The sequence below is a fragment of the Rothia sp. HMSC066G07 genome, assembly GCF_001814485.1.
Taxonomy (GTDB): Bacteria; Actinomycetota; Actinomycetes; order Actinomycetales; family Micrococcaceae; genus Rothia.
This window is the reverse complement of record NZ_KV816932.1, coordinates 115,343-219,515: the sequence shown is the minus strand read 5'-3', so window position 1 is coordinate 219,515 and position 104,173 is coordinate 115,343. Positions and strand designations below refer to the sequence as shown.

The 104,173-nt window shown below is 61.9% G+C and carries 71 protein-coding genes, 6 tRNA genes and 1 pseudogene (1 of these 78 only partly in view); 61 read left to right on the top strand and 17 right to left on the bottom strand.

Going from position 1 to position 104,173, the window contains the following annotated elements; all coding sequences use genetic code 11:
- From HMPREF2971_RS09330 to HMPREF2971_RS07920, 25 genes and pseudogenes are all read left to right on the top strand, one after another.
- Window positions 1–262, top strand: a pseudogene (locus HMPREF2971_RS09330) (hypothetical protein); the annotation flags it as partial.
- 261 nt (window positions 263–523) lie between these two features.
- A complete protein-coding gene (locus HMPREF2971_RS08035) occupies window positions 524–1,579 on the top strand; it encodes a 3-isopropylmalate dehydrogenase (protein ID WP_070599768.1) in 1,056 nt (351 codons plus the stop codon).
- 355 nt (window positions 1,580–1,934) lie between these two features.
- Complete coding sequence (locus tag HMPREF2971_RS08030; protein ID WP_070629414.1) at window positions 1,935–3,032, top strand: branched-chain amino acid aminotransferase; 1,098 nt, start codon at window positions 1,935–1,937, stop codon at window positions 3,030–3,032.
- A gap of 248 nt (window positions 3,033–3,280) precedes the next feature.
- On the top strand, window positions 3,281–4,033 hold the full coding sequence (locus HMPREF2971_RS08025) for a fumarylacetoacetate hydrolase family protein (RefSeq protein ID WP_012903294.1): 753 nt from the start codon (window positions 3,281–3,283) through the stop codon (window positions 4,031–4,033).
- Window positions 4,034–4,090: 57 nt separating this feature from the next.
- Window positions 4,091–5,602 (top strand): glutamate--tRNA ligase, encoded by a 1,512-nt coding sequence (gltX, locus tag HMPREF2971_RS08020; RefSeq protein ID WP_070692376.1) that lies wholly within the window; start codon window positions 4,091–4,093, stop codon window positions 5,600–5,602.
- A 2-nt stretch (window positions 5,603–5,604) separates the two neighbouring features.
- Window positions 5,605–6,063 (top strand): hypothetical protein, encoded by a 459-nt coding sequence (locus HMPREF2971_RS08015; protein ID WP_070690491.1) that lies wholly within the window; start codon window positions 5,605–5,607, stop codon window positions 6,061–6,063.
- A gap of 264 nt (window positions 6,064–6,327) precedes the next feature.
- Window positions 6,328–6,403 (top strand) — tRNA-Gly (locus HMPREF2971_RS08010).
- Window positions 6,404–6,927: 524 nt separating this feature from the next.
- Window positions 6,928–6,999 (top strand) — tRNA-Gln (locus tag HMPREF2971_RS08005).
- Between the two features lie 22 nt (window positions 7,000–7,021).
- Window positions 7,022–7,094: transfer RNA gene (locus tag HMPREF2971_RS08000), tRNA-Glu, on the top strand.
- A gap of 513 nt (window positions 7,095–7,607) precedes the next feature.
- Window positions 7,608–7,682, top strand: a tRNA-Val gene (locus tag HMPREF2971_RS07995).
- 108 nt (window positions 7,683–7,790) lie between these two features.
- Complete coding sequence (locus HMPREF2971_RS07990; RefSeq protein WP_070692460.1) at window positions 7,791–8,639, top strand: PD-(D/E)XK nuclease family protein; 849 nt, start codon at window positions 7,791–7,793, stop codon at window positions 8,637–8,639.
- A 299-nt stretch (window positions 8,640–8,938) separates the two neighbouring features.
- Window positions 8,939–9,535 carry a peptide deformylase gene (gene def / locus HMPREF2971_RS07985; protein WP_044150322.1) on the top strand — a complete coding sequence of 199 codons (597 nt, stop codon included), beginning with the start codon at window positions 8,939–8,941 and terminating at the stop codon, window positions 9,533–9,535.
- 6 nt (window positions 9,536–9,541) lie between these two features.
- Window positions 9,542–10,510 (top strand): methionyl-tRNA formyltransferase, encoded by a 969-nt coding sequence (fmt, locus tag HMPREF2971_RS07980; protein ID WP_049327739.1) that lies wholly within the window; start codon window positions 9,542–9,544, stop codon window positions 10,508–10,510.
- Window positions 10,507–12,492, top strand: a complete 1,986-nt coding sequence (locus HMPREF2971_RS07975) for an RsmB/NOP family class I SAM-dependent RNA methyltransferase (RefSeq protein ID WP_070692374.1) — start codon at window positions 10,507–10,509, stop codon at window positions 12,490–12,492. Before fmt ends, HMPREF2971_RS07975 begins: the two co-directional genes overlap by 4 nt.
- Window positions 12,493–12,546: 54 nt before the next feature.
- Window positions 12,547–13,242 (top strand): ribulose-phosphate 3-epimerase, encoded by a 696-nt coding sequence (rpe, locus tag HMPREF2971_RS07970; RefSeq protein WP_070692372.1) that lies wholly within the window; start codon window positions 12,547–12,549, stop codon window positions 13,240–13,242.
- Window positions 13,243–13,608: 366 nt separating this feature from the next.
- Entirely contained in the window at window positions 13,609–14,682 is a 1,074-nt protein-coding gene (locus HMPREF2971_RS07965; protein ID WP_049360332.1) for an ABC transporter substrate-binding protein, read from the top strand.
- A gap of 126 nt (window positions 14,683–14,808) precedes the next feature.
- On the top strand, window positions 14,809–16,908 hold the full coding sequence (locus tag HMPREF2971_RS07960) for a peptidase (protein WP_049360341.1): 2,100 nt from the start codon (window positions 14,809–14,811) through the stop codon (window positions 16,906–16,908).
- 196 nt (window positions 16,909–17,104) lie between these two features.
- Entirely contained in the window at window positions 17,105–18,151 is a 1,047-nt protein-coding gene (locus HMPREF2971_RS07955; RefSeq protein WP_070692369.1) for a plasmid partitioning protein, read from the top strand.
- A 143-nt stretch (window positions 18,152–18,294) separates the two neighbouring features.
- Window positions 18,295–19,362 (top strand): FecCD family ABC transporter permease, encoded by a 1,068-nt coding sequence (locus HMPREF2971_RS07950; protein WP_083294445.1) that lies wholly within the window; start codon window positions 18,295–18,297, stop codon window positions 19,360–19,362.
- Window positions 19,362–20,468, top strand: coding sequence for a FecCD family ABC transporter permease (locus tag HMPREF2971_RS07945; RefSeq protein WP_070692366.1), 1,107 nt, complete (start codon window positions 19,362–19,364; stop codon window positions 20,466–20,468). Before HMPREF2971_RS07950 ends, HMPREF2971_RS07945 begins: the two co-directional genes overlap by 1 nt.
- Window positions 20,468–21,310: an ABC transporter ATP-binding protein gene (locus HMPREF2971_RS07940; RefSeq protein WP_005505573.1), complete on the top strand. Its 843-nt coding sequence runs from the start codon at window positions 20,468–20,470 to the stop codon at window positions 21,308–21,310. Before HMPREF2971_RS07945 ends, HMPREF2971_RS07940 begins: the two co-directional genes overlap by 1 nt.
- A 579-nt stretch (window positions 21,311–21,889) precedes the next feature.
- Entirely contained in the window at window positions 21,890–23,278 is a 1,389-nt protein-coding gene (locus tag HMPREF2971_RS07935; RefSeq protein WP_070692363.1) for an enterochelin esterase domain-containing protein, read from the top strand.
- 245 nt (window positions 23,279–23,523) lie between these two features.
- On the top strand, window positions 23,524–25,224 hold the full coding sequence (locus tag HMPREF2971_RS07930) for a (2,3-dihydroxybenzoyl)adenylate synthase (RefSeq protein WP_070692360.1): 1,701 nt from the start codon (window positions 23,524–23,526) through the stop codon (window positions 25,222–25,224).
- 66 nt (window positions 25,225–25,290) lie between these two features.
- Window positions 25,291–25,518, top strand: coding sequence for a phosphopantetheine-binding protein (locus tag HMPREF2971_RS07925; RefSeq protein ID WP_005507422.1), 228 nt, complete (start codon window positions 25,291–25,293; stop codon window positions 25,516–25,518).
- A gap of 256 nt (window positions 25,519–25,774) precedes the next feature.
- Entirely contained in the window at window positions 25,775–30,127 is a 4,353-nt protein-coding gene (locus tag HMPREF2971_RS07920) for a non-ribosomal peptide synthetase (protein ID WP_210398880.1), read from the top strand.
- A gap of 177 nt (window positions 30,128–30,304) precedes the next feature.
- Here HMPREF2971_RS07920 and aceE read toward each other — a convergent pair whose 3' ends face one another.
- A complete protein-coding gene (gene aceE, locus HMPREF2971_RS07915) occupies window positions 30,305–33,037 on the bottom strand; it encodes a pyruvate dehydrogenase (acetyl-transferring), homodimeric type (RefSeq protein ID WP_049352774.1) in 2,733 nt (910 codons plus the stop codon).
- Between the two features lie 480 nt (window positions 33,038–33,517).
- On the opposite strand from aceE, the gene HMPREF2971_RS07910 reads away from it, so the two are divergent.
- Together HMPREF2971_RS07910 and gndA are read left to right on the top strand one after the other, a co-directional pair.
- Window positions 33,518–33,590, top strand: a tRNA-Val gene (locus HMPREF2971_RS07910).
- Window positions 33,591–33,746: 156 nt separating this feature from the next.
- Window positions 33,747–35,219, top strand: coding sequence for an NADP-dependent phosphogluconate dehydrogenase (gene gndA / locus HMPREF2971_RS07905; RefSeq protein ID WP_070692357.1), 1,473 nt, complete (start codon window positions 33,747–33,749; stop codon window positions 35,217–35,219).
- Between the two features lie 191 nt (window positions 35,220–35,410).
- Here the strand turns inward: gndA and epsC are convergent, their stop codons facing one another.
- The 7 genes from epsC to HMPREF2971_RS07870 all read right to left on the bottom strand — a co-directional run bounded on the left by epsC (window position 35,411) and on the right by HMPREF2971_RS07870 (window position 42,984).
- Window positions 35,411–35,995, bottom strand: coding sequence for a serine O-acetyltransferase EpsC (gene epsC / locus HMPREF2971_RS07900; RefSeq protein ID WP_005507433.1), 585 nt, complete (start codon window positions 35,993–35,995; stop codon window positions 35,411–35,413).
- A gap of 298 nt (window positions 35,996–36,293) precedes the next feature.
- Window positions 36,294–37,229 carry a cysteine synthase A gene (gene cysK / locus HMPREF2971_RS07895; protein ID WP_049362987.1) on the bottom strand — a complete coding sequence of 312 codons (936 nt, stop codon included), beginning with the start codon at window positions 37,227–37,229 and terminating at the stop codon, window positions 36,294–36,296.
- Between the two features lie 402 nt (window positions 37,230–37,631).
- Window positions 37,632–38,408, bottom strand: a complete 777-nt coding sequence (locus HMPREF2971_RS07890; protein ID WP_070692354.1) for a DUF6318 family protein — start codon at window positions 38,406–38,408, stop codon at window positions 37,632–37,634.
- A gap of 117 nt (window positions 38,409–38,525) precedes the next feature.
- Window positions 38,526–39,494: a DUF6318 family protein gene (locus HMPREF2971_RS07885; protein ID WP_070692351.1), complete on the bottom strand. Its 969-nt coding sequence runs from the start codon at window positions 39,492–39,494 to the stop codon at window positions 38,526–38,528.
- A gap of 106 nt (window positions 39,495–39,600) precedes the next feature.
- Window positions 39,601–40,443, bottom strand: coding sequence for a DUF6318 family protein (locus HMPREF2971_RS07880; protein ID WP_070692348.1), 843 nt, complete (start codon window positions 40,441–40,443; stop codon window positions 39,601–39,603).
- Window positions 40,444–40,709: 266 nt separating this feature from the next.
- The gene (locus HMPREF2971_RS07875; protein ID WP_070692345.1) at window positions 40,710–41,894 is read right to left on the bottom strand and encodes a DUF6318 family protein; all 1,185 of its coding nucleotides are present in this window, start codon (window positions 41,892–41,894) and stop codon (window positions 40,710–40,712) included.
- Between the two features lie 268 nt (window positions 41,895–42,162).
- On the bottom strand, window positions 42,163–42,984 hold the full coding sequence (locus tag HMPREF2971_RS07870) for a DUF6318 family protein (protein WP_246825093.1): 822 nt from the start codon (window positions 42,982–42,984) through the stop codon (window positions 42,163–42,165).
- Between the two features lie 640 nt (window positions 42,985–43,624).
- Here HMPREF2971_RS07870 and HMPREF2971_RS07865 point away from each other — a divergent pair.
- Both HMPREF2971_RS07865 and HMPREF2971_RS07860 read left to right on the top strand, forming a co-directional pair.
- On the top strand, window positions 43,625–45,589 hold the full coding sequence (locus HMPREF2971_RS07865) for a dynamin family protein (protein WP_070692339.1): 1,965 nt from the start codon (window positions 43,625–43,627) through the stop codon (window positions 45,587–45,589).
- 48 nt (window positions 45,590–45,637) lie between these two features.
- Window positions 45,638–47,512, top strand: coding sequence for a GTPase (locus HMPREF2971_RS07860; protein ID WP_070692337.1), 1,875 nt, complete (start codon window positions 45,638–45,640; stop codon window positions 47,510–47,512).
- Window positions 47,513–47,641: 129 nt separating this feature from the next.
- On the opposite strand, the gene HMPREF2971_RS07855 is transcribed toward HMPREF2971_RS07860, so the two are convergent.
- Window positions 47,642–48,529: an IclR family transcriptional regulator gene (locus tag HMPREF2971_RS07855; protein ID WP_371326371.1), complete on the bottom strand. Its 888-nt coding sequence runs from the start codon at window positions 48,527–48,529 to the stop codon at window positions 47,642–47,644.
- 411 nt (window positions 48,530–48,940) lie between these two features.
- Here HMPREF2971_RS07855 and leuC point away from each other — a divergent pair, with 411 nt between their 5' ends.
- Together leuC and leuD are read left to right on the top strand one after the other, a co-directional pair.
- Window positions 48,941–50,383 carry a 3-isopropylmalate dehydratase large subunit gene (gene leuC / locus HMPREF2971_RS07850; protein ID WP_012903327.1) on the top strand — a complete coding sequence of 481 codons (1,443 nt, stop codon included), beginning with the start codon at window positions 48,941–48,943 and terminating at the stop codon, window positions 50,381–50,383.
- A 26-nt stretch (window positions 50,384–50,409) separates the two neighbouring features.
- On the top strand, window positions 50,410–51,003 hold the full coding sequence (gene leuD / locus HMPREF2971_RS07845) for a 3-isopropylmalate dehydratase small subunit (RefSeq protein ID WP_070692334.1): 594 nt from the start codon (window positions 50,410–50,412) through the stop codon (window positions 51,001–51,003).
- A 154-nt stretch (window positions 51,004–51,157) separates the two neighbouring features.
- On the opposite strand, the gene HMPREF2971_RS07840 is transcribed toward leuD, so the two are convergent.
- Window positions 51,158–52,606, bottom strand: coding sequence for a hypothetical protein (locus tag HMPREF2971_RS07840; RefSeq protein ID WP_049349034.1), 1,449 nt, complete (start codon window positions 52,604–52,606; stop codon window positions 51,158–51,160).
- A 691-nt stretch (window positions 52,607–53,297) separates the two neighbouring features.
- On the opposite strand from HMPREF2971_RS07840, the gene murA reads away from it, so the two are divergent.
- From murA to mutM, 14 genes are all read left to right on the top strand, one after another.
- The gene (murA, locus tag HMPREF2971_RS07835; protein WP_012903332.1) at window positions 53,298–54,731 is read left to right on the top strand and encodes a UDP-N-acetylglucosamine 1-carboxyvinyltransferase; all 1,434 of its coding nucleotides are present in this window, start codon (window positions 53,298–53,300) and stop codon (window positions 54,729–54,731) included.
- Window positions 54,731–55,588 (top strand): lysophospholipid acyltransferase family protein, encoded by an 858-nt coding sequence (locus HMPREF2971_RS07830; protein WP_070692331.1) that lies wholly within the window; start codon window positions 54,731–54,733, stop codon window positions 55,586–55,588. Before murA ends, HMPREF2971_RS07830 begins: the two co-directional genes overlap by 1 nt.
- 102 nt (window positions 55,589–55,690) lie before the next feature.
- Entirely contained in the window at window positions 55,691–56,809 is a 1,119-nt protein-coding gene (locus HMPREF2971_RS07825) for an NAD(P)H-dependent glycerol-3-phosphate dehydrogenase (protein WP_049363011.1), read from the top strand.
- Between the two features lie 226 nt (window positions 56,810–57,035).
- Window positions 57,036–58,154, top strand: coding sequence for a D-alanine--D-alanine ligase family protein (locus HMPREF2971_RS07820; protein ID WP_070692327.1), 1,119 nt, complete (start codon window positions 57,036–57,038; stop codon window positions 58,152–58,154).
- Between the two features lie 525 nt (window positions 58,155–58,679).
- Window positions 58,680–60,389, top strand: coding sequence for a PT domain-containing protein (locus HMPREF2971_RS07815; protein WP_070692324.1), 1,710 nt, complete (start codon window positions 58,680–58,682; stop codon window positions 60,387–60,389).
- Between the two features lie 78 nt (window positions 60,390–60,467).
- On the top strand, window positions 60,468–61,808 hold the full coding sequence (locus HMPREF2971_RS07810) for a thiamine-phosphate kinase (RefSeq protein ID WP_070692320.1): 1,341 nt from the start codon (window positions 60,468–60,470) through the stop codon (window positions 61,806–61,808).
- A gap of 261 nt (window positions 61,809–62,069) precedes the next feature.
- The gene (locus HMPREF2971_RS07805) at window positions 62,070–63,338 is read left to right on the top strand and encodes a DAK2 domain-containing protein (RefSeq protein ID WP_070692317.1); all 1,269 of its coding nucleotides are present in this window, start codon (window positions 62,070–62,072) and stop codon (window positions 63,336–63,338) included.
- A complete protein-coding gene (locus tag HMPREF2971_RS09130; protein ID WP_083314098.1) occupies window positions 63,335–66,967 on the top strand; it encodes an ATP-dependent DNA helicase RecG in 3,633 nt (1,210 codons plus the stop codon). Before HMPREF2971_RS07805 ends, HMPREF2971_RS09130 begins: the two co-directional genes overlap by 4 nt.
- Before the next feature lie 92 nt (window positions 66,968–67,059).
- A complete protein-coding gene (rsmD, locus tag HMPREF2971_RS07795) occupies window positions 67,060–67,713 on the top strand; it encodes a 16S rRNA (guanine(966)-N(2))-methyltransferase RsmD (RefSeq protein WP_070692314.1) in 654 nt (217 codons plus the stop codon).
- Window positions 67,714–67,820: 107 nt separating this feature from the next.
- Window positions 67,821–68,297, top strand: coding sequence for a pantetheine-phosphate adenylyltransferase (gene coaD, locus HMPREF2971_RS07790; protein WP_070692312.1), 477 nt, complete (start codon window positions 67,821–67,823; stop codon window positions 68,295–68,297).
- A gap of 222 nt (window positions 68,298–68,519) precedes the next feature.
- Complete coding sequence (locus HMPREF2971_RS07785; protein ID WP_070692309.1) at window positions 68,520–69,128, top strand: YceD family protein; 609 nt, start codon at window positions 68,520–68,522, stop codon at window positions 69,126–69,128.
- Window positions 69,129–69,158: 30 nt separating this feature from the next.
- Window positions 69,159–69,362 carry a 50S ribosomal protein L32 gene (gene rpmF / locus HMPREF2971_RS07780; protein WP_005505656.1) on the top strand — a complete coding sequence of 68 codons (204 nt, stop codon included), beginning with the start codon at window positions 69,159–69,161 and terminating at the stop codon, window positions 69,360–69,362.
- A gap of 16 nt (window positions 69,363–69,378) precedes the next feature.
- On the top strand, window positions 69,379–70,068 hold the full coding sequence (gene rnc / locus HMPREF2971_RS07775) for a ribonuclease III (protein WP_005508108.1): 690 nt from the start codon (window positions 69,379–69,381) through the stop codon (window positions 70,066–70,068).
- A 76-nt stretch (window positions 70,069–70,144) separates the two neighbouring features.
- Window positions 70,145–71,221, top strand: a complete 1,077-nt coding sequence (mutM, locus tag HMPREF2971_RS07770) for a bifunctional DNA-formamidopyrimidine glycosylase/DNA-(apurinic or apyrimidinic site) lyase (RefSeq protein ID WP_070692306.1) — start codon at window positions 70,145–70,147, stop codon at window positions 71,219–71,221.
- Between the two features lie 120 nt (window positions 71,222–71,341).
- On the opposite strand, the gene HMPREF2971_RS07765 is transcribed toward mutM, so the two are convergent.
- The 3 genes from HMPREF2971_RS07765 to HMPREF2971_RS07755 form a co-directional block, all read right to left on the bottom strand.
- Window positions 71,342–72,598 carry an NAD-dependent epimerase/dehydratase family protein gene (locus HMPREF2971_RS07765; RefSeq protein WP_070692303.1) on the bottom strand — a complete coding sequence of 419 codons (1,257 nt, stop codon included), beginning with the start codon at window positions 72,596–72,598 and terminating at the stop codon, window positions 71,342–71,344.
- 33 nt (window positions 72,599–72,631) lie between these two features.
- Window positions 72,632–75,649, bottom strand: a complete 3,018-nt coding sequence (locus tag HMPREF2971_RS07760; RefSeq protein ID WP_070692300.1) for an alpha/beta fold hydrolase — start codon at window positions 75,647–75,649, stop codon at window positions 72,632–72,634.
- 84 nt (window positions 75,650–75,733) lie between these two features.
- Window positions 75,734–76,786, bottom strand: coding sequence for a 3-oxoacyl-ACP synthase III (locus HMPREF2971_RS07755; RefSeq protein ID WP_049352453.1), 1,053 nt, complete (start codon window positions 76,784–76,786; stop codon window positions 75,734–75,736).
- Between the two features lie 324 nt (window positions 76,787–77,110).
- Here HMPREF2971_RS07755 and HMPREF2971_RS07750 point away from each other — a divergent pair, with 324 nt between their 5' ends.
- From HMPREF2971_RS07750 to adhP, 6 genes are all read left to right on the top strand, one after another.
- Window positions 77,111–80,425, top strand: coding sequence for a chromosome segregation SMC family protein (locus HMPREF2971_RS07750; RefSeq protein WP_083314100.1), 3,315 nt, complete (start codon window positions 77,111–77,113; stop codon window positions 80,423–80,425).
- Window positions 80,426–80,751: 326 nt separating this feature from the next.
- Window positions 80,752–82,086, top strand: coding sequence for a tryptophan synthase subunit beta (gene trpB, locus HMPREF2971_RS07745; protein WP_070543708.1), 1,335 nt, complete (start codon window positions 80,752–80,754; stop codon window positions 82,084–82,086).
- Window positions 82,086–82,940 carry a tryptophan synthase subunit alpha gene (gene trpA / locus HMPREF2971_RS07740; RefSeq protein ID WP_070543707.1) on the top strand — a complete coding sequence of 285 codons (855 nt, stop codon included), beginning with the start codon at window positions 82,086–82,088 and terminating at the stop codon, window positions 82,938–82,940. Before trpB ends, trpA begins: the two co-directional genes overlap by 1 nt.
- Entirely contained in the window at window positions 82,940–83,956 is a 1,017-nt protein-coding gene (gene lgt / locus HMPREF2971_RS07735) for a prolipoprotein diacylglyceryl transferase (protein WP_083314097.1), read from the top strand. The genes trpA and lgt overlap by 1 nt, the downstream gene beginning before the upstream one ends.
- Before the next feature lie 307 nt (window positions 83,957–84,263).
- Window positions 84,264–85,646, top strand: coding sequence for a phosphoenolpyruvate synthase (locus HMPREF2971_RS07730; RefSeq protein ID WP_070692293.1), 1,383 nt, complete (start codon window positions 84,264–84,266; stop codon window positions 85,644–85,646).
- A gap of 440 nt (window positions 85,647–86,086) precedes the next feature.
- A complete protein-coding gene (gene adhP, locus HMPREF2971_RS07725; RefSeq protein ID WP_070692451.1) occupies window positions 86,087–87,112 on the top strand; it encodes an alcohol dehydrogenase AdhP in 1,026 nt (341 codons plus the stop codon).
- Window positions 87,113–88,057: 945 nt separating this feature from the next.
- Here adhP and HMPREF2971_RS07720 read toward each other — a convergent pair.
- Window positions 88,058–89,980, bottom strand: a complete 1,923-nt coding sequence (locus HMPREF2971_RS07720) for a GH25 family lysozyme (RefSeq protein WP_070692290.1) — start codon at window positions 89,978–89,980, stop codon at window positions 88,058–88,060.
- A 672-nt stretch (window positions 89,981–90,652) separates the two neighbouring features.
- A complete protein-coding gene (locus HMPREF2971_RS07715; protein WP_049327782.1) occupies window positions 90,653–91,225 on the bottom strand; it encodes a flavodoxin domain-containing protein in 573 nt (190 codons plus the stop codon).
- A gap of 521 nt (window positions 91,226–91,746) precedes the next feature.
- On the opposite strand from HMPREF2971_RS07715, the gene pyk reads away from it, so the two are divergent.
- A complete protein-coding gene (gene pyk / locus HMPREF2971_RS07710) occupies window positions 91,747–93,210 on the top strand; it encodes a pyruvate kinase (RefSeq protein WP_070692287.1) in 1,464 nt (487 codons plus the stop codon).
- Between the two features lie 219 nt (window positions 93,211–93,429).
- Here pyk and HMPREF2971_RS07705 read toward each other — a convergent pair.
- Window positions 93,430–93,512 (bottom strand) — tRNA-Leu (locus HMPREF2971_RS07705).
- 359 nt (window positions 93,513–93,871) lie between these two features.
- On the opposite strand from HMPREF2971_RS07705, the gene ffh reads away from it, so the two are divergent.
- The 8 genes from ffh to HMPREF2971_RS07665 all read left to right on the top strand — a co-directional run bounded on the left by ffh (window position 93,872) and on the right by HMPREF2971_RS07665 (window position 102,017).
- The gene (gene ffh, locus HMPREF2971_RS07700) at window positions 93,872–95,452 is read left to right on the top strand and encodes a signal recognition particle protein (RefSeq protein WP_049342095.1); all 1,581 of its coding nucleotides are present in this window, start codon (window positions 93,872–93,874) and stop codon (window positions 95,450–95,452) included.
- A 114-nt stretch (window positions 95,453–95,566) separates the two neighbouring features.
- Window positions 95,567–98,221, top strand: a complete 2,655-nt coding sequence (locus HMPREF2971_RS07695; protein WP_070692284.1) for a hypothetical protein — start codon at window positions 95,567–95,569, stop codon at window positions 98,219–98,221.
- Between the two features lie 12 nt (window positions 98,222–98,233).
- Window positions 98,234–98,722, top strand: coding sequence for an NUDIX domain-containing protein (locus tag HMPREF2971_RS07690; RefSeq protein ID WP_049345639.1), 489 nt, complete (start codon window positions 98,234–98,236; stop codon window positions 98,720–98,722).
- Window positions 98,723–99,054: 332 nt separating this feature from the next.
- Window positions 99,055–99,477, top strand: a complete 423-nt coding sequence (rpsP, locus tag HMPREF2971_RS07685) for a 30S ribosomal protein S16 (protein ID WP_049358453.1) — start codon at window positions 99,055–99,057, stop codon at window positions 99,475–99,477.
- A gap of 2 nt (window positions 99,478–99,479) precedes the next feature.
- Window positions 99,480–99,725 carry an RNA-binding protein gene (locus HMPREF2971_RS07680; RefSeq protein ID WP_012903360.1) on the top strand — a complete coding sequence of 82 codons (246 nt, stop codon included), beginning with the start codon at window positions 99,480–99,482 and terminating at the stop codon, window positions 99,723–99,725.
- 193 nt (window positions 99,726–99,918) lie between these two features.
- Window positions 99,919–100,569: a ribosome maturation factor RimM gene (gene rimM, locus HMPREF2971_RS07675; RefSeq protein WP_070634724.1), complete on the top strand. Its 651-nt coding sequence runs from the start codon at window positions 99,919–99,921 to the stop codon at window positions 100,567–100,569.
- A 3-nt stretch (window positions 100,570–100,572) separates the two neighbouring features.
- Complete coding sequence (gene trmD / locus HMPREF2971_RS07670) at window positions 100,573–101,520, top strand: tRNA (guanosine(37)-N1)-methyltransferase TrmD (RefSeq protein WP_070692281.1); 948 nt, start codon at window positions 100,573–100,575, stop codon at window positions 101,518–101,520.
- Window positions 101,521–101,729: 209 nt separating this feature from the next.
- Window positions 101,730–102,017, top strand: a complete 288-nt coding sequence (locus HMPREF2971_RS07665; RefSeq protein ID WP_012903365.1) for an antibiotic biosynthesis monooxygenase family protein — start codon at window positions 101,730–101,732, stop codon at window positions 102,015–102,017.
- 698 nt (window positions 102,018–102,715) lie between these two features.
- Here the strand turns inward: HMPREF2971_RS07665 and HMPREF2971_RS07660 are convergent.
- Window positions 102,716–103,132 (bottom strand): MmcQ/YjbR family DNA-binding protein, encoded by a 417-nt coding sequence (locus tag HMPREF2971_RS07660; protein WP_070593405.1) that lies wholly within the window; start codon window positions 103,130–103,132, stop codon window positions 102,716–102,718.
- A 93-nt stretch (window positions 103,133–103,225) separates the two neighbouring features.
- Here HMPREF2971_RS07660 and ettA point away from each other — a divergent pair, with 93 nt between their 5' ends.
- Window positions 103,226–104,173 carry the 5' portion of an energy-dependent translational throttle protein EttA gene (gene ettA, locus HMPREF2971_RS07655; protein WP_070692278.1) on the top strand. Its footprint extends 732 nt past the window's final position, so 948 of the gene's 1,680 nt are visible here — the first part of the coding sequence; the start codon lies at window positions 103,226–103,228; the stop codon falls past the right edge of the window.

The window sequence follows — 104,173 nt, the reverse complement described above, 5'->3', positions numbered from 1 at the left end:
CGCAGGCTACGGTGGCGGTGGCTCCGGTGCTTCCAGCTCCTCCTCCGCAATCGTTCTGACCCAGAAGTGGAACAACAACCCCAACGGTATCCGCCAGAACGTCTCCTTCGGCCAGCTCGGCGGCGGCGGCGGCGCAGGTGGTTCCTACGTTGCTCCCGGTGTTTCCGGCGGTACCATTACCTCCGCAGGTAACGCTCCGACCGCTCGTAGCGAACGTGGCAACGGCTACGTCAAGGTCACCCTCTGCAAGCGCACCGCGTAATTGCATAGACCTTTAGGGCTCTCACTCTGAGTGAGAACTCGTAACGATATTCCCCGGCTGATAATTCAGCCGGGGAATATTGTTTTAACCGGTAGAGGCTGAACACCACAGAATCCAGAACCCCAGACTTCAGGATGCAGGGGTGGGTAGAAGACGCTACCGGGCAGAGACGGGGGTTAGCCCAGAGCCCGTCTAGCCCAGAGTCTGAGAACCCGTCCGCACACTCTACCGCCCACCCGCTGCGCGTATTACGGTAGAGGCATGACTGAAGCACGTAGCATCGACCTTGCCGTCATCCCCGGCGACGGCATCGGCCCCGAAATCATTACCGAAGCCCAGCGCATCCTCACCCGCGCCTGCGAGCTCGAAAACATCACCGTAACCCCCACCCACTACAAGCTCGGCGCCGAGCACTGGCTGGAAACCGGTGAAACCCTGCCCGACTCCACCATGGACGCCCTCAAGCAGCACGACGCGATCCTCTTCGGCGCCATCGGTGCAGACCCGCGCAGCGGCAAGATTCCCTCCGGCCTCATCGAACGCGAAATGCTCCTGAAGCTGCGCTTCGCTTTCGACCACTACATCAACCTGCGCCCCTCCCGTCTGTACCCCGGCGCAGTCTCCCCGCTCGCCAACCCCGGCAACATTGACTTTGTCGTTGTGCGTGAAGGCACCGAAGGCCCCTACATCGGCAACGGCGGCGTGATTCGCCAGGGCACCCCGCACGAAATCGCCACCGAAGTCTCCCTCAACACCGCACACGGTGTGGAGCGCCTGGTGCGCTACGCCTTCGAGCTGGCGTCCACCCGCCGCAAGAAGGTCACCCTCGTACACAAGACCAACGTGCTCACCCACGCAGGTCGCCTCTACAACCGCTACTTCACCGAAATCGCGGCTGAATTCCCCGAGGTTGAGACCGACTACCTGCACATTGACGCGACCACCATCTTCATGGTCACCGATCCCGCCCGCTTCGATGTGATCGTCACCGACAACCTCTTCGGCGACATCATCACCGACCTCGCAGGCGCAGTCACCGGCGGTATTGGCTACGCGGCAAGCGGCAACATCAACGCCGTCGGCGAGTTCCCCTCCATGTTCGAGCCCGTACACGGCTCCGCACCGGACATCGCCCGCCAGAACAAGGCAAACCCCACCGCCGCAATCCTCGCCGGCGCAATGCTGCTGCGCCACCTCGGCCACGACGCCGCCGCAGCTCGCATTGAGGACGCTGTTGAGGCAGATATGCGCGAGAACGGCGCGAGCGTGCGTGGTACCGACCAGGTCGGCGCGGACGTGCTCGCACGCCTCGGTTAATACTTGCCCGGCTAAAACTGGCTCGGCTAAAAACGTGAACTACGCTAGCGAAGCCCGGAAGGAACACACCTTCCGGGCTTCACCTGTTCACATCCTGAATGGGAGAAAAGGTGCGCATGCGGCAAACGCATCTTTCCGGTACTCTAAACAGGTCAGGCACACCCGCCCGGCACCTCGGCGGTGGACACCATCCACCACTAGCTTTGATGCATCCAACTAGCACAGACCGCTAGATGCACCATCTGCCCCGCACGACAACGCGCCCGGCGGCACACACCGGTCCCTCGCCCCGCCGCGAGAACCGCCACTCAAAGAACGCCCACAGAGGCAACTAGACGAAGAGGAACGCAGAACGATGGCAACCGAATTCAGCCACGAAGCAAACCAGTCACCCGCCACCGCCGAACGCCGCGCCGAAATCCTCGCAAACCCCGGCTTCGGTGACTACTTCAGCGACCACATGGTCACCATCGACTGGGAAGGCGACTACAAGACCGGCGGCACCTGGTACGACGCACGAGTTCACCCCTACGGCCCGCTCGTCCTCGACCCCGCAGCATCCGTGTTCCACTACGGCCAGGAAATCTTCGAAGGCATCAAGGGCTACCGCCACGCCGACGGCTCCGTGTGGACCTTCCGCCCCGAAAAGAACGCGGCACGCTTCGCGAACTCCGCACGCCGCCTCTCCCTGCCCGAACTGCCCGCCGAGACCTTCATCGAATCCCTGCGCGAACTCGTGAAGATGGACGAGCAGTGGGTACCCACCGGCGACGGTGAAGCCTTCTACTTCCGCCCCTTCATGATCGCAACCGAGGCATTCCTCGGCGTTCGCCCCGCACGCCACGTGCAGTACCACGTGATCGGCTCGCCCGCAGGTAACTACTTCGGCACCCCCGAACCCGTGGACATTTGGCTCTCCACCACCTACGCCCGTGCAGGCGAAGGCGGCACCGGTGCGGCAAAGTGCGGCGGTAACTACGCAGCATCCATGATCGCCCAGACTGAAGGTGAAAAGCACGGCTGCAAGCAGGTCATCTTCAAGGACCCGCACCGCGGCGACGCCATCGAAGAGCTCGGCGGCATGAACGTGTTTTTCATCTTCGGCAAGGAAAACAAGATCGTCACCCCCGAACTGACCGGCACCATCCTGGAGGGTGTGACCCGCTCCTCGCTGATTCAGCTCGCCAAGGACCGCGGCATGACCGTGGAGGAGCGCGCTATCACCCTCAACGAGTGGCGTGAAGGCGTGGCAAACGGCGACATTACCGAAATCTTCGCCTGCGGCACCGCAGCAGTGGTCGCGCCCATCGGCAAGCTCAAGGCAGAAGACTTCGAAATCCCGGCACCCACCGAGCACTTCGGCGAAATCTCCAAGAGCCTGCGCGAAGAGCTCGTCGGTATTCAGCTCGGCACCGTTGAGGACCGCCACGGCTGGATGACCCGCCTCATCTAAACGTTCGACATAACGTAACCCGCGAAATCCCCGCAGGATGCTCCGCCCGACCCCGCATGTCGTGCGGCGAGTGACCTGCGGGGATTCGCTGTGCCCGGCGAATAGTGCGCGCGGCGTTGATAGCGCGAGGACAGGGGAGGGGAGGCGCACCCCGCCGCCGTCCCTCGATAAAACCCGACCCGCCGAACCCGACCCCGCTAAAACCCGACCCGCCGCCCGCACCCTCGAAGGCTGGTACTCTAGAAAGTATGCGTATTGCACGATTTACCGTAAATAATGAGCTCCACTTCGGGCTGGTAGAAGGCGACGCAGGCGAAGAAACCCTGCGCGTACTCGCCGGCGACCCCTTCTACTCGGGCATCGAACCGACCGGCACCACCTACCCCATCGACCAGGTGCGCCTGCTCGCCCCGATCATCCCCCGCTCCAAGGTGATTGGAGCGATCGCAAACTGGGCTGGAACCGAGGCGCCCGCCTCTCCGCAGTTCTTCCTCAAGCCCAACACCACCGTGATTGGCCCCGGCGACCCCGTGACCCTGCCCGAGTACTCCGAAGCCGTCAGCGCAGAAGGTGAACTCGCTGTCGTTATCGGTCGTATCGCCAAGTCCGTGCCTCTTGAGCGCGTGCACGAGGTCATCTTCGGCTACACCGTGGCAAACGATCTCACCGCCCGCGATCTGCTCGAAGACCGCCAGTGGACCCGCGCCAAGGGCTTCGACGGCTCCACCCCGCTCGGCCCCTGGATCGAAACCGATCTGGACACCGACTCGCTGAACATCACCACCTGGGTTGACGGTGACGTCGTGCAGGAAGGCAACACCTCCGAAATGCACTACTCCGTAGCCGAACAGGTTGCCGCAGCCTCCGAAATCTTCACCCTGCTGCCCGGCGACGTACTGCTCACCGGCACCCCCGCCGGCATCAGCGTACTGCGCGACGGCAACGAAGTAGAGGTCGAAGTCGAAGGCATCGGCTCCCTCGTCACCCGCGTGCGCGACTAAGCCGCCCGCACCCCAAAACGTAACGTACATCCTGAAACACACCGTCAAGGAGACATCATGACCGAATACCACGGTCCCGTACTCAACAGCCCCGCAGACACCCGCGTCCGCTTCTGCCCCTCGCCCACCGGCACCCCGCACGTGGGCATGGTCCGCACCGCCCTCTTCAACTGGGCGTACGCACGCCACACCGGCGGCAAGCTGATCTTCCGCATCGAAGACACCGACGCAGCACGCGACTCCGAAGAGTCGTTCAACCAGGTGCTCGAATCCCTGCACTGGCTCGGCATCAACTGGGACGAAGGCGTCGGCGTCGGCGGCCCCCACGAACCCTACCGTCAGTCCGAGCGTAAGACCGCAGGCATCTACAACGAGATCTTCGAAAAGCTCGTTGAAGGCGGCTACGTGTACGAAGACTTCTCCACCCCCGACGAGGTGAAGGAACGCCGCAAGGCAGCCGGTCAGGACCCGCAGCTCGGCTACGACAACTACGACCGCAACCTCACCGAAGAGCAGAAGGAAGCCTACCGCGCCGAGGGCCGTAAGCCCGTGTGGCGTCTGCGCATGCCCGACGAAGACATCACCTTCAACGACCTCGTTCGCGGTGAAATCACCTTCAAGGCAGGCACCGTACCCGACTACGTGGTCGTCCGCTCCAACGGCGACCCGCTGTACACCTTCGTGAACCCCGTCGACGACGCACTCATGGGCATCACCCACGTGCTGCGCGGCGAGGACCTGCTCTCCTCCACCCCGCGTCAGATCGCGCTCTACCGCGCGCTCATCGACACCGGCGTGACCACCTTCATCCCCGAATTCGGCCACCTGCCCTACGTCATGGGCCAGGGCAACAAGAAGCTCTCCAAGCGCGACCCCGAGTCGAACCTCTTCCTGCTGCGCGACTCCGGCTTCATCAAGGAAGGCCTGCTGAACTACCTGTCCCTGCTGGGCTGGTCCCTCTCCGCAGATCAGGACGTCTTCACCATTGATGAGCTCGTCGAGCACTTCGACGTACACGACGTTGTCGCCAACCCCGCACGCTTCGACGTGAAGAAGGCAGAGTCCATCAACGGCGACCACATCCGTGCGCTCGACCCCAAGGACTTCCGCGACCGCCTCATCCCGTACCTGCAGGCTGCAGGCGTACTCGGCGAGACCCTCACCGAGCGTGAAGAGCAGGTCCTCACCGAAGCTGCACCCCTCGTCCAGGAGCGCATGCAGCTGCTCGGCGAAGCACCCGGCCTGCTCGCATTCCTCTTCAAGGCTGACGAAGAAATCAGCACCGCAGACGACGCACGCAAGCAGCTCAAGGAATCCGCACCGCAGGTCCTCGCCGCCGCAATCGAGGCACTCGAGCCCCTCGAGGACTTCACCGCAGCCAACATCGAGGCAGCCCTGCGCGCCGCAATCGTCGACGGCCTGGAAATCAAGCCGCGCCTCGCATTCGGCCCCGTGCGTATCGCAGTGTCCGGTGAGCGCATCTCCCCGCCCCTGTTCGAATCCATGGAAATCCTGGGCAAGGAATCCTCCCTCGCACGCCTGCGCAAGCTTGCCGCTGAACTGAGCTAACCATGAGCCAGCCGAATAACCAATCCATCATCGGCAAGGCGCTGCTCAAGGGCACCCTCATGGCGCTCACCAACGCCTGCATTATCTGGCTGATTCTGTACATCGCCAACATGGACAAGTCCGTCTTGATGGTGGTCGCTGTTGTCGTTGCAGCAGCCTTCGGATACGTGACTGCCTACTTCGAGGCGCGCGCCGCCCTGAACGCTCGAGAAGCTCAGGCACGGCACGCCCGCGGCGGCGACGTCAGCAGTTCGTCTGACGGCGTAGACACCTCGGACTCTTCGCGTGAAGAGGACGACGAAGACGACTTCGTGGACCCGGGTCCCGACCCGGACGCGGGCGACTTCGACGCCGGAAGCTCCAGCAGCTCCAGCAGTTCGGACTACAGCAGCTACAGTAGCTCCGACTACTCTGGCGGCGGCGACTCCGGTGGAGGCGACTCCGGCGGCAGCAGCGACTAAGCTCTAGAGAATCCCCTTATCCAGCGGGAATCTGACGACCGAAAGGTCTGAAGGAAACCCGGTGGATAAGGGGATTTTTCATAAATTTGAGAATATTTTTTGTGATGGGTGTTTCCTGTAAAACTACTAGTCAGTATGTTTTATTGGGGTGAATCTGGCTCCATTTTGGGGAGTGTGGCAAGAATTTGGTTTGCGCACCCCGGTAAAGGCTCGTATAGTAGTACCTGTTGTTGTGACGAACTGAAAAGTTCAAAGCGAAAACATGCGGTTGTAGCTCAGTTGGTAGAGCACCACCTTGCCAAGGTGGATGTCGCGAGTTCAAGTCTCGTCAACCGCTCCACTGAAGCCCCGAGGTTCGCCTCGGGGCTTTTTCGTTGTCTCTGGGTTTTTGCTGTCTCCGGGAGTTTTAGTTTTTGGAGGTGCAGGGCAGGGGGGCTTTCCCGAGGTGGTTGCTTGGGTGGGTTGGCCGCCGGACTGCTTTGGCTATCTGATTATCTGACTGCCGGGCTATCTAACGACCTGACTGTCTGGTCATCTGGCAGCCAGGAGGTAGTGCAGGAAAAAATCTTCAAAAAATTTGGGACACAAAGCGTGCAGGGGCGAGGATAAAACTGCTCTCTGAGCCACCTCGGAGCTGCTTTGTGGGGTGAAAATCGGCCCCAAAACCCTCTTTTTGAAGAAATTTAAAAAACTTTTTAACTCCAAAAACCCCGGAAACACGCGGAAGTAGCGGGTGTAAAACCGTGAATGTGAGGCGGCTCTCCAGATTTCGGCTTGCACGCCTCCAGGAAGACCCGTATAGTTATTACTCGTTCCGGTGAAAAGCCGAAAGGTAAAAAACGGAACGGTAACTCAATAGAGTAATGGGATATGGTGTAATTGGCAACACGAAGGTTTCTGGTTCCTTTGTTCTAGGTTCGAGTCCTGGTATCCCAGCTAACCTCCTAACGGAGGTTGCGGCCCCATCGTATAGCGGCCTAGTACTCCGCCCTCTCACGGCGGCAACACCGGTTCAAATCCGGTTGGGGTCACACTAGGAAATAAACCCTCAGTCTTCTGACTGAGGGTTTATTTGTTTATCCGGTGAAAACTGGTTTTAGATCCTACGGTGCCGCCGTGAGCCTCTCACGGCGCCGCTCCTTACGTCGCGGCACTCCGGGGCATGATGGAATCCCTCGCGCGCTCGGCATCATGCCCCTCCGTCACCGTTACAAACCGGTTGGGGTCACACTAGGAAAAAAGCCTGGTTTCTTCGGAAGCCAGGCTTTTTTGTTTACCCAGCACCTCTGAGTCTAGATTCGGTAATGACTTAGCGACTTCAGCCATGGTTAAAAGCTATCCCTCAAGACGCTAACCCAGCCCCAAAGTCCGTACCTCATGACCAGAGTCCATAAGTCATTACTGAACCTGCAGTCACCTCTGGTGGGATGATCTTTTAGATTCCATGGTGCCGCCGCATACTCACCGGGAAGGGAACGGGAAGAAAAAAAGGGGAGCGCAAAATTTGACCTTCACGCCAAGCCTCGGTATAGTCTTATCCGTAAGCGTGATTGGCGCAGTGGTAGCGCGCTTCGTTCACACCGAAGAGGTCACTGGTTCGAACCCAGTATCACGCACCAATAACCCCCGTTTCAAGGAACGGGGGTTTTATTATGCCCACCGGTATTTGTGCCCACAAGCAGTACAAACCCAGCCGCGGACACAACCACCCGAGAATGAGGTACCCCGTGACAACACCCGAACTCGCCGCAGCCACCGACTACGGACGCATGTACGCGCGTAAGCGCGGAGGAGAACCCCTCGTCCCCTCCATCACCACCGTCATCGGGCAGCACGCCAACGACCTCAGCGGCTGGCACGGGTACATGGCAGCCAAAGCCGCCCTCGAAGACCAGCGCGCCTACCGCGCCACCGGATCCCACGGCCTCAAATTCGCCATCATCCGCGACGCAGCCAGTGCCTCCGAACGATACCGCGACGCAGCCGCTGCCCGAGGCGACCGCGTCCACAACTACGCAGAAGCCGTCGCCCTACGCGCCATGGGCCGCGAACACAACCTCGACGAAAGCCGCGAACAGCTCATCATCAACGGCGAACAAGCCTACGCCGACCGCTTCGACGAATGGTGGGAAGCCTTCAAACCCCGCCCCCTCGCCGCCGAAGTCACCATCTGGAACGACACCGTCGGCTACGCGGGAACCCTCGACCTCGTCGCAGAAATCGCAGGCCGAACCTGCATCATCGACTACAAAACCAAAGGCACCGACAAACGCGGCCGCGTCAAAGCACTCGACGAAAAAGTCGTCATGCAGCTCGTCGCCGGACTCAAAGCCGAAGAATACCTCGTCGACCCCGACGAAGGCACCTGGGAACCCTGGAAATACGGCGACGCGCCCGTCCTCATGGGTGTAGCCCTCGGCGAAACGCAGGTGTTGCCGCAGCAGGCAAACCCCGCCGTGCTCGAACGCAACTGGTACAAGTTCTGCGCCCTGCGCCGCGTCTGGGAATTTGACCGCCAGGTTCAAGAATTTGAAGACCCCGCGCTCATGCCCGTAGTACCCCCGCCTGTGGCATAGGGGAGTAGCGGGCGTAGGGGAGAGGCTCAAACCCCCTGAGGAGGTAAGCACGGGGAGATGAGCGCTGGGAGGTGAGGCTCAGCCCTCACCCTGCCGCCTCCACCTCCAGCGCCTCGATTCGTTCTAGATTCGCGCTACTGAATCGGCGACAATAGAACAGTAGGCAGAACGGCGCGCACCTGCTGTGAAGAATGCGCCCGCTGTGAAGAACCCGCTACTGGGAAAACCGCCAGCGCAGTTCTGCCGCCATATTGAAATCCGTAAGCACATTCCCGGCACCCCGCCGGCAAAGGAGAACCATGACCATCCTGAGCATCCGCACCGTAGGCGACCCGGTGCTGCGCAGCGTCTGCGACCCAATCACCGTCTTCGACGACGACCTGGCACGACTCATCGACGACATGCTAGAAACCATGTACGACGTGGGCGGCGTGGGCCTTGCCGGCCCGCAGGTTGGCATCTCCAAGCAGATCTTCACCTTTGGCGGCATTGACGACCGCGAAGGCTACATCATCAACCCCGTGCTTGAGGTTGGCGAAGAAGACCAGGAAGGCGGCGAAGGCTGCCTGTCCGTGCCCGGCCAGAAGTCCGCGACCCCGCGCAAGAACTGGGCGCGCGTGACCGGCGTGGACCGCCACGGCGAACCCCTCGTGCTGGAGGGTGAGGGCCTGTTCGCGCGCATGCTGCAGCACGAAACCGACCACCTGCACGGCAAGCTGTTCATCGACCGCCTCGTGGGTGAAGACCGCCAGCGCGTGATGCGTGCCCTGCGCGCCGCAGACTACAACAATGTCGCCGCGAAGACCGTGACCGAGCGTGCAACCCGCGTGGGCGGCGCCTTTGGCGGCGGCGGTGCGTTCGGTGCCGGTTCATCCTTCGGTAGCTTCGGAAAGTAGGCTCACATGCTCAACATCATTTACGCAGGCACTCCCGACGTTGCCGTGCCCCCGCTCGATTACCTGGCGAACTCCGATAAGGTTCGCGTGGTTGGCGTGCTCACCCGCGAAGACGCCCCCGTGGGCCGCAAGCGCGTGCTCACCCCCTCCCCGGTCGCGCAGCGCGCCGAAGAGCTCGGCCTGCCCATCGTGAAGGCAAACCGCTGGAACGACGAAGCCGCCGCAGCCATCGCCGAACTGAACGCTGACGCAGCCGCCGTGGTCGCCTACGGTGCTCTGCTGCCGCTGCCCGCGCTGGAATCCCTGCGCTACGGCTGGGTCAACCTGCACTTCTCCAAGCTGCCCGCATGGCGCGGCGCCGCCCCCGTGCAGCGTGCCCTCATCGCCGGTGAGCAGGAAATTTTCTCCACCACCTTCCTGCTCGAAGAAGGCCTGGACACCGGCCCTACCTTCGAACAGGAATCCACCCCCGTAGCCGCCGACGACACCGCAGGCACCGTGCTGATGCGCCTCGCAACCAGCGGCGGCGCACTGCTTGAACGCACCTTCGAACGCCTCGAAGCGGGCGAGAACGGCACCGTGCAGGTCGAGGACGAGTCGGTCAGCTACGCCTCCAAGATGAGCATTGCTGACGGCCGCCTCACCTGGACCGAACCCGCCGAGCAGATCCTGGCACGCTTCCGTGGCGTGACCCCCGAACCCGGCGCATGGTGCGAACTGGGCGAAAACCGCTTCAAGATCGGTGGTCTGGCGGTTGCCGATGAGCGCCTGGTGCAGTCCCTGACCGAGGCGAACGGCGGCCCCCTCGCACCCGGTGCGGTGCGTCTGCACGCAAAGAAGGTACTGGTCGGCACCGGTACCGAACCCCTGATGCTGCTGCAGGTTCAGCCTGCCGGTAAGAAAATGATGGATGCGCCCGCGTGGGCTCGCGGCGCTGGCAAGGACATGGCGGAAGGCCTGGTGGTACTCGCATGAGCAACGAAAAGCGCCCCTACAAGGGAGGACACGGCAAGTCCGGTCACGCTGGCAATGGCAAGCCCGGCAACGGCAAGTTCAGCCAGGGTAGCGGTCAGGGTAAGTTCAATCAGGGCAGTGGCCAGGGTGAGGGCGGTGCGAAGCGTAAGCGTCGCCGCCGCTCCGGCTCGGGTGCTGGCTCGGGTTCTGGTGTGAGTGAGCAGAACCGTCAGCAGTCCCAGAACCAGCGCTCCCAGATTCAAAACTTTCAGGGCCGCCCGCAGAAATGGGACGACAACTCCCGCAGCGAATCGCGTACCGGCCGCCGTTTTGACGGCCTGACCAGCGTCGAACGCGCCGCACGCCGCGCCAAGACCGAGCACGACGACACCAAACGCGGTGGCGGCGGCACCTCCCAGCGCAATAAGAGCGGTCACGAACGCAACCGCCGCTCCATGTCCGCCCGCGAATTCTCCGCGGCGGCACCCTCCGCACGTTCGCGTACCGCAGACACCGCCCGCGCAACCGTTTTCGACGTACTGCGCTCCGTAGCGGAATCCGACGCCTACGCGAACCTCGTGCTGCCCAAGGCAATTCGTAGCCACCGCCTCGACCACCGCGACGCAGGCTTCGCAACCGAGCTGACCTACGGCACGCTACGCCACCAGGGCACCTACGACGCAATCCTCAGCCGCTGCGTAGACCGCCCCATCGAGAAGGTCGGCACCACCACCCTGATTGTGCTGCGCATGGGCGTGCACCAGCTGCTGAACATGCGCGTTCCCGCCCACGCGGCACTGAACCAGAGCGTGTCCCTGGCACGCGAAAAGATCGGTGCGGGCCCGGCAAGCTTCATCAACGCGGTGCTGCGCCGCGTCTCCGAGCGCACCCCCGAGGAGTGGCACGAACTCATCATCGAGGACGCGAAGGATGACACCGAGCGCATGGCGCTGCTCGCCTCGCACCCCGGCTGGATCGTGCGTTCCATGCGCCAGGCACTCGTCGCGCACGGCCGCCCCGCCTCCGAAATTGAGCAGCTGCTCGAAGCGGACAACCTCGCCCCCGTGGTGAACCTGGTTGCGCTGCCCGGCCTGGGTAGCCTCGACGAGGCACGCGAACAGGGCGCCGTCGACGGCGAGCTGGTTGAAGGTTCGGCGCTGTACGCCTCCGGCGACTTGGCACGCCTGGAATCCGTACGTGAAGGCACCGTCCGCGCGCAGGATGCCGGCTCCCAGCTGGTGGCACGCGCGCTCGCCGCCGCACCCCTGGACGGCACCGACACCGCCTGGCTCGACCTGTGCGCAGGCCCCGGCGGTAAGGCGGCGCTCCTTGGCGCGCTCGGTATTCAGCGCGGCGCATCCCTGGTCGCCAACGAGGCGGCACCGCACCGAGCCCAGCTCGTGGAATCCTCCATGCGCCCCCTGCCCGAGGACAGCTACACAGTACTCACCGGCGACGGCCGCCAGATCCGCGAGACCCTGCGCAAGAACGCCTCCGACCTGCCCGGATCCATTGAGCCCGGTCAGCTTTTCGACCGTGTGATGGTGGATGTGCCCTGCTCCGGTCTGGGCGCCCTGCGCCGCCGCCCCGAGGCGCGTTGGCGCAAGTCCCCGCGCGATATTGCCGAGCTGCTGCCCCTGCAGCGTCAGCTCCTGGACGCAGCCATTGAGGCGACCCGCCCCGGCGGCGTCATCGCCTACGTGACCTGCTCCCCGCACGCGGCAGAAACCCAGAACATTGTGGCTGAGGTGCTCGAAAGCGGCGCGGTCAGCCTGCTCGACTCCGCCGCCGCACTGCGCGAAGTCGCCCTGCACACCGAAGGCGCGAACGGCGAACCCGTGAGCGTGCTGGCGGGGGAGAAGGACCCCGGCCACACCCCCGAGATCAAGGTCAAGAAGGGTGCGCCGGTCGTGAAGGCTTCGGAGAACCCGACCACCGCGCAGCTGTGGCCGCACGTGCACGGAACCGACGCCATGTTCCTCGCCCTGCTGCGTAAGAACTAGCCGCTTCACCGCCTAGCATCATCCGCCATACGGCACGGACTTGAAAGGAACCCCATGGGTATTGCCATTAACCCGTCGATTCTCTCGGCGGATTTCGCGAACCTGCAGCGCGAGCTGGAGCGCATTTCCACCGCAGACGCCGCGCATATTGACGTGATGGACAACCACTTCGTCCCCAACCTCACCTGGGGCCCGCCGGTGGTCAAGCGTCTGCGCGAAATCTCCCCGGTGCCGTTCGACGTGCACCTGATGATTGAGGACGCCGACCGTTGGGCACCCGAATATGCCAGCATGGGCTGCGAATCGGTGACCTTCCACGCGGAGGCGGCTATCGCCCCCATCAAGCTGGCGCGCACCCTGCGTGCTGAGGGCGCGAAGGCGGGTATGGCGCTGCGCCCGGCAACCGCCGTGGAGCCCTACCTGGACATGCTCGGCGAACTGGACATGCTGCTGATCATGACCGTGGAACCCGGCTTCGGCGGCCAGGCATTCCTGGACGTGACCCTACCGAAGGTTGCCCGCGCCGCCAAGGCGATTGAGGGCGCGAACCTGCCGGTGACCGTGCAGGTGGACGGCGGCATCACCGAAGAGACCATCCTGAGTGCCGCAGAGGCGGGCGCAACCTGCTTCGTTGCCGGTAGCTCGGTCTACGGTGTGGATGAGGCGCTCGGCGGCCCGGAGGCGGCAATCGCCTCCCTGCGTGCGGCGGCAGCATCGGTCAAGCGTTCCGGCGCCGGTTGCGGCTGCTAGCGGTGCTTGCCGGTAACGGCGCTTGCCAGTAATGGCGCCCGCATCGATGACCCCCGCGCCCATAAAACCTCATACGCCCCGTTGTGAAGTCTGCGCCCCGTCGCGGCTCTTCGTGGCGGGGCGTTTTGCGTGCCCGGCTTTCTCAACCACCGCAGATTTATAGCGAGGTAATAGCAGGGGAGAGACACCCAGTTAAGCGACATAGTGTCAGCAAGACTATGACAAAGCGTGATATATGTTACCCCGCACAATTCCGCGGCAAAACCGGGTATCCTGGCGGTCAGAGAAGGCAAACAGAACACATCTTGATGTAACACTCAGATATCTGTAAGGTTAGGTATAGTTTAGTCAAATCTAGGGGGAACTATGTCTTTCAACCGAACCGAGCTGACCGACACCGAAAACCACGGCGCATCGGGCGTTAACCGCCGCGCATTCTTCGGCCTGGCGCTCGCCTCCTCGGCTGCTCTCGCCCTCGCGGCATGCAGCAGCGAGACCACCACGACCACCACTTCCGGCGGTTCCACCTCCGGCGGCAACAGCGGCACCCGCACCATCAAGGACATTGACGACGAGAACGTAGAAGTTCCCGCCAACCCGCAGAAGGTTATCGTCCTCTCTGAACCCACCCTCGATGGCCTGCTCGCCCTCGGCGTGACCCCCGTCGGTTCCGTCTCCGGTCGCGGCCAGTCCGGCGTGCCCAACTACCTTGCCGACCGCGCCAAGGGCGTGCAGATTATCGGCACCGTCGCCCAGGTCAACTACGAGCAGATCGGCAACCTTGACCCCGACCTGATTCTGGTCGACTCCACCGGCGTGGACAAGCGCTCCGAAACCTACGAAACCCTCAAGAAGATTGCCCCCGTCGTCTACTGTGGCTACGCGGGCGGCGACTGGCGCATCAACTTCCGCAACGTCGCTAACGCCATGAACATGGTCGACAAGGGCGAAGAAGTCATCAAGGCATACGAGGCAAGCGCCGCAACGTTGAAGGATCAGCTCGCCCCCAAGTACGGCGACAAGACCTTCTCCATTGTCCGCTGGGCAGGCAACGGCCCCGCCCTGATCCTCAAGGAACTGCCCGCCGGTCAGGTGCTCACCGACCTGGGCCTCAAGCGCCCCGAGGCGCAGGACCGCAACGGCCAGGGCCACTCCGAACCGGTCTCTCTGGAGAACCTGGCAACCATCGACGCGGACTACATGTTCCTCGGCACCCTCGGCGGCGCAAGCCAGAAGAACCCGAACGCACAGGGTACCGCAGGTCTGCAGGGCGCCGAAGAAGCACTGAATAAGGCGAAGGAAACCTCCGGTTTCACCAACCTAAAGGCAGTCAAGGACGACCACGTGATTCTCGTGGACGGCTCCAAGTGGACCTCCACCGGCGGCCCGCTGCTGCTCGAGGGCATTATCGAAGACGTCAAGAAGGCGCTTCCGCTCTAAACATCCCGTTCTAAATACCCTGTGAAGCAATCACCCGCTGAAGCTTCCGCCACCCTTCTCGCCGCGACCTAAAAACCGCGGCGGGAAGGGGATGCACGACCCACCACACCATCCTCAAGGACCACAATGACCGAAACTCGACCCGTGCGCACCGCAGCCCGCTACGGTGCCGTCGTGGCTCTCGCCGGCGCGCTCATCACCCCCGGAGCAGCGCTGACCGGCTCCACTCTCGCATTCGCGGATACTCCCGCCGCCACCCAGCAGGAAGCTAAGGCTGCCGTGACCATCTCCACCGAGAAGTGGCGCGAAGGTAAGCTCGTGCTGCGCGGCACCGGCTTTACCAGCACCGCACCCGGTCGCGGCGCAGTGTTCGCCGTGAAGTTCCTCGACGCCCTGCCGGATGAAGCGCACCAGGCGATTAACCCGATCACCAAGAAGGGCGGCAACTCGCCCGCGAACTTCATGGCAACCGCCAAGGAGGACGGCACTTTTGAGGTTGAGGTGTCCCTGCCGACCCCCGAAAACACCGGTCTGACCGCTGAGCAGCTGAAGAACAAGGGCTGGACCGTGGAGGGTACCAGCCACCGTATTCAGGTGCTTTCCGGCTCCCTGGGTGGTACGGATGCGGACGGTAACACCTACGACCGTCGTGCATCTGTGTCGCAGAATATTACGCTGAGCGACCCTGCTCCGAGCCCGGCACCGACCGCAGAGCCTTCTGTGACTGCCGAGCCTACCGCTGAGCCCAGCGCAACCGCAGAGCCTTCCATGACTGCCGCGCCTACCGCGGAACCGAGCGCAACTGCAGAGCCTTCTGCGACCGCTGAGCCCAGTGCCACTGCAGAGCCGACCCCCGAGCCTACTGTGGAGCCCAGCGCAACTGCTGCTCCCACCCCCGAGCCGAGCGCAACTGCAGATCCTACGAAGCCTGTTGACCCGAAGCCTGCTGACCCCAAGCCCGCGAACCCGGTGAAGGCGAATGTCACCATCTCCACCGAAAAGTGGCGCGAAGGCAAGATTGTGGTGCGCGGTGAAGGCTTCGTAAGTAATGCTCCCGGTCGCGGCGCCATATTTGCGGTCAAATTCCTGGATGCCGTCCCCGATAATGCGCACCAGGCCATTAACCCCCTGACCAAGAAGGGCGGCAACTCGCCCGCAAACTTCATGGCAATCGCCAATGAAGACGGCACCTTCGAGGTTGAGGTTCCCCTGCCCACCACCGAAAACACCGGCTTGAGCGCTGAAGATTTGGCTAAGGCAGGCTGGGCTACCGAAAATTCCGAGCACAACGTGCAGATCCTCTCCGGTTCCCTGGGCGGAGCAGATGAGCAGGGTAAAAACTACGACCGTGGTGTGTCTATTCGACAGAAGATTAAGCTCAGCGACAAGGCTCCGGAGTACGCCCCCATTGACGCACCCGAGCCGGTCAACGCCTCCGAACTGACCGCGGGTAATGGCGTGCAGGTGAGCCGTGACGGTTCCACCGTGACCGTGACCGTGCCGAATGCTGAACCGGGCACTTGGGTGTACGCCGCGACCTACCTCGGCAACTCCCCGCAGACCCTCTACGGCTCCGGCTGGAAGCGTCTGGACGGCAACCGCAGCTTCAGCTACGAAACCAGCGTGAGCATGCCCGCCGCCACCTACCGCGTGGTTGTGCACAACGGCAACCAGGGCGCTGAAAATGCGGTGCTCGGTTTTGCTGACATGACCGTGGAACGCGCTGTTACCCCTCGTCAGGACGTTTCCCGTGATGAGCAGGACGCCACCGACCAGCTGGTTGAAGAGCTGAACGAGAACCCCGCAACCAGCACCTCTACAGCGCCTGTTCCCATGCGTAACGCGGGCGGCCGCATCAGCACCCGCGCCACCGACGTGGACGCATCCCTCGCCGCGCTCTCGCAGAGCACCGCTCCGGTCGTGAACCGTGTGCAGGCTAAGGCGAAGGTTCAGAACGCGCAGAAGTCCCTGGCTACCAGCCTGCAGAAGACCGAAGCCAACGCGAAGAAGGCTGCGAAGGCAGCCGCTGGTTCGCAGGGCTCGCAGAACACGCAGGGCTCCCAGAACTCCGCCGCAGGCACCAAGGCTCAGGGCCCGGTCATTGAGGGTACTGAGCTGACCGGCCTGACCAAGTGGGTGGTCAACAACGCCAACAACCTGCTGCTTTCGGCGGCTGGCCTGGTGGTTTTGGCTGCGGCTCTGATTCTGCGCACCTCCAAGAAGTAAGCTCTCTGACCACACATTCACATCGGCACCGGTCCACGCTCCACACTTTTGACCCTGCACCCTTGAACAGGGGCGTGGATCGGGTGCCTCCAACCATTCGGGTCACGACCCGCTGAACTGCACCGACCTACTGAACTTCACCTACACGAACCCGGTAGCGTTCAGCTTCGACCCCGGTAATTTTGAAAGGACCACCATGCGTGCACCTTTTTCGGGAGCCCCGAAGGCATCCCTGACCTCTAAGGCGCTGACCGCCTGCGCTGCCGCAACCCTGGCGCTGGGCTTGGGAGTTGGCACCGCATCCGCTCTGCCTCCGGGCGGTGCGAAGGCATCGACTCCCGGCACCTCCTCGACCGTTTCTTCGTCTGTGAGCGAGCACGGCGTGATTTCCTTTAGCGTGAGCGGCTTCCCCGCGAACACTGTGGTGTCCGTGAAGGTGGACGACGGTAACCTGTGCCCCTCCGATGCGGCTCAGGGCGCGTGCGTGGTGCACCAGCAGAAGAGCGATGGGAACGGTAACGTCTCCGGTTCCTTCGTTCTGCCGGATGTAGGCCCTGGCACCCACACCCTGCGTTTCCTCGCATCCGGTGAGAAGCGCGACAAGGACGGCAAGTACCTGGGTACCGAGGCGTACAGCAACCGCAGCCCCGAGTTCACCGTGGTGGGTGAGGGCGGTTCGGATAACTCCTCCTCGAACTCTTCGGGTTCTTCCTCGAGCCGTGGCTCTTCCAGCTCGAAGAGCAACGGCGGTTCCTCGAATGGCGGTTCGAACTCTAATAACTCCGACTCTGCAGACGACGCTCAGGGCTCTAACGATTCCAACGAGTCCTCGTCCAATGGCGGCTCGATCGGCTCCTCGAACGGTTCTGCAGGTGGCGCGGCTGAGGCTGAGACCGTCTACACCGATGCTGACGGCAACACCATCACCAAGGAAGAGTACGACCGCCTGAATGCGGAGGCTGATTCCTCCGGTACTACCTCTGGTTCTTCTAACGCTTCCTCTGCGCCTTCTGCTTCGGCAGATGCTCAGAAGAAGAAGGCGACCGCTTCGGCGAGCGCATCTTCTTCGGCTGTTGCGCGCGGTACTGCGTCGAGCCCGAGCGCTTCGGCTTCGGGCGCGGCTAACACCGCATCCACCGTTCAGACCGTGACTTACGGTGCTGCGTTCCCGTGGATTGGCGTGGTGGTTCTGGGCGTAAGCATTGTGGGTGCCGCTGCGCTGCTGCTGACCCGTAAGCGCTAAGACTTAACGTCGGATGCGGGTGGGGGAGTGACCCGCCCGCTCCGGCGTTTCTCTCATTATCTACCGGTGTGCCGGGTGCCCCCTCTTGCGGCGGGGTGCCGAGTGCGCCTCCCCGTTTTCTTGTATCGAGCATAAGGAGCATAGTGGCCCGCACGAGCTCATTGTCCCGAGGTGTTCAGCAGGAGAGTACGTCCCGTCAGGGGTCTGTGATTCAGGGGCAGAAGTTGGGTAAGCGCCTGGCTTTTCTGTTCTTGTTTGCGGTGCTTTTGGCGGGTGCTGTGGCTGCTTCTTTGCTGTTCGGATCGAATAATCTTCCGCCGGATGAGGTTCTGGCTGTTTTTAATGGCACTGCTTCTGAGCAGGCGCAGACGATTGTGATGGAGCAGCGTATTCCGCGTACCCTGGTGGGTCTTGCAGCGGGTGCCGCGTTGGCTGTTGCCGGTTCTCTGATGCAGTCGCTGACCCGTAACCCGTTGGCTGAGCCCGGCCTGATGGGTGTGAACGCCGGTGCTGCGGTGGCTGTGATTGGCTCCGTGGTGGTTTTTGGCGTGATGGGTATTTGGCAGTACATGGTTGCTGCAACGATTGGTGGCGCGTTGGCTGCGGTGCTGGTGTACACGCTGGGTCGTGGCCGTGACGGGTCGATCGTGAAGCTCGCTCTGGCGGGTGTGGCAATTTCTGCGGCGCTGTCGGCGATTGCGCAGGGCCTGATTTTGGCTGATCAGGATGCGTATAACGAGTTCCGTGTGTGGGTTGCCGGTTCGCTGGAGGGCCGCGGTATGGATATCGCTTCGACGGTGGGTCCGGTGATTGTGCTGGGTATGCTGGTGGCGTTCTTTGTGGCTCCTGCGATTAATGCTCTGAGTATGGGCGAGGAGGCGGCGACCAGCCTCGGCGTGAGTGTGCGTACGACCCAGAATTTGACGTTGCTGGCGGTGACGGTGCTTGCCGGTGCGGCGACTGCTGCGGTGGGTCCGATTGGTTTTGTGGGTTTGGCGGTGCCGTTTGTGGTGCGTGCTTTGCTCGGTAATGATGTGCGCTGGGTGAATTATGGTTCGGCGCTGTTGGGCCCGGTGTGGCTGCTGTGTGCTGACGTGTTGGCGCGTGTGCTGGTGGCTCCGCAGGAGACTCAGGTGGGTATTGTGGCGACTCTTGCCGGTGCCCCGGTGTTCTTGTTCTTGATGACTCGTCGTAAGGTGGAGGCTCTCTAATGTCGAATTCTTCCGTTGTTTCGACGGCGACCGTCACCACTGCAGCTAATCGTTCTGCGCGTCGTCGCGGCCGCGATTTGGGCGGTCGCCCGGTGTTGACTGTGCGCGGTCCGCTGAGTGCTCAGGTGCCGTGGCGCGTACTGATTCTGAATGTGGCGTTGGTGGTGCTGATTGCGGCGCTGGCGTTTTGGGGCATGCTGCAGGGTGACTACAAGATTGCCTCGGAGAAGCTGATCCCGGCGCTGCTGGGTGAGGGCAAACAGATTACGGTGGCTTTCGCCCAGCAGCGTGCGGCGCGTATTGTGGCGGCGCTTCTGGTGGGTGCGGCGCTTGGTCTGTCGGGTGCGATTTTCCAGGTGATTTCGGGTAATGCCCTGGGATCGCCGGATATTATCGGTTTCACGAATGGTGCCGCGACCGGTGCGCTGTTGCAGATTATTGTGTTTAATTCCGGTCCCGTTGAGGTTGCTCTGGGCGCTGTGGTTGGTGGTTTGGCGACTTCGGTGCTGGTGTGGTTGATGACGCGGCACACGGGCCTGCACGGCTTCCGCCTGGTGCTGGTCGGTATTGGTGTGGGTTCGACCCTGGCGGCGTTCAATGCGCTGCTGGTGGTGCGTGCTTCGCTGACTCAGGCGCAGACCGCGGCGTCCTGGCTTGCAGGTTCGCTCAATGACATCACCTGGGAGCGCACCTACGCACTGCTGGGTCTGCTGCTCGTGGTGACTCCGCTGCTGCTGATGCTGGTCCGCCCGCTGGGCGCGATTCGTTTTGGTGACCAGGTGGCTTCCGGTTTGGGCGTGAGCGTGAACGCGTACCGCGTGGCGGCGCTGTTCATTGGTGTGCTTCTGGTTTCGCTGGCGACCGCGACGACCGGCCCGATTGCCTTCGTCGCCCTGGCGGCACCGCACATCGCGAAGACTCTTTCCCGCAGTGGCGGGGTGGGCTTCACCTCCGCGGCACTTATGGGTGCGCTCATGGTGCTCGGCTCTGACCTGATTGGCCGATTCGCTGTTCCCGGACGCATCATTCAGGTGGGTGTGGTGACCGGCGCGATTGGCGGCCTGTACCTGATTTACCTGATTTACCTCGAAAGGAAGAAGAGCTAGTGAACGCTAGTGTGACGACCCGCCTTGAAGGCGAGAACATGGTGGTTGCCTACGGTGAGCATACGGTGCTCAACGGGGTAGATTTTCAGGTGCCGGAGGGGGAGCTGACCGTTATCCTGGGCCCGAACGCCTGCGGTAAGTCGACCACCCTGAAGGCTCTTGCCCGCGTGAACCCGCTCAAGAAGGGCGAGGTTCGCCTGGACGGCACCCCGCTGCCGCAGATGAAGTCCCGCGCTATCGCCAAGATCCTGGCGATGCTACCGCAGACCCCGGAGGCGCCTAGCGGCGTGACCGTGGCGGATGTGGTGGCGCGCGGCCGCTACCCGCACCAGTCGCTGCTGCGTTCCTGGTCTGATGAGGACGAGCGCGCCTGTGTGGAGGCGATGCAGGCGGCGAACGTGCTGGAGCTTGCTGAGCGTCCCATTGAGGCGCTCTCGGGCGGTCAGCGTCAGCGTGTGTGGATTGCCATGACCCTGGCGCAGCAGACCCCGCTGATTCTGCTGGATGAGCCGACCACCTACCTGGATATCACGCACCAGATTGAGGTGCTGAACCTGACGAAGAAATTGCATTCCGAAGGCCGGACGGTAGCCGTGGTGTTGCATGACCTGAACCTTGCTTTCAGGTATGCTACTCATGTTGTGTTAATGAAGCAGGGCCGGATTATCGCTCAGGGTGATCCGCGTGCGATAATTACACCGGAACTTATTCAGGAAGTTTTTGACCTGCAATCGGTCATTATTCCTGATCCGTGCACTGGTACCCCTTTGGTTATTCCGAAGGAGAACCAAACAATTCATATTGCCGCTGACGCTATTTCGGCGGCCCGCGAAAGCGAATAGTTTTCGCCCCTAAGCCGCGTGGGAGTTTGCACCAACCGTCTCAGTACGGGTGGAAAAGTTTGGCATTGCGCCGAGCAGCGAACGTTAGGATCTGAGGGACCCAGGATCCCCTGCGCGTAGGGCGCCTACCCGGTGCTCGCCCGTCTTTGACGCATGAACGGATCCGAGCACTGGGTAGGTTCCATTTTGGGAACCCCGTAGATGAGGTACCGAGACTGCCGCATGAGACTTTGAAAGTTGCGACTTGAGAGGTTTGATGCACGGTCTCGGTGCCTCATCTCTTTTAACTTCTGAGCCGGGCTGGGATGAGCTGGTCTGGGCGGGGCTGGGCTGGGTTGCTCTGAGCCGGTCTGGGCGGGGCTGTGCCGGTCTGGGCGGGGCTGCGGCGGCTTCGTGCTTGGGTTTTAGCAGCGTGTGTTCGCTGTCATGAATGTCATCTTTTGGTTCTTTCGTTTTTCCCTTTGGCTGGAGTTTGGGTAAGGGATACCATAGAGTGAGGTAGTAGAGGCTAACTAACAATAATGCGCCTCCTCACCGATTCTCACCGATTGAGTGTTTCCACAGACCAAGGAGGAACCGTTGGGCGAGCACGAACCCACCGCGATCGTTCCCACGCAGAACGCTTCTGAACAAGCTGCTTCCGTGCAGCCGCGTACCGTTGCGCCGACCGTGCGCCCGGCCCCTCCCAAGATCCCGCGCCCCGTACCGGCACCGCGCGTGGACAGCCCCCTCATCAGCGCCATTATCGCCGATGCGGTCAGCCCCGAAGAGCTGAACGCCCGCATCCTTGAGATCGTCTCCGAAGGCACCCCCATTATCGAGCCGGTGCACCGCGAAGACGGTAGCATCAGTGAGAACGAGCGCATCGTCACCTTCCTGTACCGCAACGAGCAGGCGGAGCAGGTGCTCATGTTCATCAACCGCCTGACCGATGAGAAGAACCTTGACCGTTCCCTTATGGCCCGCATCGAGGGCACTGGCTGGTGGCAGCTGAGCATACAGATGGAAACCACCTGGCGTGCCTCCTACAACTTCTTGCCGGCGCTGCCCGGCGAGCGCCCCGCCTGGTTGGGCGATGACGACCAGGTGCGCCTGCGCGCCGCCCTGGATTCTGGCGAGGGTGACCCGCTGAACCCCGAGACCGTGTGCAACCGCATCGGTCGTTGCATGGGTGTGGTGCAGCTTGAGCACGCGCCGGTGCAGGAGTTCATCCTGACTCAGGAAGAGATTGACGCGCTGCCCGCCCCCGAGTGGATGCAGACCTCTGACGGTCACCAGTACGTGCTTGGCCGCGTGGGTGACCCCGCCCCGGATGCGCCGCTGTTCATCCAGTTCGACGGTGAGATGTGGTTCAGCCAGGGTATGGAGCAGACCCTCAACCGCGCCCATGAGGCGGGCCGTATTCCGGCGATGCACGTGTTCTTCCTGCACTCCGGCGGCCGCGAGAACCGCTGGAAGGAACTGAACGGCGACAATCCGATTGCCGACTACCTGGTGGAGATTGCGTTCCCGCACCTGGAAGCGGTGCACGGCATTAAGACCGACCCGCAGAACATTGTGATTAACGGTCAGTCGCTGGGTGGCCTGTCCTCCCTGCTGGCGGTGCTGAGCCGTCCGGAGGCGTTTGGTGGCGCGATTGCGCAGTCTTCGTCGCTGTGGCAACCGCAGGTCATGGACCGCCTGGACGAGCTGGAGGCGGCGGGCGAGATTGACCGTCTGCGCCACCTGTACCTTGAGATTGAGGTGGGGGAGCAGGAGTGGGTTCTGGTGCCTCCTCACCGTGAGCTGAAGGAGCGCCTGGAAAAGCTGGGCCTGGAGAGAGCGCGTTGCACGACCTTCAACGGCGGTCACGATTATGCGTGCTGGCGCGGTGCGATTGTGCCGACCCTGGAGCGTATTATTGCTGCCAGCCGGGAGGCTGAACGCACTGAGCTGGGCTTTGCAGAGGACCTGCGAGAGGCTGCTTAGGGCTCCCGCACGGTAGAGCACGCCCCGCATGGTGGGCGTGCGGGGTTCCCGTTAGGGTAAACACCGCCGCGCCCGTATCCTAGAGAAGTACAGCCTAAGAGAAGTGCAACACTACCGCGCCGCGAGGGGTACCGAAGGGTACCCGGCGTAGGCTGCGCACCCGCCCTCATTGACGAGATGGCATCACGCTGCGAACACAACGTGAGCGCTATAGAAACCGCAAACGACACAGAAATCGAGAGAAGATGACCGTAGAACGTAGCCCCCTGGCCCCCACGCCGCTCATCCCCGAGTCTTTTGCCGCGAAGTACCGCGAAGCCGGCTACTGGATTGACCAGACCATCCCTGAGTTCCTGCTGGATGCCTGCCGCGCAAAGCCGCACTTCCCGGCGCTGGTGGCGCTCTCACACGCGCAGCTCGATGAGAACGGCAAGCCCCAGCAGATTCGCCTCTCCTACGGTGAGCTGGAGGCGGCAGGTCGTGCCGCTGCGGCGCGCCTCGTGAAGGCTGGTGTACAGCCGGGTGACCGCGTGCTGCTGCAGCTGGGTAACACCGCCGAGTACCTGGTGTACCTGCTGGGTATTTTCTGGGCGGCTGCGCTGCCGGTGTTCTGCCTGCCGCAGCACCGCACCACCGAGCTCGTGCACTTCGCGACCCGCACCGATGCGGCGGCGCACGTGTTCTCTTCGCTGACCCCCGGCGCAGATTTCGCCGCCCTGCACGAGGACGTTGCCGCCGAGCTGCGCAAGAACTCCCTGGAGCCGCCGGTCGCTATTGACGTTGCGGAGCCGCTGACCCCGCTGACCGAAGAGGAGCTCGCTGAAGAGTTCGTGCCCGGTGTCATTCAGAACACCGAGAACCTGCGCGCGAGCGAGCAGGTGGCGTTCCTGCAGCTCTCCGGCGGTACGACCGGCATTTCGAAGCTGATTCCTCGCACCCACGCCGCCTACCTGTACTCGGTGCGCGGCTCGGTCGACATCTGCAAGCTGAACAACAACACGACCATGCTCGTGGTGCTGCCCGCCGCGCACAACTTCACGATGAGCTCGCCCGGTATTCTGGGCGTCATGTGCGCCTCCGGCAAGCTGGTGTTTGCGGCGGATCCGTCCCCGCAGACTGCGTTCCACCTCATTGAGATGGAGGGTGTGACCACCTCCGCGCTGGTGCCGCCGTTGGCTCAGGCGTGGGTCGCCTCCGCGGAGAAGCGCGGCGTGTCCCTGCCCTCCCTGCAGACCCTGCAGGTGGGCGGTTCGAAGCTGGCTCCGGCGGTTGCGGGCAAGATTGAGTCGGTGCTCGGCTGCACCGTTCAGCAGGTGTTCGGCATGGCTGAGGGTCTGGTGAACTACACCCGCTCGACCGACCCGATTGAGCTGCGCCTGAGGACTCAGGGTTACCCGATTAGCCCCGACGACGAAATCCTGATTGTTGATGATCGGGACCAGCCGGTTAAGCGCGGCGAGAGCGGCCACCTGCTCACCCGCGGCCCGTACACGATTCGCGGCTACTACCTGGAGGAGAACGCGAACCGCTACGGATTCACCGAGGACGGCTTCTACCGCACCGGCGACATTGTGCGACTGGTCGCAGGCAAGTACCTTGAGGTGACCGGCCGCGCGAAGGACCAGATTAACCGCAACGGCGAGAAGATTGCCGTGGACGAAATCGAAGAGCTGGCGCTGACCCACCCCGACGTTTTTGACGCCGTGGTCCTGGGCATCCCGGATGAGACCGTGGGCGAGCGCGTGGGCCTGGTCATTGTGCCGCAGGAAGGTGCCGACCTGGGCGAAAACCCGCGCCGCACGATGCACGAGTTCTTCACCTCGAAGAAGCTCGCCGACTTCAAGATTCCGGAGCGCGTGCAGGTTCTGCAGGAGCTGCCCACCACGAACGTGGGTAAGATTTCTCGCCGCGAGCTGCGCGCCAAGCTTGCCGAAATTTTCGGCTAAACCCTTTGAGCTGACCATTTTCGGCTAAACCGTACGCCCTTATTCCTACCCCTATTGAGGAGAAAAATGTCCGCATTTGAGACCCTGCGCCCCATCATGGAGAAGTACATCGTCGAGCCCGACTCCCTGCAGACCGCTTTTGACGAGCCGACCACCGACCTGTTCTCCCTAGGCATGGACTCTATGGGCGCATTCGCCCTGCTCGACGACCTTGCCGCTGAGGGCGCCGTGATTGAGTTTACCGAGCTGGTGGAGAACCCGACCGTGGAGTTCATCGCCTCCCGCCTGGGCTAAGCGTTATCACACCCCGAGTGCCCGCCTGCCGCGCATGCAGGCGGGTGCCCGGGGTGTTTGCTACTCGCCTCGTTTTTCTGTGCGCCGGTTTTACGCCGTGTTGTGTAGCTGCGTTTACCCTTGTCAGTGCACTTCTGCCAGTGCACTTCTGTCAGCGTGAAGCGGCGGGGCAGTAGCCTACCTTTCACACCTACCTTTAACACACCGCATATCATCCCTAATCCAGACCCCTAATCCAGACCTTTGAGAGGCCATCATGGGCGTAGCTGATACTACCGCACCCGCTAGCTTCGGGACTGCTTCCGACCTTCGCACCGCCGCGAACCCCTCCGCACAGCACAGCGCTGACAGCCCCTGGCTGCCGCTGACCACTAACGCACGCGGTATCTACTTTGCCGCCGCGATTGACCCGGAAAACCCCTGCTACAACACCGCGGAGGTTCTGCAATGCCCCGCAGACACCGACCTCGCTCTGCTGCGTGAGGCTTTTGAGCAGCTCTACCGCGAGAACGAGGGCTTCCGCGTGCGCACCCGCATTGCTGATGGTTCCGCATCCCAGCAGATTCTGACCGAGGAGGCGTTCCTCGCGGGCATTGACCTGCTCGTGGACGGGGGCGAACTGAGCGGCACCGCCGAGGCGGGGGAGGAGAACGCCTCTGACCTGCCCGAATCAGCCCTGCCTGACTCTGATTTGCCCGCGCCGGTACGCGCCTGGGCGCAGCGCCTGCTCGCCCAGCCCCTTACCACCGATGAGGGCGTGACCGTGCGCAGCGCAGTGGCGCGTTACGGCGGGTTCCTCTGGGTGTACCATTCCTTCTCCCACGTGGTTGCCGACGGATTCGCGGCGTTCAACGGCCTCTCCCGCGTGGCGGCGATATACCGCGCCCTGTCCGCCGGTCAGCCGGTTCCGGCAACCCGCCGCATGAGCCTGCAGCAGCTGCTCGATGCCGACGATGCCGCCTCCACCGCCCGTGAAGAAGACGTCGCCTTCTGGGAGGCGAGCGGCGCCCTGGAACAGGAAGATACCTCCCTGGCGGGTCGTACGGCCTCCCCGTCGGCGCAGTCTGTGCGCCTGGCGTTCAGCATTGACGTACCCACCCAGCAGGCCCTGCTGGATGCGGCAAAGCAGCACGCCGTCTCCTGGCCGGTGCTGGCGACCGCCGCCGTCGGCTCGTACCTGGCGCGTGTGGGCGGCTACCCGCAGGCTTCGTTCGGCGTGCCGCAGATGAACCGCATGTTCGCCCGCACCCTGCCGGAGGCGACCCGCGCCCTGGGTACGGCGAGCGCCCAGACCGGCTGTACCGCGGTGAACGTTCTGCCGGTGCAGGTTGCGGCGACCGGCCCCATTGCGGAGTCCCTGCACTCGGTGAAGGAACAGTACGCCCGCAACGCTGAGCATCCGCTGGCTCGTCAGGAAGACCTCGAGCGTACCGCGCGTAATGCCCAGTCCAGGCTGTTTGGTGCGCAGATTAACGTGGTGCCCTTCGACGCGGTGCTGCCGCTGGCGGCCCCCTCCAAGGGCGGGTCCGGAGCCCCGGTGCCGACGGCGCGCATCCACAATATTTCGGCGGGTCCCGTTGCTGACGCGACCTTCACCCTGCGCGGCATGCCCGGCCGCGGCAACAGCATCTCCTGCGAGATTGATATGAACCCGGCGCTCTACACCGCCGAGGAGCTGGAGCGCCATGCCGCCCGCCTGAGTGAGTGGCTGCCCGCCTACGCGGCGGAGGCGCAGCGTGAGGGTGCCTCCCTGAACAACCTCGGCCTGGCGACCGAGGCGGAGCTTGCGACCCTGCGCGAGCTGACCGCCCCGGCGCTGACCGAGCACCCGCTGGAGTACAAGACCCTGCTGGGTCGCTTCCGTGAGGCGGTGGCGGCGCATCCGCAGGCGCTCGCGGTGCTGGATTCTGCCCCCGCGCCCGGTGAGGTGCTCACCCCCGAGTCGGAGCGCGCCTACGCCTTTGACCGCGCCCTCACCTACGCCGAACTGGACGAGCGCGCCCGTGCGCTTGCCGCGCAACTGCTGGACTGGGGCGTTTGCCCTTCCGACGCGGTGGGTCTGCGTGTGCACCGCGGCGTGGAGCAGTACGTGGCGCTGTACGCCCTGCTGTACGCTGGCGCCACCTATGTGCCGGTGCTTCCGGATCTGCCCGCCGAGCGTGTGGGCGTGATGATGGAGGACGCCGAGTGCTCCCTGCTTCTGCACGGCCCCGGTCTGCAGCCGCTGAGCGCGCAGGAGCTGAACCCGCAGGAGCCTGCGCGTCACGCAAACCTGCCCCAGCACACCCTACCGCAGCTGAGCATCGAGGAACCTGTACAGGCACCCGCCGCTGAGGAGCTTCCGGGCGTCAAAACCGGCCTGGACGAGGACGCTTACGTGCTCTTCACCTCCGGCTCCACGGGCAGGCCTAAGGGCGTTGCCATCAGCCACCGCGCGATTGATAACCGCCTGCGCTGGCAGCAGCACCAGATTCCGGTGGGGGAGGGCGACCGCGTTCTGCACAAGACCCCCATCTCCTTTGACGTGCACGTGTGGGAGCTGTACTGGCCTCTCGCCGAGGGGGCCGCCGTGGTCATTGCCGCCCCGGAGGGTCACCGCGACCCCGCCTACCTGGCGCGCGTGATTGCTGAGCAGTCCGTCACGGCGGTGCACTTTGTGCCGACCATGCTGTCGGCGCTGACCTCTTCGCCGGCGGCGCGCCGCATCCTGGCTGATGCCGGCTTCGGTCAGGATCGAGAGCAGCCCCTGCGCTACGTGGTCTGCTCGGGCGAGGCGCTGCAGAAGGACCAGGTGCAGGCGACGGGCGAGGTTCTGGGCGTGTATCCGCTGAACCTGTACGGCCCGACCGAGGCGGCGGTGGACGTGACCTTCTGGGAGACGTCCACCGACCCGCAGCGCGAGAGCGTGCCCATTGGTGAGCCGGTCTGGAATACCGGCACCCTGATTCTTGACCCGACCGGCCACCCCGTGCCGGTGGGTGTGACGGGTGAACTGCACCTGTCGGGTGTGCAGCTGGCGCCCGGCTACAAGAACAACCCGCAGGCGACCGCGGCGGCTTTCGTGGAGCAGGCTCCTGCCGGTGCGCTCGCGCTGCTGAACGGTGAGAGTCAGCGTCTGTACCGTACGGGTGATTTGGCGTGCTGGGAGATTCTTCCCGATGGTCGCGCCGTCATTGGCTACCGCGGCCGCACGGATTATCAGATTAAGGTGCGCGGTCAGCGCCTGGAGCTGGGCGATATTGAGATGGCTCTTGCCGCGGTTGAGGGTGTGAGCGCTTCGGTGGCTCTGCTGTACCGCGGCCTGCGTGAGCCTGCCCTGGCGGCAGTGCTGGAGGTCGGCGACGTGCCCGCCGAGCGTGCCGAGCAGCTGGTGGAGGCGGCGCGCGAGCATTGCGCGCAGGTTCTGCCGGACTACATGGTTCCGACCCTGTGGCATACCCTGCCTGCTCTGCCGGTGAGCCCCTCCGGTAAGGCGGATCGCAAGCTGTTGGCGTCCCTGGACCTGACCCCTCAGACTTCTGATGCCGAGGGCCCGCACGGTCTGCTGGAGCAGCAGCTGTGCTCGATTATTGCCGGTGTGCTGGGTCGTGAGCGTTTCGGCGTGGATGAGGATTTCTTCGCCTCGGGCGGTCATTCGCTGGCGGCTCTTGAGGTGATTGCCGCGGTTGAGGAGCAGCTGGGTCTGAGCGTGAGCATCGGTGCGCTTTTTGCGCATCCGACCGTGCAGGCTTTGGCGGCGTCCATTGCTGGTGAGCGCGGCGAGGGCGCGGAGTTCGCGCCGGTTCTGCCGCTGCGTGAGCACATTTTGACTCAGCGCGAACACGTTGTGACTCAGCGTGAGCAGCCCGTTGTCCCCGATACTACCGAGGCCCCCGCGCCGCTGTTTATCCTGCCGCCTGCGGGTGGTTTGGGCTGGTGCTATGCGGGGTACCTTTCGCATCTTCCGGCTCAGCAGGGTGTGTATGCTGTGCAGGCTGAGGCGTTCTCTGATCCGCAGGCTGGGTTTGCGTCGAGCCTGCAGGAGCTGGCTGAGGGCTACCTGAAGCTGATTGAGAAGACCCTGGCGGAGCGTTCGTTGCCGCGTCGTTTTGCGTTGATGGGCTGGTCTGTTGGCGGTACTGCCGCGGTGCAGGTTGCGGCTCTGGCGCAGGCTGCGGGTGCGCAGGTTGAGCGCGTCATCCTGTTGGATGCGTATCCTTCGGAGCAGTGGCAGGGCGTGCCTGCGCCGGATGAGCAGGAGAGCTTCCGTGCGCTGTTGCGTATGGGCGGTTTGCCGGAGCCTGCGGCTGGTGAGCAGCTTGACCTGCCGGGTACGTTGGAGCGTCTGCAGCGGGCGGGTTCGGCGATGGGTTACCTACCGGAGGAGAAGTTGGGTGTGTGCTTGGGTAGTATGCGTGCTTCGGCGGCGTTGATGCGTGGTGCTGAGCAGGCGTTCTTTGATGGTGATGTGTTGCTGGTGGGTGTGCCGCATGAGGATCAGCCGTATTTGGACGCGGCGGGTTGGTCGGCGCATGCGTCGTCGTTCCGTGCGGTGTTGCTGGAGGGTACGCACCCTGACCTGGTGAATCCGGCGCGTTTGGCGGAGGTGACCGGCCACTTCGCCGGCTAGCGCTCTATAACTGTTTTCCCCATAACTGATGTAGCCCGGAGGTAATAGTCGTTACCTGCGGGCTACATCAGTTAAAACATGCGGTTGAGTTAAAACACGAATGCCCCCGGTTGATGAATCACCAGCCGGGGGCATCGTTTAGTGTCTAACGCAGAACCGGGTTCTACAGCTAAATGCTTAGTGCTGCTCCAGCTCGGAGTTAGCGTTCACGTTCAGCAGGTCGTACTTAGCGAATGCCTTCGCGGGAACGTCTGCTGCAACCTCGCCGCGCTTTGCCAGCATCTGCAGGGTGCGGACAACAACCGACTCTGCATCGATGTGGAAGAAGCGACGTGCACCCGGGCGGGTGTCTGCGAAGCCGAAGCCGTCAGCACCCAGGGTTGCGAAGTCGTTCGGAACGAACTGGCGGATCTGGTCGGGAACATCCGAAGCGAAGTCGGTGGTCGCGACGATCGGGCCAGCAGCGCCTGCCAGCTTCTGGGTCACGTAAGGAACGCGAGCGGGCTGGTTCGGGTTCAGCAGAGCCTCTTCCTCAGCGGCAATGCCGTCGCGGCGCAACTCGGTCCACGAGGTGACGGACCAGACGTCTGCGGAGACGCCCCAGTCCTCAGCCAGCAGCTGCTGAGCCTTCTCAGCCCACGGAACAGCAACGCCGGATGCCAGCAGCTGTGCCTTGGGGCCGGAGGTCAGCGGGGACTCGCTAATCTTGTGGATACCCTTGATGATGCCCTCAACGTCAACGTTTGCCGGCTCAGCAGGCTGGTGAATCGGCTCGTTGTACACGGTCAGGTAGTACATGACGTTGTGGTCTTCGTCCTTGGTACCGTACATCTGCTCGATACCGCGCTCCACGATGTGAGCGATCTCGTAGCCGTAAGCCGGGTCGTAGATCTTGAACGCCGGGTTGGTGGACGCCAGAATCGGGGAGTGGCCATCGTTGTGCTGCAGACCCTCACCGGACAGGGTGGTACGACCTGCGGTTGCACCGATGACGAAGCCGCGGCACAGCTGGTCGGCAGCAGCCCAGAAGCCGTCGCCAGTGCGCTGGAAGCCGAACATCGAGTAGAAGATGTAAATCGGGATCATCGGCTCGCCGTGGGTGTCGTAGGAGGAGCCCAGTGCGATGAACGCAGCGGTTGCGCCTGCCTCGTTAATACCCACGTGAACGATCTGGCCCTCGGGGGACTCGGTGTAGGTGAGCATGAGCTGGTGGTCAACGGGCACGTAGTTCTGACCGTTGGGGTTGTACAGCTTAGCCGAGGGGAAGAAGGAGTCCATACCGAAGGTACGTGCCTCATCGGGGGTGATGGGAGCGATACGGTGACCGAAGCCCTTCACGCGCATGAGGTCCTTCATCAGGCGGACGAACGCCATGGTGGTAGCAGCGGTCTGCTTGCCGGAGCCCTTCTTGGTCTGTGCGTAGACCTTGGACTCGGGCAGGATAATCTCAGGCTGGGTGTTTGCACGGCCGGGGATGTAACCGCCGAGTTCCTTACGGCGTGCGTGCATGTACTGCAGTGCCGGGTGGCTTGCCTCGGGCACGTAGTACGGCGGGTTGTACAGATCCTTCTCCAGCTCCTCGTCGGAGATGGGGATGTTCAGGTGGTCACGGAAGCCCTTCAGTGCTTCCATGGTGAACTTCTTGATCTGGTGGGTGGAGTTACGTGCCTCGAAGTAGGGGCCGAGCTCCGCACCCTTAATGGACTGTGCCAGGATGACGGTGGGCTTGCCCTTGGTCTCCATAGCTTCCTTGTAGGCTGCGTAGAGCTTCTTGTCGTCGTGGCCACCCAGGCGCAGGTTGAAGATCTGCTCGTCGGTCAGGTCTGCAACCAGTTCCTTGGTTTCGGGGTACTTGCCGAAGAAGTGCTCGCGGATGTAGCCACCGTCTTCGCCACGGAAGGTCTGGTAGTCACCGTCGAGGGTCTCGTTCATCAGCTGGATGAGCTTGCCGCTCTTGTCCTTCTTGAGCAGCTCGTCGTAGTCGGAGCCCCACAGGACCTTGATGACGTGCCAGCCTGCGCCGCGGAAGAATGCCTCGAGCTCCTGAACGATCTTGCCGTTACCGCGAACGGGGCCGTCCAGACGCTGCAGGTTGCAGTTGACGACGAAGGTCAGGTTGTCCAGGTGCTCGTTTGCAGCCAGCTGCAGTGCACCACGCGACTCGGGCTCGTCCATTTCGCCGTCGCCCAGGAATGCCCAGACGTGCTGCTCGGAGGTGTCCTTGATCTTGTGGTTGTGCAGGTACTTGTTGAAGGATGCCTGGTGGATTGCGTTCAGGGGGCCCAGACCCATGGAAACGGTCGGGAACTGCCAGAACTCGGGCATGCAACGGGGGTGCGGGTACGAAGGAATACCGTTTGCGCCCTTGGTCTTCTCCTGGCGGAAGCCGTCCATCTGCTCTTCGGTCAGGACGCCCTCAACGAATGCGCGGGAGTAGACACCGGGGGAGGAGTGACCCTGGAAGAAGACCTGGTCACCGCCACCGGGGTGGTTACGGCCGCGGAAGAAGTGGTTCTGGCCCATTTCGTAGAGGTCAGCCACACCTGCGAAGGTGGAGATGTGACCGCCAACGCCGATGCCCTTCTTCTGGGCACGCTGAACCATGATTGCTGCGTTCCAACGAATCCATGCGCGGTACTGGCGCTCGAGTTCCTCATCACCGGGGTACTCGGGCTGCTGGTCGACGGGGATGGTGTTGATGTAGTCGGTCTTGACCAGAGTCGGGACCTTAACACCCTTTGCGCCAGCCTCCTTGAGCAGTGCGCGAAGGATGTACTCTGCACGCTCGGTGCCGTGAGTCTTGATAAGGTCCTCGAGGGACTCGGCCCACTCCTGGGTCTCTTCTACGTCGATGTCCTTGAAGCCATCGAGAAGGGTGCTCAGGGAGTGCTCGTTCGGTACGTTAGCCAAACTAATCCAACCTCTCTTCTGTGCGGTTGTGAGATCGCCCGCCGCGCGTTGTTGCGTTGTCGAACAATCTTTGTGTTTAAGCGCTATAGGTCTGTAAGACCCACTTCGCTTCTTATCTCTACTATCTTAGACCTAAAGGTGCCTCTCTTGGTCTCAAATGGGGGTTTTTGTGATGTGGGTTTCGCATTGTGACTATCTGAGTGGAAAAAATGCGCATCAAAAGTACTAGTTAGGGTCTTTTTGCACCTAAATGGCGCGGAATGGCGGGGTTGGCGGAATGGCGCGGAATGAGAGGGTGTGGCTTGTTTCTGAGGGGGAGGGTAGCTGTGGCTTGGTGTGGCTTGATGTTGGGTGCGGTGGGAAAATGAAAAAAATATTGAGACATAGAACACGTGTTCTGGATTTGCGTGGCACCTCAAAAGCCCGTATAGTTGTTTCTTGTGTTCGTCACTGGAATGGAAACGAAACAGTGAGAACTACGGGTCTTTAGCTCAGCTGGTAGAGCGCCACGTTTACACCGTGGATGTCATCGGTTCGATCCCGGTAGGACCCACCGATTACCCCGGTACCGCACGGTACCGGGGTTTTTCCGTTCTAAGCACTTTCTCCACGCGCTATATCTCTCCAAGAGTGAGAAGGGCGACTCTTCAGAGCATAAAAGTGCACTCCACCTATATATAGCCTGCCCTCAGCGCGTATCCTTATATACATGACTGAAAACAAGAAGGCACAGATTGGTGTCACCGGCCTTGCTGTCATGGGCGCGAACCTCGCCCGCAACCTGGCACGTAACGGCTACACCGTGGCACTGCACAACCGTTCCGTAGAGAAGACCGACGCACTGCTGGCTGAGCACGGCGCAGACGGCGACTTCATCCGTACCGAGTCCCTGCAGGAACTCGTTGACTCCCTCGAGTCTCCCCGCCGCATCCTGATTATGGTCAAGGCGGGCGCACCCGTCGACGCTGTTATCGAGCAGCTCACCCCCATGCTCGACGAGGGTGACATCATCATCGACGGCGGTAACTCCCACTTCCCCGACACCATCCGTCGCGAGCACGCCCTGGCTGAAAAGGGCCTGCACTTCGTGGGCGTCGGCGTGTCCGGTGGTGAGGAAGGCGCCCTCTGGGGCCCCTCCATGATGCCCGGCGGCTCCGCCGAGTCCTACAAGCACATCGGCCCCATGCTCGAGAAGATTGCCGCTAAGGCTCCCCAGGACGGCGCACCCTGCTGCGCATGGATCTCCACCGACGGCTCCGGCCACTTCGTGAAGATGGTCCACAACGGCATCGAGTACGCCGACATGCAGGTGATTGGCGAGGCCTACGACCTGCTGCGTTCCGTGGCCGGCATCGAACCCGCCGAGCAGGCAGAGATCTTCAAGGCCTGGAACAAGACCGAGCTGAACTCCTACCTGATCGAAATCACCTCCGAGGTGCTCGCACAGGTGGACGCCAAGACCGGCAAGCCCCTGGTCGACGTAATCGTTGACGCCGCCGGCCAGAAGGGTACCGGCCTGTGGACCGCTAAGGCTGGCCTGGACCTCGGTTCCCCCGTCTCCGCTATCGCAGAGTCCGTGTTCGCACGCGCCCTCTCCTCCTCTGAGCGTGAGCAGCGCGAGCAGGCACAGCGCGAACTGCCCGCAGGTCTGATTGCAACCACCGGCATCGGTGCAGGCGACCCCGAGTTCGTTGAGGATGTGCGCCGTGCACTCTTTGCATCCAAGCTCGTTGCGTACGCACAGGGCATGGACCTGCTCACCCGCGCAGGTAAGGAATATGGTTGGGATCTGAAGCTGGACACCATCGCATCGCTGTGGCGTGCAGGCTGCATCATCCGCGCCGAGCTACTGGGCGACATCATGGCTGCCTACGCAGGCGAAGCACCCGCAAACATGCTGCTGGCACCCGCTTTCAAGAACCTCATGGAGGAGCTCGTTCCTTCCTGGCGTCGCGTGGTGGCTAAGGCAACCGCACTGGGCATCCCCGTGCCGGTGTTCGCTTCCGCACTGTCCTACTACGACGGCCTGCGCCGCGACCGCCTGCCCGCATCCCTGATTCAGGGCCAGCGTGACTTCTTCGGTGCGCACACCTACGGTCGTATTGACGAAGAGGGCGCCTTCCACACCATGTGGAGCGGTGACCGCTCCGAGGTGAACGCAGCGGACATTCACGTTCACTAAGCTCCCGTAGCTGAATACGTAAAAGCCCGCCCCGGCTGGATGAGAATCCGGTCGGGGCGGGCTTTCGTTATGTCTTGATAGGGCAGTCCCCGAGGTATCTCAGGGATGCAGTAGGGGAGAAGCACTGCGGGTAGGGTATTAGCTAGGAGCCGCCAGATGCGCCTCTACGGGGTTAAAACGCTTGCCAAGCGCTAAATCCACATGGCGGGGTCAATGTACTCCACAGCGTCCACCAGGGGCTTCTTCTTCTCCGGGGTACGCGGGCGGTGCTTCGCCGGAATGCCGGTAATAATCGAATCGGCGGGGTGATCATTGACGACCACGGCGTTCGCGCCAATAGCGCTATCGGCACCAATAACCACCGGACCCAGCACCTTAGCACCTGCACCGATGGTCACACGGTCACCAATGGTGGGGTGACGCTTCACCTTCTCCAGGGAGCGACCGCCCAGGGTCACACCGTGGTACAGCATCACGTCGTCACCAACCTCAGCAGTCTCACCAATGACAATGCCCATACCGTGATCGATGAAGAAACGGCGGCCAATGGTCGCACCGGGGTGAATCTCCACACCGGTCAGAAAACGAGCAAACTGCGAGAGAGTACGAGCCAGAGCCTTCGTCTCATCCTTCTGCCAGAGCTTATGGGTCAGACGGTGAACCCAAATGGCGTGCATACCCGAATAGTTCAGCGCAATCTCGACAGCGCCGCGCGCAGCAGGGTCGTGTTGGCGGACGTTCTCAATATCTTCACGCAGACGCGCAATAAAACTCATGGGTTCCCTTTCACTCATCGGCCGTGCTCTGTGTATGCGACCTTTCCAACGGTACCAACAACGGTGCTCATTCACCTATTCCCGAACTCTGTCGTCGTCATAGTGAGTGCTCTCTTTAACATCTCGGTCACAATTGCGTGCGGAACGTAATATTCGGGCTCGGGTGGGTCTCAGCGGGGGAGCATCGCGAGAAAACGCAAACGCTCCGCCCCGGCATGCAACCGGGACGGAGCGTCGAACACTGCGTACTGTTCTAGATGGCGGCCTCACGGGGAGGGGTGCCGAAGACCGGGGCCTATTAGCCGCGGATGTCCTCGTACAGAGCGGTAGAGATGTAACGCTCACCGAAGTCGGGAACGATAGCCACAATCAGCTTGTCCTTGTTCTCAGACTTCTTAGCCTCCTCCAGAGCAGCCCACACAGCCGCACCGGAAGAAATACCGCCCAGAATACCTTCCTGGGTAGCCAGCAGACGGGAGGTGCGCATAGCGTCCTCAGCGCTGACCGGGGTCACGGAATCGTAGATGCCGCGGTCTAGGGTGTCCGGAACGAAGTTAGCGCCCAGGCCCTGAATCTTGTGGGGGCCAACACGACCCTCAGAGAGCAGCGGGGAGTCCTTCGGCTCAACCGCAACAACCTTCACGTTCGGGTTCTGCTCCTTCAGGTACTTACCGGTACCGGAGATGGTGCCGCCGGTACCAATACCCGCCACGAAAATGTCGACCTTACCGTCGGTTGCTTCCCAAATCTCGGGACCGGTGGTGTTGTAGTGAATGGCAGGGTTCGCCTCGTTGGAGAACTGGGACGCCAGGATAGCGTTCTCGGTGGTCGCAACGATTTCCTTAGCCTTCTCCACAGCGCCGCGCATACCCTCGGTACCGGGGGTCAGCACAATCTGAGCACCGTAAGCGCGCAGCAGCACGCGACGCTCAGCGGACATGGTCTCCGGCATGGTCAGGATGACGCGGTAACCGCGAGCAGCACCCACCATAGCCAGCGCAATACCGGTGTTACCGGAAGTGCCCTCAACAATGGTGCCGCCGGGCTTCAGCGCACCCGACTTCTCAGCAGCGTCAATGATGGCGCGACCGATGCGGTCCTTGACCGAACCTGCGGGGTTGTAGAACTCAAGCTTGACCGCTACGTTACCGGGAAGACCTTCGTCCAGTCGGTTCAGCTTAACCAGGGGGGTCTGGCCGGTTGCTTCAACAATGCTGTTGAGAATCTTTGCCATGGGGTGCTCCTTACATGAGCCTGGGGGAGGCCAGCCGCGACGGGGTCTCCGCAATGAATAATCGGTTACGTGGCAACTCTACTACTCACCGGCGGCAGGTTTAAACCTGCGGTCACAGTTCGTAATAATGCCAGAGAAAAACCTCAAGGAACGAGGTTCAGAAAGAGGGTACAGAAAAGCGCCGCACAAACCCTTTCTCGACAAAGGATGATGAATGTGCGGCGCTCTCTAGAAACATTATGTAGCCCAAAAGACAACCTCTGTATATAAGAGTAGTGATGAACTCCGTTCACCGCAAGCTGGAGCCACAAATTTTATTGCCATCAATGGAAAAAACAGTAGAAAACCGCATCCTGAGATGGAAAAGACGCAAAAGCGGGGGAGAAAACCAGCCTCAGAGGACTAGTTGATGTCCATGTGCAGGTCCCACTTGTTGTTCAAGTAGCGACCAACAGCCTCACCAAACATCTTCACGTGACGCTTATCAGCCGCCACGGTCTGCTCCTTGCCGTCCTTGAACAGCTTCTCACCCAGATCCACGTTCAGAGTCACGGTCCAGTTGTACGCGCCCTGCGCCAGAACCGGCTGCTTGGTGCCAATAGTCAAAGTAGCGGTCGGGTTCACGTACCAGGTCTTCTTCTCGTCAATACCGGTCTTGGTGGAATCCGCGTACTTCTTCATTGCCGCCAGGGTCTCCTGATCGGTGCTGACCTCGTTCATGTAGTGCATATCGCCGGTACGTAGCAGGTACTCAAACGCCGCACCGAAGTACGCCAGAGCCGCCGCAAAGCCAGCCACCGAATTCTGGTGCATAGCCTCCGGAACAATCGGGGACGGCACGTTCTGCGGCGGGTGCTCAGCATTACCCGGCTGGTACTCGCCGTGATCCTCCATCTTCTCCAGCTTCGCTACGCCGCTGTAATCCTTATTGTCGTTGGGCAGCGGAGAGTTCGTTGCAGTAGCCGAAGCGGACGCAGAAGCGGAAGGGGAAGCAGACGCCGATGCAGAAGCAGAGGGCGAAGCGGTAGCAGACTCAGAAGCAGCAGCAGAAGCGCTCTCAGAGCCAGAAGCGGAAGCAGACGCCTCAGAAGTAGCCTTAGAGCCACAAGCCGCCAGCAAAGCCATAGAGCTGACGCCCAGTACACCCAGCGCCGCGCGGCGGGTCAGGTTCTCGGACATAGTGATACCTTTCAGTCAGTCGGTGATTGCAACCAGTTTAGCCGCAAACCCAACAGGATACAGAGTTGAGTGGACGAAGCGTGAGAAGCGCCTCGCAGATAAAAGCGTTATGACGAACTATGACGCCGCGGAAGTGGCGGACGCCTCAGCAGAAGCGGCGGCAGAAGAGGGCAGGGAAGCCGAACCGGATGCTGCCGCGCTCGCAGAGGAAACACCACCCTGAGCAGCGCTACCCTGAACAGTGGCACCGTACGCCACGCTCAGCTCCCACATCTTAGAATCAGCGTGGTAGCGGCCGCGGAAATCGCACTCCTGAACCGTCACCTGAGAAGCCGGACCCGCAGCAGAAGCAGAGGCAGTAGCAGAAGCACTCGGGGACGCCGCATCAGACACCAGCGCATCCTCGGACGGCTCAGTAGGCTCAGCAGAAGCCGAAGCGCTCGCCGAGGCAACCACCGGCTGAATCTTGCCCTCAGCCACCGCCTCTGCACCAAAGTCCAGAGTGTACTTGCCCTTAAACAGCAGATTGCCATCACTCATAATCGACGGCTGAGCGCTCGCCAGAGCATAAGAAGCCGATGGGTTCACATACCAGGAACCCTTCTCCACACCAGCCAGAATCGAAGCCGACAGAGCATCCACCTCAGAGCGAGTCTTCGACGACAGCTGAATGCCGGTCGAGAACGCATCCGTGCTACCGGTCTTCACCAGATAATCCATAGCCGCCGCAAAATAAGCAATCGCCTCATGGAAACCCGTCACCGTATTCGCCGACAGAGCATCAGTCACCTTCGGCTTCGGAGCATTACGCGGCGGATGCTCTACCGTGCCCTGCTCATAATTCACCGCACCCTCATAGTGGGTGTACTCCACCAGACCCGAATAGTTCTTACCATCATCACTGTACCCATTCGGGTTAGCGCTCGACTTCGAACCGTTCAGGCTACCACCCTGAGAACCAGACTGCTGGCTAGATCCACCCGAACCGCAAGCGCTCAACAGCGCCGCAGAACCCGCAACAGCGGACGCACCCAAGCCCAAACGCAGCAGAGAACGGCGAGAGAAAGACTGAGAAAAAGAAGACATAAGAGAAAAACCTTGAATCCAGGAAAGCTCGTTATTACCAGAGTAAAACAGATCATGCCCTAACCCGAGTGCGAGTTAGGGCATGATGCCTCATCCATCTGAGGGCTTAAAGGTTGTCACCATTAGAATTGCCGCCATTACCGGAGTTGCCGGAATTGCCAGCATTACCATCGTTAGTGCCACCACCGTTAGCGCCACCATTCTTAGGCTGAGCCGAAGCCTGTGCCTCATACTCATCCTGAATCGTCAGAGTCCAGTCATTATCGTGGCGCACACCGGTAACCACCAAGCCACGCTCAGTGCGGCGCACCTTCTCAGACATCTCCGCAGGAGCACCGTCAATCACCACGGTCGGACCCAAATCAATCACCAAATCAAAAGTCCACTGCACACTCTTCTTCACCAGAGCAGGAACAGCAGTGAACGCAGACATGGTCACCTTCGGCGACACATACCAGTCACGATTCTGCGAGCTCTCATTCGACTCATCCATAAACGATGAGAACGACGCAACGAACTTCTCATCAGCCTTCGACTCACGCAACGGAGCCGCATCACCGGTCAGCACCAGGTAATTAATCGCCGCATACACGAACGCAATCGAATCGTACAGACCCTGCACCGAGTTCTCCGATGCGCTCGCCGGGCGCTTGGGGAACGGCACGTTCTGAGCGGGTGCAGACTCGGTCGCCGGAACGAAAGTGCCCTTCTTCTCATAGTTGTCGAAGGTGACCTCGCCGCTAAAATCAGTACGCGCAGAAGCCGAAGGGGAAATCTGAGGGGTATCCGCATCAGCGTTCTCGCTAGAAGAAGAACCACCGCCGCACGCAACCAGCAGGGCGCTCAAAGACACGCCCGCAACGCCCGCACCCGCGTAACGCAGAGCAGAACGGCGGCTGACGCCGGTAGTGGAACTGGGAAGCCCGGAGGTCATGGGGAAAAGCGCCACGGAATACCTTTCGAATGAGAATCTCAGGTGAGAGACGAGTGAGAGAACGCCTCGACGAGTGGATATCACACGCGGACATCCCTCTAGAGACAGTCCTAAGTATAACGCGCCCCCGCCTTCACACCCGTGCGTACCAGCGCTCATAGGAGCGTGATATGCCGCCCATCAGCGAACTTACCGCCGCCAGTGAACTCAGTGGAACCAGCGGGAGTATCGCACCGGATGGGGTGAAAGAGGGACGCGTTCATCGTCTATAGGGGGAGGGGCTACTGTGCGCCTTCACCAGGAATACCGCCGGGTGCCTCAGCGCCGGGAGCATTTACACCGCCAGCTACACCGCCCGCATCAGGGGCACCGGGCGCTGCGCTCGGCTGAGCCGTCGCAGCTGCAGGCTGAGTCGCCACAGGCTGCGCGGGAGCCGCAAGCGCCTGGGTAGCGGCAGGTTGAGGAGCCTGTACTCCACCGTTCTGCGCGCCACTATTCTGCGCCGCACCATTCTGGGAGCCAGTGTACTGATGGGAACCGTTCTGGGCGGCAGGAGCCTGCGCACCACCGTTCTGCGCGGCACCATTCTGAGCAGTGCCCTGAGCCGCGCCGTTACCCGAAGTATTCGCGCCGGTGTGTGCGCCAGCATTAGCTGCCACGGTGCTGTCATCAGTTACCGTCGGGGTATAGGTCGAGGAAGGATGCGCACGCGGAGTCTGCGTCGGCTTCGGGGTCAACGCGGGATCGTACTGCTGAGGCGAAATCACGACCCAGCGCTTCGCTTCCTCATCGTACTCAGCGTAGAGAGCCTTAATCTCCTGTGCCTCAGTGTCTTCCAGAGGCTTGGTCGTATTGGTTGCCTTCTCAACCCGCATACCGTGCGCCTGAGTAACAGAACACGCCCACGAATACTTAGTGCCGCGGGTCGTCGGCTGCTTATCGGTCAGACGGAACGTCCACTCGCCGCCCACCAGCCAGTTCGTGCCGGTCGCGTAGAACACACGCAGCTTCTCCAGCGCCGCACGGTTGGTAGAGTTCTGAGCCTGAACCACCTGCAGAGCAGGACCGGGGTCACCGGTCATGCGGGCATAGTTCACCGCCGCCGCAAAATACGCGAAGGTAGCGCGCAGACCGCGGGCGTTCTTGTCGTACATGCTCTCATCCTCAATCGGGATGGGCACGGCACTCGCCTTAGAATCAACGCTTGCCGGGCCGGCAGTCGGCTCAATCGTGTAGACCTGACCGGTTTCCGGGTCGGTGCTACTCATCGGAGCTGCGCCATGACCGGGAATGTACTTGGTCCACTTCAGCTCGCCCGACAGGTTGTCGTAGGCACCCGCAATCGAAGCGGAAGCAGTGGGGGAGGCGGTCGCCTCCTCAGTCTTTTTGGAACCGCAAGCGGCAAGCATCGAACCCAGGGCGGCGGTGCCCGTAAGCGCAATAAAGTGGCGGCGGCTGTGAATCATAGTGATCCCCTTGAATGTGCTGTGATGCGGAAGTATCGGTGATAAGTGAAGAGCTCACGCTCCAATTCTCAGCCTAACATCACGCCCCTACAGGAGGGCGCGAAGCAGTCACCCGCAGGGCGGGTAGACACGCACTGAGGCGAAAATGGGCGGACCTCATCTAGCCCTAGCCTATAGATTTCACGCGTGGCACACAAATAAAAGCCCTCATCCGTGCCTCATATCACCCAATATGACGGGTTCTTTGAGGCACGGATGTAAAGAAGCTTTAGGCTGAGCCTCGAATATAACGAGTCGTCTTAGAAGAGGCGCTCTCATTCGGGGTCGGGTGTGCGCTCGGGGCGTTCGCGGACGGTTCAGTGGTAGCCGCCGGGGTGGCGGTAGCGCTCGGGGAAGACTTCGGATCCTCCAGCATTTGCCAGCCCTCTTCACCAAAGTAGACGTACGCATCCGCCTTCTGATTGCTGCCGTAGATACCGGTGAGCTGCTCACGCTGACGGGTCTCATGGTTGAACAGGAACGCGTTCTCATCCACCTTCAGGGTCGCCTTCCAGCAGTAGACGTCCTGCTCGGTGGCGGGTACCGGCTGCGGGGAGCTTAGATTGATGCACATGGGGTGGTTGCTCTTAGAGACCAGCCAGCCAATGTTGTAGCGGTAAATGTCGCGGTACATCTGCGCCATCTGACTAAAGTGCTCCTGGCCGGGCAGATTCATGAAGGGCTCGGTGTCGCCGGTGAGGAGCATATAGTTCTGTGCCGCACCCCAGTACTGCAGGAAGGCGTGCAGACCTTCGACGGTGCGCTCTTTAGCTTCCGGGGGCATGGTGGGGCGGGGGACATTGACGGCTCGATGGCTCAGGGTGCCGTTTGAGAAATTTCCGGAACGCTCAAAGAACTGATCCGGCAGAAGAGCCGGTCCGCGACCGTCCAGAGCCGATGCGGGCAGGGGCTCGGCGTACGTAATGCTGCGCGTGGTGGTCGCAGATTTGGTCTGGGAGCTCTGAGGAGCAGCCTTAGTAGGGGAAGGGTTAGCGAGTGGTTGAGGGCGAGAAACTGCGCTGGGGCTGCAAGCGCTTGCGAGTGCGCTCAATGCTGCTCCGGAAGAAAGAGCAAGAAGACGGCGCCGTGACAGCGAACCGAACATACGCAACCTTTCGCAAGAGTAAAGATGGGCAGACAGTATGCGGGTAGCTCGGATGCAGTGAACCTCAACGGCAGTTGATTGCAGTTGCGTGAGGGTTCGGTGAGCATTCCCGGTGGGTATCGCATACCGCGGTGAGTACGGATGCGATACGAAGGGCAGGTCAGAAACCTCCTGGGGATTCGGTGTGGATTATGACCTGCCTGTATGTCGTGCTCAACGATTCTAAGCGTACTTTCAGGTTCAAAATGACCATATCTGCGCTTGAGCGTAAAAAGTTATCAAATCTTAATATTTGCCCGTTTTATGCGGGTTATAAAACGTACCAATGTGTTCCGGGTAACCGCATTAAAATGTGCTTTTTTCCCGCGGAAACTCAAGGATTTTCTCACCTGCTCTTCTTATGAATAAATCATAAATTGGAGTTGTTGCACCCTGTGTGCAAGTAGTATCTCAACCTCTTCAGGTTGTCCAAACACCTATCAAAAACACCTCAATATGAGCCCCCAAACAACCCGCAACCGCAACGCGCCCACCGCAACGCCTACACATGGCATGAAGCAGGTGCACCCTATGGGACAATAGCGCTGTGACTACCACCGACTATGCGCAGCTCAAAGCAGCTCGCGAACTGCTCACTCGAATCCCCCTCCCGCTCGACGTAGAAGCTGGCGAAACCCCCGGCACCCCCTACGCCGTCACCCACGACGGTACCGCCGAGCACGGCACCGCCACCGCGCGCACCCTGCTCGCAGCCATGGCACGCCAACTCGACGACTACATCCTGCCGCGCAGTGCCAGCGTCGACAACCCCCTCACCATCGTGGTCGGAGGCTCCACCGGCGCCGGCAAATCCACCCTCGTCAACACTCTGCTCGGCGAACCGCTCACCCAGTCCGGCGCGATTCGACCCACCACCCGCCACCCCGTACTCCTGTACCGCGCAGAAGACGAAGCGGCGCTGTCACCCGAACGCTTCCTGCCCACCCTGCCGCGCACCCGCACCTCCGGTATGAACGCCGGATCGCAGGCACTACCCGGCCTCGACCCGAAGATTGCGCGCGCCCTCATTCCTATTACTACCTCGGCGCTACCGCAGGGCATCGCGCTCATCGACGCACCCGATATAGACTCCGTCTCCGAAGAAAACCGCACCCTCGCCAAGGAACTGCTCTCCGCAGCAGACCTGTGGCTCTTCGTCACCACCGCCAACCGCTACGCCGACGCCGTGCCCTGGGAGCTACTCCACGAGGCAGCCGCGCGCTCCATCGCAATTGCCGTGGTGCTCAACCGCGTGCCCGAAGGCGACGAAGAAGCCATTGAAAACGACCTACGACGCATGCTCGACGAGGCGGGAATCCACGCCGTGCTGATTCACACCGTCACCGAACAGCCGCGCGATGAAAGCGGCATGCTCGCCCCCGTCAGCCTCGCCCCTCTGACCCTGTGGATCCGCGAACTCGGCGCCGACGCGCCCGCCCGCGCCGCCATTGCCCGGCAGACCCTCGCCGGTGCCGTCGAAACCCTCGCCGGTAACCTGCAGGTGCTCGCCGCCGAACAGGCACGCCAGCAGGCGGCACACCAGTCACTTGCCGCCATCGTAGCCGAAGAATACGAGGACGCGCTGACCACCATCGACGGGGCACTCTCCGACGGCTCCCTGCTGCGCGGCGAAGTGCTCTCGCGCTGGCACGACTTCGTGGGAACCGGCGACTTCTTCCGCTCCCTCGACAGCACCATCGGTCGCCTGCGCGACCGCGTCGGCTCCGCCCTGCGCGGTCAGCCCGCCGCCGCCCAGAAGGTAGAAGACGCCCTCGAAAGCGGCATCCACGCCGTCGTGCTGGATGCAGCTGCCCGCGCCTCCGAAAACACCCGCACCCGCTGGCATGCCAGCCGTGCCGGACGCTCCCTGCTGGCGCGCCTGGATGTGCTGCAGGCTGTTTCTGTTGCGCCGCAGACGGCCTCCGCCGCGGCGCCCGAACAGAACGCAGGCGCAAACGGTGAGGCGAAGGGCAACGAAGCGAAGGGTGAAGTGCAGTCCGCCGAAGACATCTTCTCCGCCGCTGTTGCCGAGCAGATTCGCCTCTGGCAGGGCTCAGTGCTCGAAATGATTCGCGAAGAAGGCGCCGACAAGCGCAAACGTGCTCGCTTCCTTTCCCTGGGCGTGAACGCTACCGCCGTGATGCTCATGGTCGCCGCGTTCAGCCTCACCGGCGGCATTACCGGTATTGAAGCGGGTATTGCGGGCGGTAGCGGCGTGGTCGGCACCAAGCTGCTCGAGTCCATCTTCGGTGAAGACGCGGTGCGCCGCATGGCAACCCGCGCCCGCACCGACCTGCTCGAACGCATGGCGGATCTGCTCACCGAGCACGCCCAGCCCTTCACCGCCGTGCTGGAAGAAACCGACCCGCAGGCTGATGCCGAGGACATTCACCGCGCCGCCGAACAGGTACAGGCAATCGCCGCAGAAATGAGCACACAGCGCCAAACCACACAGCGCCAAACCACACAGCGCCAAGCCGCAGCCCACACTAACGGCACGGTTGCCCGCTAAACCACTCCGGGCAGGCACCCCGCACCACAGACGAAGAAATAACGCACTATGACTACCCCCGAGAAAAAACTCGAGAACGCCGAGCGCAACACCGATCGCAACGCCGAGCGAGGCGCCACCCCCGCCGTGGCGACCTCGCCCTTCGCGCGCTCCGTTGCATCCCTCAAGGATGCCATCAGCTACGGCGAAGGACGAGTCCCCGAGACCGTACTGCTCGATGCCACCGAAACCCTCGAACGCCTCAGCCAGCGCCGCGAACTCTCCACCGAGCACACCGTCATCGGCTTCTTCGGCGCGACCGGCAGCGGCAAATCCACGCTCTTCAACGCCATCGCCGGGCAGAACATTGCCCTCTCCGCGCCCACACGCCCGACCACCTCCACCGTGCAGGCGGCAATCTGGGAAGCAGAAGGCAGCGAAGAGCTACTTGACTGGCTCGGTATCGACAAGCGCGTTTACCCGCAAACTCAGGCGCTCGCCGCAGAAGGAGAAGCAACCGAGGGTAACGGGGCTGGCGGGGGAGTAGCGGCACCCAATGCCGTCACCGAACCGGCTCCCGGACTCTTCAACCGCATCCGCCGTGCAGTAGGCGGACGCGGCGAAATGCGCACCCGCACCGGTGGACTGATCCTGCTGGACATGCCCGACTTCGACTCGGTCACCACCACCAACCGCGACCTCGCCGCCCGCATGATGCGCTACGTGGACGTACTCGTCTGGGTCGTCGACCCCCAAAAATACGCCGACGCCGTCATCCACCGCGACTTCATGGTGCCGCTCGCCGCCTCCGGCGCCCAGGCGCTCTGCGTGCTTAACCAGGCGGATAAGCTCGCACCCGCCGAGGTGCCCGCTGTGCTCGCCTCCCTCACCCGCCTGCTCCAGGCCGAGGGCACCGAAGCGCACCTGCTCGCCGCACCCATCGCCGTCTCCGCGCGAACCGGTGAGGGCGTCGACGTGCTGCGTGACCTGCTCGCCCAGGTAGCCGCCGCCAAGAGCCTATCCCTGCAGCGAACCGACGCGCAGCTGCACGCCACCGCCTCCCAGCTGCGCACCTATGCCGGGGGAGAGGGAACCGTGCTCGCCGGAGCCTACGCCCTCGAAGCGGAACAGAAGCTCGTGAAGGCGTGCTACACCTCCAGCCAGGCTGAGCAGGTTTTGCAGGCGGCAACCGCCTCCTACCGCCGCGCCGCGGGACAGCACACCGGCTGGATCCTCACCCGCTGGATGAGCCGTCTGAAAGCTGACCCCCTGCGCCGCCTGCACCTGGGGCAGCAGGACGAAACGAAGAGCGCGTCTAAGGCGGAGAAGTCCTCGGGCATGCTCGGCTCCGATAGCGAGAACGCACCCGAGCTGGTGGCATCCTCGCTACCTCCGCTGAGCGCCGCGCAGAAGGCAGGCATGGCAAACGCCGTGCGCCAATACAGCAAGCAGATGGCGGCCCGCATCGACGAGCCGTGGAAGCGCAGCATGAAGGAAGCCGCGCTCTCCCGCGAGGCTGAGCTACCCGAACTGCTCGAACGCGACATGATGCGCATCGACTACGGTCTGGGCCGCACCCGCGCCCCCTGGGTCATCTTCAATGCCCTGCAGTGGATCGCGCTACTGAGCGCCCTGGTGGGCGTCGGCTGGCTGACCCTGATTTCCGGCATGGCGTACCTGCAGATTCAACTGCCGCCCGCCCCGACCCCCGAAGGCTCCCCGGTACCCCTGCCGACCCTGCTTCTGTTGCTGGGTATCCTGCTTGGTATTGCCTCGGCGGGTGTGGGCAGGTTGCTCACCGCCATGGGCTCACGCTACTACGCACGCAAGCTGCGCGGTCGCCTGCAGACCGGCGTTGAGAAGGCGGTGCAGTCCTGCGTGGTCGCCCCGGTGCAGCTGGAAGCTAAGCGCCTCAACTCCTACCGCAAGGCGCTGGACATTTAGCGGCGTATCATCTGAAAAACCGCATCAGGATAAGCTGCATCAGGCTAAGAGTGCATAAAAGAATCCCTCCCCACCTCTCAAACGAAGTGGGGAGGGATTCTTTTCGTGAAAACTATCTAGAACAGAGCCTTAGCTTTCCTCAACATCCGATGCCGAGTGAGAAGCAGAAAGCTCACGCAAACCGTCAGTAATCGCCTGAGCAGCCTTGACGACCAGCTCGGGGTAGTTGCGGTTCGGCTGGCGGGTCATACGATCAATCGGACCCGAGATAGACACAGCCGCAATCACCTTGCCACCGGGAGCACGCACCGGAGCGGACACCGAGGCGGTACCGCGCTCGCGCTCGCCCACGGACTGCGCCCAGCCGATGCGGCGCACAGCCGCGAGCATGGCTGCGCTGAAGTGTGCATCGCGCAGGCCTTCAACAATGCGGTTCTGATCTTCCCAAGCCAGCAGAACCTGGGCGGCGGAGCCTGCCTGCATGGACAGCTGGGTGCCGACCGGAATAGATTCGTGCATGCCGGAGGGGCGGGGGGAGGTGGCTGCGCACACGCGCCAGTCACCCTGGCGGCGGTACAGCTGGGTGGACTCGTCAGCTTCGAGGCTGAGCTTCTGCAGGATCGGGTCTGCCACGGTGATGAGCTCGTCAGCAATGGTTGCGGATGCGAGTTCGGTCAGGCGGGGTCCGAGCATGAAGCGTCCCTGCACGTCGCGGGCTACGAGGCGGTGGTGTGTCAACGCCACGGCGAGGCGGTGTGCGGTGGGGCGCGCCAGACCGGTTGCCTTGACGAGGTCACCCAGAGATACGGGTCCTGCCTCGAGGCAATCAAGAATGAGGGTCGCCTTGTCGAGCACGCCAACGCCGGAGGAGCCGTGGGAGTTTACCTCTACCATCTGCTCGTCGGCGGCCATGTGTTCGGGCGGCTTGACGGGGTCGACAATCGGTGCGTTGTGGTATGTGGATGCGTTGGGGTGACGCATTCCGTGTGCGTTAAAACGTGAAGCGGAAGGAGTCATTCTTATATTCTATCTCAGAATATGAAAGATACCCCGGACTTCGTGGACTCTTTCGGGTGCACAGCTGAAGATGGAATCACCCCCTACGGGATAAATTATGAGTTTTTCATAATAAGTGTTTATGTGTGTTTATGGGTGAAAATGTGTGAAAAAGCCGCAGGAAAATGCGCGCAATCCCGCAAAATTACCCTGGAGTCATAGAGTAAACCCACATAAAAACACTCGCTAGTTCGGGGTGTTTCTAGGCCGTCTCACAGGCTAAGAATCCGTGAAAAAATATGCGACACGCCGCAGGGAAATACCGATTTGAGGGTCCCATCGGGTACATAATCCGCCCCTTAACTCCGCAAACTTGCGGCACGCACCACACCGAACGCATCCACCGTAGGAACGCATCAAGCAGGAGAAAGCATGACTAGCGAACAGAACGCAACCACCGCGGGCACCCGTCCGCGCACCCTGGCAGAAAAAGTCTGGGACGCACACGTCGTCGTCCCCGGCGAAAACGGCAAGCCCGACCTGCTCTATATCGACCTGCAGCTACTGCACGAAGTGACCTCCCCCCAGGCATTCGAAGGCCTGCGCATCGAGAACCGCCCCCTGCGCCGCCTCGACCTGACCATCGCCACCGAGGACCACAACACCCCCACCGACAACATCTTCGGCACCATTGCCGACCTGACCAGCCGCACCCAGATCGAGACCCTGCGCCGCAACGCTGCAGAGTTCGGCGTGCGCATCCACTCCCTCGGCGACCAGGAACAGGGCATCGTACACGTGGTCGGCCCGCAGCTGGGTCTGACCATGCCCGGCATGACCATCGTCTGCGGCGACTCCCACACTTCCACCCACGGTGCGTTCGGCGCTCTCGCGTTCGGCATCGGCACCTCCGAGGTGGAGCACGTCATGGCAACCCAGACCCTGCCCCTGGCACGCTTCAAGACCATGGCAATCAACGTTGAAGGCACCCTCAAGCCCGGCGTGACCGCGAAGGACATCATCCTCGCCGTCATCGCGCAGATCGGCACCGGCGGTGGTCAGGGCTACGTGCTCGAATACCGCGGCTCCGCGATCCGCTCCCTCTCCATGGAGGGTCGTATGACCATGTGCAACATGTCCATTGAGGCGGGTGCACGCGCCGGCATGGTCGCCCCCGACGAGATCACCTTCGAGTACATCAAGGGTCGCCAGCACGCACCCAAGGGTGAAGAGTGGGACAAGGCAGTCGAGTACTGGAAGAGCCTGCCCACCGACGAAGGCGCCGTCTTCGACAAGGAAATCTTCATCAACGCTGACGAGCTCGAACCCTTCGTCACCTGGGGCACCAACCCCGGTCAGGGTATTCCGCTGAGCCACGCCGTTCCCTCCCCGGACGACTTCGAGGACGAGAACGACAAGGTCGCAGCAGAACGCGCCCTCGAATACATGGATCTGAAGGCGGGCACCCCCATGAAGGAAATTCCCGTGGACGTCGTCTTCCTGGGCTCCTGCACCAACTCCCGCATTGAGGACCTGCGCGCCGCCGCAGACATCGTGCGTGGCCGCACCATCGCCGAGAACGTACGCATGATGGTCGTGCCCGGATCCCAGAAGGTCCGCGCGCAGGCAGAAGCAGAAGGCCTGGACAAGGTCTTCAAGGACTTCGGTGCCGACTGGCGCTTTGCCGGCTGCTCCATGTGCCTGGGCATGAACCCCGACCAGCTGGCACCCGGTGAGCGTTGCGCCTCCACCTCGAACCGTAACTTTGAGGGCCGCCAGGGCAAGGGTGGCCGCACCCACCTGGTCTCCCCGGTGGTCGCCGCCGCAACCGCTGTGCGCGGTACCCTGTCCGCCCCGTCCGACGTCGTGGCCTAGCACGCCGCTATAGCTAAGGAGCCATTATGGAACCCATTATTAAGCACACCGGCATTGGCGTGCCGCTGCGTTCTTCGAATGTTGACACCGACCAGATCATCCCCGCCGTCTACCTCAAGCGAGTGACCAAGACTGGCTTTGACGATGCCCTCTTCGCTAACTGGCGTAAGGACCCCGAGTTCGTCCTGAACCAGGAGCCCTACAAGCACGGTAGCGTGCTGGTTGCGGGCCCGGACTTCGGTACCGGTTCCTCGCGTGAGCACGCCGTGTGGGCGCTGCGCGACTACGGTTTCAAGGTCGTTATCTCTGCTCGTTTTGCCGATATTTTCCGCGGCAACTCCGGTAAGCAGGGCCTGGTCACCGCACAGGTTGCACAGGACGATATCGAGCTGATTTGGAAGGCGCTGGAGCACGAGCCCGGCACCGAAATCACCGTTGACCTGGAGTCCAAGACCGTAACCGTGGGCGCGCTGGTTGTTCCCTTCGAGATTGACGACTACGTGCGCTGGCGCCTCATGGAGGGCCTGGACGATATCGGTCTGACCCTGCAGAACCTCGAAGCTATTGAAGCGTACGAGGCGAAGCGCCCCTCCTGGATGCCCCGCACTCAGGAGCTCTAAGTAGGGGAACTCTAAGCCGTAGATATATAAAGCTCGAAGGCGGCGACTGATTCAGTCGCCGCCTTCGAGCTTTTCTGTACCCAAAAACCTGGCACACATATGAATGTGCCTCCCCGGAACTTCCGGGGAGGCGTATTTATTCAATACCTAGAGCTTAGGCACCCTCAGTGATGGGGGTGTTCAAGGTTGCGTTCTCGGTGCAGCTGTACAGCGCCGCCGAACCGGGGGAGCGCACACCCGCGGTCGGGTTCGCGTTCTGTGCGGTGGCAAGAGCGAAGTCAGAAACCACCTCGTGGTTAATGTAGCTGCCGCCTGCGCCGCCGCCGCTGCTCAGGGCGCTGAGCGAGTAGATGTTGCCTTCGCCCTCGAACTGCACCTGACGGCCGAAAACGGCCTCGTAGTATGAGCCAACGGTCCAGATGTTCAGGCCTGCGCCGCCGCCGCCGTAGCCGGCGCCACCACCGGATGCTACGGAAGTGAGGGAGAGCTTGCCGTAGGTGTGGGAGAGCAGCGCGCCCGAGCCGCCCTTACCGCGGTAAGAGCCGGTAGCGTCCGCACCGCCGGTTCCCTTTTCCTTATCACTCACGGAGTCGCCCTCGTAGCGGTAGTAGCGCGGGAAATCGTAGGAGTCGAACCAGGATTCGGACATGGGCATGAGCTTTAGCTCGTTGTTCTCGTCGAGGACGCCTGCCAGTGCCTCACCGAGGGTGCCAGCTACGCCGGAGCGACCAGCGGTACCGCCGGTGACCATGAAACGCATGTCGAGGGTCTTATCGTCCTCGTCGAGGGGCTTGAACTCCTGGTAGGGGCTTGCCATGAGCATGCCGCCCTGACCGGTGTTGTCGGTGCCCAGGTCGCCGCCCGCGCTGCCGCCTGCGGTGGTGGATGCATCGCGACCGTCCAGCGCCACGCGCAGTGCCGGGTTCAGCTGATCCTTGGGCTGGGCGTTGAAGAGGCTCTGGTGGGTGGTGAGGGTGCCCAGCTGCGCGCCGCCGCCGCCAGCACCGGCAACGGCTACGACGGTGACTGCGCCGTCGCGGACGAGCTCGACCGCGGAGGAGCCGCCGCCGGACGCGCCGTACACGTAGCCGCTATCGGTGCCTACTACCTGCGCTGCGCCGGTTGCGGTGCTGGAGCCGGTGGAGTCGCCGCCTGCTGCGTAGCCTTCGCCTCCGAGTGCGGGCTGTGCGCCGGCTGCGGAGCCGACGCCGCCGTTACCCGCCCAGACGCGCAGGATGTCGCCGGACTTGACCGCAAGAACACCGCTGAGCTGTGCACCGGCACCGCCGCCAGCCAGGGCCGCGTTCGTGACGTCGGTCAGGTATCGGGGAGTGAAGGAAGATGCGGCACCGCCGGCACCTCCCACGAGGTCGAAGCGTACTCGTCCAACGCCTTCAGGGACGAGCCATTCGGTGTATGCGCCAGCCTTGTCGTCGAAGCCGGTTGCGGTCGGCTTGAGGGTCAGAGCGGGGGAGCAGGTGGGCTCGCCGCTTGCCGCCCATGCAGGGACGGTTGCGCTGGCGAGGATAACGGGAGCACTCCACGCCGCACCCTGTACGAGGCGACGGCGCGAAATGCGTGATGCAGTGTTGTGATGTGTCATATTTGGGGTCCTCCGGTAGTTCGCGGATGCAGCCGAGAAGCGACCTGTGGTTGGTTGCGATGGGCCCTGGTTTTTAGTTGACTTTCGAATATTTACGGTGATGTTGAAGTGAATTTTTGAAGTTGAAGTGAATCAGGAAGCCGAACCGTTTTGGTTGGGTACCATCGCAAAGGTTTATGCAGTGAATGCACGCCACGCGCCCTCCCGTGAGGCTCTGTACTGCGCGGGTGCAAGGTCGGTGCCGGCGCCTATGCCGCAGTGTAGAGCTGATTGGCTCCTCCGTGAGAGCGGAGGCGCCGTTCAGTGGGCACGAGTGTGCACGTTATTGTAGGGGTGAGGTTGCTCTCAAGTTCAAATTCGGACGTTAAAAAGACGAAACTAACGTCAAATTTCGGCGAAGAAACAGAAAATGTTTGCATTAGTGTGAATGTTTGTGTATCTTTTTGTTTTTCTGGCTCTGAATCTGAGGGGGCCAGAGCGGTTTTTCACATACACAACAGAGCAAAATCTCAGTCACGAGTTCCAAAGGTTCTTCAGTGTTTGGAGCACCTTTACGCAGGGCTTAGAATAATGATGAATATATGCGCCCGTTTCGCCCTGCTACCGGCAGGGGCGCGGCACGACAGAACGCGGCGCATCGGCACACTGTTAAAGTTCGGCCTAAACCAGCCGACTCCACAAAGGATTTTTAATGACTGAGAACATCAGCAAGCTTCGCATTGAAGGTGGCACTCCGCTCGTTGGTGAGGTTCACGTTCGAGGCGCCAAGAACCTGGTGCCCAAGGCGATGGTCGCAGCACTGCATGGTTCGACCCCCTCGACTCTGCGTAACGTCCCTGACCTGAGCGATGTCGAAATCGTTACCACCCTCGTGGAGCTGCACGGTGCAAAGGTCGACTATGACCGCGACGCTGGTGTTCTGACTCTCAACCCCGCACAGGATGCAACCACCGCTGCAAAGAACGCAGAGGAGATTCAGCTCTTCGGTGGTAACTCCCGCATCCCGATTCTGATGGTGGGCCCGCTGCTACACACCCTCGGTACCGCACGCATCCCCAACCTGGGTGGTTGCAAGATTGGTGACCGCCCCATCGACTACCATATGGCGGCTCTGCGCAAGTTCGGTGCAGTCGTTGAAAAGGATGATGAAACCGGCACCACTCTGATTGTTCCCGAAGAGGGTCTGAAGGGCGCAGAGATTGTGCTGAACTACCCCTCCGTGGGTGCTACCGAGCAGGTTCTGCTTACCGGTGTGCGCGCTAAGGGTAAGACCATCCTGCGCAATGCAGCGATTGAGCCCGAAATTATTGACCTGATTGCTGTTCTGCAGAAGATGGGCGCCATCATCTTCATTAACGAGGACCGCACCATCGTCATTGAGGGCGTGGACGAGCTGACCGGCTACGATCACACGTCCCTGCCCGACCGTAACGAGTCCGCTTCCTGGGCTTCTGCAGCTCTGGCTACCGGCGGCGACATTTTCGTGCGCGGCGCAGATCAGAAGGATATGACCGCGTTCCTGAACCAGTTCCGCAAGATGGGTGGCCTGTACGAGGTGACCGCCGAAGGTATCCGCTTCACCCACCCGGCTCAGCACACCCCCGGTGCTCAGCTGAAGCCCATCGTCTTTGAGACCAACGTGCACCCCGGCTTCATGACCGACTGGCAGCAGCCCCTTGTCGTGGCGCTGACCCAGGCTAAGGGCGCATCCATCGTGCACGAGACCGTGTACGAGGAGCGTTTCGGCTTCACCAACGCCCTGAAGCAGATGGGCGCAGATATTGTCGTCATGCGTGATTGCGTGGGCGGCGCACCCTGCCGTTTCGAGGGTAAGGGCTACGGCCACTCCGCTATTATTTCTGGTCCCACCCCGCTGACCGGTGCCGACATTGAGGTTCCGGACCTGCGCGGCGGCTTCTCCCACATCATTGCTGCTCTGGCCGCTAAGGGCACCTCTCACGTGAGTGGTGTTGAGCTGATTGCTCGCGGCTACGAGAACTTTGAGGAGAAGCTCAAGAGCCTGGGTGCCAACTTTGAGGTGCTGGCACGCAAGGCGTCGAAGGCTCCCAAGCCCGATGCGGCAATCGTCGTTGTTGAGCCCGAGGAAGTTGAGGTTCAGGACTAGTGAGCGGACAGCAGGGAAAGCAGGCTCTGCCTGAGATTGAGCCCACCGCCTCCGGCGATGCTCTGTACAAGGTGCTCGGTAACGCTGCGCGCGGGCTGTACATGCTCATCGCACGCGTTGAGATTGCCGGCCGTGAGAACCTGCCCAAGAGCGGCGGGTACATTATCGTGGCTAACCACACCACCGAGCTTGACCCGGTGACCGTGGCTTTCCCTGCTTTCGTTGAGGGCGCCCTGCCGCGCTTCTTGGCGAAGGATTCGCTCTTCCGTGCACCCGTGCTCGGCTACATTATGCGCAAGCTCGCGCATATTCCCGTGGTTCGCGGTTCGGTGGATGCGCGTAAGTCCCTGATTACCGCCCGCAAGATTGTTGAGGCTGGCGGTGCCGTCGTGATTTTCCCGGAGGGCACCACCACTCACGATCCGCAGCTGTGGCCCATGCAGGCGCGTACCGGTGCGGCTCGTCTGGCTCTTGCGACCGGCGCGCCCGTCTACCCGGTGGCGCACTGGGGTGACGAGCAGATTCTCGGCTACGTGGATGAGCCCGGCGAGGACGGCCGCATCAAGGAGAAGCGTAAGATTTCGCTGTTCCCGCGCAAGACCGTCCGCGTGAAGGTTGGCAAGGCACTGGATATTGCCTCCCTCGTTGAGGACACCAGCCCCGAGGCTAAGCACACCCGCACCGAACTGGGCGTGGTCACCGACGCCATGCTGGATGCTATTACCGCCGAGCTGGAGCAAATCCGCGGCGAGAAGGCTCCTGAGGGGCGTTGGAATCCGCGCACTAAGCGTCGTGAAGCCCCCGGCACCCCCTCCGGTCCGGTCGGTGGCGCACTCGGCGAACCGGACGAAAAGTAGTATTCCCGCTGGGAATCATATGAGAGCCACCGATAGGTGCCCGACCGGGCGCCTTCGGTGGCTCACCCAAGGACCTCACAAGGAAGAGAGGCTGGTGTTTTCGTGACTTTCTTTGGACGCACCCCCGCAGCAAGCCCTGAATTTACCCCTCCGGCAACCGTACAGTCTATTGCGGTGCTCGGCGCCGGTAGCTGGGGCACCGCTTTCGCTAAGATTGCGGCGGACGCTGCCCGCGAGCGCGGCGATGACACTCGCGTGACCCTCATCGGCCGTGATGAGCAGGTGATGGCTGAGTGCGAGCGCACCCGCGAGAACGCCCGCTATTTTCCGGGAATGAAGTTGCCGGATAACATGCACTTCACGGCGGATGCTCCCGCGGCGCTGGCCGGCGCGGATATTGTGGTGCTTGCCTTGCCCGCGCAGGTTCTGCGTTCGCAGTTGCAGAGCTTCGCCCGCTATATTGAGCCGAACGCCATGCTGGTTTCTTTGGCGAAGGGCCTGGAGACCGGTACGGGTCTGCGCATGTCGCAGGTCATTACCGAGGAGCTGGAAGAGGCTATGGCTCTGCGCGGCGCTGATGTGCGCGCGATCGGCCATATTCCGCACCGCGTGTGCGTGCTCTCGGGCCCGAACCTGGCGAAGGAAATCATGGGGGAGGAGCCTACCGCCTCCGTGGTTGCGGCTCGTACCCTGCCGGTGGCTGAGTCTGTTGCTCACGCGATTGCGTGCGCGTACTTCCGCCCGTACACCAACACGGATGTGGTGGGTACCGAAATTGGCGGCCTGGTGAAGAACGTGATTGCCCTTTGCGTGGGTATTTGCGAGGGCCGCAATTACGGCGATAACTCGAAGGCGTCCATTATGACTCGCGGTCTGGCGGAGATTACCCGCCTGGCGGTGACGTTGGGTGGCGAGGCTGCGACGATGAGTGGTCTTGCCGGTATGGGTGACTTGATTGCGACCTGCTCTTCGCCGCTGTCTCGTAACCACACGGCGGGCCGCCTGCTGGCCCAGGGCATTACCCCTGACCGCCTGCATGAGCACATGAGCCAGACCGCTGAGTCGATTAAGTCGGCTCCGGTGGTGGCTGAGTTGGCTCGTCGTCACGGCGTGGAGATGCCCATTGTTGAGGCTGTGGTTGCGGTGCTCTCGGGCCGTATTGGCATTGAGGAGTTGGCGCCTCAGCTACTGGGTCGCCGCCTCAAGCATGAGAGCCACTAGGTTTTGAAGCTTTCTGGTGTGCTGGTAACCCCTGATTAGTGGTGTGTGCCAGGACATACTAGAAGAAGATTGAATGTAAACATCCGAGGACGGATACCGTTGCGGAAGACCGGTGCGTGAGAAACGCATCAGTGACCGCGACGGTATTCGTGCGTTAGGATTATTGACGCATTGCCGTTCCACCTTCCGGACCTGAGGGTAGGGGAACATTGACTAGGAGAAATATATGACCGAGAAGAAGACCGTCGCCCTGCTGTGCGGTGGCCGCTCCTCCGAGCACCCCATTTCGCTCATTACCGCCGCTGGCGTGCTGAGCGCCATTGACCGCACCGCCTACGACGTCATCACTATCGGTATTACCCGTGACGGCCGCTGGTACCTGACTGACGAGCAGGAGCTCGCCGAGCTGACCGCTGGTACTCGCGGTACCGCAGAGTTCCCCGAGGGTACCCAGCAGGTGTTCCTGCCGATGGGTGCCGGTGATTCCTGCCTGACCCTGGTGGACGCTGAGGGTAACGTTACCCGCACCGCACCGGTGGACGTTGTGTTCCCGCTGCTGCACGGCCCCTTCGGTGAGGATGGCACCGTGCAGGGTCTGCTGGAAATGGCTGACCTGCACTATGTGGGTTGCGGTGTGACCGCATCCGCTGTGGGTATGGATAAGCACTTCATGAAGGTTGCTTTCGAGTCTGCTGGCCTGGAGGTTGGCCCCTACGAGGTCATCACCAACCGCCAGTGGGAGCACGAGGACCGCGAGCAGATTCTGGAGCGCGTGCTGAAGCTGGGCTTCCCCATGTTCGTGAAGCCGACCCGTGCAGGTTCTTCCTTCGGTATTACCAAGGTGGATTCGGTGGAGGAGCTCGTGCCCGCGATTGAAGAGGCACGCCGCCACGACCCGAAGATCATTATTGAGGCGGGTATTGTGGGCCGCGAAATCGAGTGCGCTGTGCTCGATGGCCACCACGGCGAGATGCCGCGCGCATCCTACCCCGGCGAGATTGAGGTTGTGGATCAGGACCACGGCTTCTACGACTTCGAGGCGAAGTACGTTTCTGAGTCTTCCGCTGTGACCGTGTGCCCGGCAAACCTGCCGCAGGACGTGCAGGATCGCCTGCGTGAGCTGGCTGTGAAGGCGTTCCTGGCGCTGGACGGCGAGGGTCTGTCGCGTGCGGACTTCTTCTACACCGAGGATGGCCGCCTGGTCATCAACGAGGTGAATACCATGCCCGGCTTCACCCCGATTTCGATGTACAAGACCATGTGGGAGAACACCGGTATCTCTTACACTGACCTGATTAGTGAACTGCTGACCCTGGCGATGGAACGCCCCCTGGGTCTGCGCTAGTTTTAGAGAGTGCTTAACGAGCGGGCTAAGTTCTTGAGCTGACGCTTGGCATATGAATATTTAACGGTGGGGAGTGCCCCTGCTGTAAGGCGCCTCGGTGCGGATTCTTGAGAGTCTGTATCGGGGCGCTTTTTTGCGCGGTGGGCAAGTTGATGGCTGTGTGAGAGGGGTAATTGGTACGTATTAGCCTCTAAATCTTGATGAGAATCGCTCGAATTTCACCCATGAGAAAAATCACTCACACTCGCCTCGAGGCTGCTTGGATAGTGGAGTGCAAGTTTTAAAGTGGTATTGATAAGGCAAAACGTAATTCTGCTCATAAGTGCATGAAATGATGCTTCTAGGTAACGAAAAGATGTTGTTGATGGTCGTTGCACATCTTGAAGCTCAAAGATTGGTATGAAAGCGCTAAAATGAGTAATGAAGAAAAAGTCGATTCGGTAGAATAGATGAAGGCATATCCAATCTGCCCTAGCGATTGGGTATCTATTCACTCACAACGTATTAGAAAGTCAAGGACAACCTTTGGGAAAACGAAACCGTAAGGTGGTCTCTGCGAGTCTGGCGACAGCACTGGTTGCTTCCGGAAGTCCATACGTAGCCTCATTTGCTCAAGATGTGCAGGAGGCAGCGTCACAGCTTCCGCCGAACCCTGTCGGCACCGCAAGCCAAACCCTGGACCCCGCCGCGGCCGCGGCATCTTCCTCTCAGGCGGCAGTACCCACGCTCGCAACCGTGAGCGCATGGCCCACCGCTCAGGGGGACAATAAGACTGACAAAGCGCAGGCAGAGCCCACCGCTCAGCCTAGCGCTTCTTCGAGTGCTCAGCCCACCGCTAGCGCCGAGCCCTCCGCGAGTGCTACGCCCAGTCCGAACGCTACCGCGCAGCCTACTGCCGAGCCCACCGCTTCTGCGAGTGCTACCGCAACCCCGAGTGCTACGGCGAGTCCTAGCGTAGAGCCCTCTAAGGATGCGACCGCTGAACCTACCGCTACGCCGACCGTAGCTCCTAGCGCAAGTGCCGAACCGAGTGTTGCTCCTACTGCAACTCCGACGGCTGAGCCGACTGTAGCTCCGACTGCGGAGCCTACGGTCCAGCCGACGGCAGAACCTACTGTTGCTCCCACTCCGGAACCGACCGTTGCGCCTACTGTGGAGCCCACCGCGGAACCCACCAAGGATCCGATTCCTGAGCCTACGGTAGAGCCCACCCCTGAACCTACTCCCGAGCCGACGAAGGATGTAACTCCCGAGCCGACCCCGGAGCCTACTCAGGATCCGACTCCGGAACCTACTCCCGAACCGAATCCGGAGCCTACCCCTGAACCTACTCCCGAGCCGACGAAGGACGTAACTCCCGAACCGACCCCGGAGCCGACCCAGGACCCCGCTCCGGAACCGAATCCGGTGCCCGCTCCTGAACCGACCAAGGACGTAACTCCCGAGCCGACTCAGGAACCGACTGAGGCACCCACCCAGGATCCTTCTCAGGTTCCGGTAGTCCCGGCCCCGGTTCAGGATCCGACTAACGAGCCGACCAAGGATGCGGTCATCCCCGTGATTCCGGTAGCTCCCGTAGCTCCGGTAGAGGATAACAAGGACAGCTCGGACTCCAAGTCGGTTACCCCGATTGAGACCGAACCTGTTGCTCCGATTCCTCCGGCGAACAACCCGGTGACCACCCCCGGCACCCGTAAGGAAATCTCTGGGGAAGATGTCGTCATCTCCATTGAGCTTCCGCGACCGGGCAGCTCCTCTGACTCCTCAAGTTCCTCTTCGGGATCTTCGAGCTCTTCACCGAGCACCAAGGCACCGAATGACAGGCTTGATGGCGACGATGACGATCCGTTGCGTTCTGGCGGCACCACCCTCGGACGAATCGCAGCCAATAACGGCTCGAATGACTCCATCCCGGGTGCGGCAGACTGGGTTGCTGGATACCTCTCGCGTAATAAGACCGACGAGGACCACTCCCATGAGGCAAGCCCCTCGAACTCCTCAAGCTCGGTATCGGCTTCGAAGTCGCCTAGCTCCTCCTCCACCTCGGCTAGCGCCAGCCGCTCTGCAAAGAGCGTGGCAAAGGCTGACGGCGCGAATGCCGCCCAGGAGCAGGCCGTGAAGAATGCGGACGCGGACGATTCCGGACTTTCCGGTATTGCACCGCTGATTCTCTTCTCGCTCATCGGTCTGGTGCTGATTGCTCTGGCAATCCGCTACTTCAGCCGCGGAGCATAAGGCGAACATAACGCGTAAGAATACGCGATAATAGAGGATGTGAATCCTCAGACTTTTAGCGAAACGCGGGACAACCCCATGCGAGAGACACCTCTCTCAAAGCTGGGGGAGTCCCGCGTTCTGCGCGCTTTCATGCCGATTATCAACACCCACAACGAGCAGGTTGCCGCAGCGGCACGCCAGGCGGGGCGCATCGAACCCCTCGACGTGGGTCCCGGTGACGACTGTGCCGTCCTCGCCGCGCCCGCGCCCGGTCAGCGTACCGTGGTCACCACCGACACTCTCGTTGAGGACCAAGACTTCATGAACCTGTGGCCCGGTGGTATCGCACGGGCGGGTGAGGCCGGCGAGTTCATTCTGGAACCCGCCCGCAGCAGCGGCTACGATGTGGGGCGCAAAGCCGCGACCCAGAACCTCGCCGACGTTGCCGCCATGGGTGCACGCCCGGTGAGCCTCTTCATCTCCTTGAGCCTGCCCGGTAGCACTCCTTACGGCTGGATTGACGGCTTTGCCCACGGCATTGTGGACGGAATCAACGCCTGCGGAGCCACCGAATGTGTGATTGGCGGCGGCGATATTGGCGACTCCACCGAAATGTCGGTGACCGTCACCGCCCTCGGCTACACGGACCGCGCCGTGCTGCGCTCCGGCGCACGCCCCGGCGACACTATCGCCCTGGCGGGACGTACCGCCTGGTCCGATGCCGGTCTGCGCCTGCTGCTCAACCCGCTCTCCCTGCCCGCCACGGCACTGCTGCGTGCCATCGCCGCAGGCCAGGAAGTCGAAGCGGCGCTGGGGGCGGTAGCTCAGGCGTGGGAAAAGAAGCAAGCTGAAGGCTCTAGCGCTCTTCCCGAGGGGCTCATCGAGCTTGCCCGCACCCTCACCCCCGAAGAGGCCGCGCACATGATTGCGGTCTGCGAGCGCGCCGTCGACTCGCAGCACCACCCGGTCAGCCCCATCCCCGCCGGTGAGGTGGCGCGCCAGCATCAGGCAAGCTCCATGCTGGATCTTTCTGACGGACTCGTCAAGGACGCCGGGCGAGTTGCTGCCGCCTCCGGGGTGCAGATGCGCCTCGACCGTGCCGCCGTGGGTGCGTTCGCCGAGCCGCTGCTACCGTTGGCGCGCCTGCTGCTGGCGATTGGTGAGCGCAACGAGGCGGGGGAGAGCCCCGCATCCCTGGCGCGCACCTTTGTGCTGGTCGGTGGAGAAGACCACGGCCTGCTGGCGACCTTCCCCGGTGAGGTGCCCGAAGAGTTCGTGCCCCTGGGCACCTGCGTTGCGGACGCCCCGGAGCGCGGTCTGAGCGCCGAGCTCTACGGTGCCGAGCGTCGCCACAATGCGGTGACCGGCGCGGCGGTCGTGATGGACGGCCGCTCCCTGGACGGCATGGGCTGGGAACACTACGGGGCTTCCGCGTAGGAGCTCCACCGGGTGCTCTGCCGGGCGCTGCGAGGTGTTTTAGCTGGCATTTTCAGCTGGCAGGATAGATGTCGGGCAATACCGTACATTTAACCGAAATTACCTAGAATAGAAGTACGAAATAGGCTGGATTCTGCCCGTGCCGCGGGCACCGAGAAATCAGCCGGGAACTAGCCGGGAAATCAGTCGGGAACTAGCCGAGAACTCAGCCGAGAACCGCGCGAAACTGACGGAACCGACGAAACTGACGAGGAGGGTAGCGTGAACGCAGAGCAGAACCAGCGCACCGAAGAACGCGAGATTTATCGCCGCGCCTGCGTGCGCGCCTACCGCTTCGGTGTAGCGTGGTCCACCGCCGCCCGCACCACCATCGAACGTTACCGCGATGCGCTCAATGAGCTCAATGGGTTCCCCGTGCCCGATAAGGACACCGGATCCAATATCGCCCACACCCTGCTGACCCTGACCGAAGAGTTTGAGCGGGGCATGGAGCAGGTTCTGCCCGGTGAAATTCTTTCTAGTGAGGTTCTTCCCGCGGGCGAAATTCTTGGCGGGGAGGGCACCTCTGACGGGGAAACCCTCGCCCACCTGTGGGTGCAGCTAGGCGGCATCTACGAGCACGCGATTATGCGTGCATCCCGCGTGGCACGCGGCAACTCCGGCACCCTGCTTTGCGCCTGGGCGCTGGAGGCGGTGCGCAGCTACTGGTTCCTGCCCGGAAACCTCGCGCAGGAGCTCGGCAACACGGGCGATGAGCTGCCGCTCGTGCGTGCCCTGGAGGCAGACTACGAGCGTGTGCTGGCTGGCGGTTCCCTGCCGAAGCACCGCGAAGTGAAGCTGGAGTACGCCCATGCGGAGGCGCGCGCGATGGCGTTCGCGGCTGAGCGTATTCGCGCCAGTGTGGGGGAGCAGATGGTGCCCTCCACGATGCTGTCGGTCATGGTGGAGCTCGCCCGCCTGGACGCACACTATGATGCATCGCAGGACGCAGAAGCTGCTGACGAGGTGCTGAAAGAGCGTCGACGTGCGCTGATGCGTGCCGCTCTGGAACGTACCGCGCAGTTCCCGCCCTCACCCGAGCTTGCAGGTTTCGTGGATGCTGGCGCGCTCGGCTTCTACCTTGCCGTGGTGCACTCCAACCCGCGTTGGGAGGGCGCGATCCTGAACGAGGCGCAGGTGGAGTCCATGCTGCGTGCGCCCTCTGCCGGTGTGGCTTCTGCGGTAGGTTCTGAACCTGCCGAGCACGCAGAAGGTGAGGGGCAGAGTGGCTGGGAGCTCATGGGTACGCTGACCTGCGAGCCCCTCGCCCTGGCGCAGTTGCGCCCCGAACTTGAAGCCATGGGTGACAGTCTGCTCATTACGCCCCTGGACATGGCGGCTGGACTCTGGGCGCTGCACGTGCATGTGCCCGACATCGACCCCGCCCGCGAGCTGATTATGGGCTACGGGCAGTGGGCGGATGAGCGTATTTCCTCCCTGACGGATGGCCACCACGCCGACCACGCGTGCGGTGCGGAGGGCGGCGTATGAGCCCCGCCCGACGTTCCGTGAACCCACAGCAGGAAGCCCTGGATTTGGGGCTTCCCGAGCCTGCGCCCGCTAAGACTAAACCTGCGAAGGCCGAGGCAGCGCAGGGTGAACCCGCAGAGTCAACGGCTGTCGAGCCTACCCGCGCTCAGCGGGGGAAAAAAGCTACGCTTCTACTGAGCGATGAGCAGCTCCGCACCACCGCCGAGCTGACCGTGCGTGATCTTGCCGCCTACGCCCGCGGCGAGGTGAGCCGCGCCGAACTGAGCGAACGCGCGGCACAGCGCGCCAGCGCACCCTACCGTAAGGCGCTCAAGACGCTCAAACATTCGCTGGGCCCCGCCGCGCACACCATGACCGACGACGCTATCTACGAGCTGGTCGATATTGCGTTGGCGGCGCGGCAGGCTACTCAGCCGGACGTAAAACAGTCGGAAGCGCATCAGACAGAAGCAGATCAGCCGAAGGAACCTGCCCGGAAAGCACCCGCCCGGAAGAAGCCGGCTCAGAAGGAACCTGCTCAGAAGGCACCTGTACAGAAGGAACCGAGCCCGCAGGAGAGCGAAACTGCCGCGCGGGCTACTTCGGCGCGCCCGCAAAAGGCAACAAAGGCAAGCGAAGGGGGCGAGCAGAAGCCTGCGCCGAAGAAGAGCGCGCCCGAGGCGGAATCTGAAAAGCCTGCACCCAAAAAGACTGCACCTAAAACTAAAAAGGCTGTAGCGAAGAAGACTGCTCCCGCAAAGAAAGCGCCCGCCCAGAAAGCTTCCGCAAAGAAGGCAACCGCTGAGAAGGTTGCGGCCGAGAAAGTCGCGGCTGCGAAGTCCGCCTCAGCCGCCGCGGAGGCTAAGAGCCGTGCCCTGGCGCGCTACGCCTCCGAAGACCGCATCGAAAACGCGCCGCTCAAAAAGTACCTTCCCGCGCCCAGCGCCAAGGCAATCTCCACGCACCTGGACCTGCACACCGTCGGGGAGATGCTCGAATACTTCCCGCGCAAGTACCTGCCGCGCGGTGAGCTCAGCTCCTTCGCCGAACTTGTTGAGGGCCAGGACGTCACTATCATCGCCCGCGTGGTGCACGTGAGCACCCGAACCATGGCGGCGCGCCGCGGCAAAATCACGGAAGTGACCATCACCGACCGGCTTTCCGACGCCACCGGGCAGGATACACCTGCAGGTTTTGGGGCTGCCGGTTTTGGTGCCGCTGGGCTCAATGCTGGTGGCCCTGTATCCGTGGTGCCCGGGCGCGCTAACCGCCCCGGCGCATCCGGCGCATCCAGCGTATCCAGAGTATCCGGCGTGCCCGCGCAGAGCTGGCAGGCAACCGGGATGCACAACCCGCGCATTAACGCGCTCGCTAACTCCACACAGAACCCAGGTGCCCAGATTCCCCGCGCTCAAAACCCCGCGGCACAGAACCCGGCACAGGGCAGGGGAGCGCAGCCCTCCTCCTACAGCGGCTACGCAGACAGCTACGGTCAAGACTCATTTGGTCAGGACAGCTTTGCGCAGGACAGTTTCGCGCAGGGAGGCCTCTTTGGCGTGCCCGCACCCAGCATGACGAACCCCGGCGTGCTCATTGGCTCGCAGATGAAGCTCTCCTTCTTCAACGCCTGGACCGCCGCCCGCGAAATCCACGAGGGTGAAACCATGATGTTCTCCGGCAGGGTCGGCATCTACCGCGGCGAATACACCCTCACCAACCCGCACTACGCCCTGCTCTCGAAGGATGCCTCCGGCACGGACGTCACCGACGCCGCCACCGCCCCCGTGCCCGTCTACCGCGCCCCCATGAAGCTGCCCACCGACCGCATTAGCGGCTACATGGCGCAGCTGCTCGAAAAGGTGCCGCTCAAAGAACTTGAAGACCCGGTGCCCTACACGATTCGTCGCGCCCGCAAGGTGCCCTCGCTGGAGTGGACGTACCGTGCCCTGCACACCCCCGACACGGAGGACACCTGGCGTGCCGCGCAGGCGCAGATGCGTTACCGCGAGGCGTTCGTGCTGCAGAGCGCGCTCGCCCGCCTGCATTCAGTGCGTGCCGCGCACCTGACCCAGCCGCGCCCCGCCGTGGAGGGTGGACTCGCCGATCAGCTGCTTGAGGTTCTGCCCTACGAGCTGACTGAGGGGCAGCAGAAGGTGGGCGCTGAGATTGCCGCGGATTTGTCGAGCGAATCGCCCATGAACCGCCTGCTGCAAGGTGATGTGGGTTCCGGTAAGACCGTGGTGGCTCTGCGCGCCATGCTGCAGGTTGCCGATGCGGGCGGCCAGTCCGCGATGCTCGCCCCGACCGAGGTGCTTGCCGAGCAGCATTTGCGTTCGGTGCTGGACATTCTGGGGGATATGGCGGCGCCCGAAGACTCTGATGCTGACAATTCTGCCGCCGGTTCTGCCGAGGGAACTCCCGCGGGGAGCGGGGAGGAACCCCGCCGTGTGCGTGTGCGCCTGTTGACCGCCTCCATGGGTACCCGCGCCAAGCGCAAGGTACTGCAGGATCTCGCCGACGGCACCGCCCAGATTGTGATTGGCACCCACGCCCTGCTCTCCGATGAGGTGAGCTTCCACGATTTGGGTCTGGTCGTCGTGGACGAGCAGCACCGCTTCGGCGTGGAGCAGCGCGACGGCCTGCGCGGCACCGACGGCGCCCTGCCGCACCGCCTGGTCATGACCGCAACGCCCATTCCGCGTACCGTCGCCATGACCGTGTTCGGTGACCTGGACGTGTCCGTGCTCGACACCCTGCCCGCCGGCCGCCAGAAAATCTCGACCCACGTGGTGCCCCTTGCCGAGAAGCCCGCCTGGGCGTCCCGGCTGTGGAGGCGCGCCCGCGAAGAAATCGACGCGGGTCACCAGGTGTATGTTGTCGTACCCAAAATCGGGGAGGAGGGCGACAGCTTGGAGGAGGGTGCCGCGTTCTTTGGCGCATCCAACCTGAACGGTGCAGGAACCGGTGGGGGCGCGGGCAACTCTGCCCAGGGCTATTTCGGTCAGGGCGGTAGCGCGAGCAGTGACGGCAAGGTTCAGCTGACCTCGGTCGCCTCAATGTACTCCTACCTGAGCGCTGAGGACGCCCTCGTCGGTGTGCGTATCGGCACCCTGCACGGCCGCATGGATCCGGCGGAGAAGACCGCCGTCATGACCGCTTTCGAACGCGGAGAGATTGACCTGCTCATCAGCACCACCGTCATTGAGGTGGGCGTGAACGTCCCGAACGCCACGCTCATGATCATCATGGATGCCGACCGTTTCGGCATCTCGGGCCTGCACCAGCTGCGCGGTCGTGTGGGCCGCGGCGGCTACGCGGGCACCTGCCTGCTCGTCACCCGCCAGGAGGAGGGTGGTGTGTCCCGCGAGCGCCTGGATGCGGTCGCCTCTACCACGGACGGCTTTGAGCTTTCCCGCATCGACCTGGCTCAGCGCCGTGAGGGTGATATTCTGGGTGCTGCACAATCGGGCTCGAAGAGTACCTTGCGTTTCTTGCGGGCGCTCGCCGATGCTGACATTATTGAGCGTGCCCGTGAGGATGCCCGCTCGGTGGTGGAGAAGGACCCGACGCTGGCTAAGCATCCGTCTTTGGCGCGTACGATTGACCGCGCCCTGGACGCTGACCGTGAGGCGTTCCTCGGCAGGGGATAGCGCCCAACGAGGCAGAACGCCCTACCAGCCCCGCCCACCACCCGCTGAAACCGTGACGTCAACACACCGCACTAGTTAAGAGGAGAGACCCTATGAGCCGTATTATTTCCGGTGCCGCCGGAGGCGTTCGCCTTGCCTCGGTTCCGGGGGATAATACTCGCCCCACCACCGACCGGGTGAAGGAATCCCTCTTCTCGAAGCTGGAGAGCTACGACATTATTCGTGGCGCCCGCGTGCTGGACGCTTTCGGCGGCTCGGGCGCGCTGGGCTGCGAGGCGCTCTCGCGCGGTGCCGCCTCCGTGACTCTGCTGGACACGTACCCGAAGGCTGTTGCGGTGATTCGTAAGAACGTTGCCGCGGTGGAGAAGGCGATGGGCCGCACCGGTTCTTCTGGTGCTACCGGTTCTGCGGCGCGCGTGCAGCAGTCTCAGGCGCTGACCTACGTGAAGTCCGCCTCCGGGCCGTGGGATCTGGTGTTTGTTGACCCGCCCTACGCCATGCCAAATGAGCAGGTCAGTGAGCTGCTGGAGGCGCTCACCCCCAAGCTTGCCGAGGGTGCCGTGGTCGTGGTGGAGCGTTCTTCGCGCGACCCGGAGCCGGTGTGGGGCGAATGCTTGTACTGTTTTTCGACCCGTCAGCATGGCGAGACGGTTCTCTACTATGTGGAGCCTGACGAGGTGGAGGAGCAGGCGGGCGATGAGTTCGGCAACGAATCTGGCGAGGACGCTGAAGAGCTCGCCGCCTAAAATTGCCGCCTCAGCCTGCGCTTGCGCATCCCCCGCGAGCTCGACCCCTCTAACCCGCCTGCCTCTAGCCATTCCAACCTCTGATATTTATTCGTGAAGGGACCGCCATGATTGCCCTCTGCCCCGGCTCTTTTGACCCCGTGCACCACGGCCACCTGGAAATCATTGCCCGCGCCGCTCAGCTCTTTGATGAGGTGATCGTGGGCGTGGCGCACAATAGCTCCAAGAAGTACCGTTTCTCCCTGGAGGAGCGCGTGCAGCTGGTGCGTGAGTCTCTGCAGGAGCTCGGCATTAAGGGCGTGAGCGTGGAGCCGATTCCGCCGGGTGTGCTGCTTGCCGAGTACGCGGCAGAGCGTGGCGCGAAGGTGCTGGTGAAGGGTCTGCGTTCGGCGACGGACTACAGTTATGAGGCTCCGATGGCAAGCATGAACCGCCACCTGGCGCAGGTCGAGACAGTGTTCTTGGCGGGTGAGGACCGCTACGGTGCGGTGTCGTCCACGATTATTCGTGAGGTGGCGTCGCTGGGTGGTGACGTGACTCCCTTCGTGCCGGAGGCGGTCGCCCGCGCCCTGAAGAGTGCCTAGGAAAACGCCTCATCAACCCAGGCGCACACCACCTTGTGCGCACCCATCCGACACGCCCGACATGCCCACGGCACAGCAAGCTGTGCCGCCGACCGGGCACTTAAGTCCCCCAGTAGTAGCCCCGACCGTCCGATTAAAAGCCGCGCGGCGCCTCCTTAAGGGGATATTTAAGAGGTGAGCGCCACTTAAAGAGATTTAAAAGGCGCTTAATCTTGATTAACGGTGCGAATGACCCCTAGAATGGGACTTTGGTTTATACATTTCGTAAGGAGAAACGCCATTTCACGTGCAGACGCATCGCCGCTGGTTGTATCAGTCACTAACCTGATTCACCGCCCCGGCACCATGGAAACTCTCACTGAGGTTCTGCCCGCACCGGCAGACCTGGGTAACACGCTCATCGGCGTGGAAGAGGGTTCGGATATTGACCTCGATATTCGTATGGAGTCTGTTGTTGATGGTATCCTAGTTACCGGCTCCGTCGTTGTGGATGTACACGGCGAGTGTAGCCTCTGCTTGGATCCGATTGATTACGAGATGTCGGCCAATATTCAAGAGCTTTTCGTCTTTGAGAAGGCCCCGGCTGGCGGCCCCGAAGACGAAGTAGATGAGCAGTACGCCGTTGAGGATGATTCCATCGACCTTGAACCGGCTCTGCGGGACGCAGTAATCCTTCAACTGCCGTTCCAGCCTGTTTGTAGGGACACCTGCCAGGGTCTGTGCGCCGACTGCGGTGCGCGCCTAGAGGATGACCCCGGGCATCATCACGAGGTGTTGGATCCGCGCTGGTCGGCCCTACAGGGCCTGCTCGGTGCAGATACCGAAAACTAAATTGTTGTTACTAGAGATTGTGAGATAGCTGTGGCTGTTCCCAAGCGCAAGATGTCCCGCGCTAACACCCGCGCACGCCGTTCCCAGTGGAAGGCATCCGTGCCCCAGCTGGTTAAGACCGTTGAAAACGGTCGCGTGACCTACAGCCTGCCCCACCAGGCAAAGGTTGTAACCGACGCTGCAGGCAACGCCCTGTTCCTGGAGTACAAGGGCCGTAAGGTTGCAGACGCCTAAGAAGCGGTGAATCCTTATGACTGAATTTCCTAGTGTTGATACTAGGGAGTTGCGTAAACGTCTCGGAGTCGATATCGACGCCGAGACGTTTTTGCTATCCCTAACCCACCGCTCCTACGCCTTCGAGAACCCCGGAGTGGAGCATAACGAGCGCCTGGAGTTCCTGGGCGATTCGGTGCTTTCCCTGGCGATCGCTGAAGAAGTGTACCGGCGCTACCCCGACCTGCCCGAGGGCGAGCTCGTGAAGCTGCACCACGTGGTGGTGTCTACGGTGGCGTTGGCGAAGGTGGCGCGCGACCTGGATCTGGGCAGGTACATCCTGCTCGGTAAGGGCGAGATTCACACCGGCGGCGCCGATAAGGACTCGATCCTTGCCGACACCATGGAAGCGATTTTCGGCCTGACCTACCTGGAGTGCGGTCGCGAGGCGGCTCGTGACCTGGTGCTGCGCCTGATTGCGCCGCTGCTCGATGATGAGAAGGTCCTGAACTCTGGACGCGACTGGAAGACCGAGCTGCTAAACCTCGCCACCGCCCGCGGTTGGGGAGACGTGCGCTACGAGGTCACCGGCGAGGGTCCCGACCACGCGCGCGTGTACACTGCGGTCGCTATCGTGGCGAACCAGCAGACCGGTACCGGTGTGGGTCCGAGCAAGAAGGAAGCGGAGCGCCTTGCCGCTGAGCAGGCGTACCGCGTTCTGGTTTAGGCTCATTCAATCATCCTGCAGGTCTGCTAGATTTGTGGGGCTCTTGATCCTGCAATCCCGTTGAGGGGAGTAATTCATGCCCGAACTGCCCGAGGTAGAAACCGTTCGCGCGGGTATCGCTGACCATTCCTTGGGTCGCCCCGTGGGGGCGGTACGCGTGGTCGATGCCCGTTCGCTGCGCAGGCACCTGCCCGGTCCCGCCCACTTTGAGGCGGCACGGACCGGCAGGGCGTTGCGCGGTGCCTACCGCCGCGGCAAGTACCTGTGGCTGACCCTGAGCGAGGCGGACGGCACGCTTGCCGACGAGGCGCTCGTGGTGCATCTGGGCATGAGCGGTCAGCTGCTCGTGCGCGATGAGCCGGACGGAGTTTCCGGTAGTGATTCGGAGGCGCGTGCGGCCTTTGATGAGCAGCCGCGGCACCTGCGCGTGGCGCTAGAACTAGGACCGGCGGGAGCTACCAGCACTGCGGGAGCTACCGGTAGCATGGTGAGCGCCAACCGGGCGAGCACCGGGCAGCGCTTGCTCTTCGTAGATCAGCGCATCTTCGGCGGCATGTTCCTCAGTCCGCTGGTGCCGGACGTACCCGCAACGGTTGCAACGAATGAAGCAGCGGCGGGTGAAGCAATGTCCGAGGGCGGCACCGATTTTAGCGCCGTACCCGAGTGTTTTCTGGTTCCGGAAGCGGTCAAGCACATTGCCCGCGACCCGCTGGACGAATTCTTCGACCCCGCAGCGGTGCGCCGCAAGTTCCTGCGCACCTCCAGCGGCATTAAGAAGGTGCTGCTGGACCAGTCGGTGATCTCCGGCGTGGGCAATATCTACGCCGACGAGGCGCTGTGGCGTGCACGGTTGCACTACGCGAAGCCCGCACGCACCCTCAGCGCCACCCAAACCCGCGAACTGCTGGAGGCGGTCACCCAGGTGCTGCGTGAGTCCCTGGCGGCTGGCGGCACAAGCTTCGACGCCCTGTACGTGAACGTGCTCGGGGAGTCGGGCTACTTTGAGCGCTCGCTGAACGCCTACGGTCGTGCAGGGGAGCCCTGCCACCGTTGCGCGGAGGCGGGCCGCACAACCCTGATGGTGCGCGAACCGTTCCAGAACCGTTCATCTTACCGTTGCCCGCACTGCCAGCGGGCGCCGCGTTCTCGCTAGATAAAGGCTCACGCTAGATATGCGAATGACGGCGTAGCTACGTTCCTCCCATAGGGGGATGTAGCTACGCCGTCATCCGTTTAAAGCTGGGTTAGGAAAACCCACTCGAAAAGAAGCAACTTAGCGGCTGTACCTGTCGCCGTAGAACAAGCCCAGACGCTCGTAGCCTTCCTCAATCGACACGGCGGGCTCCCACTGCAGAAGCTCACGGGTGCGGCGCTGATCAAACCAGTGTGCGGTCGACAGCTGCTCGGCGAGGAACTCCGTCATCGGCGGCTCATCACCGGCGGTCACGTTCTTCGGCAGACGCTCCCAGACGCGCTCAATGACCTTACCCGCCAGGGCCGCAACCTTTGCCGGAACCGAGAAACGCGGGGCGGGAACGCCCACCGCCTCACAGAAACCACCCAGGAGCTCAGCGATAGTGCGCGGCTGACCGTTCGTCACCACCAGCGCCTTACCCGCAAAAGCGTCGAGGCGCTGATAGCCGCGCACCAGCGCATCCGCGGCGTTATCAATGTAGAGTGTGTCAATTAGGCCCGTACCGCCCGAAAGCAGCGGCAGGCGCCCGGCGGCGGAACGCTCCAGAATACGCTCGACCAGCTGGGTATCGCCCGGACCCCACATCAGGTGAGGACGCAACGCACCCACGCGCAAAACCCCGCCACCGGGCAGGGCAGTGCCGTTCGCCTCCAGCGCCAGAAGCTCAGCGGCAGCCTTCGAACGCGCATAGTTACCGCGCGCATGCTCCGGGGACGCCACGCCGGCACCATCACCCACAATCGCCGCGCCGGCATGAGCCACCGACGGCGAGGAAATGTACAGGAACGAACCCACCGAATGGTTCAGTGCCGCCTGCAACAGGGTGCGGGTGCCCTCAATATTGATGCGCTCATAATCAGCCCACTCGCCGCTGACCGAAACCTTCGCCGCGGCATGCACCACACCGTTCACGCCGGTCATCGCCAGATCCACAGCCTGCGCGTTCTTAATATCGCCGCGCACCTGCTCAAAACGCGGGCGAATCGAATCGGGCAGAAGCGCCGCAATGCCCGAATCACCACGCTGAAAAACGCGCACATCATAGCCTGCACGCAGCAACGCCAGAACGCTCTCACGACCCAGCAGGCCGCTCGCACCGGTAAAGAGGATGCGCTCGCCAATACGCGGCGCGAAATCGGGCTCCTCAATCGGGCGCAGCGAACGCGGGGCGGGGTCGGTGTAGCGTGCCGCCAAAGGCTGCGCAGGCTTGCGGAACCGCGCCGTCGGGGAAGTCACCGCATGCGAAGTTGACAGGCGGGACCCAGACGGGCGGGACGCAGACTGGCGGGGTGCGGGCTCGTGGGAAGAGGACTCACGCGAAGAATGAGGGGACATCATACTCCTTAGACTTAGGGATCCGGCAGGTGCTTACGCCCCCGCAAGGACCTTCGACGCCCACTCACCCAGGGCGGGGCGGTCAATCTTCGAATTGTGGCGAATATCGGTCGGATGCTCGTGCACCACCAGCACCGCGGCAAGCTCCACGCCGGTATCTTCGGCAACCTTCTGACGCACCAGCTGCGACAGCTCGAAGGGCGCCACGCCCTCCGCAATGGGGAAGCGGCGAGCGCCGGGCACGCGATCGAGCAGAGCACGCTTGAGACCCGACGCCGACTGGCGCGCCTCCAGAGCGGCAGTATTTGCGGAAGCTTCAATGACCAGCACCGGTGCGGCAGTACCGGCAGGACCCACCGCCACCAGGGCGGCGCGGCGCACCTCGGGCAGGGACTCGGCGGACTGCTCAGCCGCAACCGGGGTCAGCACACCCTGCGAAGTCAGCAGCACGTGCGCGAGGCGACCCTCAACCCACAGGCGACCCGAAGCGTCCAGGTGCCCAACGTCACCGGTATGATGCCAACCCGGGGTGCTAATGGACTGCTCCTCAGTCACCCACAGGGTGTCGTAGCGGTCCTTCACATGCGGTGCCGACACCAGAATCTCACCGGTCACACCCGGCTCATGGGTCAGCTCATCCGCCACCGAACCGTCCTGCAGCAACGGCGCAATAGCCACCGCCGCACCGTACACCGCGAAACCAACGCACACGCCGTCACGGGCGAACGGGTCAAGCACCTCACCGGCAGCATTCGGGGTACCCTCAGCAATCGCCTGGCGAATCATCTCGAAAGACACATCGGTCACCGGCAGACCCTCGGTCATGCCGTACGGGGTGTGCAGGGAGGCATTCGGCACCAGGGCGGAGAGCGCCTCCAGTAGCGGCACGGGAATCGGCGCGCCAGCACTCAGCACGGTCTGAACCTTAGCCAACGCCGCACGCTGCTCAGCGTTCAGCTCATCGGCAGTCGCCACCACATTCACCAGGGCGGCGGGGGATGCAAACACGACCGACGCATCAATAGCCGCCGCAGCCGACGCCAATGCCGAAGCCGTCAGGGTCTTCGGGCGGGTCACATCCATCGTCGGGGTCACGCTGGTAGCCCCCAGCGCCGGGCCCAACAGCGCAAACGGCGCGAAGCCAGCCACCAGGCCGCTACCGGGCGCAAAACCGTACGTATTAGCAATGGCGTCGCGCATACCCGCCAGCTGACGCTGCGTGTACACCACACCCTTAGCCGGGCCGGTCGAACCGGAGGTGTACAGCACCGCCGCATCAGCACCCGGCACGGGGGAGGGGAACTCCACCACGGTCGGGGTGGGCACCGGCGCACCCGGAGTACCGTCAGCGGCGGGCGCGGTAAACACCGAACCGGCAACACCCAACAGCTTCTCCTGCACCGAACCCAGCGGCTCCACAGAAATACGCACGCCAGGCCACAGCAGGGTACGGGCGGCACTCAGAGCGGCGGGAATACCCACCAGGAAGCTCGGGTTAGCGCCCTTCAACGCGCGAGTCAGACCCGGCAGACCCAGGCCGGTATCAGCCACCACGATGACCGCGCCGAGCTTCATGCAGGCGTAAATCAGAGTGGTCAGGCGAGCCCCCGGAGGCACCATCAGGTTCACGCGGTCACCCGGGCGCACACCCAGGGCGTGCAAGCGGGTTGCGGCGGCGTTGACCTGCTGATTCAGCTCAGCCCAAGTCAGGGTCACGGACACGGAGGTGCCGTCACCCTTGGGGTCCATGTCCACCACGGCGGTGGAGGCGTCGTCGGCGCGTTCGGTGAGGGCCGCGAGCATGGGGCGGAACGCCGCGGGAACGGTACCATCAGCGGCGGTGCCCTCAGCACCCTCAACAGCGCCCTCGCCAGCGACTAGACCGTGGCGGCGCGCGCGGGCGGCACGATGCTCCGCCTCCGCATTACGCGCCGGAACCTGCACGCCGTCCTCCAGCGTGCCGAAGGTCTGCGCAAGCCACGAAATCATGGGGGTGGCAATGTCATAATCCTCAATGACCAGGTGCGACGCCTTCTCGTAGCGGTGCACCTTCGCCTGCGGCATGCGCTCCATCAGATCGAACAGGTAGCGGCGCTGGAACACCGGGTCCTTCGTGCCCCACTGGAAGAACGCGGGCACATCCAGGCCGCGAATCTGCTCGGCAATACGCTGCATCGGCGTATAGGAAGGAATATCGGTGCCGGTCGGAATATCGCCCACAAAATTACGCACACCCTCACGCCACGCCGAATGAGTGTACGGCGCACGGTACGTACGGTAAATCGCCTCATTCAGCGGGCTCGGGTACAGGCGCTTGGGCTGCTTGCCCACCGGCTGCGGCAGGGCACCATCAAGCGCGCCGGCACCGGCAGAACCCGGCGCGGGCAGGCGGCCCTCATTCTGAGCCAAACCCAAGGTCACATCAATAAATGCGGTCGAATCGTGAGTACCCCACTCGTGCACTCCCAACGCCAGGCGCAGGGCGGCAGGGATATTCTCAATGCCGTCATGGTAGACCGCGGTGTTCGTCAGCATCACGCCCGAAAGAATCTCGCGATGCTCCAGCGCCCAACCGAAGGACACCAGCCCACCCCAGTCGTGAGCGAGGGTCACGACCGGCTTATCGGTCTCATCCAGACCGAGTGCCTTCGTGAAATCACCCAGGTCAGCAATACGGTCGGTCAGGGAGCGGCGCTCACCCTCCAAATCCAGGTGGGTGCGCTCCGAATAACCCATATCAATCTGATCAACCGCAACCACACGCCACGGGGCGCGCTCATTCACGCCCGCATCCAGCACGGTACGCCACAGGTACGACCAGGTCGGGTTACCGTGCACGCACAGGATCGTGCCAATCGGCTCCAAACCCTGCTCGACCAGCACCGGAAGGTTATCCAGGTAGTGCCAGCGGCGCGCGCCAGCCTGCTGCGCCCGCTGCTCAATGGGGGCGGTGGTGGGCACCTCCAGAAGGTGGGAGTAGCGCGGGTTCACGCCCGCCCATTCCTCCGGGTTATACGGGGGCTGAGCCTTAGGGAAGTTCAAATGGCGCATGCTGGGAATCCTTCCGGATCGAATCGGTGAATGTCTACCGCACAGAGGTTAAGGGCTGCCGGCTAAGGGCTGCTGGCTAACGGGTTACCACTGAATCTCAAGCAGGGCAGTGTTCAGGCCAGAACCCACACCCATGCACAGAATACGGTCGCCCTTCGTGTAGGTCGGCGCGCACTCGGCGAGAGTCATCGGCAGAGCCGCCGCAGCCACATTGCCCCACTTCGGGAAGGTCAAGGGGATGCGCTCACGCTCAATACCGACCGCCTCAATAATGGCGTTTGTGTGGGCGTTAGAAATCTGATGGGTCACGTAGGAGGTCATATCGTTCCACTCCCAGCCGTCCTGATGCGCCTGCTCCCACGCCTGCGCCACCAGCTCCAGACCGTGCTTGAGCAGGCCCTCAGCGTCAGTGTTCATGCCCTGATCCGCCTCGCCACCGATGCACAGGTTACGGTGCTCAGTGCCCGCGCGGGACACCGAACCGACGATGCGGTGACCCTCCGGGTGGCGGTCAGCACGGCCAATCACAGCCGCCGCCGCACCCGAACCGAGGGTCAGGGTCGCAAACTGAGCCAGCACATCCTCGCGGGTCGAATCGGGGTTGTTCAGGATGCGCACCGCGGTACGGTGCCACGGGGAGGGGTCCTCGCCAGCGACAATCAGGGCGTAGTCGATAGCGCCCGCATCAATCATGGTGGAGGCGACAGTCATCGCGTTCACAAAGCCCAGGCAGGCATTCGTAATATCGAAGTTCAGGGCGTGACGCGGCAAATCCAGGCGGTCGTGCACACCCACCGAAACGGCGGGCTCAAAGTTATCGCGAGTCACCGAAGCATTAATCAGCAGGCCAATCTGGGAACGGTCAATACCCGCCTGCTCGATAGCCTTCTCGGCTGCGGCAACCACGCCGTCCTCGAAGGTCTGGCCCTCAGCCCAACCGCGGCGAGTGCTAATACCGGCTAGACGCTCCAGCAGGCCCTTCGGCATGCGCAGACGCTTATAGGTTTGGGCCAGCTGCTCATCGAAGTAGTCGCTCGTGACGACCTCCGGAGGCAGCTCATGGGTAATAGACAGCAGAGCTGCGTTAGCGTGGCGAATGTCAGAGTTTGTGCCGACCTTATCGGCGGATGCATTCATCAATGGTGTGGCCCTTGTAAATAGAAGTCAGTGGGATACATAGAAAAACGCGGGGATGCGAACAGCGGCCCCGCAGAATTCGTGATGCTCATTCCAATCTACCGCACCGACCGGGCGAACCCGTATCCGTAGACCCAATATGAACGCGCCCGTTCACCCCGCGCGTAAGATGATGCACAATGAGGAACTTTGAACCCCCTTCCCCCCGTGCACGTTCACGCCGCCCGCCCGCCGCACCGCGTACACTAGAGGGATGCCGCCACGCACCACAGAACGTGCCCGGCACACACCAGTTCTTCTGCAGAAAGGCCCCTTGTGCACCTGATGTCGCTGACCCTGCGCGGGTTCAAGTCTTTCGCCTCCGCAACCACTTTTGAGTTCGCCCCCGGCATTAACGCGGTGGTCGGACCCAACGGCTCCGGCAAGTCCAATGTGCTGGATGCGCTCGCCTGGGTTATGGGCGAGCAGGGCGCTAAGAGCCTGCGCGGCGGCAGCATGAAGGACGTTATCTTCGCGGGCTCCGGCGAGGCCGGTTCAGGCGACGGCGCCCAGCGTGCACCCCTGGGCCGCGCCAAAGTCACCCTGACTTTCGATAATTCTGACGGCACCCTCAGCATTCCCGCTGATCGGGTGCAGATTTCGCGCACCATGTTCCGCTCCGGCGGCAGCGAGTACGAGATTAACGGCTCCCCGGCGCGTCTTGCTGACATTCAGGACCTGCTCTCGGAGGCGGGTCTGGGTCAGCAGATGCACGTGCTCGTCGGCCAGGGTCAGCTGGATGCGGTCCTGCACGCCACCGCGCAGCAGCGCCGCGACATGATCGAGCAGGCGGCGGGCGTGGTCAAGTACCGCCGCCGCCAGGAGAAGACCAGCCGCAAGCTGGAGTCTGTGGCATCGAACGTTACCCGCCTGAGCGACCTGGTTGCCGAGCTGGATTCGCAGCTGCAGCCGCTGAGCGAGCAGGCAGAATCCGCCGCGACCGCGCGCCAGCTGCAGGCGCGCATCCGCCAGCTGGAGGCGGTACTTTTGGCTCGTCAGCTGGGTGTTCTGCAGGCTGAGCAGGCGCAGGCACTCGCCTCCGAGGCGGAAGGTACCCGCCGCGCCGAAACCCTGAAAGAACAGCTGGAGGCGGCGCGTGCAGCGTCCACGAAGCATCAGCAGGAGCAGAACCGCCTGAACGCCGAGGTCACCGCCTGCCAGAAGGCTGTGTCGACCCTGCGCGAGTCCGCCGCGCGCGTGCGCACCGTGCAGTCCATTGCCGCCGAGCGCGTGCGCACCTACCGCGTGGAGCTGACCGAGGCGACCGCCGCCGCCCGCGCCGGATACGAACGCGCCCTGGAACTGCTGGAGGAACGCCGCGAAGAGGCAGCGCGCGCGGTGGAAAACTACGCCAGCTTTGAGGAACGCTACGATGCGGCGCTGAAGAACGTTGAGAAGGCGGCATCCGAGGTTGCGCAGACTGAGCGCGCCTCGGGTGAGGCGGCGCAGTCTCGTGCCCGCGCGCAGGCCCAGCTGGATGCCGCCCGCGCCGCTGCGGTGGAGGCGACCCGCGCCTACGCGGCGGCGGCTGAGCGTGCCGCAACCCTGCGTGAGGCGCTGGGTCAGAGCCTGGGTGAGGCGCCCGCCGAGCCCGGCGCTGAATCTGCCGAGGCGGTGTTCGACCCCGAGACCGGCGAGCTCATGGATCCTTCGAACGAGGGCGCGAGCCTGCCGCGCGTGCTGGATGCCGTGCAGATTGACCCCGAGTATGCGCGTGCGGCGTCTGCTGCGCTGACCTCGCTGGCGACCGCGGCGTTGAGCGTGCCGGTTGAGGGTGCCGAGGTGTCGCAGCTGCGCGGTGATCAGGGTGATGAAAGCAGTGAATCTGCCGCGAAGGAACTTTCAACAGAACTGCCCGAAACCACCCTGCCCGAACCCTGCGCCACCGAGCTGCGTGAGCTGGGTATCCGCCCCGCAACCGAGATGATTGAACCGCTCAGTGAGGATGCCGCCGCACTCGCCGGCATCGACGAGCACGCCCTGGCGCGCGTCACCGCGGCGCTGAGTGAGCGCCTGGCGGGCGTGCTGTTCGCGCCGGATGCCGCCTCCGCAGAGCACGCCCTGCACCTGCTCGCAGAGAATACCCTCGCAGGTCAGCGCGCTATCTGGCGTATTTTTGACCCCGCAGGCACCGAGCACACCCGCTACAGCCTGCTCTACCCGGCTGAGGGCGCCAGCCCCCTGGAACTTGCCGCCGCATACCGCGCCGCCTCCCAGGTCGTGACCCGCACCCGCGCCGAACTGGATGAAGCCGAACAGACCGTTCAGCAGGCTCAGACCGCGGCAGAATCGGCGGTCGAAGCAGAACGTGAGGCAGCGAAGGCGGCGGGCGTGGCGAGCGCCGAGCATGCCCGCGCCCGTGCCCAGGCGGAGTCCCTGGAAGCCTCCGCACAGAACATTCAGAACGAGCGTGCCCGACTGAACGAGCGCCTCACCGCCGCGGAGGAATCCGTAGCCGAAGCGCGCACCGCCTACGAATCGGCGCGCACCCGCGAGGATTCCTACCTGGCGGGCACGGGGGAGCAGGCTCCCGCAGCAAAGATTGAGCACCGCGCCCAGCGTCTGGGTGAGGTGCTTGCCGAGCAGGTGGGCGAGCGTGAGCAGCAGCTGCACGAGCTGAGCGGCGCCCTGAAGAACGCCCAGGAGGGTCTGACCAGCACGAACGAGGAGGCGCAGGATTTGCAGGCAGCGCACGCGGCGGCGCTGACCCTGCTGGCGCGCACCCAGACGGAGGCGGCACGTGTGCAGGAGCGCGTGCAGGCGCTGGCTGAGCGTGCCCGCCTGATGACCGGTTTGACCCTGGAGCAGCTGGAGGAGGAGTACTCCGAGCAGCTGCCGGTTGATGTGCCCGCTGAGGAGGCTTCCGAAAACGTAGCCTCCGAAAACGCCGCTTCCGAAAATACTGCTACCGAAACGGCATCAGAGACTACCGAAGCTTCCACCGAGAGCGTGCGCGCTCGCCTCAAGGCAACCCGCGCCGAATTGGAGGCGCTGGGCGCCATTAACCCCCTGGCGCTGGAGGAGTACGAGGCGCTGTCTGAACGTCACGCCTACCTGAACCAGCAGATTGAGGATTTGAAGGCGACCCGCCGCGACTTGAATACGGTCATGGACGAGGTCAGCAGCCACATTGCGGAGGTGTTCACCGCCGCGATGGATGACATTAACACCCACTACCGCCGCATCTTTGAGACCCTGTTCCCGGGAGGCGAGGGCCACCTGGAGCTGGACGATCCGTCCGATCCGCTGAATTCTGGTGTGGAGATTCACGCGCGCCCGGCAGGTAAGAAGGTTAAGCGCCTGTCGTTGCTATCTGGCGGTGAGCGTTCGCTTGCTTCGCTGGCGCTGTTGATTGCGATTTATATGTCTCGCCCGTCGCCGTTCTACGCCCTGGACGAGGTTGAGGCGGCGCTGGATGACCGCAACCTCTCGCGCCTGCTGCAGGTGATTGGTGAGTTGGGGGAGCGTTCGCAGCTGATTGTGGTGACGCATCAGAAGCGCACGATGCAGATTGCGGAGACCCTGTACGGGGTGTCGATGCGCGGTGGCGTGTCGACGGTGCTTTCTCAGCAGATGGAGGAGTTGCGCGAGCTGCTGTAGCCCGCCGCGCTTGCCAGACCCTGCCCGACCCGGCCAGACCCAGCCGAGCGCCCCTGCCTCGCCGCACCTTCCCAGCGTTTAAACCTTCCCATGCGACCCGCCCATACCCGCGGGCGCACCCACCCCGGCGAACGTCACATGTCCTAGGAATGGTCATGTGCACTCCGGGGTACAGGTCACCGCCTGCGCCCGGGTACTATAGGGGGATATGTGCGAACACCGCCCACCTATTCGCGGTTGGCGTGGTGTTTCGCTGTGATCAGGCCTGATGCCCCGCCCTACCCGCGGCGCGCATCCGGCGGCAACCATCCAGGGAAGGAATAGTGATGAGCGAGAACCTGGCAGATGCTTTCCTCAACGGCGAGTCGTTGAAGAATGCCCCCGGCCCCTATTTTGGTGAGTACGGCGGGCGGTGGATGCCCGAGTCACTGATTGCCGCCATGGATGAGCTGGAGGCAACCTTTAACGAGGCGAAGAACGACCCCGAGTTCATTGCTGAGTTCCAGCGTCTTTCTGCTGAGTATTCGAACCGTCCGTCGTTGCTGACTGAGGTTCCGAAGTTCTCTGAGCATGCTGGTGCGCGTGTGTTCCTCAAGCGTGAGGACCTGAACCACACCGGTAGCCACAAGATTAATAACGTGATTGGCCAGGCTCTGCTGGCTAAGCGTATGGGTAAGACCCGTCTGATTGCTGAGACCGGCGCGGGTCAGCACGGTGTTGCGACTGCGACCGCGGCTGCGCTCTTCGGTATGGAGTGCGTGGTCTACATGGGTGAGGAAGACACTGAGCGTCAGTCGCTGAACGTGGCTCGTATGCAGCTGCTGGGCGCGAAGGTGATTGCGGTTCAGAACGGTTCCCGCACCCTCAAGGACGCCATTAATGAGGCGCTGCGCGACTGGGTTTCGAACGTTGAGAACACCCACTACCTGCTGGGTACCGCTGCGGGTGCGCACCCGTTCCCGGCGATGGTGCGTTTCTTCCATGACGCTATTGGTTCTGAGGCGCGCGAGCAGATTCTGGCTGAGACTGGCCGCCTGCCCGATGGTATTGCTGCCTGCGTGGGTGGCGGTTCGAACGCGATTGGTCTGTTCCACGCGTTCTTGGATGATGCTTCGGTTGAGATTTACGGTTTTGAGGCTGGCGGCGACGGCGTGGATACCGGCCGTCACGCGGCGACCATTACTCTGGGCCGCCCGGGCATGCTGCACGGTGCGATGACCTACCTGATGCAGGATGAGGATGGCCAGACCATTGAGTCCCATTCGATTTCTGCTGGTCTGGATTACCCGGGTGTGGGTCCGGAGCACTCCTACCTGTCCGATATTGGTCGCGTGACCTACGAGCCGGTGACTGACACCGAGGCGATGGACGCTCTGCGTCTGCTCTGCCGCACCGAGGGTATTATCCCGGCGATTGAGTCCTCGCACGCCCTTGCCGGTGCGCTGCGCGTGTGCCAGCGTTGGGCTGCTGAGGATCCGGAGGCGGCACGCGAGAAGACCATGATTGTCTGCCTGTCCGGTCGTGGCGATAAGGACATGGAGACCGCGCTGAAGTGGTTCGGTCTGGGTAAGGCGATTCCGTCCTCGACCCTGATGACCGGTAATAAGGAAGCTGCCGCATCCGCTGCACAGAACGCACAGGCTGAAAGTGAGGCTAAGTAATGAGCTACCAGGACGCTATTTCTCAGGCGGCACCTTTTACGGTGCTGGATGGTTCTTTCCCCGCTCCGAATGCGCAGTCGCCTCTGGCGGCTCGTCTGGCTGAGTGCGAGAAGCAGGGCCGCGCGGCGCTGATCGGCTACCTGCCGGTGGGCTTCCCGACCCTGGATGAGTCGATTGACGCGGCGATTGCTTTGGGCAATAACGGCGCGGACATTATTGAGCTGGGCGTGCCTTATTCTGATCCGGTCATGGATGGCCCGGTGATTCAGAAGGCGACCGGCGTGGCGCTGGAGAACGGTTTCAAGCTGTCTCAGCTGTTTGAGGCGGTCCGCCGCATTACTGAGGCTACCGACGCGGTGGTCGTCGTGATGACTTACTGGAACCCGGTTCTGGCGTACGGTGTGAAGCGTTTTGCGCGTGATTTGGCGGCTGCCGGTGGCGCGGGCATGATTACCCCGGACCTGGTGCCTGATGAGGCGTCGGCATGGTTTGAAGCGTCGAACGAGTACGGCCTGGATCGTATTTTCCTTGCCGCGCTGTCTTCGTCGCCGGAGCGTCTGGCGACCATTGCGAAGGCATCGAGTGGCTTCGTGTACGCCGTGTCGGTGATGGGCGTGACCGGTGCCCGCACCTCCGTGTCGGAGGCGGCTCGCACCCTGGTTGCGGACATTAAGGCTGCCGGTGCGCCTCGTGCGTGCGTGGGCCTGGGTGTTTCGACTCGTGCCCACGTTGAGGAGATTGGCGCGTATGCGGACGGCGTGATTGTCGGTACCGCGCTGGTGAAGGCTTTGGCTTCTGGCGGTGTTGAGGCGGTGGCTAAGCTGACCCGTGAGCTGGCGGGGCGTGAAGGCTAATGTCTGATGTGCTGTCGCTGGCGAGCGCGCCGGTAGCTAACGTGCTGGCTTCGATTCCCTCTCCGAGCGTTTCGTACCTGCAGCTGGGCCCGTTCCGTGTGCATTTCTATGCCCTGTGTATTCTGGCGGGTATGGCGGTGTGCTTGTGGCTGGGTTCTCGCCGTTGGAAGGCGGCGGGTGGTACCCCTGAGCGCGTTTTTGACGTGGCGATGTGGGCTATTCCGGCGGGCATTATTGGTGCCCGCGCCTACCATGTGCTGATTACTGACCCGGGTAGCTATTTCGGTCCGAATGTTGCTGATCCGTGGGCTTTCCTGAAGATTTGGGAGGGCGGCATCGGCATTATGGGTGCCGTGTCGGTTGGTGCGTTGGGCGCCTGGTATGGTTGCCGCCGCTACGGGATGAATTTCCCGGCTTTTGCGGATGCGGTAGCGCCGGGTATTCTGCTGGCTCAGGCGTTTGGCCGCTGGGGTAACTGGTTCAACCAGGAGCTGTTCGGCAAGCCGACGACTCTGCCGTGGGGCTTGGAGATTAGCGCGTCGAGCGGTAATTTCCCGACCCAGTATCCGGCGGGTACGCTGTTCCATCCGACGTTCTTGTACGAGTCGCTGTGGAACCTGCTGGGTGTGGCGTTGCTGCTGTGGCTGGGCCGTAAGGGAGTGCTGAAGCTGGGTCAGACCCTGTGGCTGTATGTGTTCTACTACGGTGTGGGTCGCCTCTTCATTGAGATGTTCTTGCGTATTGATACCTCGGAGATGCTCTGGGGCGTTCGTATTCACGTGTGGACTGCTCTGTTGCTGGTTCTGCTGGGTGCTGTTGGTTTTGTGGTGGCTGGTCGTCGTGCGGCGGCGAAGGCTGCTGCGGGTATTGAGCCGGCTCCTGCAGAGATCGCTCCGAAGCCTGTCGCAGATGAGCCTGCAGAGGGCGCTGAGGAGAAAGCAACTGAGAAGGCATCCAAGAAGGCAGAGCCCGCGGAAGGATCTGACTCTTCTGAGTCTTCAACTAAGAGTTCCTAACTCAATCTAAATTTCATAGAAAAACCGCCGGATGGGGGAGCGCCCCGTCCGGCGGTTTTTTGTGCCCGCTATTTGCGCTCGCTGTCTGCTTCTTGCTGGTGGATGTTCTTATGCTGGCGTGTGCTGGCGCCATGCGCGGATTTGGGCCGCTGAGAAGGCATAATAGAGATACTGCGTGTGGCGGGTGCCCATGAGGAATACGAAGCTCTGTGGAGTATGAGGCTCTTTGAAGTATGAAACTCTTCGAGCGATGGTGCCTGCCGCGTCTGCGTTTAGAAACACCCACTCAACGTACAGGATTTTTATCGTGAGCTCTTCTGCCGGCGATTCTTTGCGCCCCGTTTCTCCTTCTTCTCGTCCGGGTCTGACCCGTCGTCGTCTTGTGGCTGGTGCGGCGTGGGCTGCCCCGGTTGTTGTGGCGTCGTCGGTGATTCCGGCGTATGCGGCTTCTGATGAGGAAGGCGAGTGCACCGGACCTTACGAGGATTCGACGACGATTACCGCCGGTGACGGCGTGAAGAAGGTTGCCGTGCTGACGGTTCCTCCGGGTGCTAAGCGTATGCGTTTTGTGGCTGTGGGCGGTGCTGGCGGCACGAACTACACTGTGGCTGATGCCGGTTCCGGCGCCATGGTTGAGGGCTCAATGGCTGTGCGCGGCGGCCAGACTATTACTCTGACTGCTGGTTCTGGCGGTATCGGTAATGGTGAGCTGAAGCCCGCTGAGGGCGGCGACGGCTACGGCGTGGGCGGCTCCTCGAAGGCTTCTTCGCCGGTTCCCGCGAACGTTGTTTCTGCAATCAATAACCTGACCCGCATTTCTGGCGGTGTGACCGGTCGCGGCGGCATGAGCGCTGTGCTGTATTCGGCGTCCGGTGGTGGCTCGTCCGCTATTGAGGTGGACGGCGTGCCGATGATTGTTGCCGGTGGCGGCGGCGGTGCCGGTGTGCTGGCGTCGTATGCGACGGTTCTGCCGAACCCCGCGAATGCGGGTGCTGTGCGCCCGACCGCGCACTATTCGCTGGATAGCTCCGGTGGCGAGCACCAGTTCAGCACCGGTGGTGGCGCTGGTTCGGGTGACGGCGACGGTTCGCCCGGTTTTGTTGGTTTCACCTCGTATGAGGCGCAGTCTAATCCGATTCTGACGGTGAACCCGGGTTCGGGTGCCGCCGGTGGTGTGGGTGGCGCTGGCGGCGAGAAGCTGAACCCGCCGACTGCTGATGGTCCGGTGATTGGTTTTTCGAGCACCTCCACTCAGAAGCTGGTGAGCACTGCGACTGCCGGTGCGGCGGGTGCGAGCGGTTTCCGTGCGAAGGGCGCCGATGGTGTGGCGAGCTATTCGTACCAGTGGGATCAGACCCCGGAGGGTGCCGATAACCGCCCGTCGAACGCTGGTGAGCTGTTTAATGGCTACCAGTCGGTGGTTTCTGGAGGCGGTGGCGCCGGTTATGGCGGCGGCGGCTCGGGTGCTGCGTTGAGTGTTTCGGCTCGTGTGGTGTCACAGAAGTGGAATAACGATTCGGCTCGTGCCCGCTATGCGGTGGGTTCGGTGCAGCTGGCTGGCGGTGGTGCTGGCGGCGGTACGTTCATGGATTCTACGGTGCGCATCATGGATCTGGGTTGGGCGTTGAACGCTCCGAACGGTCCGGGTGAGCGCGGCGCTGGCTATATTGAGGTTGCTTTCTGCTTCTAGGCGGCGGCTGAAATCCACCGTGAATCGTATAGGTGCAGATTGAACCCTTTCTTTAGGGTGGTATGCGCCTCAAACTTAATATTTAAATTTTTTTATGAATGCCCCCAGGCCGCTGGTTTGGGAGGCATTCTCATCTTCTGTGTCGGTTCGTCATAGAGTCATATCAACCTTTAGCGGTTTTTAGCGGTTTAGCGCATTGATTGAAATAGATCTTATCGAAAGCTCATCCTCGCTCGCGTGCCGACCCCTAAATAACCCCTCTGTCATATTCGGGGGTAAACCTTTAGACTGGCAGCTCATCATTGTACTGTGGAAATGTAAAGAATATGCGCACCCACCCCGCTAGGTTGCAAAGCGTAGATTGCAGCTTGCGGTTTGCAGCTTGCGGCTTGAGTGTGGCTACCAATGACAAAGGAGTTTAGATCATGTGCAAGGAAACCATGAAGGCTGTTGTTGTCCCTGAGAAGGTTGACGGTTCGGTTGTTGTCCGTGAGGTCCCCGTTCCGGAGGTTGGTCACGGCCAGGCGCTCGTGAAGATTGAGTACTCGGGCGTGTGCCACACTGACCTGCACGTGGCTGCCGGTGATTTCGGTGAGCTTCCGGGCCGTATTCTGGGCCACGAGGGCGTTGGTCGTGTCGTCAAGGTCGGTGAGGGCGTCGAGTCCCTGAAGGAAGGCGACCGCGTGTCGGTGGCTTGGTTCTTCGAGGGCTGCGGCCACTGCGAGTACTGCACCTCGGGTCGTGAGACCCTGTGCCGTTCGGTCAAGAACGCCGGCTACACCGTCGACGGCGCCATGAGCGAGTACACCCTGGTGCCCGCCGACTACGCGGTCAAGGTGCCCGAGGGCCTGGACCCGGCGCAGGCCAGCTCGATTACCTGCGCGGGTGTGACCACCTACAAGGCAACCAAGGAGTCGCTGGTTCGCCCGGGTCAGTGGCTGGTTGCTTACGGCGCTGGCGGTCTGGGCAACCTGGCTGTTCAGTACGCTAAGAAGGTTTTCGGTGCCAAGGTTATCGCTGTTGATATCAACGACGACAAGCTGGCTCTGGCTCGTAAGATCGGTGCTGATCACGTCATCAACGGCCGTGAGGTTGAGGACGTTCCGGCTCGTATTCGCGAGCTGACCGGCGGCGGCGCTCACGCTGCTGTGGTGACCGCTGTGTCGAAGGTTGCGTTCAACCAGGCTATCGAGTCGGTTCGTGCGGGCGGTTCCGTGGTGGCTGTTGGTCTGCCCTCGGAGATGATGGAGCTGTCCATTGTGAAGATCGTTCTGGACGGTATCCGCGTGGTGGGTTCCCTGGTGGGCACCCGTCAGGATTTGGCGGAGGCGTTCCAGTTCGGTGCTGACGGCCTCGTGGTTCCGGTGGTTCAGCTGCGTGAGGTTGACGAGGCACCGGCTGTCTTCGAGGAAATGACTGCGGGTAAGATTACCGGCCGTATGGTTCTGGACTTCGCTAGCCTCTAAGCTGGCGGATGGGTCGAGGCGCCCGGTAGGGCTTCAAGGTCTCACTCGACTGGGGTCTTGCCGGTAGTTTCGATGGTTATAGCGCCTAGGGCGCATCCCGTGTGGCGGGGGAGTATGGGTACTCTTTCTGCTGTGCATACGACGCGGGGTGCGCCTTAGTGTTTTTAACGCGGCTTTTTAGGGCGGGGTGGGCTGTAGGTTTTTGAGAGCCGTTATCGTGAGGAGCCGAATTCCTCTGTGAGTACTAGGCACCTAAACGTAATATACGCAGGAATTTATTTTTGAAATATTCGGGGAATATCTCAAAATTCTCACTAAATTAGTTCAATAGAGTATCTTGTTTGACATCTATAGGCCTCAAAATGCATACTTGTATTGTAAACATTCAACCACTGATTGAGGCGTAATATTTGCCGAAGAGATAGGTTTCGCGTGCGCCTACACCTACCCTAGATGTAACGGGATATGACGTGTGAAGGTTTCGGCCCTCCTAGATATCGATTCCTTCTCCCGGAACGCCATACCCGGGTGAATTTCAGCATCTTCGTACCGTGCCGTTATTCACCGTTGAGTCCTTAATTCCGGCCAGGCGCCCCTTTAGACACCTTCGGATTGAGGTCTCACCAACGATTAGTGTGGGCCCCACGGACATAGTCAATGGGGACTATGTCCGCCACACTAATCCGGGGCTTTTAGGACATTGCATGACTTCGAGGCGGCACGCCCGCCACGCCATAAATTTACCTGCCGGCACGGGTAACATAGCCGGGTTCTCTACTCACTCGGTAACCCACCCGCTGCAGAACGCATCTTGATTTTTGTGTTGTTCAGAAGATGCGCCCTGTAGCAAAAGAACGAGGGGCACCTCTGCCAGGTGCCCCTCGTTTTTATATGCGCGTTGCAGTGTTTATTAGCTGCCGTGCTGTTGAGTAGATTCCACGCTGTTTAGTAGATTCCACGCTGCGCGGTCCAGCGGATCGTGCCGCGCTCAAAGTCCATGTAGTACACGCCGTTCACGTAGGATTCGTCGCCGCGTGCCGCACCGTAGCGGGCGCTATTCTTCTCCCAATGCTTGAAAATCGCGCCGTTACCGTTGGTTTCGTACGCACCGTACGCATCCGACCAGAGCAGTACCTTACCCGAGGCGAACTGAATCTGAGCACCCGTGGAGGTGACAGTCTCGTCGGTCACCGGTGCACCCCAGGCGCCGCGGTGCTGCAGGAAGCGGTGGTAGAACGCGCCGCCGGTGTGCATGCGGTGGGTGCCGGTCTGCGCGGACCACACGTAGGTGGTGCTGCCGGTGAATTCCTGCTTGATGATGCCGTTGCCCAGGTTCTGCTCATCGGTGGTGGGCACACCCCTCATGCCAGCTGCACGCCAGGTCGCGTAGATGGAGCCGCGCTCGTTGATAATGTGGGTGCCGTAGGCGTTGGACCAGTAGGCGCCCTCACCGTTGGCGAAGGATACCGCGATGGTGTCGGAGCGGGTTTCCTCGTTGGTGGTCAGACCGCGGAATCGCGCAATATCAGAGCGGAACTTCTGGTCCAGGCCGCCGTTGGTGACCAGCCAGTGCGAGCCGTGGGAGTTCGTCCAGTAGATGGTCTTGCCGTTGGTGAACTTCTGCGCGTACACGCCGTTGGTCAGGGTGTACTCGGTGCCAATCGGGTTGCCGTAGAAGGAACGATTCTTATTCCAGAAGTTACCGATGCCGGTGCGAATATCAATGGAACCGGTCGCGGTGGTCACCACGTTCGAATCCTGTACCGCGCGGTCTTCTGCCGAACGGTCTTCCGCTGCGCGATCCTGGCCGTTCGACCAGTTGCGGTGCACCGCGTTGGGGTTCTTTGCCAGAACCTTCAGATCGTTCACGGTGCCGGGGAAGAAGTTCGAGTCACCCACGAACGGGCCCGAGTCAGTGAACTGCCAAATGTCGTAGCCGCTCCAACCCGCCGGAATCGCACCGACCACGGTCGAGTAGCTTGCCAGGTGTAGCGGCAGAGCGCCGAACTGCGGCGAACCCACGCAGTGCGACCACCAGGAGGTTGCGGTGTACACCATCGGGGCGCGACCGGTCAGTGAACGGTAGGTGTCCACAAAGTCGCGGGTCCAGGCGGTCAGCTGCGCCGGGGTCATGTTGTAGCAGGTGTTGCCGTAGGCGGGGTAGGGATTGAACTCGATGTCCAGCAGACCGGGCAGGGTCTTGCCGTCGGCAGTCCACGCGCCACCATTCTGCACGAAGTAGCGTGCCTGATCGGCACCCGAGGAGGTGCGGGGGTTCGCGAAGTGGTAGGCGCCGCGCACCATGCCTGACTCGGCGGAGCCGTTGTACTGCTGACCGAAGTAGGGGTTGGTGTAGTAGCCGCCCTCGGTCGCCTTCACGTAGGCGAAGCGGGAACCTGCGGCGTAGGCGCTCGCCCAGTCCACGTTCTGCTGGTGCGAGGAGACGTCCATACCGAGGGTGCCGCCGGAGGGGGTCCACGCGGAGCGGCCCTGAGCCAGGGACTGACCGGCTGCCGGAGCTCGACCAGCCGCCAGACCCTGCGCGGAGCTCTGGGTCGCGGAAATACCGCTCAGGGTCGCGGTAGAAGCGGGGGAGGTGGCGCCGGTTCGCGCGTTGGCGGTGCCCAGGCGTTCGCGCTCGCCCGCACCCATGGCGGGGTTTGAGCGTTCGACCAGGAATGCATCCGGGGCGGGGGCGTAGGTGAGCTCCTCGTAGGATGCGTTGGGGTTGACCTCTGCGGCTGCGCTCGCGCTGGGAGCGGCGAAGGCGGCGGGAACGGAGGTGAGGGATGCGGCGACCAGGGTGACTGCGGACGCCATGATGGAGCGGGCTGCTGCGGAGCGCGCGGCAGTCTGGAGTTTCTTCATAGATTTTGCCTGTGTTTGAGAGGTGGATGTGCCGATGTGGCCCTGTGCGGGGGCTTCTGGCACGAGTGAATATGTGGGGTAGTTGAAGTGATGTGTGTCGGTTGCCGGGTATGTCAAGCGGCTGACACAGCTAACAGCGTACGGTACCTGCACCGATGTGCGCAATGATTTGGGGTGTCATTCTGGCGGCATATCTTTCGCAGAGTGCACAGTAACCTGGAATCTTTGGGGTGTCTGTTTTACTTTGTGGCTTGTCGGTGCATTTATTGGCTCAAGTTTTTGGGACAAAATTTTAGGCACGCGACACGCCGAGGCGTTGCGAATTTCACTGTGTGGACCGCGCTATTGGGTTGCCTGCCTGTCGAGGTGTCTAGCGGGGTGTCGAGCGCGGTGTGATCGGACTGAGGGAATACCTCTTGGGGCATAAAGGAAGGGGGTGGGCCGCACACACAAAGACCCACCCCCTCAGTATCCGGCTACTGTTGGGGTGCGGCCTCGCACCTAGCATCCGGAGTTACATGGCCGATGCAGGAGAGATGAAGAGTCATCGACCACGTATATGGTGCCTGTTGGCACGTTTTTCTCGGCTCTTCCCGCCCGCTCTTTCAGGTTCTGGTGTCCGGCTGAAAGAGACGGGTGGGAAGAGGCGAAAGCTTGTGTTTCCCGAAAGGCTTAGAGGAACTTGGCGATGTCCTCGACCAGCGGCTTGAGGGTCTCGCGATCGATGTACTCAGCCTTGCCAGTCTTGTAGCATTCGAGCATCTGCTGAATGCCCTCGTTCGGGTGCGGGTTCGCCATGAGCCATGCGCGCACCGGGCCCTTCAGGGCGGTCTTGTGAGCCAGCGAAATCTTGTCGAAGTCGATGCCGCCACGCAGGTGGTAGACGGGGCGACCTTCGGTCAGTTCGGGGGTGTAGCTCTTGGCGACGGCCTTGTCCAGCAGCTTCTTGGAGTATTCACCGGTGAAGGAGACGGTGAAGAATGCGGTGCGGTTCTTCTTGGGTGCAATAATCGGCAGAATCTTCTTGCGAAGTGCCGGTGCGCCGTTGAGGAATCCACCGTAGTCGCTGCCGGCAATGACGAAAGCGTCGAATGCCTCTGCCTGCTCGGGGGTGACCTTGGAGGCGGGGACAGTCTCAACTTCGGGAGCCTGCGGGAGTGCACGCAAATCTTCTGCCAGCCAGGTGGCGTACTGTTCGGTGTAGCCGTAGGTGGAGCCGAAGATAATCAGCACGCGAGTAGTCATCTGTGAACCTTCCAGATATATTTCGCATTTCAAATACTAATTATGGGTTCCAATATAGGCTAGGCGCGCGAAAATGTGAAATCGCCTAGCTCTTGGATGCCCTATCTATCTTCTCATAGCCCACTCTGAGTGTCTCTATGTTTTTGAAATACAATCGAAGGTTCTCGAGTGTGACTAAATATTGCGCAGTAGGGGCTAAGTATGGGTAAAAAGTACCCTAATCTACTTTCCGGGCGAGTTGGAGGTGGTGGGGGTAAAAATTGGATTCTTGGGATGCGATTGATGGGGAGAAGTTGTACTCAAAATGCGACCTGAAACACTATTCTTCTGACTGAAAGGGGCGGGAGAAGCATACCCAAATGACACTAAAACCCCTATAATTAGATAAGAAACCCACGCATCCGGCACGTGGCTACATGTTGGAGCACGTGGGAATAATTGGGAATTTGACGTCAGTCTTCCCCGGAAAATCAGCGTGAACCCCCAGGGGTCACGTAAAACAACACACAAAGGTTAGGTACATGAGGCGCGCAAAAATCGTTGCAACCATCGGTCCGGCAATCGAATCCCCCGAGAAGATCTCCGAGGCAATCAAGGCTGGCCTGAACGTCGCCCGTCTGAACATGAGCCACGGTGACCACGCCGAGCACCAGGCACGCTACGACACCATCCGTGACCAGTCTGCAAAGCTCGGTAAGGACGTTGCAATCCTCGCCGACCTGCAGGGCCCCAAGATTCGCCTCGAGCGTTTCGCAAACGGCAAGGAATACCTTGAGCCCGGCGCAGACTTCACCATCACCTCCGAAGACGTTGAAGGTACCGCAGAAATCTGTGGCACCACCTACAAAGGTCTGCCCGGCGACGTAAAGCCCGGCGACAAGCTCCTGCTCGACGATGGCAAGATCCGCCTCGAAGCTATTGAGGTAACTCCCACCCGCGTTCGCACCCGCGTGGTCGTCGGTGGTCCCATCTCCAACAACAAGGGCATCAACCTGCCCGGCGCAGCAGTCTCCCTGCCCGCGCTGACCGAGAAGGACGCAAACGACCTGCGCTTCGCACTGAAGATGGGTGCAGACATCATTGCACTCTCCTTCGTCCGTACCGGTGCAGACGTTGACCCCGTCCACAAGATCATGGACGAAGAGGATATTCGCGTACCCGTCATTGCCAAGATCGAGAAGCCCCAGGCAGTTGAGAACCTGCAGGACATCATCGACAAGTTCGACGGCATCATGGTCGCTCGTGGTGACCTCGGTGTTGAACTGCCCTTCTCCGAGGTTCCCCTCGTCCAGAAGAAGGCAATCGACATGGCACGTCGCTGGGCAAAGCCCGTCATCGTGGCAACCCAGGTGCTTGAGTCCATGACCGACAACCCCGTCCCCACCCGTGCAGAGGTTTCTGACTGCGCTAACGCAATCCTCGACGGTGCAGACGCTGTGATGCTCTCCGGTGAGACCTCGGTCGGTAAGTACCCGATCCTGACCCTGCAGGCAATGGCATCAATCATCAGCGACACCGAAAAGGGCGGCCTGTACCGCGTGCCCGAGCTGGATCGCAAGCCCCGCACCCGCGGTGGCGCAATCACCCGCGCAGCAGTGAACATCGCTGACCAGCTGGACGCAAAGCTCATCGTAACCTTCACCCAGTCCGGTGACTCCGCACGTCGTCTGGCACGTCTGCGCCCCGAGACCCCCGTGGTTGCATTCACCACCAGCTCGAAGGTTCGTTCCTTCCTGTCCATGCTGTGGGGTGTTGAAGCTGAGCAGGTTGAGATGATTACTGATCAGGAAGCTATCTTCACCTTCGTGGACGAGTACCTGCTCAAGAACGGCCTGGCAGAAGCTGGCGACCTGGTCGTCGTTGCTGCCGGCGCTCCCGCAGGCCGGGCAGGTACCACCAACATGGTTCAGGTACACCGCGTCCACGGTGCTGAGGGCGAGCGTGAGGCTCTGCGTCCTTACGAGGAGAACGAGGTCAAGCGCTAAGCCGCTCACCAATCTTTTTCGATGCGTAGCGGGGGATAATCCTCAGCCTGTACGCTCGGTATATAGAACCGCCGCCCGGTCGTGAACTCTCACGGCCGGGCGGCGGTTTTGTGTGTTGGTGTAGTTGCCCCATCTGATGCGCGGGTGGGGTACAAAGGGTATAGAAGCGGATACAGAAAAGCGGCGGGAAAGCTTCAAACTTTCCCGCCGCTTTTGCGTTGGTGCCCGAGGTGGGACTCGAACCCACACTCCGAAGAACCTGATTTTGAGTCAGGCGCGTCTGCCAATTCCGCCACTCGGGCGTATCACGCATTCGTGCGTAACACCTTTAGAATTCTAACCCAGGCTGTCTAGAAAATCTAATCTATCTGACGTGTTGAGCAGGCTGAGGCGGGGCGCGGAACATCTACTGAGGGTTTCTGCTGTGCCTCTATGAGGGGGTAAGTCTGGAACCTGCCGCGCATTTGCTGAGGGGCGCGGGAGGGGACGTTGAGTATAAATCCTGGGCGTAAATCCTGAGCTCAGGGTGAACCGGCGCCACTTATCCACAGTGGAGGCGGGGGAGAAAGCGCGCATCCTGTATCCTTAAAGACTGACTAACCATCCCCGTTCGCCTTCGCGGCTGGGGGCCACCTCAACGTTAAGAAAGTGATCACGGCTCGTGTTCAATTCTCTCTCCGACCGCTTGACGGCAACTTTTAAGAACCTGCGCGGCAAGGGCCGCCTCTCCGAGGCAGACATTGATGCAACCGTCCGCGAAATCCGCCGCGCCCTGCTCGACGCTGACGTCGCCGTCCCCGTGGTCCGCGAATTTACCGCCCACGTGAAGGAACGCGCTCTCGGTGCGGAGGTTTCCGAGGCGCTGAACCCCTCCCAGCAGATCGTGAAGATCGTGAACGAGGAGCTGGTGAGCATCCTCGGCGGTTCGACCCGCCGCATCAACATGGCGAAGAGCGGCCCGACCATCATTATGCTGGCGGGTCTGCAGGGTGCCGGTAAGACCACCCTGGCGGGCAAGCTGGCTCACTGGCTGAAGGGCCAGGGTCACACCCCGATGCTGATTGCATCCGACCTGCAGCGCCCCAATGCGGTGACCCAGCTGAAGGTTGTTGGTGAGCGTGCGGGCGTGCCCGTGTACGCGCCGCACCCCGGTGTGACCAGCGAGTTTGACGTACCCACCGGCGATCCCGTGCAGGTGGCGCGTGACGGTGTGGCTGAGGCTCGCGCTAAGCTGCACGACGTGGTGATTGTCGATACCGCGGGTCGTCTGGGTGTTGATGCTGAGCTCATGCAGCAGGCACGTAATATTCGTGACGCTATTGAGCCGCACGAAGTTCTGTTCGTTATCGATGCGATGATCGGTCAGGACGCCGTGAACACCGCTAACGCCTTCAACGAGGGTGTGGACTTCACCGGTGTGGTCCTGTCTAAGCTTGATGGTGACGCCCGCGGTGGTGCGGCGCTGTCGGTGGCTTCGGTGACCGGCAAGCCGATTATGTTCGCGTCCACCGGTGAGAACGTCACTGACTTTGAGCAGTTCCACCCGGACCGTATGGCAAGCCGCATCCTGGATATGGGTGACATCCTGACTCTGATTGAGCAGGCTGAAGCTCAGTGGGATAAGGCTGAAGCCGACCGCATGGCAAAGAAGTTCATCGATCAGGAAGACTTCACTTTTGAGGACTTCCTGGCTCAGATGCAGCAGATTCGTAAGCTTGGTTCCATGAAGAAGCTGCTCATGATGATGCCCGGTGCGGCTCAGATGCGTCAGCAGCTTGAAGCTTTTGACGAGCGCGAGATTGACCGCGTGGAGGCGATTGTTCGCTCCATGACCCCGCATGAGCGTGTGGCTCCGCGCATCATTAACGGTTCTCGTCGTGCCCGTATCGCTAAGGGTGCGGGTGTGACCGTGTCTGAAGTGAACCAGCTGATGGAGCGTTTCGCTCAGGCTCAGAAGATGATGAAGAAGCTCGCTTCGGGCAAGATGCCCGGCATGCCCGGTGGTATGCAGATGCCCGGTATGGCGGCTGCGGCCGGTGGCGCTCGTAAGAACGCGAAGAACAACAACAAGAAGAAGAAGGCTCGCTCCGGCAACCCGCAGAAGCGTGCGGCGCAGGAGGCGGCAGCAGCTAAGGCGCAGCAGGCTCGCGCCGGTGCTGCATTCGGTCAGCAGGCTCAGAACCAGGAGATGGATCTGTCCAGCATGAACCTGCCGAAGGGCTTCGAGAAGTTCCTGCAGTAAGAGCAAATATGAGCCCGGTAAGGGGTGGTACGGGTGCGCACGTGGTGACGGGCGCACCCGTACCGGTATGGTGCCCGGTTTGGGTGCATGAATGGGTGTGAAGGGAAGGTATCAATGGCTCAGAACGAGCAGAACTGGGATCGAGAGAACGCGGATGATCAGCTGAATGAGCAGGTCACGCCGTGGTCTCAGCGCGCCTTCGCTGATGATGCTGTAGAGGACCCTGCCGGCGCATCTGCCGCTGAGTTTGTAGAGGAGCCTGCATGCGAGTTCTCGGAAGACCTCGTGGGCGATTTCGACGATGATTCGAGCATCCTTCCCGGGTACACTCCCGTCTGGGCGCGTATTGCCCTCGAGTACGGTGAGCACTCCGCCGAACTGGCTGGCGACCTCGTCTACTCGAGCGAGAGCGACGACCCCGCAGTCGACGACGTTGCCGCAACCATTCTGAACCTGATTCGTGAAGCCCGCAGCATGCACGATGAGGTGAAGGCGGAAGATCCCGATAAGCAGCGCGCCTGGAACGACCGCACGAAGGTTGACCGCCTCGCCGCCGCCCTGGAGAGCGAAGAGTGGACCGTCGATAAGCTCACCGACATGTGGGACGGTGCCCCCGCGCCCGCCGGTAGCGGTGAGTCGGATAGCCCCGAGTACCTGCGCGCCCAGGATGAGGAGCGCACCGCCGAGAAGCAGCGCAATGAGCGCATCGAGCAGACCATGGAGCTGGAGGAGACGATTCAGCGCCGCCGCATCATGGCTCGTTCCACCACCGATGAGGAGCTGATTGCCGCCCTCATTGAGGCGACTGCCGCCTCCCCGGAGCTGATTGCCTACGAGATGGGGGAGCATCAGGTGCAGCTCTACGTGCTGTGCGCCGTGGATGATGAGGGCTACATGAACGTGCTGGAGGTCGCTGACGGCCACCTGCACGTGGGTACCCCCGTTGAGGATTACGTGGCGCAGCTGGTGGATCAGCTGCCGGTTACTGGTGCCGCCCTTGAGGGTGAGGCGACCGTGTGGGAGGACCTGCCCGGTGGGCAGGGTGAGCTGGAGTTCCTGGTGGACGGCGACGCCGCCATGCTCGTCGACCTGCCCATTGACATGATTACCGGACTTCTTTTGGCGTACCTTCCTGCCGGTACCCGCCAGGTTGTTGCCGCGCCGGCGGGGGAGTGGACCCTCATTTCTGCCGACCCGGTGGATCTGATGGCGCTGCTGGGCCTGCTGAACTGCAACGCCCTGATTGCTGAGGGCAACTCGAACCAGCAGCACCTGGTGGTCTATGAAGAGCCCGCCCGCGACCCCTACTCGGATGAGGAGTGGTACCTGGAGGCGTTCGGCGAACCCTACGAGAACATCGTGGAGGAGTTCACCTGGCAGCGTGTGCCTAAGCGCCTGAACCGTGCCCTCAGCCGTGAGGAAGTCGCACGTTTTGGCGGCGTGTTGGAGGATCTGCTGTCGGAGCTTCCCGGTAGCGCCCCGGAGCTTTCGGGTTCGAAGATTTTCGGTTCCGATGAGGAAGAAATCGAGCAGGGCATCGCTAATGTCATGGCGATGTTTGGTGTGGAGGCTGATTCCATTACCGGCCGCCGCCTGAACGCGTACCTGCGCGATACGAGCAATATCCTGGCGCTGGAGTCGGTGCTGCAGCTACTGGACGTTCCTACCGAGCTGGCGCTGGTGCCGACCACCGGTTTTGATGTGGCGTCGATTAGCACGGCTCGCGTGTTCGGCAACGAGGATGAGGAGCTCGCGCAGTCCGCCGATGCGACCGTATCTATTGATGCTGAGGCTACCTTCTCCGAGAGTACTCCCGCCGAGGATGCTTCTTTTGACGATGAGGAGATTGAACCCTACCCGGGCGGCTACACCTCGCCCCTGGACCGTAGCTACCGCCTGGTGGCGACCGGTCGCCGCGTGACCCTCTCCGAGTGGATGGACGCTCTCAACAACGCGCACATCCCCTACGAGTACACGCACATGGGTTCGCCGGAGGGCTCTGCGCAGGATTCCTTCGTGGAGACCGAAGAGGGCTACCTGTCTCTTGACAGCGCCCTGCACGAGGCTGACTCTTCGCCTACCGAGGAGCAGGCATCGCACGAGGCAAAGGTAAGCCAGCAGGCTCCCGAGCCTTCTGTCGCGCTCGCACCTCAGAACGAAGCCGCCCCGAGCGTTGAGACCGTGCCCGATGCTTCCTCAAGCTCTGCAGATCAGAGTCCTGCACCCCAGGCCCCCGCACCGCAGAGCACTTCCGCTCAGGGCTCTTCCGCTCAGAGTCCCGTGCCTCGTTCGCGCCGCAAGCGCCTGACTCCGGAGCAGATTCGTGCGAAGACCCGCCGCGTGGGTCTGGTCCTGGGTGCGGATGTGACCGCTCAGAGCGCTATCGCTCTGACCTTGGCGAATGTGGCGCGCCGCCGCCGTGCGCAGGGTAAGGCGAGCCGTAAGTTCTCGGTGGTTGCCGCACTCTTTGCGCTGAATGCCACGGTTGAGACGGCTCTGATTCCGACGATTCTGCATTCTTTCGACGAGATGCAGCGGAAGAAGCATGCCCGCCCGGTTGCGGATGCTGAGCTGGTGCATCCGGGGGATACCACCGGTGAGCAGCCCTCGACCAAGCGCACTCTCATTGATGACCTACGTGAGGGCAACTACCGCACGGTGGAGGATGCCGCCCCGTCCACGGAGCAGGCACCCTCTGGACTGCGTGAGCGTGCCCTGGGTATAGTGCGTAGCATCAGGCAGCGCGCTGCGAAGAAAACCGACCGCTAAAGGAAAGAAGCCATGAAGGATTCCTATCTGAGCGATGAAGAGCTGAAGGCTTTTATCGCCACCCTGCCTACGCGCCGTTTGGCGGCGGGCGCGCTGATTCGTAATGAGCGCGGCGAGATGCTGCTGGTGAAGCCGAACTATAAGGACGGCTGGATTCTTCCCGGCGGTACCGTGGAGGCGGGCGAGGCCCCCAAGCCCGGTTGCGAGCGTGAGATTGTGGAGGAGCTGGGCCTGGACCTGAAGCTGGGTCGCGTGCTGCTGATTTTCCACGGCCTGTCGCTGGGTGTGTGGGGTGATTCGACCTACTACATGTACGACGGCGGCGTGATTGCGGCGGATACGAAGATTACCCTGCAGGATGCCGAGCTGGTGACCTACGAGTGGGTGGCTCCGGAGAACCTGGAGGGTTATGTGCGCCCGTCGATGGTGGAGCGTCTGCGTGAGTGCTACCGCGCCCTGGAGACGGGGGAGACTCTGGAGATGAGCAACCTCGACTCCTAGCCACATCAATTCCTAGCAACCTCGACTAGAGCTCATCGGTGAGGGCGCCGGGGCAGCTATTTGAGCCGAGTAACAGCCGAGTGACCGGGCACAGCCGGGCACATCACGGGAACAGAACGCTGTTTAAAAGTGATGTTCGGTGCCTGCGGCAATTATTTTTCCGTGTCGCTAGCTTAAAATCTTGGGCTCTGATACCCTAGCTGAGTACCCGGCGACGCGCGACCCCTCTCTTCGCGCGCCGTTGTGTCCATAGAGGCGCCGTGAATGGCCCGCCCCACGGGTGCTGAACCGTGTGCCTCGCACCAAATTATGAAACAGGAGTAACCACTAAAGTGGCTGTTAAGATTCGTCTCAAGCGTATGGGTAAGATCCGCGATCCTCGTTACCGCGTTGTGGTCGCTGATTCGCGCGTCAAGCGCGACGGTAAGACCATCGAAGAGATTGGTATTTACCACCCGACCGAGCACCCCTCGCGTATCGAGATCAACTCTGAGCGTGCTCAGTACTGGCTCTCCGTCGGCGCACAGCCGACCGAGCAGGTTCTGGCTCTGCTGAAGCTCTCGGGCGACTGGGCTGCATTCAAGGGCGAGAAGGCAGAGTCCAAGGTTCTGCCCGTCGAGGCTAAGGCTGAGTTCGTTGTTCCCGAAAAGGGTTCCGTGATCCTGCCCGAGGCTATCACCCCCAAGGCTGAGAAGGCTGAAGAGGCTGCTGAGGAAGCAGCACCCGAGGCTGAGGCTGAGGAAGCAGCTGAGTAATTATGTTGGCTGACGCACTCGAACACCTGGTTCGAGGGATTGTCGATCGTCCGGAGGACGTGAAGGTGCGCCTGCGCACTCAGCGTCACCGTGAAACCCTTGAGGTTCGCGTGCATCCGGATGACCTGGGCCGAGTTATCGGCAGGTCTGGTCGTACCGCCAAGAGCATCCGTCTGGTGATGGAGGCTATTTCTGATGGCGAGCCGATGCGTATCGACATTATCGACACCGACAAAAAGCGACGCTAGCTCGTAAACGCTTGAAGCCCCCGCTCCCGGAGTTTTTCCGGAAGGCGGGGGCTTTCGCGTACCCCGGTCCCGGTAGCGGTCCCGGTTGTAGCGCGGGCGGCAGAATGCGCCCGTCCTAAGTGCCCGGTAGAATAGTGGGAGCCGTGCACGTGCACGGCGTAGGTTTTTAGCTTGTATCCAGCGGAGGAAAATTATGCAGGTTGTGGTGGCTCGTATCGGTAAGCCTCACGGTATTCGTGGTGAGGTGACGGTTCAGCTCTTTACTGATGCCCCGCAGGAGCGTTTTGCCCGCGGTGAGGTGCTCGGTATCGAGAATTTTAAGCCCGGCTCTGCTGCCGCTTCGGTGGCGCCTACCGGTGAGCTGACGGTTGCCGGTGCCCGCTGGAACAAGAAGATTCTGGTGGTCCGTTTTGATGAGGTGACCACCCGCAATCAGGCTGAGGAGCTGCGCGGTAGCCGCCTGGTCTACGAGGTGCCCGAGGATGAGGGCGATGAAGAGGGCTTCTACGAGCAGGAGCTCGTGAACCTGCCCGTGTACCTGCTCGCTGACGTGCCCGAGGGTGAGAGCCCCGTGGATAACCCGGCTGTTGGCAAGCCGCTGGGCAAGGTGACCGGTCTGCAGACCATGCCGGTTCAGGATTTGCTGCTGATTAAGCTGGCTCGTTCGCCGCGCCTTGCATCCGGTGCGGGTGAAGAGATCATGATTCCTTTTGTTGAGGAGATTGTGCCCGAGGTGGTTCCCTCGACCGAGGACGAGCCCGGCTTTGTGCTGTTGACTCCTCCGGCGGGTCTGATTGACCTGGTTGAGGATGCTGAGCAGGCTACCGAGCAGGCGGGGGAGTAGTCCGTGCGCTACGATGTGGTCACGATTTTCCCCGAGTACCTGGAGCCGCTGAAGCTGTCCCTGCTGGGTAAGGCGCGTGAGAAGGGTCTGGTGGATCTGCACCTGCACGATTTGCGTGAGTACACCTTTGACCGTCACCGCACGGTGGACGACACCCCGTACGGCGGTGGCGCGGGCATGGTGATGAAGGCGGAGCCGTGGGGCTTGGCGCTGGACGAGGTGCTTGCCGCCTCCCCGCTGAATGCCGCTTCCGAAGACTCTACTGAGGGTGCCGAGCCTGTCGAACCCGCCGCTGATACCCGCCCGCTGCTGATTGTCCCGTCCCCGGCGGGTGCCGTTTTCGATCAGGCGATGGCGTATGAGCTGGCGGAGGAGAAGCATATTGTCTTCGCTCCGGCGCGCTACGAGGGCATTGACGAGCGTGTGCTGGACTGGGCGCAGGAGAGCTTCCGCGTGATGCCCGTGTCCCTGGGCGATTACGTGCTCTACGGTGGCGAGGTCGCGGTCATGGCGATGATTGAGGCTATCACCCGCCTGATTCCGGGCGCGATGGGTAACCCCGCCTCCCTGGAGGAGGAGTCGCACACGGGCGGTCTGCTGGAGTACCCGGTGTACACGAAGCCCGCCGTGTGGCGTGACCGTGAGGTGCCGGAGGTGCTGCTGTCGGGTAATCACGGTGCGATTGCGCGTTGGCGTCGTGACCGTCAGATTGAGCGCACCCTGGAGCGCCGCCCGGACCTGTTGGAGGCGTACCCGGTGGAGCAGTGGGATAAGAAGGACCGCCGTTTCTTGGCTGAGCGCGGGGTGCATTTTGCGAACCCGCCGAAGGCGGCTCAGAAGAAAGCAAAGAAGAGCCCCGCAGTGCAGGCTGATACCGCCGCTCAGGCGGATACCGCACCTCAGGGTGAATCTACTCAGCCCGATACCGCCCAGCCCGAGGCAAATTCCTAGGCCTCGAATAGGCGCTCGCGAGCGCCTCGTAATCCTCTGAATGGGGGTTAGCGTCATATAACTGTTAGTTGGCGCTGACCCCTATTTTTTGTGCCCGTGAACCGTTATTCTGAGGGTAACCTCGCTAAGAACATAGCCTATCTATAGGTGGCGCGAGGTGGTAATACGCTTTCATCGTTGAAAGCACGTACTCAACAGAAGGAGGACACATGTCCGTTGTTAAGGTTCACCGTCTTGCTGTCGTTGGCGACAACCAGGCTGAGCTGGAGAAGCGCTTCGCAGCTGCCCGCCACATCGCTGACTCTTTCCCCGGCTTTGAGGGTTTTGAGCTGTGGCGCCCCCTGGATGAGGGCGGCGACTACTTTGTGGTGACCCGCTGGGTTGATGAGGCAAGCCACGATGCGTACGCGGCGGCTCGTCGTGAGCGTGACCCGAATACTGTTGTCTCTCACGCTGATGGCACCATGAGCTTCGAGAAGGTGGAGTTCGACGACTAACATCTGTGTTTGTCTGCGTCTGACCGGATTTATGGCTGAAGCCCATGTGAGATAAAGAATTTATCTCATATAGTGAGGGGTCGCACTGACTTTTCTGAATATTGCTTTAAGTGGGTATTAGCCCATGTGGAGGCGGTATAAGGAAGGGTCAGCGTGGCCCCTCCTTGATTTTTCGGGGCATAAAATCTGCAGGTATTTCGTGGTTATTGGATATGTGGGTTCGGCGCTATAAAACACCTGAATTATGGTCAATAAATGCCCTCTATATCCTTCAATCCGAAAGTGACACTTTAATGCAAAAAGGTTATTATTGTTCCCGAGAGCACACTTCGTCCGTGCCGGTAGTTCGGGCGAGGACAGCGATCCCCTCTCGGCTACATCGCATGAGACAGCCGAGTCACTCAAGGGAATATTCAGCGCACCCGTGTGAGTACCTCCTCTGCATAGGAAGGTCTGGCAGGGGAGCCGACTCAACTATCACGTATTCACACAAGTGGTGCATGGTACTGGACCCCGCAATATATGGGATGGGAGCTTGGTGGTTCGAGCGTTCATCGTGGTTGATGACCCTCCCAGTCGCGGATAGAAAAGTGCTTTGCTTAGCGGGTGAGCGATTCGGTGGTCCGGACCGAGGCTCACCCGCTCCGCTATTTAATGACGAAAATTCTGGCGGATTATTCCCACCTGGTGGTTTTAGCCTAGTGCTTTTCGGGTACCGGGCGCTCGCGGAACTCGATGGGTCGCTTCGCCTTGGGTAACGAGTACATGACGCGCAGGTACGCATCCTCGACCAGCTCTTCTAGCACCCGCTCGGTGACACCCTCACCGGCACCCACGGAAATCCAGTGCCTCTTATTCATGTGCCATGCCGGGATGATACTCGGGTAGATGCGCCGCAGCACCTCCGACTCTTCCGGGTCGGTCTTCAGGTTCACAATGGGGTAGCCGATACCCTCCGTGTACATGGCGAACATCTTGCCGCCGATGCGGTACACCGTGTGCTCGGGCCCGAACGGCTGGTCGGAGGTTGCCAGAGGCATGGCGAGCGCGAGGCGGTGCAGGGTCTGCTCCAGGTTCTCGGGTCGCAGAAGTTTGGGGGAGGGGTTTGTGCTCATAGCTTCGAGTCTAGTGCCCCGCACGGTACCCCGCCTAGCACGCAACCTAAAACTCTCGTACTGCCCGGCAAATCCACGCTAAAATAGGTAACTATGGCTGAATTTATTTATCAGATGATCAAGGCCCGCAAGACTGTGGGCGACAAGGTCATCCTTAACGACGTGACGATGTCGTTCTTCCCCGGCGCCAAGATCGGTATGGTTGGTCCGAACGGTGCGGGTAAGTCGACTATCCTGAAGATCATGGCTGGCCTCGACCAGCCCTCCAACGGTGAGGCACGCCTGACCGCAGGCTACACCGTGGGTATCCTCATGCAGGAGCCGCCGCTGAACGAAGAGAAGACCGTTCTGGGCAACGTTGAAGAAGGCGTGGGCGAAATCAAGTCCAAGCTGGACCGCTTCAACGAAATCTCCGCTCTCATGGCTGAGCCCGACGCTGACTTCGACGCCCTCATGGAAGAAATGGGTCAGCTGCAGGAAGCTATCGACGCCGCTAACGCCTGGGACCTCGACTCCCAGCTGGAGCAGGCAATGGAGGCGCTGCGCTGCCCGCCCGCTGACATGCCCGTCACCCACCTCTCCGGTGGTGAGCGCCGCCGCGTGGCACTGTGCAAGCTGCTGCTGCAGAAGCCTGACCTGCTGCTGCTCGACGAGCCCACTAACCACCTGGACGCAGAGTCCGTGCTCTGGCTGGAGCAGCACCTGCAGTCCTACGAGGGTGCCGTCATCGCGATTACCCACGACCGTTACTTCCTCGACCACGTTGCCGAGTGGATCGCTGAGGTTGACCGCGGTAACCTGTACCCCTACGAGGGTAACTACTCCACCTACCTGGAGAAGAAGCGCTCCCGCCTCGAAGTTCAGGGCAAGAAGGACGCTAAGCTCGCTAAGCGCCTGAGCGAGGAACTGGACTGGGTCCGCTCCAACGCTAAGGGCCGCCAGGCTAAGTCGAAGGCTCGTCTGGCACGCTACGAGGAGATGGCTGCGGATGCTGAGAAGACCCGCAAGCTTGACTTCGAAGAGATTCAGATTCCTCCGGGA

What these genes read in the sequence shown, in the direction of transcription:
- HMPREF2971_RS08035 (WP_070599768.1), top strand. Translation starts at nt 524, where the DNA reads ATGACTGAAGCACGTAGCATCGACCTTGCCGTCATCCCCGGCGACGGC.
- HMPREF2971_RS08030 (WP_070629414.1), top strand. Translation starts at nt 1,935, where the DNA reads ATGGCAACCGAATTCAGCCACGAAGCAAACCAGTCACCCGCCACCGCC.
- HMPREF2971_RS08025 (WP_012903294.1), top strand. Translation starts at nt 3,281, where the DNA reads ATGCGTATTGCACGATTTACCGTAAATAATGAGCTCCACTTCGGGCTG.
- gltX (WP_070692376.1), top strand. Translation starts at nt 4,091, where the DNA reads ATGACCGAATACCACGGTCCCGTACTCAACAGCCCCGCAGACACCCGC.
- HMPREF2971_RS08015 (WP_070690491.1), top strand. Translation starts at nt 5,605, where the DNA reads ATGAGCCAGCCGAATAACCAATCCATCATCGGCAAGGCGCTGCTCAAG.
- def (WP_044150322.1), top strand. Translation starts at nt 8,939, where the DNA reads ATGACCATCCTGAGCATCCGCACCGTAGGCGACCCGGTGCTGCGCAGC.
- fmt (WP_049327739.1), top strand. Translation starts at nt 9,542, where the DNA reads ATGCTCAACATCATTTACGCAGGCACTCCCGACGTTGCCGTGCCCCCG.
- HMPREF2971_RS07975 (WP_070692374.1), top strand. Translation starts at nt 10,507, where the DNA reads ATGAGCAACGAAAAGCGCCCCTACAAGGGAGGACACGGCAAGTCCGGT.
- rpe (WP_070692372.1), top strand. Translation starts at nt 12,547, where the DNA reads ATGGGTATTGCCATTAACCCGTCGATTCTCTCGGCGGATTTCGCGAAC.
- HMPREF2971_RS07965 (WP_049360332.1), top strand. Translation starts at nt 13,609, where the DNA reads ATGTCTTTCAACCGAACCGAGCTGACCGACACCGAAAACCACGGCGCA.
- HMPREF2971_RS07960 (WP_049360341.1), top strand. Translation starts at nt 14,809, where the DNA reads ATGACCGAAACTCGACCCGTGCGCACCGCAGCCCGCTACGGTGCCGTC.
- HMPREF2971_RS07955 (WP_070692369.1), top strand. Translation starts at nt 17,105, where the DNA reads ATGCGTGCACCTTTTTCGGGAGCCCCGAAGGCATCCCTGACCTCTAAG.
- HMPREF2971_RS07945 (WP_070692366.1), top strand. Translation starts at nt 19,362, where the DNA reads ATGTCGAATTCTTCCGTTGTTTCGACGGCGACCGTCACCACTGCAGCT.
- HMPREF2971_RS07930 (WP_070692360.1), top strand. Translation starts at nt 23,524, where the DNA reads ATGACCGTAGAACGTAGCCCCCTGGCCCCCACGCCGCTCATCCCCGAG.
- HMPREF2971_RS07925 (WP_005507422.1), top strand. Translation starts at nt 25,291, where the DNA reads ATGTCCGCATTTGAGACCCTGCGCCCCATCATGGAGAAGTACATCGTC.
- HMPREF2971_RS07920 (WP_210398880.1), top strand. Translation starts at nt 25,775, where the DNA reads ATGGGCGTAGCTGATACTACCGCACCCGCTAGCTTCGGGACTGCTTCC.
- gndA (WP_070692357.1), top strand. Translation starts at nt 33,747, where the DNA reads ATGACTGAAAACAAGAAGGCACAGATTGGTGTCACCGGCCTTGCTGTC.
- epsC (WP_005507433.1), bottom strand. Translation starts at nt 35,995, where the DNA reads ATGAGTTTTATTGCGCGTCTGCGTGAAGATATTGAGAACGTCCGCCAA.
- cysK (WP_049362987.1), bottom strand. Translation starts at nt 37,229, where the DNA reads ATGGCAAAGATTCTCAACAGCATTGTTGAAGCAACCGGCCAGACCCCC.
- HMPREF2971_RS07890 (WP_070692354.1), bottom strand. Translation starts at nt 38,408, where the DNA reads ATGTCCGAGAACCTGACCCGCCGCGCGGCGCTGGGTGTACTGGGCGTC.
- HMPREF2971_RS07885 (WP_070692351.1), bottom strand. Translation starts at nt 39,494, where the DNA reads ATGTCTTCTTTTTCTCAGTCTTTCTCTCGCCGTTCTCTGCTGCGTTTG.
- HMPREF2971_RS07875 (WP_070692345.1), bottom strand. Translation starts at nt 41,894, where the DNA reads ATGATTCACAGCCGCCGCCACTTTATTGCGCTTACGGGCACCGCCGCC.
- HMPREF2971_RS07860 (WP_070692337.1), top strand. Translation starts at nt 45,638, where the DNA reads ATGACTACCCCCGAGAAAAAACTCGAGAACGCCGAGCGCAACACCGAT.
- HMPREF2971_RS07855 (WP_371326371.1), bottom strand. Translation starts at nt 48,529, where the DNA reads ATGACTCCTTCCGCTTCACGTTTTAACGCACACGGAATGCGTCACCCC.
- leuC (WP_012903327.1), top strand. Translation starts at nt 48,941, where the DNA reads ATGACTAGCGAACAGAACGCAACCACCGCGGGCACCCGTCCGCGCACC.
- leuD (WP_070692334.1), top strand. Translation starts at nt 50,410, where the DNA reads ATGGAACCCATTATTAAGCACACCGGCATTGGCGTGCCGCTGCGTTCT.
- HMPREF2971_RS07840 (WP_049349034.1), bottom strand. Translation starts at nt 52,606, where the DNA reads ATGACACATCACAACACTGCATCACGCATTTCGCGCCGTCGCCTCGTA.
- murA (WP_012903332.1), top strand. Translation starts at nt 53,298, where the DNA reads ATGACTGAGAACATCAGCAAGCTTCGCATTGAAGGTGGCACTCCGCTC.
- HMPREF2971_RS07820 (WP_070692327.1), top strand. Translation starts at nt 57,036, where the DNA reads ATGACCGAGAAGAAGACCGTCGCCCTGCTGTGCGGTGGCCGCTCCTCC.
- HMPREF2971_RS07810 (WP_070692320.1), top strand. Translation starts at nt 60,468, where the DNA reads ATGCGAGAGACACCTCTCTCAAAGCTGGGGGAGTCCCGCGTTCTGCGC.
- HMPREF2971_RS09130 (WP_083314098.1), top strand. Translation starts at nt 63,335, where the DNA reads ATGAGCCCCGCCCGACGTTCCGTGAACCCACAGCAGGAAGCCCTGGAT.
- rsmD (WP_070692314.1), top strand. Translation starts at nt 67,060, where the DNA reads ATGAGCCGTATTATTTCCGGTGCCGCCGGAGGCGTTCGCCTTGCCTCG.
- coaD (WP_070692312.1), top strand. Translation starts at nt 67,821, where the DNA reads ATGATTGCCCTCTGCCCCGGCTCTTTTGACCCCGTGCACCACGGCCAC.
- rnc (WP_005508108.1), top strand. Translation starts at nt 69,379, where the DNA reads ATGACTGAATTTCCTAGTGTTGATACTAGGGAGTTGCGTAAACGTCTC.
- mutM (WP_070692306.1), top strand. Translation starts at nt 70,145, where the DNA reads ATGCCCGAACTGCCCGAGGTAGAAACCGTTCGCGCGGGTATCGCTGAC.
- HMPREF2971_RS07765 (WP_070692303.1), bottom strand. Translation starts at nt 72,598, where the DNA reads ATGTCCCCTCATTCTTCGCGTGAGTCCTCTTCCCACGAGCCCGCACCC.
- HMPREF2971_RS07760 (WP_070692300.1), bottom strand. Translation starts at nt 75,649, where the DNA reads ATGCGCCATTTGAACTTCCCTAAGGCTCAGCCCCCGTATAACCCGGAG.
- HMPREF2971_RS07755 (WP_049352453.1), bottom strand. Translation starts at nt 76,786, where the DNA reads ATGAATGCATCCGCCGATAAGGTCGGCACAAACTCTGACATTCGCCAC.
- HMPREF2971_RS07750 (WP_083314100.1), top strand. Translation starts at nt 77,111, where the DNA reads ATGTCGCTGACCCTGCGCGGGTTCAAGTCTTTCGCCTCCGCAACCACT.
- trpB (WP_070543708.1), top strand. Translation starts at nt 80,752, where the DNA reads ATGAGCGAGAACCTGGCAGATGCTTTCCTCAACGGCGAGTCGTTGAAG.
- trpA (WP_070543707.1), top strand. Translation starts at nt 82,086, where the DNA reads ATGAGCTACCAGGACGCTATTTCTCAGGCGGCACCTTTTACGGTGCTG.
- lgt (WP_083314097.1), top strand. Translation starts at nt 82,940, where the DNA reads ATGTCTGATGTGCTGTCGCTGGCGAGCGCGCCGGTAGCTAACGTGCTG.
- adhP (WP_070692451.1), top strand. Translation starts at nt 86,087, where the DNA reads ATGAAGGCTGTTGTTGTCCCTGAGAAGGTTGACGGTTCGGTTGTTGTC.
- HMPREF2971_RS07720 (WP_070692290.1), bottom strand. Translation starts at nt 89,980, where the DNA reads ATGAAGAAACTCCAGACTGCCGCGCGCTCCGCAGCAGCCCGCTCCATC.
- HMPREF2971_RS07715 (WP_049327782.1), bottom strand. Translation starts at nt 91,225, where the DNA reads ATGACTACTCGCGTGCTGATTATCTTCGGCTCCACCTACGGCTACACC.
- pyk (WP_070692287.1), top strand. Translation starts at nt 91,747, where the DNA reads ATGAGGCGCGCAAAAATCGTTGCAACCATCGGTCCGGCAATCGAATCC.
- HMPREF2971_RS07695 (WP_070692284.1), top strand. Translation starts at nt 95,567, where the DNA reads ATGGCTCAGAACGAGCAGAACTGGGATCGAGAGAACGCGGATGATCAG.
- HMPREF2971_RS07690 (WP_049345639.1), top strand. Translation starts at nt 98,234, where the DNA reads ATGAAGGATTCCTATCTGAGCGATGAAGAGCTGAAGGCTTTTATCGCC.
- HMPREF2971_RS07680 (WP_012903360.1), top strand. Translation starts at nt 99,480, where the DNA reads ATGTTGGCTGACGCACTCGAACACCTGGTTCGAGGGATTGTCGATCGT.
- rimM (WP_070634724.1), top strand. Translation starts at nt 99,919, where the DNA reads ATGCAGGTTGTGGTGGCTCGTATCGGTAAGCCTCACGGTATTCGTGGT.
- HMPREF2971_RS07665 (WP_012903365.1), top strand. Translation starts at nt 101,730, where the DNA reads ATGTCCGTTGTTAAGGTTCACCGTCTTGCTGTCGTTGGCGACAACCAG.
- HMPREF2971_RS07660 (WP_070593405.1), bottom strand. Translation starts at nt 103,132, where the DNA reads ATGAGCACAAACCCCTCCCCCAAACTTCTGCGACCCGAGAACCTGGAG.